Here is a 95,256-nt window from a genome sequence, read left to right on the forward strand (position 1 = left end):
CTACGCCTTCGACCTGCCGTGGTACCGCTTCCTGCTCGGCTTCGGGTTCGCCGCCGCGGTGATCTCCCTGGTCGCCGCCGCCCTGGTGCACTACCTGTACGGCGGGCTGCGGCTGACCAGCCCCGGCGCGCGCGCGACCGCCGCGGCCACCGGCCACCTCTCGGTGCTGCTCGGCATCTTCGTCGCGCTGAAGGCCGTCGCGTACTGGCTCGACCGGTACGGACTGGCGGTGAAGTCCAGTGACTTCAAGGCCACCGGCAACTGGACGGGCCTGAGGTACGTCGACGCCAACGCCTACCTCCCGGCGAAGACGATCCTGTTCTGCATCGCCGTCATCTGCGCCGTGCTGTTCTTCGCGACGCTGTGGCGCCGCACCTGGCAGCTGCCGGTGATCGGCTTCGGTCTGATGGTGCTCTCGGCGATCCTGATCGGCGGGCTCTACCCGGCGATCGTGCAGAAGTTCCAGGTCCAGCCGAACGAGCAGGCCAAGGAAGCGCCGTACATCGAGAAGAACATCGAGGCGACGCGCCAGGCGTACGACATCGACGGCGCCAAGGTCACCGACTACAAGGGCACGAACGAGGGCGGCGACAACGCCCAGCTGCGCAAGGACGCCGACACGGCGGCCAGCTACCGCCTCCTCGACCCCAACGTCGTCTCGCCCACCTTCCGCCAGCTCCAGCAGGAGCGGAAGTACTACCAGTTCCCGCAGACCCTCGACGTGGACCGGTACAACGGCCAGGACACCGTCATCGGCCTGCGCGAGCTGGACCTCAAGGGCATCCCGAAGCGCAACTGGATCAACGACCACTTCACCTACACCCACGGTTACGGTGTGGTCGCGGCCAAGGGCACCTCGGTCAACGCCAGCAACGAGGGCGGCCCGGACTTCACCGAGTCCGGTCTGCCGTCCGCGGGCAACCTCGGCAAGTACGAGCAGCGGATCTACTACGGCGAGAAGACCGAGCAGTACTCGATCGTCGGCGGTCCGCAGCAGGAGCTCGACTACGAGAAGAACGGCGAGCCCACCAAGAACACCAGCTACAAGGGCGACAGCGGAGTCAATCTGTCCAACCCGCTGAACCGGGCGGCGTACGCCGTCTCCTTCAGCGAGCCGCAGATCCTGTACTCCGGCGCCATCGGCGAGGGCTCGCGGATCCTCTACAACCGCACGCCCAAGCAGCGCGTCGAGGCGGTCGCCCCCTGGCTGACCATCGACGGCGACGCCTACCCGGCGATCATCGGTGACCGCATCCAGTGGATCGTCGACGCCTACACCACGACCAACGGCTACCCGTACGCGTCGCGCACGACGCTCGGGGACACCACGACGGACTCGCTGACCAACAACCAGCGCGCCGTGGTCGCCCAGCAGAACCAGGTCAACTACATCCGCAACTCGGTCAAGGCCACCGTCGACGCGTACGACGGCTCGGTCAAGCTGTACGAGTGGGACGAGAAGGACCCGGTCCTCAAGACCTGGAAGAACGCGTTCCCGGACACGGTCAAGGCCAAGAGCGAGATCCCGTCCCAGCTGATGGCGCACCTGCGCTACCCGCAGGACATGTTCAAGGTCCAGCGCGAGCTGCTGACCCGCTACCACGTCCAGGACCCCGCCACCTTCTACGCGGGCTCCGACGCCTGGCAGGTCCCGGAGGACCCGACGACCGACGCCAAGAAGGCCGTCCCGCCGTACTACCTGAGCCTGAAGATGCCCGGGGACACGGCGCAGAAGTTCTCCCTGACCACGACCTTCACCCCCAACGGACGCCCCAACCTCGGGGGGTTCATGGCGGTCGACGCCGATGCCGCGAGCAAGGGCTACGGCACGATAAGGCTGCTGAGGGTGACAGGGGACGTACTGGGGCCGCAGCAGGTGCAGAACCGGCTGAGCACCAACCCCGACGTGACGGAGTTCGTCCGCAACACCAAGGGCGCCAACTCGGACATCGAGTACGGCAACCTGCTGACGATCCCGCTCAACGACGGGTTCCTGTACGTCGAGCCGGTGTACGCCCAGGGCAACAACGCCCAGTACCCGCTGCTGAAGAAGGTCGCCGTGTCGTACGGCAAGGAGACCGTCTTCAAGAACTCCCTGGCGGAGGCGCTCAACGCCGTCTTCGGGGACAAGGGTGCGGAGACGCCGCCACCGGACAAGGGCGATCCCGCCAAGCCGCCGGCCACCGGCTCCGCGGCGCTCCAGAAGGCCATCGCGGACGCCCAGGCGGCGTACGACGAGGGCGAGAAGGCGCTCGCGAAGCAGGACTGGGCGGCCTACGGCAAGGCCCAGGAGAAGCTGCAGAAGGCACTGCAGGACGCGGCGGACGCCCAGAAGGCCCCGCCGGCCAAGCAGGACCCGAAGGCTCCGGCGGACCCGAAGGACCCCGCGAAGAGCGAGTAGCAGCAGGTCGGAGCGGTAGTGCGAAAAGGCTCCACCCCGCGTCGTGGTACGGTTGCACAACAACGACGCGGGGTGGAGCAGCTCGGTAGCTCGCTGGGCTCATAACCCAGAGGTCGCAGGTTCAAATCCTGTCCCCGCTACTGAAGACGAGGGCCCGGATCCATTGAGGATCCGGGCCCTCGTCGTATGTCCGGGCACCGAATGTGTTTGACTTGTCGCCCTGTGGGCATGTCGACAAAACGCTGAAGTGACCTCAATGGCTGCGGTATACCAGGTGTACCGGGGTTGCGGGTGGTGCGACGATGAAAACTATGGGGGACAGGGCAACTCTGTTGGAGACAGGGCAGGTTGAGACAGGAGACGTCGAAGCGGTCCGGGCAGAACTGAGGCGGGCCGACGACGGTACCGACTCCGCCACGGCGGAGGACGAGGCACGCCACCGGCACGCCGCCGAAGAGGGCGACGCCGAGTCCATGAGCGTCCTGGGCTCCCTGCTGCTGCGCCGCGGCGACCTCGACGGCGCCGAACCCTTCCTCCGTGCCGCCACCGCCGAGGGCGACCGGGCCGCCGCCAACAACCTCGGGGTCCTGCTGCACCAGCGCGGGTACGCGGAGGAGGCCGCCGGATGGTGGCGCGTCGCCGCCGTCGCCGGGTCCGCGGCCGCCGCCCACGCGCTGGGCCGCCACTACCGCGAGCGCGGCGACGAGCCCGCCGCCGAGTACTGGCTGCGCCAGTCCGCCGAGCACGGCCACGCCCTGGGCGCGTACGCCCTCGCCGACCTCCTCGAACACCGGGGCGACGTCGGCGCCGAGCGCTGGCTGCGCGGCGCCGCCGAACAGGGCCACCGCGAGGCCGCGTACCGCCTCGCCAGGCTCCTGGACCGCCGGGCCGGCACCCCCACCGGCGGCGGGGCCGCCGCCGACGTGGCCAGCCGCCGGGGCATCACCTGGGACACCGACCCCCGCATGCTGCGCCCCGCCTCCGTCGCCACCGGCGAGAAGCCGCCGGAGCTGGAGGCCGAGCAGTGGTACCGGCAGGCCGCCGCCCGTGGCCACCGCAGGGCCGCCCTGCACCTCGGCGTGATCCTGGAGGCGCGCGGCGAGCTCAAGGAGGCCGGCCGCTGGTACCTGACCTCCGCCAAGGACGGCGAACCGCGCGCGGCCTGCGCGCTCGGCTTCCTGCTGCGCGACGCCGGCGACGAGGAGAGCGCCGCCGTGTGGTGGCTGCGCGCCGCCCAGGAGGGCGACGGTAACGCCGCCAACGCGCTCGGCGCCCAGCACGCGGCGCGCGGCGAGCAGCAGACCGCCGAGCGCTGGTACCGGGCCGCGCTGGACGCCGGTGACATCAACGGGGCGTACAACCTCGGGCTGCTCTGCGCCGCCCAGGGCCGTACCGCCCAGGCCGAACAGTGGTACCGCAGGGCCGCGTACGCCGGACACCGGGAGGCCGCCAACGCGCTGGCCATCCTGCTGCTCCAGGGCGGCGACGCGTCCGGCGCCGAGCCGTGGTTCTCCAAGGCGGCCGAGGCGGGCAGCGTGGACGCGGCCTTCAACCTCGGCATCCTCCACGCGGGCCGGGGCGACGAGCAGGGCGCGCTGGAGTGGTACGAGCGGGCAGCCGCCGCCGGGCACACCGAAGCGGCCCTCCAGGTCGGCATCGCGCTGCTGCGCGACGGCGACGAGGGCGACGCCGAGGCCCATCTGCGGCGGGCCGCTGGCGGGGGCAGCGCCGAGGGCGCCTTCCGCCTCGGCATGCTGCTCGACTCGCGGCAGCCGCCGCCCGGACCGCCCGTACTCGGGGAGCCGGTCGACGAGAAGTCCGAGTGCGAGGAGTGGTACGAGCGGGCCGCCGAGCAGGGGCACCGCCGGGCCCAGGTCCGGGTCGGCATGCTGGCCGCCGGACGGGGCGACACGGCGGGCGCCGCGCGCTGGTACCGCGAGGCCGCCGAGGCGGGCAGTCTGGGCGGGGCCTTCAACCTGGGGCTGCTGCTGGCGCGCGAGGGCCGCGAGCCCGAGGCGCAGCTGTGGTGGACCCGGGCGGCGCACGCCGGGCACGGCCGGGCCGCGCTGCGGCTGGCGCTGCTCGCGGCGCGGCGCGGCGAGCTCGGCGAGGGCGAGCGGTGGTGCGGGCGCGCCGTGGAGCTGGGACCGGCCGAGGTGGCGGAGCGGGCGGCCAGGCTGCGGGACGCGCTGCGGCAGGAGCTGACGGCCTAGCGGGGCGGGTGGCCCAAGCGATTTGCGCTGGTCGGGGGTGGCGCGTAGGCTTGGGTCTACCGACGCGGGGTGGAGCAGCTCGGTAGCTCGCTGGGCTCATAACCCAGAGGTCGCAGGTTCAAATCCTGTCCCCGCTACTGAAGAAGTAGCAGTAGGCCTGAGGCCCGGAACTCGAAAGAGTTCCGGGCCTCAGGTTTTTTCGCGTACTCGCACATAAGGGAGTAAGCCACGGCCGGGCAGCGGGGCCGCCCGGCCGGTGGTGGTGCTACGCGCAGTTGGGGCAGATTCCCCGGTACGTGACCTCGACGTCGGAGATGGTGAAGCCGAAGCGCTCCGTGTCCGGGAGGTCGCTCAGCGGGTTGCCGGCCGGGTGCACGTCACGGATGGCGCCGCAGCGGGCGCACACCAGGTGCTGGTGCGGGCGGTGCGCGTTCGGGTCGTAGCGCTTGGCGCGGCGGTCGGTCGAGACCTCGATGACCTCGCCGAGGGTGACCATCTCGCCGAGCGTGTTGTACACCGTGGCGCGCGAGATCTCCGGGAGCCGGTCGACGGCACGCGCGTGCACCTCGTCGGCGGTCAGGTGCATGTGGTCCCCGTCGAGCACCTCGGCCACGACACGGCGTTGTGCGGTCATGCGCCAGCCGCGTCCGCGCAGTCGTTCCAGTAGGTCGCTCATGTCTTCCAGCCTAACAGGGGAGGGACCTTAGTCCCGAACGGATGTGAAGTTGGATGCTCGCTTGACTTAGACAATGTCCATTGTAGGATCGGTAACAGCGATAAGCCAAGGGACAGGACAGTCCAGCCATGACGCAGGAGGCGCACGTGACGTCGCAGGGACCGCTCACCACCGAGGCCGGCGCACCGGTCGCCGACAACCAGAACAGCGAGACGGCGGGCATCGGCGGGCCGGTTCTCGTCCAGGACCAGGCGCTCCTCGAAAAGCTCGCGCACTTCAACCGCGAGCGCATCCCGGAGCGCGTCGTGCACGCACGCGGCGCCGGTGCGTACGGCACCTTCACGCTGACCCGCGACGTCTCGCAGTGGACGCGCGCCAAGTTCCTCTCCGAGGTCGGCAAGCAGACCGAGACCTTCCTGCGCTTCTCGACCGTCGCCGGCAACCTGGGCTCCGCCGACGCCGTCCGTGACCCGCGCGGCTTCGCGCTGAAGTTCTACACGGAGGAGGGGAACTACGACCTCGTCGGCAACAACACCCCCGTGTTCTTCATCAAGGACGCCATCAAGTTCCCGGACTTCATCCACACGCAGAAGCGCGACCCCTACACGGGCTCGCAGGAAGCCGACAACGTGTGGGACTTCTGGGGCCTGAGCCCCGAGTCCACCCACCAGGTGACCTGGCTCTTCGGCGACCGCGGCATCCCGGCGACGCTGCGCCACATGAACGGCTACGGCTCGCACACGTACCAGTGGAACAACGAGGCCGGCGAGGTCTTCTGGGTCAAGTACCACTTCAAGACCGACCAGGGCATCAAGAACCTCACCACCGAAGAGGCCAACCAGCTCTCCGGCATGGACCCCGACAGCCACCAGCGCGACCTGCGCGAGGCCATCGAGCGCGGCGAGTTCCCGTCCTGGACGGTGCAGGTGCAGATCATGCCCGCGGCCGACGCGGCGACGTACCGCTTCAACCCGTTCGACCTCACCAAGGTGTGGCCGCACGAGGACTACCCGCCGATCGAGATCGGCAAGCTGGAGCTCAACCGCAACCCGCAGAACATCTTCGCCGAGGTCGAGCAGTCGATCTTCAGCCCCGCGCACTTCGTGCCGGGCATCGGCCCGTCCCCGGACAAGATGCTCCAGGGCCGTCTCTTCGCGTACGGCGACGCCCACCGCTACCGCGTCGGCATCAACGCCGACCACCTGCCGGTGAACCGCCCGCACGCCACCGAGGCGCGCACCAACTCCCGTGACGGTTACCTGTACGACGGCCGCCACAACGGCGCCAAGAACTACGAGCCGAACAGCTTCGGCGGTCCCTTCCAGACGGACAGGCCGCTGTGGCAGCCGACCGAGGTGAGTGGCGCGACGGGCAACCACGTGGCGCCGAGCCACGCCGAGGACGACGACTTCGTCCAGGCGGGCAACCTCTACCGCCTGATGTCCGAGGACGAGAAGGGCCGCCTGATCGACAACCTGGCCGGCTTCATCTCGGGCGTCTCGCGCGACGACATCGCCGAGCGCGCCGTGAACAACTTCCGCCAGGCGGACGGCGACTTCGGCAAGCGCCTCGACGCCGCGGTCCAGGCCCTGCGCGCCAAGTAGCAGGCGGCAGGAGAAGCACGTACGTCGGCCGGTGGGCCGGGTTCCCTCGCGGGGCCCGGCCCACCGGCCTTTTCGTACGGTGACGAGCGTGCGGGGTGCCGGTCAGCCCGCCATGCGTGCCGGGTGGCGGTGGCTCGGGGCCCAGCACCTGATGATGTCGCGGACCGAGACGACGCCGATCGCCTCGCCCTGTTCGTCGAGCACGATCAGATGGCGGAAGCCGCCGTGCGACATGGCGTCGGCGGCGTCCTCCAGTGTCCAGGCGGGGGAGGCGAAGACGACGTCGGTGGTGGTGTGGGCGCCCGCGGTCTCCAGGTCGGGGTCCTGGCCCGCGCCGAGTGAGACGAGCAGATCGCGTTCGGTCAGGATGCCGAGTCCGCTGGTGTCGGTGTCGAGGACGATGGCTGCCCCGACATGACGGGCGGACATCAGCCGGGCGGCCTGGCGGAGGGTGTGGGCGGGGCCGATGGTGAGGACCATCGTGCTCATGGCATCGCGTACGAGCATGGACTTGAGCCACCTCCAGGGTGTGAACTGCGCAGTCCCGGGCGGGGGTTCCGTACGGGAAACGATTCACAAGTTCACAAGTGGGTGAACTTTTAGAGTGGCAGGCCGGCGAGAGGTCAACAAGGGGGAGGCAGAGGCAAGTTGAGGGGCGCGCAAAAGGACGGAACACGCCCCTCAAGAAGCTCAGTAGCGCTGGTTGAGGTAGCCGAGCAGCTCGTTGTGGAGCAGGCCGTTGGAGGCCGCCGCGTTGCCGCCGTCGACCCCGGGGACGCCGTCCAGGCTGGTGAAACTGCCGCCGGCCTCCTCGACGATGATCGCGTTGGCCGCCATGTCCCAGAGGGACAGCTCGGGCTCCGCGCAGATGTCCACCGAGCCCTCCGCGACCATCATGTACGGCCAGAAATCGCCGTAGCCACGGGTCCGCCAGCAGGCCCGCGTCAGGTCCAGGAACCCGTCGAGACGGCCCTGCTCCTCCCAGCCGGACAGCGAGGAGTAGGCGAAGGACGAGTCGGCGATCTTCGGGACCTCGGAGACGTGGATGCGGCTCGCGGAGGTCAGGCTGCGGCCGGTGAACGCGCCCGCGCCCTTCGCGGCCCACCAGCGGCGGCCCAGGGCGGGGGCCGAGACCACGCCGACGACCGGACGGTAGCCGCCCTCGCCCGCCTCCATGAGGGAGATCAGCGTGGCCCAGACCGGGACGCCGCGCACGTAGTTCTTCGTACCGTCGATGGGGTCGACCACCCAGCGGCGCGGGCCCGTGCCCTCCAGGCCGTACTCCTCGCCGAGGATCGCGTCGCGCGGGCGGGCGCGCTTGAGCTGGCCGCGGATCAGCTCCTCGGCGGCCTTGTCGGCCTCGGTCACCGGGGTCATGTCCGGCTTCGTCTCGACCTTGAGGTCCAGGGCCTTGAACCGCTCCATGGTCTGGGCGTCGGCGCCGTCGGCGAGGACGTGGGCGAGGCGCAGGTCATCGTGATAGTCGGGCATGGGCGCAACAGTATCGAGCGTGATCGGGCGGCGGCCATACGGGACCGGGCGGCGGCGGCCGGACGGCGCGGTCGGCACCCTTGACAGTGAGTGACGGGACGTCAACGCTGACAGGCGGGAGGTGCCGCCATGCCCACTGCCCGGGAAGCCCTGCTGGACGCCGCCTACACGGCGCTCGCGGTGCGGGCGTGGTCCGCGGTGCGGATGGTCGACGTGGCGGCCGCCGCCGGAGTGTCCCGGCAGACCCTCTACAACGAGTTCGGCAGCAAGGACGGTCTTGCGCGGGCGCTGGTGCGGCGGGAGGCGGACGGTTTCTTCGCGGGCGTCGACCGGGTGCTCGCGGAACGGACCGGGGCGGAAACGGACCGGCTGGTGGGGGTCGCCGAGTGGATCGTACGGGCGGCCAGGGCCAATCCACTGGTACGGGCGCTGCTGACCGGCTGCTGGCCGGACCGGCTGCCCTCCGGGCGGGCCGCGCGGGGCACTTCGGCGCCGGGGGCCGGGACGGCCCAGCGGCGGGCCGACCGGGGGGTGCCCGGGGCGGGGGACGTGGTGGGGCAGGTGCGGGAGCGCGTGGAGGCGGCGATCGAGGGGGACTGGCCGGTCGAGGTGGTGGTGCGGGTGGCCGTGTCGTGGGTGGTGGCGGCGGGCCGGGAGGGCAGCGCGGGGGAGTTCCTGCGGGGGGTGCTCGGGGGGAAGGCGGGGGTCTAGGCGACGGCTTGGGCGGGGCAGGCGGAACTCTGGGAGGGGAGCCCGGACGGTCAGGGCGCTTCTAGTGTGAGGAGCCCGAGAGCTGGAGGCCGATTACGCCGATGATCACCAGCGAGATCGAGACCAGCTTCAGGGTGGAGACCACGTCGTCCAGGAAGATCATTCCGTAGATGGCGGTGCCCGCCGCGCCGATCCCCGTCCAGACCGCGTACGCGGGACCCACGTCCAGCTTCTTCAGCGACAGGGTCAGCAGGCCGAAACTGCCCAGGGCGAAGGCGGCGAAGGCGATCGTCGGCCAGAGTCTGGTGAAGCCGTGGGAGAGCTTGAGGCAGACGGCGAAGCCGGTTTCCAGGATCCCCGCCACCACCACTAGCAGCCACGCCATTGAATGCCTCCCGGGTCAGCCCGCATCGGTGACTGCTTCGTCTCGCTGGTGTGAGTATGCCTTTACCAAGGAGACGCCGGAGCAAACGCGTTCGGTTCAGTCGCCCTCGCGTCGTTCTCGGGTGGCGAGCAGCCGGCGCAACGAGTACAGCCGGGCCGGGTCCGCGTGCCCGTCCGCGACCCACTTGTCGAGGGCGCACTCCGGCGCGTTCTCGTCGTGCGTACAGCCGCGCGGGCATTCCTCCGTACCCGGTTCCAGGTCGGGGAAGGCCTGGATGACACGCGAGGGGTCCACGTGGTGCAGGCCGAAGGACCGTACGCCCGGGGTGTCGATCACCCAGCCGGACTCGCCCGCCAGGGGGAGCGCGAGGGCGGAGGTGGTGGTGTGCCTGCCGCGCCCGGTGACCGCGTTGACGTGGCCCGTCGTACGCCGCTGCTCCTCGGGGACGAGGGTGTTGACCAGGGTGGTCTTGCCGACGCCGGAGTGGCCGACGAAGGCGGTGATCTTGCCGTCGAGGTGCTCGCGGACGACCTCGCCCGCCAACCCGTTCTCCAGCTCCTCGCGGCTGGTGACGATGTACGGCACGCCCAGCGGGACGTACATCTCCAGCAGTTCGTCGGCGGGGGCCAGGTCGGACTTGGTGAGGACCAGCAGCGGTGTCAGACCCCCGTCGTACGCTGCGACGAGACAGCGGTCGATCATCCGGGGGCGCGGCTCCGGATCGGCGAGCGCGGTCACGATGGCGAGCTGGTCGGCGTTGGCGACGACGACCCGCTCGAAGGGGTCGTCGTCGTCGGCGGTGCGCCGCAGCACCGAGGCGCGCGGCTCGATGCGGACGATGCGGGCGAGGGTGTCCTTGGCGCCCGACAGATCTCCGACGATCATCACCTTGTCGCCCACGACCGCGGCCTTGCGGCCCAGTTCGCGGGCCTTCATCGCGACGACGTGCCGGTCCTCGACGAGGCAGGTCAGCCGCCCCCGGTCCACGGTGAGGACCATGCCCTCCTGGGCGTCCTCGTGCTTGGGGCGGATGTGGGTGCGGGGGCGGTTGCCCTTGCGGTTGGGACGGACGCGGATGTCGTCCTCGTCGGGGTTCTTTCCGTAGCGGCGCATCGTCGGCTCGCCCGGCTCGTCAGTTGCCCGCGAGCATGTCGGACCACATCCGGGGGAAGTCCGGCAGTGTCTTGGCCGTCGTCCCCACGTTCTCGATCTGTACGCCGTCGACGGCCAGGCCGATGATCGATCCCGCGGTCGCCATGCGGTGGTCGTCGTACGTGTGGAAGGTGCCGCCGTGCAGCGGGCGCGGGCGGATGTGCAGCCCGTCGGCGGTCTCGGTGACGTCGCCGCCGAGCCCGTTGATCTCCTTGGTGAGCGCGGCCAGCCGGTCCGTCTCGTGCAGCCGCAGGTGGGCGACGCCGCGCAGGGTGGACGGGGAGTCGGCCAGGGCGGCGACGGCGGCGATGCCCGGGGTCAGCTCGCCGACCTCGCTCAGGTCCCAGTCGATGCCGTGGACCGTGCCCGTACCGGTGAAGGTCAGACCGCGCTCGGTCAGCTCGCAGGAGCCGCCCATCGCGGTGAAGATCTCGCGGAGCGCGTCACCGGGCTGGGTGGTGTGCTCGGGCCAGTCGGGGATGGTGACCCGGCCGCCGGTGATCAGGGCGGCGGCCAGGAACGGCTGCGCGTTGGAGAGGTCCGGCTCGACGGTGAGGTCGCGGCCGAGGAGGGCGCCGGGGGTGACCCGCCAGACGTTCGGCTCGCCCCCGGACTCGGGGGTGTCGACCTGGGCGCCGATGCTGCGCAGCATGTCGACGGTCATCCGGATGTGGGGCATGGAGGGGAGCGTGGGACCCGTGTGACGTACTTCCACGCCCTGGTTGAAGCGCGGGGCGGACAGCAGCAGCGCGCTCACGAACTGCGACGAGGACGACGCGTCGATCTCGACCCGGCCGCCGGTCAGGGCGCCGCCGCCGAAGACGGTCAGGGGCAGCGCGCCCCGGTTGTCGTCGTCGATACGGGCACCGAGGTTGCGCAGCGCCGTGATGACGGCGCCGAGCGGGCGCTCGTAGGAACGCGGGTCGCCGTCGAAGCGGATCGGGCCGTCGGCGAGGGCGGCGACGGGGGGCAGGAAGCGCATGACCGTACCGGCGTTGCCGACGTCGACCGTGGCCGGGCCCTGGAGTCCGGAGGGGATGATGCGCCAGGCCTCGCCGGTGCCGTCCGGGCCCACGCCCTCCTCGATGCCGACGCCCATCGCGCGCAGCGCCTGGACCATCAGCAGGGAGTCGCGCGAGCGCAGCGGGCGGCGCAGCCAGCCAGGCTCGGCGGCCAGTGCGGCGAGCACGAGCGCACGGTTGGTGACCGACTTCGAGCCGGGCACGGTGACCGTCGCGTCGACGGCCCCGGTCGCGTGAGGGGCGGGCCAGAGGGCAGGGTGCACGGCGCTTTCGGTCATGACCCTCACTTTAATGGCTCTTCAGGGGGCCGGATCTTGATCGAATGTGGCGGGTCCCGTCAGAGGCCCAGCAGCCAGCGGCCGCCGCCGAGCAGTGCGCACAGCGAGACGACGTGGAACATCAGCAGCCACATCAGCGGCGGTACGTGCGTGAGGCGTGCCAGCTGGTCCGCGTCGGAGTCCGGGGCGCCGCCGTGCCGCCGCTTCGACTGGAGCTCGAAGGCCGGGCGCACCCCGCCGAGCAGCAGGAACCAGACGACCGTGTACGCGAAGGCGGCCTGGACGTCGGGGCTCGTCAGCCAGGACACCAGGACGAACGCGGCGCCCGTGAGGAGCACGGTCAGCACTCCGTACGCATTGCGGATCATCACCAGCATCGCGAGCAGCAGGGCCGTGGCCAGCCACAGGAACAGCGTGATGTGGTCCGCCGCCAGCAGCCACGCACCGCCGAGCCCGAGCAGCGGCGGGGCCGTGTAACCGGCGGCGGCGGTGAGGATCATGCCGATGCCGGTGGGCTTGCCCCGGCTGACGGTGAGGCCGCTGGTGTCGGAGTGCAGCCTGATGCCGGTGAGGGTGCGGCCGGTGAGCAGCGCGATCAGACCGTGGCCGCCCTCGTGGGCGATGGTGATCGCGTTGCGGGACAGCCGCCAGACCGGGTGCGGCACGACGACGAGGAGCGCGAGCGCGGCGGTCGCGTACAGCAGCCAGGTCTCGGGGTCGGGCTGGGTGCCGGTGAGACGGTCCCAGAGCGAGCCGATGTCGGAGGCGCCGGTGTTGAGGGTGTCCATTTTGCGGGCGGCTCCTTGAAGGCTCTACGGGCGTGGCAGTGTGACAAGTATGTGTGGACGGTTTGCGGTGAGCCGGGGGGCCGAAGACCTCGCCGGGCTCTTCGAGGTGGAGAAGTGGGATCCGGCGGAGACCTTCGTGCCGGACTGGAACGTGGCACCGACGAAATCCGTGCCGGTGATTCTGGAGCGTCCTGTGAAGGACGCAGAAGACCCGCGTCCGGTTCGTCAGCTGCGGATGCTGAGGTGGGGGCTGGTCCCGTCGTGGGCGAAGTCACCCGAGGGCGCGGCGCGGATGATCAACGCGCGGGCCGAGACGGTGCACGAGAAGCCGTCGTTCCGGCGGGCGTTCGCGACGCGGCGGTGCATCGTGCCCGCGGACGGCTATTACGAGTGGGTGACGGGGGCCGAGGAGCGGGGCCTGGAGGTCGAGGGCAAGAAGAAGCGCCCCCGCAAGCAGCCGTACTTCGTCACGCCCGCGGGGGGCGAGGTGATGGCCATGGCCGGGATCTACGAGTTCTGGCGGGACCGGACCCTGCCGGACGAGCACGAGCTGGCGTGGTGGGTGACGTGCTCGGTCATCACGACGGAGGCGGAGACGACACCGCTGGCCGGGGGACCGGCGGGGGAGGGCGGGCCTTCCTCGCTCGCGGAGATCCACCCCCGGATGCCGCTGCTGCTGACGCCGGACAGGTGGGCGGCCTGGCTGGACCCCTCGGTCACGGACGTGGAGGAGGCACGGGGGCTGCTGGTGCCGCCGGGGGCGGGGCTGGTGCGGGCGTATCCGGTGGGGACGGCGGTCAGCAATGTCCGGAACAACGGGCCGGAGCTGGTGGGGGAGTTGGAGGGGCCGGAGGTCGGGACGTTGTTCTGAGGGGTGGGGGGTGTTTCAGCTGTGCTGGATTGCGGCTGGCGCCGCGTGGCGCTGGCTGGTGGGGCGGTGTCGCGCCTGCGGCGGGCGATGCCCCAACCCCGCCCCTTCACCTAAACCGCTCCGCGGGGCCAGGGGTGCGGATGTGCGGGTGGGGGTGGGTTGCTCGCGCAGTTCCCCGCGCCCCCAGGTACTCGTGCCCAGCGCCGCACAGTTTCCGGCGCGCGTTGACTACGAGTACTTCAGGGGCGCGGGGAACTGCGCGGCCAGCCAAGAACCCACCCGCACTTTGACCACCGGCCGTGGCCGGGCCCGCCACCTGCCCACCCACCCACTCGCTCGTACGGGAACGGCCCCGCGCAGCGGGCTCCCGTGTCGGTGGGGCGGCAGGATGGGCGTATGACGCGAGTGGTGAGTGTGGAGACCGGCAGCGGGGTCGCCCGGGTGCATTGGTACGAGGCCGCTGACCCGTGGGGCGTGCTCGCCCTTGGGCACGGGGCCGGGGGCGGCGTCGACGCCCGGGATCTGCAGGCGCTGGCCGCGGGGCTGAGCGCCGACGGCGTTCGCGTCGCACTGGTGGAGCAGCCCTGGCGAGTGGCTGGGAAGAAGGTGGCGTCGGCGCCCAAGACCCTGGACGTGGGGTGGCGGGGCGTGTGGCCTGAGCTTGCCGGGAGCGGGCTGCCCGTCGTCGCCGGCGGACGCAGCGCCGGCGCCCGCGTGGCCTGCCGTACCGCGAAAGAGCTCGGCGCCGTCGGCGTACTCGCACTGAGTTTTCCGCTGCACCCGCCGGGGAAGCCCGAGAAGTCACGGATTGACGAGCTGAGCGGGGCGGGCGTGCCCACCCTCGTCGTACAAGGGGGGAACGATCCCTTCGGGCGGCCCGCCGAGTTCCTCGCCGACGGGGGCTTCCAGCTGGTGGTAGTGCCGCACGGGGATCACGGGTTCGCGGTCCCCAAGCGGGCGGAGATCGGCCAGGACGAAGCCCTTGAGGTGATCGTGGCGGGAGCGCGGCAGTGGCTTTCCGTACTGCGGCGGGAATGTTGAGCGGTGGATCCCTGTTGTCGCTTGCGTCCGACGTAGAAACGAGAGGGAGTTCGCCGCATGGGTTCCACCATCTGCCCGCGCCGCCCGCAGGCCCCTGACCTGGAGTGGACGGTGCTTTCCGCGGCGAAGACCGTGCCCGCTCAGGCAGCGGGGAAGCAGGGTGGTCGTCTATCCTCCGAGTCGAGCGGGTCCGCATTCGGGCTCGCCACGGCGCTGAAGGAGGTGGGTCCGGTCACTGGGACCGACGCAGGGACCGAAGCCGGCCACGCGGAGGAGACCACCGCCGAGCGCAACGCGCGCTTCGAGCGGGACGCGCTGGGCTTCCTCGACCAGATGTACTCCGCCGCGCTGCGCATGACGCGCAACCCGGCGGACGCGGAGGACCTGGTTCAGGAGACGTACGCGAAGGCGTACGGGTCCTTCCACCAGTTCCGCGAGGGGACCAATCTCAAGGCCTGGCTCTACCGGATTCTCACCAACACGTTCATCAACTCCTACCGGAAGAAGCAGCGCGAACCGCTGCGCAGCGCTTCCGAGGAGATCGAGGACTGGCAGCTCGCCCGTGCCGAGTCGCACATGTCGACCGGTCTGCGCTCCGCCGAGTCGCAGGCGCTCGACCACCTGCCCGACTCGGACGTGAAGTCGGCGCTGCAGGCCATTCCGGAGGAGTTCCGGATCGCCGTGTATCTCGCCGATGTCGAGGGGTTTGCCTACAAGGAAATCGCGGACATCATGGGGACACCTATCGGGACGGTCATGTCCCGGCTGCACCGTGGACGCCGTCAGCTGCGCGGCATGCTGGAGGACTACGCCCGCGAGCGCGGTCTGGTGCCGGCCGGTGCCGGAGCAGCGTCCGGGGAGTCGAACGACGCGAAAGGCTCGGGCTCATGAGCTGCGGAGATCCGCACGAGACGGACTGCTCTGAGGTGCTCGACCATCTCTACGAGTTCCTCGACAAAGAGATGCCGGACGGCGAGTGCACCAAGTTCGAGGAGCACTTCGAGGAGTGCTCGCCGTGCCTGGAGAAGTACGGCCTGGAGCAGGCCGTGAAGAAGCTCGTCAAGCGGTGCTGCGGCTCCGACGACGTACCGGTCGACCTGCGGTCGAAGGTGCTCGGGCGGATCGACCTGATAAGGGCCGGGCAGGTCGTGCCGGACCAGGACGGGAGCGCGCCGGACCTGCTCGCGCCGCCCGTCCCCTCGTCGCCGGGCGAAGTGGCTTCGGCCGCCGTGAACGAGCAGGCGAAGAAGTAGCAGTGAGCTGTACGTAGTACTTGGGCCGTTGGTTCCCCGGGTGGTGTCACTCGATGGGGGGAACCAACGGCCTTTGCGCGTACCCGGGCCCTCAAATCGCTAGCGTGGCGCACGATTTGGCGACGGTGCCGCCCATGTGCGGACCCGAAGGGTTGCGGGGGAACGGGTGCGAGCGTTACCGGCGGCAGCGCGGGCCTGCGTCCTGAGCGCCGTACTCGTCGCGGGGCTCGGCATCCTGTCCGGTCTCGACCGCACCCCCTGGGACGCGGTCGCCCTGCTCGCCGCCCTCTACGCCGCCTGCGAGCTGCTGCCCCGCTGCCGGCTGCTGCGGATCACCGTGCCCGTGGGGACCGGGGCCTTCTTCCCCGTGCCGCTCGCCGCCGTCTTCCTGCTGCCGCCCTCCGCCGCCGCCCTCGTCGCCGTACCCGGGGCCCTGCTCGGCCGCGTGACGCGCACCCCCGCCGGCGCCCGGCGCGTGTGGCGGGCCGCCGAGCTCGCCCTCGCCGTATGGGCCGGGGCGTGGCTGTGGGGGGTGCTGGGCGGGCCCGGTGAGGCGGGCGGGGTGCCCGGGTTCCCGTACGCGCTGCTGCCCGCCGGGGCCGCGATGGCGGGCTTCTGCGCCGTACTCACGCTGCTCGACGGCGGGATCCTGGTCGCGGCCGAACGGATCCCCGTGCGTACCGCCTGGCGGGGGCTCTTCGTACGGTCGCTGGCGCCGCACTGTGTGCACGGGCTGGCCGGGCTGATGATGGCCGTGCTCTGGCGCAGCCCCTACGGACCGCCCGCCGCCCTCCTCGTACTGCTGCCCATGTACCTGTCGTGCTGGGTCTTCGCCCAGTACCAGCGTGAGCACGACGCCCACCAGACGACCATCAGGGCACTGGTGCACGCCGTCGACCTCAAGGACCGCTACACCCGCGGCCACAGCGAACGGGTCGGGCGGGCCTCCGCCATGATGGCCGCCGAGCTCGGCATGGACGAGCAGCGGCGGGAAGTGCTCCGGTTCGCCGGGATCCTGCACGACGTCGGGAAGCTCGGCGTGCCGACGCGGCTGCTGCGCAAGGACGGGCCGCTGACCCCGGAGGAGCGCAGAGTCATCGAACTCCATCCCGAGTACGGGCACGAGATGGTGCGCGGCATCGGCTTCCTGGGGGAGGCGCGGGCGGCGATCCTGCACCACCACGAACGCATGGACGGCAGCGGCTACCCGTACGGGCTGGCCGGAGAGCGGATTCCGGAGTACGCGCGAGTGGTGGCGGTGGCGGACGCCTTCGACGCGATGACCTCGACCAGGTCGTACCGGCGGGCGCGGCCGGTGGAGGCGGCGGTCACCGAGCTGGAGCGGTGTGCGGGAACGCAGTTCGACCCTCGGATGGTGGCGGCACTGGTGGCGGCGCTGGGGCGGGAGGGGTGGAATTCGGCCGTTACGGCGGATGAGGAGGGGGTGGTGACGGAGGTCTCGGAGACCTCCGAGGCGGGGGTCTCCGAGACCTCCGGGACTGGGGCCTCCGAGAGCGCGGCTTCCCCCGCCGCCTCCGAGGCGGCTTCGCTCGGGCGGCAGCGCCGGCCGGGAAGCGGGTGGGGGCGTTGCCCCGGGCTCCTCCCCGACCCGCCGGACACCGCATCCGCCGACGCCGTCCGTGGCGCCGAGGCCGTCCGTGGCGGCGAAGCCAAGCGCAGGGACGGTTGAGGCGCGTGCTGGTGGTGGGGCGTGGGGTGGTCGGCGTGCTCGTGGTCGTCGCCGTCGTGGCAACCCTGTGGGACGGGGTCGACCAGCCCGGCATCGCGACGGCCTTCGGGGTGCTCATCTGGGTCGGAGAGGTCGCGCACCGCGGCGGGGAGCCCGCGCCCCTCGGCACCGCCGGGGCGCTCGCCTACGCCCTCCTCGGCCACTGCGGCGGCGGTCCCACCACCCACGGCGTCCTCCAGGTGGTGGCCGTCACCGCGCTCGCGCTGGCCGCCGGGGCCGTGCCCCGGTGGGTGCGCGGGCCCACCGACTGGGGGGCGACGGCGGACCGGATGGCCCGCCAGCTGCTCACCGTCGGGTTCGCCGCCCTGTGCTTCCAGCCCCTCTACAACTCCGGAGCCGTCGGCGAGCACCTCGGGCAGGGGCCGGGCTTCGCCCTGCTCCTGGTGGTGCTCCTGGTGCTCACCGGGCTGTGCGACGCCGTGCTCGGCGCCACCGTCGTACGGGCGCGGACCGGGCACCCGTACGGCCCGCTGCTCCGCGACGAGGTGCGGGCGCTGCGCGGGATCGGGGCGGCGGTCTGCGCCAGCTCGGTGGTGATGGCGCTGGCCGTGGGAGTGGTGGGGCTGTGGGCACTGGCGGTGTTCTGTGTGCCGCTGCTGCTCACCCAGCTGTCGTTCCGGCGGTACGCGGAGGTACGGGACACCTACCGGCAGACCATCGCCTCGCTCGCCAGGGCCACCGAGATCGCGGGCTGCACCCGCCCCGGCCACGCCCGCCGGGTGGCCGTGCTCGCCGAGGCCGTCGGCCGGGAACTCGGGCTCTCCGGCAAGGAGTTGACGCTCCTGGAATACGCCGCACTGATGCACGACATCGGGCAGCTCTCGCTCGTCGACCCCGTTCCGGCCGGGGCCACCGCCTCGCTCCCCGCCTCCGACCAGCGGCGCATCGCCCTGCTCGGCGGGGCAGTCGTACGGCAGACCGGGGTGCCGGAGGCGGTCGCCGACGTGGTGGAGCGGCAGGCCGATCCGTACCGTGAGCAGCCGCTCACCGCCCGCATTGTCCGCACCGTCAACGCGTACGTCGACCTGTCGGGGGAATGCGGGGGTGGGGCGGCCGGCCCCCTGAGCGCGCTGGAGCGGCTGCGCTCGGGCACCGGGCACGACTACCAGAGCGAGGTCGTGGAATCACTGGCCCGCGTCCTTCGACGGGGGCGCCTCGCGGGCGGAGTCGCCCTGCCCCCACCTGGGTAACCAGTGGGTAATGAGCGGGCCTCCAGCCGGGCATGGTTGGATGCGAAGAGAGCCCCTGACAGCCACGGCAGCCAAGCGGCACAGCCAAGAGCAGGGCAGGGGAAGTGAGCCAACCGGCAGGCGGGAATCGTGAGGATCTTCGGGAAGGTACGGCATCGGCCCTCCGCCTCGTGGCGGCAGGCCACCGACCGCGCGTTCACGCTGATCGGCGACGGTCGGTACGAGGACGCGGGAGCGCTGCTGACGCGTGCGGCGGATCTCGAACCCTGGCTCTCGGAGTCCTGGTTCAATCTGGCGCTGCTGCACAAATTCCGGCACGACTGGGACCAGGCGCGGGCCGCGGGGCTGCGCGCCGTCGCGCTGCTCGACCGCGAGACCGGCGCCCCCGACTGGTGGAACGTCGGGATCGCCGCCACCGCACTCCAGGACTGGCCGCTCGCGCGCCGGGCCTGGCAGGCGTACGGGCTGAAGGTGCCCGGCGCCCCCACGGAGAGCGGCGAGCCGGTCGGCATGGAGCTCGGGAGCGCGGCCGTACGGCTGTCGCCCGAGGGTGAGGCCGAGGTGGTGTGGGGCCGCAGGCTGGACCCCGCGCGCATCGAGGTGCTGTCGATCCCGCTGCCGTCCTCGGGGCGGCGCTGGGGCGAGGTCGTCCTGCACGACGGCGTGCCGCACGGGGAGCGGGTGACGGCCGCAGGGCCCTCCTTCCCCGTCTTCGACGAGATCGAGCTGTGGGCCCCGTCGCCGGTGCCGACGTGGGTGGTCCTCCTTGAGGCGGCCACCGAGGCCGACCGGGACGCCCTGGAGCGACTCGCGGCCGACGCCGGTTTCGCCGCCGAGGACTGGTCGTCCTCGGTACGGCTGCTGTGCCGGACCTGCTCGGAGTCCCGGATGCCCTCCGACGAGGGCGACGGCGAGCAGCACCTGGACCCGCACGACCACAGCGAGCCCGGACACCCGGGACCGCTGGGTCACCGTACGAACGGAGACCTGTGGGTGCCCGAGCGCGAGTGCGGCCTCGCCGCACCCCCCGGACTGGTGCGCGGCCTGCTCGACGGCTGGGTCGCGGACAGCCCGGACAGCCGCGAGTGGCGGGATCTCGAAGAGGTCTGCTGAGGTCTGCGCGTACGCTGTACGGGCATCGATTCGGGTGTTTCGGGTTTTGAGGAAGGCGTACGGCGGACATGGCGCAGCAGCAGCAGGTCGACGAGCAGGTCAGCACGGAGTTCGTGGTCGATACCGAGGACTGCGAGGCGCGTGAGCTGGCGTACCGCGAGCGCGGCACCGCCCGTCCCATCACGGTCGTCGGCAACCCGGTGCTGCACCGCGAGTGCAAGGACGTCACCGAGTTCGACGACAAGCTCGCCGCGCTGATCGACGACATGTTCGCCAGCCAGAAGGCCGCCGAGGGCGTCGGCCTGGCCGCCAACCAGATCGGCGTCGACCTCAAGGTCTTCGTCTACGACTGCCCCGACGACGACGGTGTCCGCCACACCGGCCTGGTCGTCAACCCGGTCCTCGACGAGCTGCCCGCCGACCGCCGCGTGCTGGACGACTCCAACGAGGGCTGCCTCTCCGTCCCCACCGCGTACGCCGAGCTGGCCCGCCCCGACTACGCCGTGGTCCGCGGCCAGGACGCCGAGGGCAACCCGATCGCCGTCGAGGGCACCGGCTACTTCGCCCGCTGCCTCCAGCACGAGACGGACCACCTCTACGGCCGCCTCTACATCGACCGGCTCTCCAAGCGCGAGCGCAAGGAAGCCCTCAAGCAGATGGCGGAGGGCACGGCCCGCTACGAGACCGTGCCCAACGCGTAGCTCCCGCCCGTGGGTTCACCCGGTGCCCGGCCGCTCGACGAGAGCGGCCGGGCACCGGTTGTTCAGCCCGCGTCCGGCCGGGGCCGCAGACCGAGCAGGACCTCCTGGACGAGGTCGGCGCTGCTCCGTACCGCGTCGTCGCCGAAGCCCAGGAAGTGCCGGTAGTGGATCGGCGCGTAGAAGAGGTCGACCATCAGCTCGGTGGGCAGGTCGGAGCGGAGCTGCCCGGCGGCGACGGCTGACTCCAGCCGGACCAGGCACTCCGCGATGCTGGGCTCCAGGACCGTTTCGCGGAACGCCTTCATCAGGGCGGGATCGCTCTGGGCCTCGCCCAGCACGCCCCGGAAGGCCTCGCTGATCCCCCCGGTGACCAGCTGGTGTGTCACCGCGGTGATCTGGGCCGTGAGGTCGGCGGCGATGTCGCCGGTGTCGGGGAAGGCGAAGCGGTCGCCCAGCTCCTCGTTCATCGCCTCCAGCACCACCGCGCCCTTGGAGCGCCACCAGCGGTAGATCGTGGGCTTGCCCACCCCGGCCTGGGCGGCGATCGCCTCGATGGTCACCTTCGCGAAGCCCTTGCGGCTCACCAGGTCGAAGGCCGCGTCGAGAATCGCTCGGCGGGCGCGTTCGCTGCGCCGTTCGCTGTTCGGGTCGGGGGTCATGTCGACATCCTATGCACTCGCGTGACGTTACGTTTCGTTTTGACAAGAGCCCGGGATGGCCCTAGCTTCCATGACGTTACGGAACGTTCCGTAACGCAGCAATGCCAGTGTCTCAGTGGCGAGATCGAGGGGTGGGAGAGGTATGTCCAGCATCGAGAAGGTCGCGACCGTTCCGGACTGGTACGCGCCGTACCGGATATCGCAGGCGGTACGGGCCGGGGGCTTCGCCCACGTATCGGGCCAGGCCGGATTCGAGGAGGACGGGAAGACCGTCGAGGGCGGGTTCCTGGAGCAGGGCCGGCAGGCGTTCAGGAACGTCGGGCGGGTACTGGAGGCGGCCGGACTGGGCTTCCCGGACGTGGTCAAGGTCGGGATCTTCGTACGCGACATGGCGGCGAACCTGCCGGACGTGATCACGCTGCGCGGCGAGTTCCTGGCCGAGCCGTACCCGGCGGACACCCTGATCGAGGTCGTCTCGCTGGCGCAGCCGGACTGGCAGATCGAGGTCGAGGTCACCGCGCTGGACCGGAGCGCCGCATGAGCGCCGGGGCCGTGACGGGGATGCGGGAGTTGCTGGAGCCGTACCGGGCGGGGCGGCTGGCGCTGGCGAACCGGCTGGCGATGGCCCCCATGACGCGCGGGCGCGCCGATGACGCGACGGGGGTGCCGGGACCGTACGCGGCGACGTACTACCGGCAGCGCGCCGGGGCCGGGCTGCTGATCACCGAGGGCGTGTACGTCAACGCGCTCGCCAAGGGCGGTCCCGGCATCCCGGGCCTGGTGACCGACGCGCAGGTGCGCGGCTGGCGCGAGGTGACGGACGCGGTGCACGCCGAGGGCGGGACGATCTTCGCCCAGCTGTGGCACGTGGGCCGGATGACCCATCCGGTGACGCTGCCGGACGGTGCGCCGCCGGTGGCCCCGTCGGCCGTCGCCATCGAGGGGGCGAAGATCTTCACCCGGGACGGGCTGCTCGACCACGTCACGCCGCGCGAACTGACGGCCGGTGAAATCGCCGACACCGTACGGGACTTCGCGTCCGCCGCGCGGCGCGCGATCGAGGCGGGCTTCGACGGCGTGGAGGTCCACGGCGCCAACGGCTACCTGATCCAGCAGTTCATCGCCGACAACACCAACCAACGCACCGACGAGTACGGCGGCTCGGTCGCAGGCCGGCTGCGGTTCGCCATGGAGGTGGTCGAGGCGGTGGTCGCCGAGGTCGGCGCGGACCGGGTGGGCCTGCGGATCTCGCCGGACAACGCCGAGAACCAGCTCGCCGAGGCCGACGCGCGCGGCACGTACCGGACGCTGGTCGACGCGCTGGAGCCGCTGGGCCTGGCCTATCTGCACGTACTGGAGAACGGGGCGTACGACGCCATCGCCGACCTGCGGACACGCTGGTCGGGGACGCTCGTCGCCAATACGAACGGCCCCGCGCCGAGCAGCCCCGCCGCAGGGGCGCGGCGGTTGCGGGACGGGCACGCGGACGTGATCGCCCTAGGCCGCCTGTTCATGACGAACCCGGACCTGCCCGCCCGCCTGGCCGACGGCACCCCGCTCGCCGGGCCGCCGACGGAGAACGTGTACGGGGGCGGCGCGGAGGGCTACGTCGACTACCCGGCGGCGACGACGTCGACAGCGGCGGCGGACCGGGCTCCGGCGGCGGACCGGGCTCCGGCCGTGGCATAGGGACCCGCTCAGGCCGCCCGGGCCGGGCCCCGGAAGGTGCGGCGGTACGCGTGCGGTGTGGTGCCCAGGGTGCGCAGGAAGTGGTGGCGCAGCCCCGCCGCCGTACCGAAGCCGGAGCGGCCCGCGACCGTGTCGATCGTCTCGTCCGTCGCCTCCAGCAACCGCTGTGCCAGCAGCACGCGTTGGCGCAGCACCCAGCGGTACGGGGTGGTCCCCGTCTCCTGCTGGAAGCGGCGGGCGAAGGTGCGCGGCGACATATGGGCGCGCGCCGCCAACTCCTCGACCGTCAGCTCCAGTTCGAGGTTCCGCTCCATCCAGACCAGCACCTCGCCGACGGTGTCGCAGCGGGTGCGCGTGAGCGGCCGCTCGATGTACTGGGCCTGACCGCCGTCCCGGTGCGGCGGCACCACCATGCGGCGGGCGATGGTGTTGGCCACCTCCGGCCCGTTCTCCTGCCGTACGAGGTGCAGGCAGGCGTCGATGCCGGCGGCGGTGCCCGCCGAGGTGATGACCGGGCCCTCGTCGACGTACAGCACATCGGGCTCCAGGCGCGCCTTGGGGTAACGCCGTGCGAGTTCGTCCACGTGCCGCCAGTGCGTGGTGCAGCGCCGCCCGTCGAGCAGCCCGGCCGCGCCCAGCACGAAGGCGCCGGAGCAGACGCTCAGCACCCGCGCACCCCGGTCGACGGCGCGGCGCAGGGCCTCCAGCAGCGATTCCGGGTAGGCGCGGAACTCGCAGTGCTGGTCGGCGGGTATCCCGATCAGGTCGGCCTCTTCGAGCCGGTCGAGCCCGTACGGAACATTGATCGAGAACGCCCCCGACCGGGCGGGCAGCTCACCGCTCTGCACCGCACACACCGCGAAGTCGTAGACGGGCAGCCCCTGTTCACTGCGGTCGATCCCGAACACCTCGCACAGCACGCCCAGTTCGAAGGGATTCACCCCGTCGACCAGCGCCACGGCAACGTTTCTCAGCATGCCGACAGTGTGGCAGTAATTCGATGTGTCATGACAGTCCTGCCACTCACCAATTCAGCCGCACTGAACGACAGTTGAGCCATGGACACATTCCTGAACTACCTCGTCGTTCTCGCCCTTTTCGCCCTTCTGGCACTTCCCTCACTCATCGGACAGGCGGCCGAGCGCCGGATCGACCGCCAGCTGCGCCGCGCCGAGCGCCCCCAGCCCGCCGCCTCGCGGGCCCTCGCGCCCCACTACGAGCTCACCAGCTAGTCCGGTCGGCTGGTCACCACCCGGAAATGGGTGGTCAGCCGATGCGCGTCATCCAGTACGTGAAAGGCCAGGCCGGGCGGCTGCTCCCGGTCCGCGGCCCCCTCGCCCTCCCAGGGCAACCGCAACGTCCAGGTCACCGCAGGACCCACCACCAGAGGCCGCCCGGCGAACGCCGAGGCGGCCGCGGTGTGTGCGTGCCCGGTCAGCACGGCGACGACCTGCGGCCGTGCGGCGAGCAACTCACCCAGCCACTTGGGCTGTTGGAGCTGGTACTTGTCCGGCAGCGGATGGTGCAGGGCGACCGGCGGCTGATGGAACGCGAGCAGTGCCGGCGTCCCGTCGTCCAGGGCGTCGAGCGTGCCGGTGATCCAGCCCCGCGTCTCCTCGTCCAGGTGTCCCTCGTCGCGCCCCGGAATCGTGGAGTCGATCATCAGGATCGCGACGCCGTTGACGTGGTGCACCCGGTTGACCGGCCCGTCACCGCCCGGCTCGCCCAGCAGGGCCTTGCGGTAGGCGGAACGCACGTCGTGGTTTCCGGGGCAGGGCAGCACCGGGAACGGCGCCGCCAGCAGCCGCGCCGCCTCCTCGTACTCGCTCTCCGTGCCGTTGTCGGCGATGTCCCCGGTGACCAGCAGGGCATCGACGGGGCGGGGCAGCTCCCGCAGATACCTCATGACGCGGTCCGCGCGCTCGGTGGCGCGGGCGGTGCCGTCCAGGTGCAGATCGCTGATCTGGGCAAGCAGAAGCACGGGTCCCCCGGGAATCTCTAACGGTAAATGGATCAGAAACCGTTAGGAAGGTAAGGTGCCGCCCGTGGAGAACGCAAGAGGGGGCTGCGCGCCCCGCACCGCGCTGGAGCTGGTGAGCACCGTCCGGCACGACGGACACGGCGGAGTCGCCGACGACCTGGCGACCCCCGAAGGCCTGTCCGCCTGGCTGGCAGGCGCACCCGTCACCGCCCCCCTGCACGCGGAAGTCCTCCAACTCCGCCGCGCGGTCCGCGCGTTGTTCGCCCACGCGGTACACCCCGCCCCGCCGAGCCCACTCGACGCCCACCGCCTGATGCCCTTCCCCGAAGCCCTGGCCCACCTCAACGCGTGCGCGGCCCGCGAGCCCGTACACGTACGCCTGGAATGGGAGCCGGACACGGAACCGCACACGGAGCTCCGCTCGGAATCGGACGCCCTCGTACCCCAACTCGCCCGAGCCGCAGTCGAGTTCCTCTCCGGCCCCGAACGTGAACTGCTCCGCGCCTGCACCGCCCCGCGCTGCGTGCGCTATTACGTCAAAGGGCACGGTCGCCAGGAGTACTGCAAACCCTCCTGCGGCAACCGTGCCCGCGCCGCCCGGCACTACCGGCGGCAGAAAGACGCGATCTAGAACGATCCGGAAGACGACCTAGAAGTCGTCGTCGAAGCCGACGGTGCCCTCCACAGCGACCTGGTACGCCGACGGGCGGCGCTCGAAGAAGTTGGTCAGTTCCTGGACGCCCTGGAGCTCCATGAAGGAGAAGGGGTTGGCGGAACCGTAGATCTTCGGGAAGCCGAGGCGCTCCAGGCGCTGGTCGGCGACGCACTCCAGGTACTCGCGCATGGACTCGGTGTTCATGCCCGGCAGGCCCTCGCCGCACAGGTCGCGGCCGAACTGGAGCTCCGCCTCCACGGCTTCCTTCAGCATGTCGGTGACCTGCTGCTGGAGCGCGTCGTCGAAGAGCTCGGGCTCCTCCTTGCGGACGGTGTCCACGACCTCGAACGCGAAGTTCATGTGCATGGTTTCGTCCCGGAAAACCCAGTTCGTCCCCGTCGCCAGCCCATGCAGCAGACCCCGCGAGCGGAACCAGTACACGTACGCGAAGGCGCCGTAGAAGAACAGGCCCTCGATGCAGGCCGCGAAGCAGATCAGGTTGAGCAGGAAGCGGCGGCGGTCGGCCTTGGTCTCCAGGCGGTCGATCTTCTCGACCGAGTCCATCCACTTGAAGCAGAACTGCGCCTTCTCGCGGATGGAGGGGATCTCCTCGACCGCGTCGAAGGCCGCCGCGCGGTCGTCCGGGTCGGGGAGGTAGGTGTCCAGGAGGGTCAGATAGAACTGGACGTGGACGGCTTCCTCGAAGAGCTGGCGCGAGAGGTAGAGGCGCGCTTCGGGGGAGTTGATGTGCTTGTAGAGGGTCAGGACGAGGTTGTTGGAGACGATCGAGTCGCCGGTCGCGAAGAACGCGACGAGGCGGCCGATCATGTGCTGCTCGCCCGGGGTGAGCTTCGCCAGGTCGGCGACGTCCGAGTGGAGGTCGACCTCCTCGACGGTCCAGGTGTTCTTGATCGCGTCCCGGTAGCGCTCGTAGAAGTCCGGGTAGCGCATGGGGCGGAGAGTCAGCTCGAAGCCGGGGTCGAGCAGGTTCTTCTCGGTGGAAGTGGACATTACTGGCAGGCCTCGCAGGACTCGGGGTTTTCCAGGGAGCAGGCGAGCGCTTCGGCGTCGGTCGCCTGCTGTACGGGGATGGGGGCGGCGGCAGCGGTCTGCGAGCCGGCCGCGCGGGCGATCCGGGTGGCCGGGCGCGAGCGCAGGTAGTACGTCGTCTTCAGGCCCTTCTTCCAGGCGTACGCGTACATCGAGCTGAGCTTGCCGATGGTGGGCGTTTCCAGGAAGAGGTTCAGGGACTGGGACTGGTCGAGGTACGGGGTGCGGGCGGCGGCCATGTCGATCAGGCCGCGCTGCGGGATCTCCCAGGCGGTGCGGTAGAGGTCGCGGACCTCGGTGGGGATCCAGTTGAAGCCCTGGACGGAGCCGGAGGCCTCGCGCAGTGCCTCGCGGGTCTGGGCGTCCCAGACGCCGAGCGCCTTCAGGTCGTTGACCAGGTAGGAGTTGACCTGGAGGAACTCGCCGGAGAGGGTCTCGCGCTTGAAGAGGTTGGAGACCTGCGGCTCGATGCACTCGTACACGCCTGCGATGGAGGCGATGGTGGCGGTCGGGGCGATCGCGAGGAGGAGGGAGTTGCGCATGCCGGTCCTGGCGATGCGGGCGCGCAGGGCTTCCCAGCGCTCCGGCCAGGTGGCCTGGACGCCGTAGTGGTCGGGGTGCAGTACGCCCCGGGCGGTGCGGGTCTTCTCCCAGGCGGGGAGCGGGCCCGAGCGCTCGGCGAGGTCGCAGGACGCCTCGTACGCGGCGAGCATGATGCGTTCGGCGATACGGGTGGAGAGGGCCGCGGCCTCGGCGGAGTCGAAGGGCAGCTTCAGCTGAAAGAAGACGTCCTGGAGGCCCATGGCACCCAGGCCCACCGGGCGCCACTTGGAGTTGGAGTTCCCGGCCTGCTCGGTCGGGTAGAAGTTGATGTCGACGACCCGGTCGAGGAAGGTGACGGCCGTGCGGACGGTCTCGTCCAGGCGGTCCCAGTCGATGTCGCGGGCCGCGGTGTCGACGAAGGCGCCCAGGTTGACCGAGCCGAGGTTGCAGACGGCCGTCTCGCCGTCGTTGGTGACCTCAAGGATCTCGGTGCAGAGGTTGGAGGAGTGGACCGTGTGGCCCGGCTCCGCCGTCTGGTTGGCGGTGCGGTTGGAGGCGTCCTTGAAGGTCATCCAGCCGTTGCCGGTCTGCGCGAGGGTGCGCATCATGCGGCCGTACAGCTCACGGGCCGGCATGGACTTCTTGGCCAGGCCCGCGGCTTCGGCCTTGCGGTAGGCGGCGTCGAAGTCGTCGCCCCACAGGTCGACGAGCTCGGGGACGTCGGCGGGGGAGAAGAGCGACCACTGGCCGTCCTGGTCCACGCGGCGCATGAACTCGTCCGGGATCCAGTGGGCGAGGTTCAGGTTGTGGGTGCGGCGGGCGTCCTCGCCGGTGTTGTCGCGGAGCTCCAGGAACTCCTCGATGTCCGCGTGCCAGGTCTCCAGGTAGACGGCTGCCGCACCCTTGCGGCGACCGCCCTGGTTGACGGCCGCGACGGAGGCGTCGAGCGTCTTCAGGAACGGCACGATGCCGTTGGAGTGGCCGTTGGTGCCGCGGATCAGGGAGCCGCGGGCGCGGATGCGCGAGTACGAGAGACCGATGCCGCCCGCGTGCTTGGAGAGGCGCGCGACCTGGTGGTAGCGGTCGTAGATCGAGTCCAGCTCGTCCATCGGGGAGTCGAGGAGGTAGCAGGACGACATCTGGGGGTGGCGGGTGCCGGAGTTGAAGAGAGTGGGGGAGGAGGGGAGGTAGTCCAGACGGCTCATCAGCCGGTAGAGCGAGGCGACCTCGGCGAGAGCCCGCTCGCTGTCGTCCTCGGCGAGGCCGGAGGCCACCCGCAGCATGAAGTGCTGCGGGGTCTCGATGACCTGGCGGGTGAGGGGGTGCCGGAGCAGGTAGCGGCTGTAGACCGTGCGCAGGCCGAAGTACTCGAAGCGGTCGTCGCCGTCGAGGTCGACCAGCTCGTCGAGGGCCGCCGCGTGCTTCGCGACGAAGTCGGCCGTACGGTCCGCGATGAGCCCTTCGCGGTGGCCGACGGCGACGGACTCGGAGAAGCAGCCGACGCCCTGGGTGGCTGCTTCGTCCCGGATCGTACGGGCGAGGAGGCGGGCGGCGAGGCGGGAGTACGCCGGGTCCTCGGAGATGAGTCCGGCGGCGGACTCGGTGGCGAGCTCGCGGAGTTCGGCGGCGTCCGAGCGTGCGTTGCGCCCGCGCAGGGCGGCGGCGGCGACCCGGCCGGGGTCGGTGTCGGTGAGGTCGGCGGTGAGGTCGGTCAGGGTGCGCAGGAGGGCGGTGCCGGGGGCGTCCTGCTGGTCCTGGCCGAGGTGCTGACTCTGCTCGGCGGTGGCCGGGTCGACTGGCGCGATGGTCACGTGGGGGCTCTCCCTCGCTCGGCGCCGCGCCTGCGGGGGAAGAGGGCGCACGGGCGCACGGGACCCCGGAAAGGGGCACGCGTCACCTGGCGTCCACTGGCCCTACCGCGAGGCCCGGACGTATCGGTGTCCGGATCGGTCGAGCCGGACTCGCTGTCGGCAGGTCCTCGGACTTTGACGGTGCGCAAAAGCGCACATGACACACCGTTGCGGGACAGTTCCGGATTCGCACCGGATTCCCCTGCGACGACAGCGAGACGAGCATACATGTGGGGGGTGCGTCGTGGTGCACCCACCACATCTTGTGTCGCGTGCGGTGGCGGTGAAGGGGCGGAAGCGGGCTAGAGCCCCTTCACGTACGTCAAAAGCCCCAGTCCGGGCACCGGTTCCCAGTCCCTTTCGGGTGTCCGTACGAAGCCGAGCCGCTCATAGATCCGGTGTGCGCCGCGCATCGTCGGCTGGGTCGACATCACCAGCCGTACGACCCCCTCCTCGGCCCGTGCGCGGGCGATGCAGGCCCGTACGAGGCTCTCGCCCGCCCCGCGGCCGCGGCCCGCGTGGGCGACCGCCAGCATGCGGAACTCGGCCTCGCCGGGGGAGGCGATGTCCTGGAGGGGGCTGCCCTGGGGTGCGTAGGTGACGGTGCCGATGAGGGTCCCCTCGGAGTCGACGGCCACGAGCAGTTCCGCCTGCTCGGCCCGGGAGGCGGCGTCGCGCAGCGTGTCGAGGTACGGGTCCCGGGTGCCCCCGGAGAGGAGGCCGTCGTCGAGGTAGGCGCGGGCGGTGATGTCGCCCACTTCGGTGTGTTCGGCGGGGTCGGCGGGCCGGATGTGAATGTCCATGCCGGTGAGTGTGCAACGCGAAGGCCCGGTGTCCCACTCCGTTTTCGCGGAGCGGAACACCGGGCCTTCACCCTTGCGGGAGGTGCCTCGGCGAGGTGCCTCGGCGGCAGGGCCTCAGCAGCAGCGGAAGCCCTCCCTGGGGTCGCCCTCGCGGGCGTCCATGCGCTTGCGTTCGAAGGCGCGGCGGGTCAGTACCCGGGCGTGCGGATCGTGCGCTCTGGCGTGTGCGACATACCGGTCGTACGCGGCTTCGCCGGTCACCTCGCGCACGTACCAGCGCAGTCGGCCCAGCCCGTGGCGCACCGCTGCCACGGTCCGGCCGGTGGCGGTCATGCCTTCTTCTCCCCGCCCTCGCGCGGCCTGCCCTCCGGGCCGATGCCGGCCGCGACCAGCTCCGCCTTCTCCTCCTTGGTGGCGATGAGCGAGGCGGGGGCGACGATCTTCGACTCGACGTAGGGGGTTTCGCTGAGCGTGACGCCCGCCGGGTTGCGGATCGCCTTCAGGCAGGCGCGGCAGGCCTCGAAGAGGACCACGACGATCAGCACGGCGAAGAGGATCGAAAGGATGCCGTCCACCGTGGAGTTGGTGACGATGGTCTCCATCTGGTCGCGGTTCTTGGCGAGTCCGACCTTGTCGAGTCCCTTGTCGAGGGCGGTCTGGTAGACGTCGCGCTGGGCGAAGAAGCCCACCTTCGGATCGGCGGAGAAGATCTTCTGCCAGCTCGCGGTGAGCGTGACCGCGACGTCCCAGAGCAGCGGAACGGCCGTCACCCAGGCGTACTTGAGCCGCCCGGACTTGATGAGGAGCGTGGTGCAGACGGCGAGCGCGACGGCGGCCAGGAGCTGGTTGGCGATTCCGAACAGCGGGAAGAGCTGGTTGATGCCGCCGAGCGGGTCGTGCACGCCGACCCACAGGAAGTACCCCCAGGCGACGACGACGATCGCGCTGGCGATCCAGACGCCGGGCTTCCAGCTTACGTTCTTGAACGGCTTGTAGACGTTGCCCAGCATGTCCTGGAGCATGAACCGGCCGACCCGGGTGCCCGCGTCGAGCGTCGTCAGGATGAACAGCGCCTCGAACATGATGGCGAAGTGGTACCAGAAGGCCTTCATCGCGGCGCCGCCGAAGGCCGCCGAGAAGATCTCGGAGAGGCCGAGCGCGAAGGTGGGCGCACCACCCGTGCGGTGCAGCAGGCTGGCCTCCTCGACGTCCTTGGCGGCCTGTGCGAGGTCGGCCGGGGAGATGGTGAAGCCTAGGTTGCCGACCGCCGTGGACGCCGCTTGCACGGTGTCACCGACCACGCCCGCGGGCGAGTTGATCGCGAAGTAGAGGCCGGGTTCGATGATGCAGGCGGCGATCAGTGCCATGACCGCGACGAACGACTCGACCAGCATGGAGCCGTAGCCGATCGTCCGGATCTGGGTCTCCTTCTGGATCATCTTCGGGGTGGTGCCCGAGGAGATCAGGGAGTGGAAGCCGGAGAGCGCGCCGCACGCGATGGTGATGAACACGAAGGGGAAGAGCGAGCCCGCGAAGACCGGCCCGGTCCCGCTCGTGGCGAACTTGGTGAGGCCGTCCATCTTGAGCGTCGGCAGCGCGATCAGCACGCCGATCGCGAGCAGGCCGATCGTGCCGATCTTCATGAAGGTGGACAGGTAGTCGCGCGGCGCCAGCAGCAGCCACACCGGCAGGACGGAGGCCAGGAACCCGTAGATCACCATCCAGATGACCAGGGTGCCCGGCTCCAGCGTGAACGTCTCGGCCCACGAGGACTCGGCCACCCAGCCGCCCGCGACGATCGCGAGCAGCAGCAGCGCGACACCGATCAGCGACACCTCGGTGACCCGGCCGGGCCGCAGGTTGCGCAGGTAGACGCCCATGAACAGGGCGATCGGGATGGTCATGCCGATGGAGAAGACGCCCCAGGGGGACTCGGCGAGCGCGTTCACGATGATCAGGGCGAGCACCGCGAGCAGGATGATCATGATGGCGAAGACGGCGATCAGAGCCGCGGCGCCGCCGACGGGGCCGATCTCGTCCCGGGCGATCTGGCCGAGCGAACGGCCGTTGCGCCGGGTGGAGAAGAACAGCGTGACCATGTCCTGCACGGCGCCCGCGAAGATCACGCCCGCCACGATCCAGATCGTGCCCGGCAGATAACCCATCTGCGCCGCCAGCACGGGGCCGACCAGCGGGCCGGCGCCCGCGATGGCCGCGAAGTGGTGGCCGAAGAGCACGCGGCGGTCGGTGGGGTGGAAGTCCACGCCGTCGTCGTTCAGTTCGGCCGGGGTGGCCCGGGTCTTGTCGACCTTCAGGACCCGGTTCGCGATGAACTTCGAGTAGAAGCGGTACGCGATGGCGTACGAGCCGAGGGCCGCGGCCAGCATCCAGGCCGCGGAGACGTCCTCGCCGCGCGAGAGGGCGAGCACCGCCCAGCCGGCCGCGCCGACGAGCGCCACCAGGCTCCAGACGGCCACGGACTTGGGGGACAGCTTGCGGGCGGGGCCGGGGGGAGCCCCGGTGGCCCCGGTCTCGACTGTCGGTCTCGGCTCTGCCATGGCGATCCGTCCCCTCACGCGATCTTTACGGTCGTAACGTGCGCGAAATCTAGGGGCTGCGACCGCGCTGCGGAACCCCCTGTCCGTATATCGGTACGGAAAAGGAGCGACCACCGCAGGTCAGGGGCGTACCGGAGTCAACTGACCGGAGCCTCTCAGCTGTTCGTCCCTGGTGGCTAGTCGTTCGGGCGCTGGAGCCTCGCCACGAACTTGTAGCGGTCGCCGCGGTAGACCGAGCGCACCCATTCCACCGGCTCGCCGCCCCTGTCGAGGGAGTGCCGCGAGAGCATCAGCATCGGCAGCCCGACGTCGGTGCCCAGCAGGCCCGCCTCGCGCGGGGTCGCGAGGGAGGTCTCGATGGTCTCCTCGGCCTCGGAGAGGTGTACGTCGTAGACCTCGGCGAGGGCGGTGTACAGCGAGGTGTACTTCACCAGCGAACGGCGCAGCGCGGGGAATCGCTTGGCGGACAGGTGGGTCGTCTCGATCGCCATCGGCTCGCCGCTGGCCAGCCGCAGCCGCTCGATGCGCAGGACGCGGCCGCCGGCGGTGATGTCGAGCAGTCCGGCGAGGGTGTCGTCGGCGGTCACGTACCCGATGTCCAGGAGCTGTGAGGTGGGTTCGAGGCCCTGGGCCCTCATGTCCTCGGTGTACGAGGTGAGTTGGAGCGACTGCGAGACCTTCGGCTTGGCGACGAAGGTGCCCTTGCCCTGGATGCGCTCCAGCCGGCCCTCGACGACCAGCTCCTGGAGGGCCTGGCGGACAGTGGTGCGGGAGGTGTCGAACTCGGCCGCCAGGGTGCGCTCCGGGGGCACCGGGGTGCCGGGCGGGAGCGTCTCGGTCATGTCGAGCAAGTGCCGCTTGAGCCGGTAGTACTTGGGCACGCGGGCGGTGCGGGTGGGGGCTCCGGTGGCGGGAGCGGGCTCGCTGTCGGCGGGCGGGGCGGGCGGGGCGGGCGGGGCGGCCGGGGCCGTCGCTGTCGCCGCTGTCGCTGACGTGAGCGAAGCGGCCGAAGTGGCCGCGCTGCTCCGCGTGTCGCCGGTGATCCCCGTGGCGCCCGTGCGCCCGCTGGTGCCTGTGCGCCCGGTGGTGCCCGTGCCGTCCTCCATGGTTCCCGTGCCTTCCGTGCTTCCCCCGTCGGTGGGCATGGTGGTCCGCCTTCCCGGTTCCTGCGCTGATGCCGTCACCGGCTCCTCCGTCTGTCGCGGCTCAGACCGACCGGGCACATGGGGGTGCCCGTCGGTCTTCCATGGATGGTGGCACGGTCCGCCGCGCGGGGCTTCGGCTCCGCGTGATTCCTTCTTATACACCGCGTCGCCCGGGAACGCGGTGGCCGCAGGGGCCCTTGAGGACTCCCGTACGAACCCAGGTGTCGGTCCGATAACGGACGCATCGCGGCGTCTTACTCACCCTTGACACCCCAAAAGGTCTAGGCCAAGCTCCGGGTACTGGTCTAAACCATTAAAGACCAGGTCCCAGTCCCACAGGCCGTACTTCGTGCGTTGTCCTCGCGGTGGGCAGGGGGTTTCAGGCATCCCTGAGCAGGAGAGTGGCGTAATGAAGCGCAAGCTCATCGCGGCGATTGGCGTCGCCGGCATGTTGGTCAGCGTCGCGGCGTGTGGCGGGTCGGACAGCAAGGACGACGGCAAGAAGGCCGGTGCCGACGGCTTCAAGGGGGAGACCCTGACGGTCTGGGCCATGGACGGCTCGACCCCGCCCGGCTGGACCAAGGACCTCACCGCCGAGTTCGAGAAGAAGACCGGCGCCAAGCTGAAGTTCGAGGTGCAGAAGTGGGAGGGCATCCAGCAGAAGCTGACGACCGCCCTCTCCGAGGAGAACCCTCCCGACGTCTTCGAGATCGGCAACACGCAGACCGCCGCGTACGCCAAGACCGGCGGCCTCGCCGACCTGGGCGACCTCAAGAAGGAGGTCGGCGCCGACTGGGCCGAGAACTTCAACAAGGCCGCGGTCGTCGACGGCAAGCAGTACGCCGCCCCGTGGTGGTTCGCCAACCGCGTCGTGGTCTACAACAAGGCCGTCTTCAAGGAGGCCGGTGTCACCGAGGTCCCCAAGACCCGTGACGACTTCTTCAAGGCGCTCGACAAGATCAAGGCCAAGGGCAAGGCCGAGCCCATCTACCTGCCCGGCCAGAACTGGTACTTCTTCGACGGCCTCACCATCGGCAAGGGTGCTGAGCTGATCAAGAAGGACGGCGACAAGTGGGTCTCCAACCTCGCCGACCCGAAGATCGCCGAGGCCGCCGAGCTCTACAAGAAGTACCAGTCCTACTCCAAGGCCCCCAAGGACAAGGACGAGGCGACCCCGCAGCAGGCCGACGTCTTCGCCAAGGGCAAGACCGGCGTCATGATCGCCATGGGCTGGGAGGCCGCCACGGCCATCAAGGCCAACCCGGCCATCGAGAAGGAGATCGGCTACTTCACCATCCCGGGTGAGACGGCCGACAAGCCCGAGGGCGTCTTCCTCGGCGGCTCCAACTTCGCCGTTGCCGAGGGCAGCAAGAAGCAGGCGCTCGCCAAGGAGTTCCTGAAGATCGCGCTCTCCGACAAGTTCGAGGGCGCGCTCGCCAAGGAGTCCGGCGTCATCCCGAACAAGGAGTCGCTCAACTCCAACCTGGTCGGCAACCCGGTCGCCGAGGCCGCCGCACCGTCCGCCAAGTTCGGTGGCACCACGCCGCTGATCCCGGAGTGGGCCGCGGTGGAGAACAACCCGAACCCGATCAAGACCTACCTGACGGCGGTCCTGAACGGCAAGACCCCGGCGGACGCCGCCAAGCAGGTCGAGGCCGAGCTCAACAAGCGCCTCGCGCAGAAGCAGTAGTCCCCTCCTGCCGGGTCCCGGCCCCAGCACGAACAGGGGGCCGGGACCCGGCAGTCAGCTGTGCTGCCCGCGTGGCAGGGCTGTGTCCCGCAGTGCCTAGGAAGAGATGGCGAGCATGACCGTGCAGACCGAACGGCCGCCCTCCGGTCCGACGGAGATCCTGAAGGGGGCCGGCGCAGCACCGGCCGAGCCGGGGAAGCGGCGCAGAGACCGCTCCTTGACTCCCTATCTGCTGCTGTTGCCCCCGGTGGCCGCCGTACTGGTCTTCCTGGGCTGGCCGTTGGTCAAGAACGTCCTCATCTCGTTCCAGAACCTCAACATGAGGCAGCTGATCCAGCACCTCACCGAGTGGAACGGCGTTGACAACTACGGTGAGGTCCTCAGCAGCGAGGACTTCTGGAACGTCACCGGGCGCTCGATCGCCTTCACGGCCGCCAACGTCGTACTGATCATGGTGATCGGCACCCTGGTGGGCCTGCTGCTGGTACGTCTCGGCAAGCGCATGCGCGTCTTCCTGATGATCGGCCTGGTGCTCGCCTGGGCGATGCCCGTCGTCGCCGCGACCACGGTCTACCAGTGGCTGTTCGCCCAGCGCTTCGGTGTCGTCAACTGGGTGCTGGACGCCATCGGCTTCCACTCGATGGCCGAGTACAACTGGACCGGCAGCCAGCTCTCCACCTTCTTCGTGATCATGGTCCTGATCGTCTGGCAGTCGATCCCCTTCGTGGCGCTCAACCTCTACGCCGCGAGCACGACCATTCCCAAGGAGCTGTACGAGGCCGCCTCGCTGGACGGCGCCGGCCCCTGGAAGAGCTTCACCCAGGTCACCATGCCGTTCCTGAAGCCCTTCCTCTTCGCCACGACGTTCCTGGAGATCATCTGGGTCTTCAAGGCCTTCGTGCAGGTCTACGCGATCAACGCGGGCGGTCCCGACCGGCTCACCGAGATCCTGCCCGTCTACGCCTACATCGAAGGCATGGGCAACCAGCACTTCGGCATGGGGTCGGCGATCTCCGTCCTGACCATCCTGATCCTGCTGCTGCTCACCGCGTACTACCTGCGGATCGTTCTCAAGCAAGAGGAGGACGAGCGATGAAGCGCTCTCCGCTCGGCCGCATCTGGCCCAACGCGACGGCCGTCCTGCTCGTCATCGGCCTCGTCTTCCCGGTCTACTGGATGTTCGCGACGGCGTTCAAGAAGACGCCGGACATCGTCTCCGACACCCCCGTCTGGTTCCCGACGGACATCACCTTCGAGCACTTCAAGACCGCGATCGACGCCGAGAACTTCGGCACCATGGTGCGCAACTCGCTCACCGTCACGATCCTCGCGGTCGTCTTCTCCCTGATCCTCGCCCTGGCCGGCTCCTTCGCCCTGGCCCGGATGCGGTTCAAGGGGCGGCGCGGCTTCATCATCGGCTTCATGGTGGCGCAGATGGCGCCCTGGGAAGTCATGGTCATCGCGATCTACTTCATCGTGCGCGACGCCGACATGCTCAACAGCCTGATCCCGCTGACCGCCTTCTACATGGTCATGGTGCTGCCCTTCACCCTCCTGACGCTGCGCGGCTTCGTCGCCGCCGTGCCCAAGGAGCTGGAGGAATCCGCGATGGTCGACGGGTGCACCCGCCGCCAGGCCTTCGTCAAGGTGATCCTGCCGCTGCTGGCCCCCGGTCTGATGTCGACCTCGCTGTTCGGGTTCATCACCGCGTGGAACGAAGTCCCCATGGTGCTGGTCCTGAACAAGCAGGCCGAGTTCCAGACCCTGCCGCTGTGGCTGACCCAGTTCCAGACCCAGTTCGGCGACGACTGGGGTGCGACGATGGCGGCCTCGTCGCTCTTCGCCATCCCGATCCTGATCCTCTTCGTCTTCCTCCAGCGCAAGGCGGTCAGTGGTCTGACCGACGGCGCGGTGAAGGGATAACGCTGCCATGACGACCCTCGTAAGCGGCTCCACGGACACCCTCACCCGGGACGCCCTCGCCGTTCTCCAGCCCGGTTTCACCGGCACCACCGCCCCCGACTGGCTGCTGCGCAGCGTCGGCGAAGGACTCTCGTCCGTCGGCCTGTTCGGCCGTAACATCGCCTCCCCGGAGCAGCTCGCGGCCCTCACCGCCCAACTGCGCGCCGAGCGGGACGACGTCCTGGTCGCCATCGACGAGGAGGGCGGCGACGTCACCCGCCTCGAAGTCCGCGGCGGCTCCTCCTTCCCCGGCAACCTCGCCCTCGGCGCGGTCGACGACACCGCGCTCACCCGCGACGTGGCCCGCGAGCTCGGCCGCCGGCTCGCCGAGTGCGGCGTCAACCTCAACTGGGCGCCGTCCGCGGACGTCAACTCCGACCCGGGCAACCCGGTCATCGGCGTACGGTCCTTCGGCGCCGACCCGCTCCTGGTGGCCCGGCACACCGCCGCGTACGTCGAGGGCCTCCAGTCCGCCGGCGTGGCCGCCTGCACCAAGCACTTCCCGGGCCACGGCGACACCAATGTCGACTCGCACCACGACATGCCCCGCATCAATGTGGGCCTGGACACACTGCACGCCCGTGAACTGGTGCCTTTCCGGGCAGCGATCGCCGCGGGTTCCAAATCGGTCATGAGTGCGCATATTCTTCTCCCTGCGCTCGACCCCACCCGTCCCGCGACTCTCAGCCCGCAGATCCTCACCGGTCTGCTGCGTGAGGAGCTGGGCTACCAGGGGCTGATCATCACGGACGGCATGGAGATGCGCGCCATCTCCGCGACGTACGGAATCGAGCGCGGCTCCGTCCTGGCGATCGCCGCGGGCGCCGACGCGATCTGCGTGGGCGGCGGCCTCGCCGACGAGGAGACCGTCCTGCGACTGCGCGACGCGCTGGTCGCGGCGGTCCGCTCCGGCGAACTGCCGCAGGAGCGGCTGGCCGACGCGGCGGCCCGGGTTCGCGCCCTGGCCACGTGGACGCAGACGGCCCGGACTTCGGGGCCGGGCGCGGAAGTGCAGGAGGGGACCGCGCCCGGCAACGAGACCGTCAGGGCCCGTGACCGCGAGGTGGGCCTGACCGCCGCCCGCCGTGCCGTCCGCACCACCCGCGCCCCGGGCGCCACCCCCGTCACCTCGGCCCCGTACGTCGCGGCGCTCACCCCGGTCGCGAACATCGCGGTCGGCGACGAGACCCCGTGGGGCGTGGCCGCCGAGCTGGCCAGGCTGCTGCCCGGCACCGAGACCGGCACCTTCGACGCCTCCACGGGCTCCGCCGAGGCCGTCCTGGCCGCCGCCGGGGAGCGCCGCGTGGTGGCCGTCGTACGCGACGAGCACCGGCACCCGTGGATGGCCGCCGCGCTCGACGCGCTGCTCGCCGCCCGCCCGGACACCGTCGTGGTCGAGATGGGCGTGCCCCAGTCGGCCCCGCGCGGCGCGCTGCACATCGCCACGCACGGTGCGGCCCGGGTCTGCGGCACGGCCGCCGCGGAGGCGATCACCGGCCGCTGAGCGGCCGCCGGGGGGTCACGCACACACACGAGAAGGCCGGGCATCCACGGGGGGATGCCCGGCCTTCTTCCGTGCGCCGGGGGCTACGGGTGGGGATTGCCGATGGGGCTTACCGGTGGGGCTTACAGGCCCTGCCACACCGGCTTGTTCACGTACGTGTGGCGGAAGTAGTCCGCCAGCTTCAGCTTGGACGCCGCCGCCTCGTCCACGACGACCGTCGCGTGCGGGTGCAGCTGGAGCGCGGAGGCCGGTACGAGGGCGGAGAGCGGGCCCTCGACGGTCTGCGCGACCGCCTCGGCCTTGCCCTCGCCGGTGGCCAGCAGCACCAGGTGGCGGGCGTCCAGGATGGTGCCGATGCCCTGGGTGATGACGTGGCGCGGGACCTGCGAGGTGTCGCCCTCGAAGAAGCGCGCGTTGTCGTCGATGGTCTGCTGGGTCAGCGTCTTGATGCGGGTGCGCGAGGCCAGCGAGGAGCACGGCTCGTTGAAGCCGATGTGCCCGTCGGTGCCGATGCCCAGCAGCTGGAGGTCCACGCCACCGGCCTCGCCGAGCGCCTTGTCGTACGCCTCGCAGGCCGCCTGGACGTCCTCGGCGGACCCGTCGGGCCCGAAGAACGACGCCTCGGTCAGCCCGAGCGGCTCCACGACCTCGCGCAGCACGGTCGCCCGGTAGGACTCCGGGTGCCCGGCGGGCAGCCCCACGTACTCGTCCAGCTGGCAGATGCGGGCGCGGGAGGCGTCCACGTCGCCGGCCTTCACCTTGGCGGTCAGCGCCTGGTAGATGGGCAGCGGGGACGACCCTGTGGCCACACCGAGCAGGGCGTCGGGCTTGCGGCCCAGCAGGTCCACGATGCTCTGCGCGATGAGCTCGCCGCCTGCCTTGGCGTCCGGAACGATGACAACTTCCACGCTGATGCCTGCCTATCTGGAGGTGGAGGTGGGGGCGTAATGCGAAGGGCCAAGAATGATCTGTGGTATAGACCAATCTAGCAGAGGAGGCCCGCTCTCACCTGCCCTTCGGGCGTCCGGTGAACAACGGTCCGCCGAACTCTCCCGCCCCTCCATCGTCGACCGCGAACTCCCCTCCGGCACCTCGGCCGCCGGGACGTCCGCACGACCGCCCGTCCGCCCGACTCAGGTCAGCGAGCCGCCCGTCGCGTCGAGCCAGTGGCCGGTCACCCAGCGGGCCTCGTCGGAGGCCAGGAAGGCGACCACGTCCGCGATGTCGGCGGGCTCACCGACCCGGCCCAGCGCCGAGTGCGCCGCCGCCCCCGCCCACGCCTCGTCGCTCGCGCGCAGCCAGGGGGCGTTCACGTCCGTGTCGACGATGCCCGGGGCCACCGAGTTGACGGTGATGCCGCGCGGGCCGAGCGTCTTGGACAGGTCGCGGGTGAAGACCTCCAGGGCGCCCTTGGTCATGGCGTACGCGATCAGCTCCGGCATCACGGCGGCGTGCGCCAGACCGGTGGAGATGTTGATGACGCGGCCGCCGTCGCGGAGCCGTTCGGCGCCCTGCTGGGCGAGGAAGAACGGCGCCTTGGTGTTGACCGCGAAGAGGCGGTCGAAGTCGCTCTCGCTGATGGAGGCGAAGGAATCCGAGGTGCCGATGCCGGCGTTGTTGACCAGGATGTCCAGCCCGTCCGCGTGCCGGTCGAACTCGGCCCACAGCGCCGCCGCGTCCCCCGGCACCCCCAGCTCCTGGCCGATCGCGAAGGCCGAGCCGCCGGCCGCCTCGATCACCCCGACGACCTCCTTGGCCGCCGTCTCGTTCGTGCCGTAGTGCACGGCGACCCGCGCGCCGTCCCGGCCCAGCCGCTCGGCGATGCCGCGCCCGATGCCCCGGCTGCCGCCCGTGACCAGTGCCGTCCTGCCCTCAAGCCGCTTGAGCGTGCTCATGGCGACGCCCCCCTCTTTCTCTAGTGGTCGCTACAGAAAGAACCGTAGCAGATAATCTAACGACCGCTATAGAATTGGGGCATGACCACGAAGCAGCGCGGCCGCCCCCGGAACTTCGACCGTCAACAGGCCCTGGAAAAGGCCACGTTGACGTTCTGGGAGCACGGCTACGAGCCGACCTCGGTGGCCCGGCTCACCCAGGCGATGGGGATCGGGGCGCCCAGCCTGTACGCCGCCTTCGGCGACAAGGAGGCCCTCTTCGCGGAGGTGGTGAGCGCCTACGCGGAGACCTATGGCGCCTTCTCGGCCCGCGCCCTGGCGGAGGAGCCCACCGCCCGCGCCGCCGTCGGCCGGCTGCTGCACGAGGCCGCCACCGAGTACACGGACCCGGCCCACCCGCGCGGCTGCATGATCATCACCGCTGCCACCAACTGCGGGACGAGCGAGGTGGAGGAGGCCCTGCGCGCGCGCCGCAACAGCAACCTCGCCCTCTTCGAGTCCCGCATCCGCGCGGACGTCGCCGCCGGCGCACTGCCCGCCGGTACGGACGCCGGGGCGCTGGCCCGCTTCTCCGGGGCGGTGCTCCAGGGCATGTCCCAGCAGGCCCGCGACGGCGCGGGCCGGGAGGAGCTGGAGGCGGTGGCGGCACTGGCGATGGCGGCGTGGCCGGACGCGGGACCCGCGTAGGGGCCCGCTGTGCGGGAGCCGCGAGAGTCGCGTGCGAAAAGGCCCCTGGAACACCCGCGGGCCACGGCGCCCGGCGGGACCCTCAGCCCACCCGGCACCGCAGCCCGGAGTTTCATCGGCCGACGGTGTGCGGTGCCTTCGGCCGTGCGGAGGGGCGGACGCAGTCAGGGCAGAGAGCGCCACGTCCCTCGGTTTCACCCTCCTGTGCGGGGAGGATGAAGTTCTTTTGCCCGGCCATTGTGGACTAGACCACTAACCCCTGTCTATGGGCTGTGCACCGCCGGTTGTCAAAGAGGTTACGGGTATGTTCGTGACCGTGCCCTCCATGAACGATCTCGTACGCCAGCACACCGCCCTGAGTGAGTCCGACCTTGAGTGGCTCCACCTGCTGGTCTCGGAGTGGCAACTGCTCTCCGACCTGTCCTTCGCCGACCTCGTGCTGTGGGTCCCCACCCTCGACGGCACCCGCTACGTGTCGGTCGCACAGATGCGGCCGAACACCGGACCGACCTCGTACCACGACGACATGGTCGGCCATCTGGTCCCGCGCGGCCGGCGCCCGCTGCTCGACGCCGCCCTGGACGAGGGCCGCATCGTGCGCGAGGGCGACCCGGAGTGGCGGGAGGAGGTGCCGGTACGGGTCGAGTCGATTCCGGTACGCCGGGAGGGCCGCGTGCTCGGCGTCATCGGCCGCAACACCAACCTGCTCACCGTCCGCACGCCAAGCCGCCTGGAACTGACGTACCTCCAGAGCGCCTCCGACCTCGCCCAGATGATCGCCGCCGGGTCCTTCCCGTTCCCCGGCCAGCAGGTCGACATGGACGCCTCCCCGCGCGTCGGCGACGGGCTCATCCGGCTCGACGCCGAGGGGATCGTCCAGTACGCGAGCCCCAACGCCCTCTCCGCGTACCACCGTCTCGGCCTCGCCTCCGACCTGGTCGGCCACCACCTCGGCCAGGCCACCGCCGAACTCGCCCCGTCGCGCGGCCCGGTGGACGAGGCCCTGGTCAAGCTGGCCAGCGGCTACGCGCCCCGGGAGACCGAGGTGGAGGGCAGCGGGGGAGTGATCCAGCTCCGCGCCATCCCGCTCAAGCCCAAGGGGACCCGGATCGGCTCGCTGGTGCTGTGCCGGGACGTGACGGAACTCCGCCGCCGGGAACGGGAGTTGATCACCAAGGACGCCACCATCCGGGAGATCCACCACCGGGTGAAGAACAACCTCCAGACGGTGGCCGCCCTGTTGAGACTCCAGTCCCGCAGGATGGACTCCGAGCAGGGCCGCGAGGCCCTCAACGAGGCGGTACGGCGCGTCGGTTCGATCGCCATCGTCCACGAGACGCTGTCCCAGAACCTGGACGAGCGCGTGGAGTTCGACGAGATCGCGGACCGGGTGCTCGCGATGGTGGCGGAGATCTCACCGGGCAAGGTCGTCTGCCGGCGCACCGGACGCTTCGGCATCCTCGACGCGGAGGTCGCCACCCCGCTCTCCATGGTGCTCACCGAGATCCTGCAGAACGCCCTGGAGCACGGCTTCGCCCAGGGCGAGCAGGGCACCGTCGAGGTCTCCGCCCTGCGCGGCGGCACCTCGGCCGAGGCGCGGCTGCTGATCACGGTGCTCGACGACGGGCGCGGGCTGCCCGAGGGCTTCGACCCGCAGCGCGCCGGGAACCTCGGACTCCAGATCGTCAGGACCCTGGTGGAGGGCGAACTGGGCGGCACCTTCGACATGCTCCCCGGCCCGGAGCGCGGCACCCGGGTGGTGCTGGACATACCGGTACGGCCGCAGAAGTAGCCGCACCACGCCACACGAACAGCCGCACCGCCGTCGCCGAAGACAGCGAAGAGCCCCGGACCGAGGTGACGGTCCGGGGCTCAACTGCTCACGCTTTACTGCGCATTGGGGGGTACTGCGCGCTGCGATTCGGGGGCGGTGACTGCATACGCGCTGTATGCGCCGCCGAGCAAAGGCTCGAAGCAGGGGTGGGTCAGGCGGTCGCGTTGCGCGCCCGGTTGCGAGCGGCGCGGCGCTTCATCGCACGGCGCTCGTCCTCGCTGAGGCCACCCCAGACACCCGAGTCCTGGCCGGACTCGAGGGCCCACTGCAGGCACTGCTCCATGACGGGGCAGCGGCGGCAGACGGCCTTGGCTTCCTCGATCTGCAGCAGCGCAGGACCGGTGTTGCCGATGGGGAAGAACAGCTCCGGGTCTTCCTCACGACAAACGGCGTTGTGACGCCAGTCCATGGCTGCTACCTCTCCTTGTGTCAAACACGTTGCTTGTGAATGTGAACGCTTTCACGAATCCCCTCACGAGGGAAGGCCCGACTTCCAGCGAACATACGAACACTGGTTGTGGTCCTGAGTGTGAGGAGGGATTCTGGTTCTCAGGGAGGCCGGTGTTGCGGGCCGTCCCGATCGCCATGAAGAGACTCGCAAACCTCGACGGCGGATACAACCCCTTCCGAGAAGTTTTTTTTGATTCCTCGGTGTCGGCTAGGTCACAGCCGTACTTCTATGGGGTGGATGGCAGTCCGTACGTTCGAGATAAAGGACTTTAGGCCCTTCCACTCACACAATCACACGCAGTGCACGGCGAACGCCTGTGAACGCGACGCTCGTACGCAGTCCGAGGTGGTCGCCGTCCATTTGAAGGGGCAGCGGAACCTTCGAATGCAAGGTGAAGTCCGTGAGGTCGTGGAGTGTTACTGCGTGCTTGCCGTGAGGGCCGCGTTCGGGCGTCGAAGTGAGCAGCTGGGTGGCGTACCGGGTGACCGCCGGAGTGGAGAGCCGGCTCAGTCCGAGCACGTCCAGCGCGGTTTCGAAGGACGCCTCGGGGGAGGCGTACAGCGGACGATTGCCCAGGTAGGTCCAGGGGGAGGTGTTGCAGACTATCGACAGGACCAGGTCGGTCACCGGGTCGTGGCCGGGGCGCTCCAGGGAGATCACCCCGTGCCTGCGGTGCGGCTCGTCGAGGAACTGCCGTACCACCTGGCGGAGATAAAGGGCGTGGGTCGAGCGTTTTCCGCGTTCGCGCTGCTGCTCCACCCGGCCGATGACTCCGGCGTCGAATCCGAGTCCGGCGCAGAAAGTGAACCAGCGTTCCGGAACGGCTTCGTCGTCCGTTCCCGGTACGCCCTTCGTGAGGCCGAGGCTCACTGTGCGTTCGCTTCCGGTACGCAATGCGTCGAGAAGTGCGCCCGTCGCTTCCACGGCGTCATTGGGGAGACCCAGTGCGCGGGCGAACACATTTGTGGAGCCGCCGGGTACGACGGCGAATCCGGGGAGCCGGTCGAGATCCGGCCCGTGGTGCAGGAGGCCGTTGACGACCTCGTTGACCGTGCCGTCGCCGCCGAGGGCGACGACCAGCTCGATGTCCTTGCTGTCCGCGGCTCTGCGGCCCAGATCGCGGGCGTGGCCCCGGTACTCGGTGGTGACCGTCTCCAGCTTCATCTCGCTGGCCAGGGCGTGGATCAGCACGTCCCGGGTGCGGGCACTGGTGGAGGTGGCTGCTGGATTTACCACGAGAAGTGCGCGCATGCGCAGCAGATTACCGGCCGCCAGTGCGTGGGTCGTCCTCCGGTACGACCGGCCGGGGTCCGCCGGCGGGTGGCCGCTACCCTGCAAGGGTGAGTAAAAAGCCCGCCAAGAAGCCCGCCAAGAGGCCTGCCGAGAGGCCCACCGACAGGCCCGCCAAGGGGGCCGGGCCGCAGGCCGGTCAGCAGGACGGGCCGCTGCCCGAATCGCCGGTCGTGCCGCATCCGGCCGTGCCCCGTCCCGCCCGCCTCGGCGCCGCCGCCGTGCTCGTCGCGGTCGAGGGACTGGCGCTCGTCGCGGTCGGCCTCTCCATGCTCGTACTGGGCCTGCTGGGCAGCCCCGACCGGCCGGAGCAGGCCGAGATGGGCGGGCTCACCCTGATCGCCCTGGCGGCCCTTCCGCTGCTCGCCGCGAACGGCCTGCGACTGCGCCGCAGCTGGTCCCGCGGCCCCGCGGTGATCACGCAGCTGATGGCGCTGCCCGTCGCGTACACCCTGATGACGACGAACGCCCCCTGGGCGATCCCGGCCGGCATCGCGCTCGGGGTGATCGCGGTCGTCTCGCTGGTACTGGTGCTCAACCCGGCCGTGGTCGACGCGCTGGGCATCAAGCGGGGCCCGCGCGGCGCCTGACCGGCGCGGCCCGAGCCCCGTACGGGAAAAGAGCTTCCCTACTCCTCGACCAGCAGCTTCTCGCGGAGCTGGGCCAGGGTGCGGGCCAGCAGCCGGGAGACGTGCATCTGGGAGATGCCGACCTCCTGGGCGATCTGCGACTGGGTCATGTTCCCGAAGAAGCGGAGGAGGAGAATTCGCTTCTCGCGCGGCGGCAGGTCCTCCAGCAGCGGCTTGAGCGACTCGCGGTACTCGACGCCCTCCAGCGCCACGTCCTCGGCGCCCAGGGTGTCCGCGACCGCCGGGGACTCGTCGTCCGTGTCGGGGACGTCCAGGGACAGCGTGGAGTACGCGTTGGCGGACTCCAGCCCCTCCAGGACCTCCTCCTCGGAGATCGCCAGGCGCTCCGCCAGCTCGTGCACGGTGGGGGACCTGCCGTGCTGCTGGGAGAGCTCCGCGGTCGCCGACGTCAGCGAGAGCCGCAGCTCCTGGAGCCGGCGCGGCACCCGCACCGCCCAGCCCTTGTCGCGGAAGTGCCGCTTGATCTCGCCGACGACCGTCGGGGTCGCGTACGTCGAGAACTCGACGCCGCGCTCCGGGTCGAACCGGTCCACCGACTTGATGAGCCCGATCGTGGCGACCTGGGTCAGGTCGTCCAGCGGCTCACCGCGGTTGCGGAAGCGCCGCGCCAGGTGCTCCACCAGCGGGAGGTGCATCCGCACCAGCCGGTTGCGCAGCTCCGCCTTCTCCGGGGAGCCGTCCGGCAGCTCGCGCAGCTCGATGAACAGGGCCCGCGCCCCGCTGCGGTCCCTCGGGTTGTGCGGGAGCTCCTTGTCGTCGCGCTCCGTGTGCACGTTGCTGTGCTCGTCGCTCATCTGGTTCGCCGCCCGCTCCGCTGCCTGCCGCTGAGCCCCTGCCGCCGGATCGGCGTCGCCCGCCTTGTCGGCGGGGGCCCCTCCGGCCTTCTCCGCAGCCTCGTACGCCGCGCCGCCGCCGTCCACCGGGTGCGGGCGGGCCTGCTGCTCAGGAATCCCGTCCAGCGCCCGCTCACTGCGCTCGTCGTCCCGCACCGGCCCGTTCCCGTTCACGCCGGACCGGGTCCCGCGCCGCGCTGTTTGTACAGGCTGATGCTGACCGTACGGTCGTCGGCGACGGTCGCGTCGACCTTGCCGGCGAGTGCGGAGAGCACCGTCCACGCGAAGGTGTCGCGCTCGGGGGCGCGGCCGTCGGTGGTGGGGGCGGTGACGGTCACTTCCAGTGAGTCGTCCACCAGCCGGAACACACAGCTGAGGACGGAGCCCGGCACGGCCTGCTGGAGCAGGATCGCGCAGGCCTCGTCGACCGCGATGCGCAAGTCCTCGATCTCGTCGAGGGTGAAGTCCAAACGCGCTGCGAGTCCGGCCGTGGCCGTACGCAGCACCGACAGGTAGGCACCCGCAGCGGGCAGCCGGACCTCCACGAAGTCCTGGTTCCCGGGCTCGCCTGCGATAGGGGACACCCTCACCTCCAAGGTGGCACAAGCGGTACGTCTGATACGTCTATCGCCGGTGACGCTACCGTGATCCGCCGTCCCGTGTCGCCAGGCCCCCTGCCCGACGAACCATCACTCATGGTAAGCACATGGGCACGGACAGTGGCTAGGGCCGTGCGGACCCCAATTGGGCGGCGCCGGTGAGGGGTTGACGTACCCAGGGGTCCCGGTTCCGAACCCTCGGAGATCGCCGCCCTCAGACGATCGCGCCGTCCTCGAAGCACCAGCGCCAGCTCTCGCCCGGCTCGAAGCTCCGCATCACCGGATGGCCGGTGTCCGTGAAGTGCCCAGTGGCGTGCCTGCCCGCCGAGGAGTCGCAGCAGCCGACGTGGCCGCACTCCAGACAGATCCGCAGCTGGACCGGATGCAGTCCGGCTGCCAGGCATTCGAGGCAGGTGTCGCTCAGCGGGGCCGGCTGTGGGTGCGGCAGCTTCTCGATGTGCGGGCATGCGCTCATGCTGTCCATTGTTCCCCCGTTCCCCCACGACGACGACCAGGGACTATCGATGGATGCAACTCCGCTGCTGGCCCTGATCGCGGGCAGCGCCGCCGTCGCCGGATTCGCCAGGCGGACCCCGGTGCCCGCACCGCTGCTGCTGGTCGCGGTCGGGATCGCCGCCTCCTTCGTGCCCGGGATGCCGGACTTCACGCTCGACCCGCACATCGTGCTGCCGCTGCTGCTGCCGCCCCTGCTGCACACGGCCGCGCTGGAGAGCTCGTACCTCGATCTGCGGGCCAATCTGCGGCCCGTCGCCCTGCTGTCGGTGGGGTACGTGCTGTTCGCGACGGTGGTGGTCGGCGTGCTGGTGAGCGTGCTGGTGCCGGGGCTGCCGCTGGCCTCCGCGCTGGTGCTCGGTGCGGTGATCGCACCGCCGGACGCGGTGGCGGCGACCGCGATCGCCCGGCGGCTGGGGCTGCCGCCGAGGATCACCGCGATCCTCCAGGGCGAGTCCCTGGTCAACGACGCCACCGCCATCACCGCGTACAAGGTGGCCCTGGCGGTGGCGCTCGGGGCCGGGGCGAGCTGGGGCGAGGGGGTGCGGGAGTTCCTGGTCGCGTCGGTCGGCGGGGTGGCCGTCGGGCTGCTGCTGATCCTGCCGATCCACTGGCTGCGGACCCGGCTGAAGGAGCCGATGCTGCAGAACACCCTGTCGCTGCTGATTCCCTTTGTTGCGTATGCGACGGCCGAGTACGTGGGTGCGTCCGGGGTGCTCGCGGTCGTGGTGGTCGCGCTGCGGCTCGGTCACCGGGCCTGGACGCTGGACTTCGCGACCCGGCTCCAGGAGGAAGCCGTCTGGAAGATGGTGTCCTTCATCCTCGAATCGACGGTGTTCGCGCTGATCGGGCTCCAGCTTCCGGTGGTGCTTGCCGGGCTCGGGGAGTACGGCGGATGGCAGGTCGTCCGGTACGCGGTACTGGTGTTCGTGCTGGTGGTGGCGGTGCGGTTCGTGTGGGTGTTCCCGGCGACGTATCTGCCGAGACGGCTGTCGGAGCGGGTGCGGACCCGGGAGCCGGACACCAACTGGAAGTCGCCGCTGGTCGTCGGGTGGGCGGGGATGCGCGGGGTGGTGTCGCTGGCCATCGCGTTCTCGATCCCGCTGACCGCGCAGGGGGAGCCGTTCCCCGGGCGGGACCTGATCCTGTTCCTGACGTTCACGACCGTGATCGGCACGCTGGGTGTGCAGGGGATGACCCTGGCGCCGCTGATCCGGGCGCTGAAGCTGCCGGGGCGCAATGCGTACCAGACCACGCTCGTCGAGGCACAGGCGCAGAGCGAGGCCTCGACGGCGGCCGAGGCGCGGCTGGAGGAACTCCTCGCGGACGAGCACAACGCGCTGCCCGGCCCGCTGGCCGACCGGCTGCGGACGGTCCTGGAACGGCGGCGCAACGCGGTCTGGGAACGGCTCGGCCAGGTCAACGAGGTGACCGGCGAATCGGCGGACGCCACCTACCGGCGGCTGTCGCGGGAGCTGATCGACGCGGAGCGGGCGGTGTTCGTGGAGCTCCGGGACACCCGCCGGATCGACGACGAGATGATGCGCGTCCTGCTGCGGCGGCTGGACCTGGAGGAGGCGGCGGGCTGGCGGGAGGCGGATGTGGACATGGACTGAGATGGGGGCATGCACCGAGGAGTACGGCGGCTACGGGCGGCCCGTGATCACCGCCGCCAGGCGGGTGCCGTGGGGGAACGTTCCCTCTGCGGTCAGTGCCGTCAGGGCGTACAGCAGCTTCGCCACATAGAGGCGCTCGACCGGCAGTCCGTGCCGGGCGGTGAAGTCGGCGGCGAAGTCGACGAGCTCGGCCGGGGTGCGTGCGTAGCCGCCGAAGTGGAATCCGTCCGCGAGGGACCACGAGCCGGCCGGGCCGTCGAACGCCGCGAGCTGGAGCGCCCGTACCTCCGCCTCCAGAAAGCCGCCCTTGAGAACCGGAACGCCGATCGCGCGCTGCTCCGGGCCGAGTCCGGCCGCCAGTCCGGCGAGCGTGCCGCCGGTCCCGCAGGCCACGCCGACCACGTCCACCGCCCCGCGCAGCTCCTCGCCGAGCGCCGCGCAGCCCCGGGCGGCGGCCGCGTTGCTGCCGCCCTCGGGGACGACGTACGCCTCGGGGAACGGGGTGGTGGGCAGCAGGTCGGCGAGGAAGCCGGGGTCCGCGCGGCGGCGGTAGTCCGTACGGGACAGGAAGCGCAGCCGCATGCCGTCGGCCGCGCACCGCGCGAGGGAGTCGTTGAGCGGGCGGCCGGCCAGTTCGTCGCCGCGGACCATGCCGACGGTGGGAAAGCCGAGCAGGCGGCCCGCGGCGGCGGTGGCGCGCAGGTGGTTGGAGTAGGCGCCGCCGAAGGTGAGCAGGGGGCGGCCCCCGGCGGCGCGGATGTTGGGGACCAGCTTGCGGTACTTGTTGCCGGGCAGGTCCGGGTGGATCAGGTCGTCGCGCTTGAGGAACAGCCGCACCCCGTGCCGGGCGAAGCGCTCGTCGGCCACCTCGGTGAGGGGGCTGGGCAGCAGCGGGCGCAAGGGGCGGATCTCGTCGGACGGCACCCGCCCATTGTGCCGGTGACCTGCTGCTTCGGGCGGTCCCTTCCCTCAGGCGGGCTCTTGCTTCAGGCGGGCTCTTACTTCAGGCGGTCCCTGACCCGGTCGCGCAGCCAGTCCATGGTGAAGCCGCGCGGGTCGACCTTGCCGGGCTGCCACTCGCGGTGACCGATCACGGAGCGTTCGCTCCAGGAGTGCGAGCGGCAGATGGCGGCCGAGACGCGTTCGATCGCCTTGAGCTGGGCGGCGGGCCAGGGGTCCGCGCCGTCGCCGAGGTTCTCGCACTCGAAGCCGTAGAAGTGCCGGTTGCCGTCCGTGTTGGCCTCGTTGTCCGGCGGCAGCCGCTTCTCGGCGATGACCGCGCGCAGTACGTCGTCGTCGCCGAGTCCGGCGTGGTTGGCCCGCCCGTACCCGACCAGGTGGACCCGGCCGTCCTTGGCGATCACGCCGTGGCAGAGCGGGCCCGGCAGGTCGGCGTGGCCGTCGCGGCAGATCCGGACGGTGGCTTCGGTGCCTCTGGTGACGGTGTGGTGGATCATCACGCCGTGCACCGGCCCCCAGGGGCCGTGGCCCTCGCGGTTGTGGTTGCGCCAGTCGCCGACCTCGACGACGGTCACCCCCTCGGTGCGCAGACTGGTCAGGAAGGCGTTGGCGGAGAGCGGGTTGGCCATGCTGGCTCCTCGTCCGGACGGGCCACCGCGGGATCCGGTGACTCTGTGTATCGCTTGTACCGGAGAGTCCGGTTCCGGTACACCTCTCTCGCACACTGTGCGAGCCGATCCGGACAGCGGGGGAGGGCGGGGCTGAGCGGGGCCGGGCGGGGGTCCGGCGGCGTCAGCTCGCGAGCCAGAGGTCCGGGCCGAACACCTCGTAGTGGATGTCCGACGCCGGTACGCCCTTGGCGAGCAGCTGCTCCCGTACCGCCCGCATGAAGGGCAGCGGTCCGCACAGGTACGCGCGCGTGCCCGCCGGGACGGCGACGCCGGTGAGGTCCACCAGGCCGGTGAGCCCCGCCGGGTGGCCCGCCTCCGGCTCCTCGTAGAAGAAGTGCGCCGAGCCGTCGGCCAGCTTCTCGGTCAGCAGCGCGTGGTCGTGGCGCATCGCGTGCGCGGCGGGGGAGCGGTCCCCGTGCACCACCGTCACGGGGGCGGTGTGCCCGGTGTCGGCGAGGTGCGTGAGCATCGACAGCATCGGGGTGCAGCCGATGCCCGCCGAGGCGAGCAGGACGGGTGCGTCGCCGTCGTGCAGGACCAGATCGCCGTACGGTGCCGAGACTCGCAGCCGGTCGCCCGCGTGCACGCGCGCGTGCAGGTGCTGCGAGACCTCGCCGTCGCCGATCCGCTTCACCCCGATGGTGCGGAGGGCGGAGCCGGGAGCGCTGCTCAGGCTGTACTGCCTGATCTGCCGTGCGCCGTCCGGGAGTTCGACCTGTACGGAGACGTACTGGCCGGGCTTGTGCCGCGGGGCGGGGCGGCCGTCGGCGGGGCGCAGCTGGAAGGTGGCGACGTCGGCGGTCTCCTCGATCCGGCCGGCCACCTCCCAGTCGCGCCAGGTGTCGCCCAGCAGGACGCCCTGCTCGGCGTAGAGGCGGCTCTCGATGGCGACCAGGGCGCCCGCCATCAGCCAGTAGACCTCGTCCCAGGCGGCGGCGACCTCGGGGGTCACGGCTTCGCCGAGGACCTCGGCGATCGCCTCGAAGAGGTACGTGTGGACGACCTTGTACTGCGGCTCGGTAATGCCGAGCGAGGCGTGCTTGTGGGCGATCCGCGCGAGCATCGCGTCGGGGCGGGTGTCCGGGTTCGCGACCAGGTGGGTCGCGAAGGCGGCGATGGAGCCCGCGAGGGCCTGGCGCTGGGTGCCGGCCGCCTGGTTGCCCCGGTTGAACAGGTCGCGCAGCAGCTCGGGATGGGCGGCGAAGAGCTTCTCGTAGAAGAGTCCGGTGATGTCCTCGACGGCCGCGCCGACGGCGGGGAGGGTGGCGCGGACGGTTGCGGCGGAGGTCTCGGAAAGCATCGGTGGCTCCTTGGCCGGATCTGGTCGTGAGCCGCCGGTGGGCCGCTCGCGGGTGAATTGGAATCTGAGATGCATATTTAAGGGTGTGCGTGGTGCGGGTGGGGGAGGAGGGGCGCGGGTGTTCCGCCGGCCTGACGGACTGACGGACCGGCGGACCGGCGGGCCGGCGGACTGTCCGGATCGCCTACGGGGACAGTTCGGTCGGCGACAGGGTCAGCAGGACCGGTCCGGTCGGGGACTCGACCAGATCGCCCACGGTCAGCGACCTGAGCGAGTCGAAGAACGCCTCCTGGGCCTGTCGCAGCGCCCCGCGCAGTACGCATGCCGACCGCAGCGGGCAGGGCGTCTCGCCCTCGCACTCCACCACGTCGCCCGGCCCTTCGAGCGTGCGGATCAGCCCGCCGACCGAGGCGGCCCGGCCTGCCCCGGTGAGCGCGAGCCCGCCGCCGCGTCCCCGGCGGGCCTCGACCATGCCGAGGTGCTGGAGCCTGGCGACCACCTTGGCGGTGTGCGTATACGGGATCGCCATGGCTGTCGCCACCTCGCGGGTGGTGGGTGTCTCGCCCTCGGCGACGGCCAGGCGCATCAGGACGCGCAGTGCCAGATCGGTGAACCTCGTCAGCCGCATGGCCTCACGCTAAGTAACTTGCATCTCAAATGCAACTTAAGGCGGGTCAACCCCGTCGCGCGCTCTTCCCCCTTCTCTGGTGATCTAGTCACACTCTTTTGTGTAATGGCGCACCAACTCCCCGTGCTGAAAGGCTACTTGCGCAGGTCAGCACATGATCGAGAGCAGAATCGAAAGGGAGACAGATGTCGGTCGAGGCAGGTTCCGAAGTCCGCGAACAGCAGGCGCCGCAGCAGAGTCTCGGTACGGCCGCCGCGCGGAACTTGGCGACCACCACCAAGTCCGCCCCGCAGATGCAGGAGATCAGCTCCCGCTGGCTGCTGCGGATGCTGCCCTGGGTGCAGGTCCAGGGCGGTGCCTACCGGGTCAACCGCAGGCTCAGCTTCTCGGTCGGGGACGGCCGCGTCACCTTCGTACAGACCGGCAGCCAGGTGTCGGTCATCCCCGCCGAGCTGGGCGAACTGCCCGCACTGCGGACGTACGGCGACACCGAGGTGCTCCGGGAGCTGGCGCAGCGCTGCGAGCAGCGGGAGTTCGCCGCCGGTGACGTGATCGCCGAGCAGGGGGCGGGCGCCGACACGGTCTACCTGCTGGCGCACGGCCGCGTCGAGAAGATCGGCTCGGGGCCCTACGGGGAGGAGCAGGTGCTCGGCGTCCTCGCTGACGGCGAGTACTTCGGCGACCAGGCGCTCGTCATGGACGGCGCCCACTGGGGGTACACCGCCAAGGCCGCCACCGCGTGCACCGTACTCGCCCTGACCAGGGACGACGTGCTCACCCTCGCCGACCGGGCGCACTCGCTGCGCGACCATCTCGCCCAGGTCCGCACCCTGCCGCGCCAGCGCACCAACGAGTTCGGCGAGGCACCCATCGACCTGTCCGCCGGCCATGTCGGCGAAGCCCTCGTACCGCACACGTTCGTGGACTACGACGCGGCGCCGCGCGAGTACGAACTGTCCGTCGCGCAGACCGTGCTGAAGGTCCACACCCGCGTCGCGGACCTCTACAACACCCCGATGAACCAGACCGAGCAGCAGCTCAGGCTCACCGTCGAGGCGCTCCGCGAGCGCCAGGAGGACGAGCTGGTCAACAACAAGGAGTTCGGCCTCCTCGCCAACTGCGACTACGGCCAGCGCCTTCAGCCCCACGACGGCGTGCCCAGCCCCGACGACCTCGACGAACTGCTGTCGCGGCGGCGCGGCAACAAGTTCTTCCTGGCGCACCCGAAGGCGATCTCCGCGATCGGCCGCGAGTTCAACAAGCGGGGCCTCAACCCGGACACCGTCGACGTCTCGGGCAACCGCATCCCGTCCTGGCGCGGGGTGCCGATCTTCCCGTGCAACAAGCTCCCGATCAGCGACGCGGGCACGACGTCGATCATCTGCATGCGTACGGGACTGGAGGAGCAGGGCGTCATCGGGCTCCAGCAGTCCGGCATCCCGGACGAGATCGAGCCGAGCCTCTCGGTGCGGTTCATGGGCATCGACGAGCAGGCCCTCATCTCGTACCTGGTGACGGCCTACTACTCGGCGGCCGTCCTGGTCCCGGACGCGCTCGGAGTGCTGGAGAACGTCGAGATCGGACGGTGGAGGTAGGCGGCGGGGCAACTGCCGCGCATCAGGACGGGTCCGGGGTTCGGGGACGGGCGAGCAGGAGGGGACGGCCCGAGGGGGTAAGGGGAGTACGGGGGTGCGGGGAGAAGCACGACACCCCCCGGTTCGGAGGGAGTTGGCATTGACCATGACCACGACCCATGCGACGGGCGGCCCGGGGGGTGGCACCGAGGGGGCGGCCGGACTCCTCGCCCGCACCAGGACGGCCGTCGACCCCCGACTGAGGGCAGCGGTCGAGTCGTTGCCCGGACAGGTCCGCCGGATCGCCCGCTACCACTTCGGCTGGGAGCTGGCGGACGGCACCCCGACCGAGGGGTCGGCGGCGGGCAAGGCGATCAGGCCCGCCCTCGTCCTGGCCGCCGCCCACGCTCTCGGCGGCGACCCGCAGCAAGCCGTACGGCCCGCCGCAGCAGTGGAGTTGGCGCACAACTTCACGCTGATGCACGACGACGTGATCGACGAGGACCCGACCCGCAGGAACCGGCCCACGGTCTGGACCGTCTTCGGCATACCGGACGCGATCATCACGGGTGACGCCCTGTGCGCCCTGGCCCTGCAACTGCTCGCCGAGGACCTGCACCCGGCCTCCGCCAAGGCCTCCGCCCGGCTCGCCGCCTGCGTCATCGAACTGTGCGCGGGCCAGCAGTCGGACTGCGCGTTCGAGCAGCGGGCCCCGCAGGACGTCACCATCGACGAGTGCCTGACCATGGCCGAGGCCAAGACCGGCGCCCTGCTGGGCTGCGCGTGCGCCCTCGGCGGGCTGTACGCGGGGGCCGGGGAGGAGGAGGTCGAGGCGCTGGACGCGTTCGGCCGGGAGGCGGGCCTCGCCTTCCAGCTGATCGACGACCTGATCGGCATCTGGGGCGACCCGGCGCACACCGGCAAACCGGCCGGGGCCGATCTGGCCGCCCACAAGAAGTCGCTGCCCGTGGTGGCGGCGATGGCCTCGGGCTCGCCCGCCGCCGAGGAACTGGCGGAGCTCTACCGGGGCCCCGCCATGGACGCCGCCGCGGTACGGCGGGCCGCCGACGCCGTGGAGCGGGCCGGAGGGCGGGACTGGGCGCAGAGCCAGGCCGCCGACCGGATGGCCAGGGCCGTGCAGCACCTCTCGCGGGCGGTGCCGGACCTGGCGGCGGCGGACGAACTGCTGGCGCTCGCGGAGTTCGTGACACGCCGCACGCGCTGAAGCCGGCGCACGTGCTCTGCGTGCGCCGAAGCCGCCGCATGTGCCGAGGGCCCGCCGGGACACCCCCGTCGGGCCCTTCCGCGTACCGTCGCAGCAGTCCTCCGTACCGCCGCAGCGGTCTTCCGGGGTGTCAACTCTAAGATCGACTTAGACAGTTGTGGGTTACGGAGACGGAGACGGCGATGGGTGTACAGATACGGCGGGCGGTCGCGGCCGACCGGGGCCTGGTGCAGAACCTGCTGCACCGGGCGTTCCACGACGACCCGGTGAGCTCCTGGGTCTTCCCGGGGCTGGACCACCGAGCCCGGGCGCACCCCCTGCTGATGGGGTCCTTCGTCGACGTGGTGCTCGCGGGCGGCCGGGTGGACCTCGCGGACGACGGGGCCGCCGCCGCCCTCTGGCTGGACACCCCGGCGGGCAGGCCGGAGCCGGACGACGGGGCCGCGCAGCTGCGCGCCGCCATCGACCCGTACAACGACCGCATCGAACTGATCAGCAACCTCACCGCGGGCATCCACCCGCACCACGAGGCACACACCTACCTCTGGATGATCGGCGTGGACCCGGACCGGCAGGGCGAGGGCTACGGCTCGGCGCTGATGGAACCGGAGCTGGATCGCTGCGACCGCAAGGGCCGGGCCGCGTACCTGGAGGCGAGCAGCGCGCGCAGCCGCGAGCTGTACCGGCGCCTGGGCTTCGACGACCACGGCACCCCGCTGCGGCTGCCGCACGGCGGCCCGCTGATGTACCCGATGTGGCGCGCCCCGCAGGGCTGAGCGGCACTGACCGCCGCTGCGCTCACCCGGCGGTCACTTCGCCGGAATGGTGCGCTCCACCACCTGCTCCACCAGCGCGTCCAGCGCCTCGGGGGTCGCGGTCATGATGTCGGGCAGCGTGAAGAGTTCGAGCAGCAGGCCGGTCATGGCCAGGAAGAGCACCTGCACGTCCCGGGCGTCGCCCGGCAGGCCCGCCTCCCGGTGGAAGTCCAGGTTCGCCCGGAAGTCGTCGCCCAGCGTCCGGCTCAGCGCCTCGCGCAGAGCCGGACTTCTGGTCGCCTCCAGGCGCAGTTCCAGCAGTGCGAGGTAGCCCGAGCGCTCCGCGCTGACCCGGCCCACGAGCTCGCGCATGAAGTCCTTGACCAGTTCCCGGGACGGCTCCCGGGTCAGCAGATCGCCGAACGCCGCCGAGTCGGGCGTCATCCGCTCGTGGACGCGCCCCGCGATCTGCCCGAAGAGGGTGTCCCGGTCGGCGAAGTAGTTGGACGCGGTGCCGGTCGGCACGCCCGCGCGGGCGTCCACGGTGCGGAAGGTCAGCCCGCGCGCACCCTCGGCGGCGAGCGTCTCGATGGCGGCGTCCAGCAGGGCGGTACGGCGTTCCGGGTTTCTGGCCATGGCGCGCTCTTCTCCTTCTCCGGGGATCTTTAAGTTCTTCCACTTAAGGTCTTGCCTAACCACTACACCTGAAGCACTATAGCTGTCGTGGTTCTGGCGGCCGCCCGGTCGCCGCACCCCACCACACGACCCCGAACAAAAGGAACGCGCTTGCGCAAGCTCACGTACTACGTCGGAATGTCCATCGACGGCTTCATCGCCGCCCCGGACCACGCCATCGACGCCTACCCGGTCAGCGAGGAGTTTCTGAAGGACTTCCTGGTCGGCGCCTATCCGGAGTGCCTGCCCACCCACGTCCGGCAGGCACTGGGTGCCGACGAACTGCCCAACAGGCACTTCGACACGATGCTCCAGGGCCGCACCACCTACCAGGCCGCCCTCGACATCGACATCACCAGCCCGTACGCGCACCTGCGCCAGTACGTCGTCTCCGAGAGCCTCGCCGCGAGCGGCTCGCCGTCCCCGGACGTGGAGATCGTCTCCGGCGACGTGGCCGCGAAGGTACGGGAGCTGAAGGCGGAGGACGGTGAACTCGGCATCTACCTCGCCGGTGGCGGCCGGCTCGCCGGTCAGTTGCTCGACGAGATCGACGAAATCGTCCTGAAGCTCTACCCGGTCGTGCTCGGCGACGGGATCCGGCTCTTCACCGCCGGGTTCGACGTGCACTCCTTCGCACTCGACTCCACCCGCACGTTCGCCAACGGCACCCTCGTACTCACCTACTCCCGGCTGAAGGGCTGACCATTTTGCGCACTCTCACCTACTACATCGCCGCCTCCATCGACGGCTTCATCGGCCACCCGGACACCGGCGACGGCGCCTTCTTCGCGGAGGAGTTCCTCAGCGGGGACTTCCCCGCCTTCATGTTCGGCGAGTACGGCGACACCATCCCCACCGCGTTCCGCAAGATGGCCGGTATCGAGGACTCCGCCCCGCTGACCCGCTTCGACACCATCATCCAGGGCCGCAAGAGTTACCAGGTGGCCCTGGACGAGGGCGTCACCAGCCCGTACGCCCATCTGCGGCAGTACGTCGCCTCGCGCACCCTGGCCCCGTCGCCCGACCCCGACGTCGAGATCATCTCGGACGGACTGGTCGAGAAGGTACGGGAGTTGAAGGCCGAGGACGGTGAGCTCGGCATCTACCTCTGCGGCGGCGGCGCCCTCGCGGGGCAGCTCATCGACGAGATCGACGAGCTGGTCATCAAGACCTACCCGGTTCTGCTCGGCTCCGGTGTCCCGATGGCGAGCGCCGGATTCTCCCTGAGGTTCTTCGAGTTGACCTCGTGCCGCACCTTCGACAACGGCGCCGTCGTCACCACCTACCGCACCCGCGCCCGGTGACCCCGGGCACGGACGGCCGCCGCTCGCAGCCCACGGCGGCCGTCCTTGATCGGCACCCCTCGCCGACCCACTAAAGTCCCGCCCATGACAGGAGAGTCATGGGTCGGCTGGTACCGCGATCGTGCCGGTACGCAAGCCCTCGCCATCAGCACCGACGGGCAGCGCCTGCACGCCCGCATCAGGGACGTCGAGTTCACCGGCGCGAGCTTCGACGCGCTGCTGCCGTCCGAGGAACCACCCCCGGACGACCACCACTTCACCCTCTCCGCACAGGGCGCGCTGTGCGGCTGCGTCCTGGAGTGGGACATACCGATGCCGGTGTACGACGACGGAACGGTGCACCGGGCCGCCCTGCGCTGCCTGCTCACCCTCGGCCGCCCCGACCCGGCCGGCGGACCGGGCCCGGAGCGCCTGCACCTCGGACTCGCCCTGCACTTCGACGGCGCCCTGTACGAGTCGGGCCGCGCGGAACGCGACTTCGCGGGCGCACTCGCCGAGATCCAGCGCGCACTGCCCGAGGGCGCCTACCTCAAGTCCTGCCTCTCGTGCGCCTTCTCCGACTACTTCCCGGCCGCCGGGGCCCCGCTCTTCGGCGGGCTCGGCTGCTTCCGGGACGCCAAGGACACCTACCGCGCCGCTGACGGCAGGGACGGCGTCCTCGCACTGTGGGACCACAGCTCGGGCACCGTGCAGGAGACCCATCGCTGCCCGGACTTCGAGCGCCGCGCCGACGGACCGCGGGGCACCGGACACCGGGGCCCGTTCCCGCCGCCGCGCGCCGAACTCATCCACGTACAGGGCGACTTCAAGCCACCGCAGTCGGCTTCGGCCTCGGCGGGCTGACGGCATGCGCGAGGGCACCCCTCCGCCGCTTCGGCCGGCGGCGGAGGGGTGCCCGTGTTCCGCTGTGCGTGGGGGGTGGCGCGGGGGGAATCAGCGTGCGGTGTTCACCGCGCCGGTCAGTCCGTTGGCCCACAGCTGGTTGACGCGGGCGCGCTCCTGCGCGTTCGGGGTGGCGTTCTGGCAGGAGGTGCCGGGGCCGCCGCCGGACATCAGCTCGCTGCACGGGCCCGAGTAGTGGTCGGGGAGACCGAGGACGTGACCGGTCTCGTGGGCGGTGACGCGGGTGGAGTTGTACTGCTGGTTCTGCCGGTAGTCCAGGAAGATGTAGCCCCGGCCGTGCCCGTCGGTGCTGGCGTACGAACCGCGCGAGTCATTGCCCTCGCGGTAGGAGAAGCTGGCGCCGCTGGTGCTCTCCTGGAGCTTCACGTTGGTCACCGAGCTGTTCCAGATCTGGGTGGAACGGGCTATCTGGGTACGGAAGGTCGGCGCGCTGGAGGCGTTGTAGCGCACGGTGACGACCTGGATGCCCGGGTTGGCGGCGCGCTGCTTGGCCACCTCCTTCCAGACGGCCTGCTGGAACGCCTTGGTCGCGGCGGCGTTCTCCTTCGACTGCTCGTAGGAGACGTACGAACTCACCGGCGCCGGAGCGGAGTTGACGGGGGCGGCGTTCGCGACGGGTGCGGCGCCGACGGCGGCGAGGCCGAGGCCGATCGCGGTGGCGAGAAGAGCGCGGGGGTGTCTCATGTGGGGGTCTCCCTGCTGGTCCGTTGCCCGGTGGGTCCGGGTGGGGATGGGACGTGCGAGTGGGACAGGGGAGAGTGTGGTGGAGGAGCGGGCGGCTGCGGATGATGCCAACCGGTGATAGCGCGGCAGTATCACCCCGGTGAAGCTCTCCCGGCGGCCCCGCGAACGGCCGGGGAACTCCCGTATGAATTCGGCCACTTGACCGCCCGTACGGCAGGCGTCATCTGGTGCCCCCGGAGGGCCGGCTCTACCCTCTGCCCCATGGAGCTCGAAGTGAGACACCTTCGTGCACTGTGCGCGATCGCCGACGCGGGCAGCCTGCACAAGGCAGCGCGCGTGCTCGGCATGAGTCAGCCCTCCCTGACCACCCAACTCCGCCGCATCGAGAACTCCCTCGGCGCCGAACTCTTCTCCCGCCGCCGCACCGGCTGCCGCCCCACCCCCCTCGGCCAGTCCCTCCTCAGCAGGGCCCGCCCCCTGGTGGACGGCATGAGCGCACTCATCGCGGAAACCCGCGCCGAAGCGGCCCTCAGCACGCCCAACGGGCAGACCCTGCGCATCGGTTCCACGGCGAGCCGGGTCGTCGCGGGCTGGCTGCGACGGCTCAGGCTGCGCCTCCCCGACACCGACACCACCCTCCACGTCGACGTCTCCGCCAACGCCCTGCTGCGGATGGTGGCCGCCGGATCGCTGGACGTGGCCTTCGTGCACGAGGTCGAGGGGTGCCCGCTGCGGCTGCCGCCCGGCCTGGAGATCCGCGTACTCCTGGACAGGGAGCCCCAGTTCATCTCCCTCGCCGTCGACCACCCGGCCGCCGCCGCCCCCGTCGTCGACCTGGCGGACCTGGCCGCCGACCGCTGGATGGTCGACCCCAGCGTCGACGGCGAACGCGACGGCCTGCGCCGCGTCCTGGCGGCAGCGGGTCTCAACCCGCCTCTCCTGCACGGCGATTACCTCACCGCGTCCTCGCTCATCGTCATCGGCGAAGCGGTCGCCCCCTGCCAGCCCACCTCCGGCCCCCGCGACGACATGGCCATCCGGCCGCTGCGCGACGACCCGCTGGGAGTACGGCTGCTGCTGGCGGCCCGCCCCGGACTGAGCGAATTTCCGTACCTGTACCAGGACTTGGAGACGGCGTACCGCGAGGCGGCGCTGCGGGCGGCGGGGTACCGGGAGTGGCTGCGGCGGAAGGGCAGCCCGCTGCTGGCGGCGTAGGCGGGGCCGGAACGCGAAGGGGCCGGAACGCGAAGGGCCGGAACGCGAAGGGGCCCCGCCACGACGGGGGAACGTGGCGGGGCCCTCATACACTCGCGTGCCCAGGGGGGCGGCGGGTCATGCACGAAGCGGTGGAACTTCTTCCGGAAGGGGTGGGAGGGGCAGAGGGAGGCAGGGGCCCGGCAGGCTACTGCCCTTCGCCCGATCCGCCCGAGCCACCTGCTCCGGAGCCCTTGGTGCCCTCAAGGATGTCGTTGACGGTGTGGGAGGCGCGTACCGCGTCCGCGTATTCCTGGCCGTACTCGTCCTTCGACAGCCCGTCGCAGGCCGCCGGCTTGACGATGTCCTTCTTCGGGTCGAGCCGGTCGCCGAGCTGCTCGCGCAGCGCCGCGGCGCACGCCTGGGCGGCGGGACTCTTCTCCTTGACGGAGGGGGTGGGAGAGGGGGTGTAGGTGGAAGCGGAGGTGGGGCGTGCGGGGGACGGGCCGTCGGACGGCTCCTGCGAGCAGGCGGTGCTGAGGGCCGCCAGTGCGGCGAGGAGCAGAGCGGCCGGGACGGCGGTACGTGTGGTGCGCATGGTGGAAGGATCTCCCCGGGGGCGGGCGGCTGCATACCTCGGTCGACCGGCCATGACGAGGCTGTGGCCGTGCTGTGACCGAGGGGCGGCGGACAGTGGGTGTTCTCGGGTCACGGCCTGCGGAGCAGGGTGATGCCGTCCTGCTCCGTCACCTCGACGTAGCCGTGCTCGCGGTAGAGGCGCAGCATCTGTTCGGTGCGGGCGGTCGGGCAGGGCACCTTCACCGTCGGGTCGGTGCGGTCCGCGACCACCCACCGGGGCGGGTCCGCCGGGAGCCCCGTCGGGTTCGCCGGGTCGGGGCCGGTCCCGTAACAGACCAGGCTGACGGTCGTACGCGAAGTGAGCATCGGAGCCAGGCGGTTGGAGGACGCCACGGTGTCCCCGTCCGGGATCCGGTCCAGGACCTGGCGGGCGACGGCGACGTGCGGCGGGGTCTGCCAGGCGGACGGGAGCACCAGGTCGTGCAGCGGGTAGACGGCCGCGGTGACGGCGGTGAACGCCGCCGAGAAGGTGAGCGCGCGACGGCGGCGGCGCCCGTGCAGGAGGTCCTTGCGCCGGGACAGTACGTCCACGAAGCCCGCGAAGAGGACCGGCATCAGAATGGCGCTGTAGTGGAAGCCGGGCTGCCAGTAGTGCTCGTTGCCCGCCACGAACCGCCAGCCCAGCGTGGGCACGCAGAGCAGCAGCAGCGGCGACCGCAGGCCGAAGAACGCGACCGGCGCCGCGAGCATGAGCAGCAGCAGCCATTTCATCGGCGGCCAGAAAACCCCCAGGGCGAGCTGGAGGACGTTTCCGGAGGGCGAGGCCCCGTCTCCCGGTATCTGATTCCAATAGGCGAACGCGCCACTGGGATTCATCGCGGGAAGCAGTACGAGCATTTCGACCGCGGTGCCCGCGATGCCCAGGACGGCCACGCCCGTTCCCAGCAGGAGACGGGAATTACTGTCCTGCGCGGAACGCCGTTCCCGTATCGCCTGCCAGGCGATGTACGCGCCCACGGCGGCGAGCGTCAGCCCGAGGTCCTCCTTGACGAGGAGCAGCGGGGCGGCCCAGAGCGCGCCCGCCCACCAGCGCCGCTGTGCCAGCGCGGTCGCGCTGAACGCCAGCAGCGGCACGGCGAACGCGATCTCGTGGAAGTCCTTGGCCGCCGCCGAGACGATCCCCCACGAGGCCCCGACCCCGCACCCCACCACCAGCGCGGCAACGGGCCCGGCCGCCCGGTGCGCCCACCTGGTCAGCGGCAGGCAGGCCAGCGCGAGCAGCGCCGACTGCACGATCAGGAGGGTGACACCGCTCGGGAACAGCCGGTAGACGGGGGCGACGAGCACCAGGATCGGATGGAAGTGATCGCCGAGGAGGTTGAACCCCGGCCCCTTCAACTCGACGATCGGCGCCTCGCCGCGCGCATAGGCGGCGATGGCCTGCTCGAATATCCCGAGGTCGAATCCGGCATTGAGCATACGGCCGTTGCGGAGAACGGCGACCGTGGAATAGAGGACGAAGAATAGGGCGGTCAGCGACCAGGCGAGGGTGCGGGGCCCGGGAATTCGCTTGCGCAGTACCGAAATCCGGTCGGGCGACATTCGGCCGGCCGCCGCCCACGAGGGTATTCGCGCGGCCTGTGAACCGCTTTCCCGTACCCCTGCTGCCACCGTCTCGTCTCCCTCTGCTTTTCACCGCGCCGTCGCCGGACGTCCTGGCCGTCCCCGGTCGTCCTGGCCGTCAACGTACGGGGCGGGTCAGAAGGTTTCCAAGCGGGGGTGCGGGGCCCGCCTCACCCCTTCGGGGCGTCGAGGAGCAGGCGGGCCCAGACGGTCTTGCCGATCGGATGGCGCCGGTGGTGGCCGGTCTCCTCGGCGAGGGCGGCGACGAGGAGGAGCCCGCGCCCGTCCTCGTCGTCCTCGTCGGTCTGCACGGGGCGGGGCGGCGTGTCGTTGGCGTCGGAGACCTCGATGAGGCAGTGCGGGCCGTCAGTGGTCAGCCTGACCTCGAAGAGGTGGCCGCGCCTGCCGCCGTGTTCGACGGCGTTGGTGGACAGCTCCCCGCAGACGAGGGTCACCCGGTCGATGTCGTTCTGCCCGTACCCCCAGCTCAGGAGCGTCTTGGTGACGAGACCCCGGACGAGGGGGATGCATTTGCGGACGGAACGGAACTGCATCCTCCACTCCTGAACGGTGATCTGTCGGTCATCTGCGGCCATCGCGGGCATTGCGTTCCCTCGTCGCGAGCGGGATGTCACCTTCCCGGCCATGAAGGGACCGGGCTTGTGGGCGCGGTTCCTGCAAGCCGGGTCGCGCTCCCGACTGCCCCCGACGATGGGGCGGTCACGGGTCGCATCTCCCAGTACGGGTAGCTAGGCCGTGTCTGGGACGGGTGCGGTGACGAGCACCCACGCCAGGCGTGCACGGTTGCGCACGTTGACCCCGGCGACGTGGTCGGCGGGCCCAGCGAGGCCGCACCGACGACAGGAGAAGTGGTCCCGGTCGGGCCGGTTGGCCCGCTCGGTGTGTCCGCAGCGCGGGCAGCGCTGCGAGGTGTAGGCCGCATCCACCGCGAGGAACGGCACCCCGGCCCGGCGGGCCTTGTACTCAAGGTGCTGCCCGAGCTGGTGGAACGGCCAGGAGGAGAGGGCGTCCCGCTGGCTGCGACGAAGCCGTACCCGGGATGGGGTCTCCCCTGCTCGAACGAAGTTGAGAGCTTGGGGAAGGATCCCGTCGAGTTCCTCGACGGCGATGCCCCGACCGGTGCGTTGCGCAGCGGACACGATCTCCTTGGCGATCTTGTGGTTCACGTGGGTGGCATGACGGTGCTCCTTCTTCGTGCGGCGGGCGGCCCGGCGCCGGGCCGAGCGGGTGCTCTTCTTCTGGAGTTCGGCCCGTTTACGGGCATGCCAACGCCGGTAGCGGGACAGTCGGCGGCCCTGGTAGTTGGTGCCGTCGGAGGTGGTGGCCAGATTGACGATGCCCCGGTCCACGCCGAGAAAGTCCACCGGCTGGTACACCTCGGGGTCGGGCACTTCGCAGGTGGCCAGCAGGTACCACTTGCCGTGGATGCGGATGAGGTCGGACTCACCGCGCCGGTTTTCGGCGAGCATTCTGAGCTGGTCGGCTTGGCCGGCGTAGCGCAGCCCCTTGAGGCGTCCGTCCACCGTCCAGATCGACACGGTGCGGGCGTCGTACTGCCAGGACAGGCACCGGTCGTCGAACGGCTGGGCGGCGTCCGGACGGAACACCACCGGCGAGCCGGTGGCCCGCGCCCACCGTTTCGAGCCCACCTTGCCGAGGTTCCCGGCCTTCAGGCTTGCGCGCAGGGTGGTGTACGCGTCAACGGTCTTCTTGATGACTCGTACGGCGGGCTGCGCGGACAGCCCGAACGTGGCCTTCACCTCGGTATAGACGAGTTTTTGCAGGTCGTTGCGGGAGAACACCCGCTGCTCGAACGCCACCTGCGCCGCATACGTGGCGGACCGGTTGCAGGCATGCAGCGTCGCCCCAAGCGCCAACGCCTGTGCGGGCGTTGGCAGCAGCTTCACCCGCACGACCAGCTTCACGCCATCGACCGTACGGTCGTAATCTACACACCCGTACCAATTTCCCACCCACTCTCTCGCACCAGCGACCACGGGAACACATGTTCGCTCGCCTCGCCTCCGGCAGGATGACCTTCGCGGGCGCCCCGCCCTCTGCTCTCAGGTCGCAGGGGTTACCTAACGTGGCTAATCTGTCGGCCGGTTGGTCTCATCGGGATGTCCGTACGGGCGAGTGAGGGGCACGAGTGTCGCGTCCACAGCCTCACCTGGCTCTGCTGTCGGAGCTGTTGGCCAGTGCGGAGTGGCAGGAGGCACGCCGGCTCAGCGATTTCACCTGGGTGTTCCGGCTGGTGAAGGCCAAGGACGGGATCTGCTCCTCGCGGATCGCCGCCCTGTGCGGTATGACACCCAGCGGGGTCGGCGAGATCGGGGATCCCGGCCACGGGCTGCTGGACGTCCACGAGCCACAGGTTGACCCACGGGTTGCTGTAGATCTGCCGCTCGCCATGGACGGTCCACTGCATGAGCCCAACTCCCTTGTACCGGTGAGGACTCCAGCATGTCACTGTGACGAGAATTAGTGGAGGAGAGCCCTGCCCGGCGGCCCGGACCGGTGTCCGGAACGCGACGAGGCCCGGCGAGGGGTGCTCGCCGGGCCTCGTCGTGGCCTCTGACCGACGCGCCTGGTGGGGCGCCGACCGGAGGGGGAGGGGGAAGGTCAGGCCTTCTTCGTCTCCCAGAAGATGCGGTCGATCTCGGCGATCAGCTCAAGGGCCTTCTCGCCGGTCTTCGGGTCCGTCGATCCCTTGGCGGCCGAGAGGGCCTTGAGGGTGTCGTTGACCAGCTGGTGCAGCTGGGGGTACTTCTCGAAGTGCGGGGGCTTGAAGTAGTCGCTCCAGAGCACCGAGACGTGGTGCTTGGCGAGCTCCGCGCGCTGCTCCTTGATGACGACGGCGCGCGCCTGGAAGTGCGCGTCGTCGTTGGCGGCCATCTTCTCCTGGACGGCCTTGACCGACTCGGCCTCGATGCGGGCCTGGGCCGGGTCGTACACGCCGCAGGGGAGGTCGCAGTGGGCGCTGACCTTGACCTTGGGGGCGAACAGGCGGGAGAGCATAAGTCGCATTCCTTCCTCGTGATCGTCTTCTCAAGGGGGAGATTACTCCGTGAGGGAGGTGTTTTCGCGAGTGCCCCCATGGGCTTACGTCAAAAGTCCGGGGCCACTATGGGACCGGGGGCCGGTGAGGAACGGAAGCTGGAGGTGCCGCAGATGACGGAGAGCGGGCGCGCCCGGGACGGGCGGGACGGGATCGAGGAGGGAAGGGAGCCGCCGGGGCAGGAGACCGGGGCGCCGTTCGGGATCGCCGAGGTGATGGGCCATTCGATGGTGCCCACGCTGCTGCACCGGGACCGGGCGCTGGTGCACTACGGCGCGGAGGTCCGGCCGGGTGACGTGGTCGTCATGCGGCATCCGTTGCAGCAGGACCTGCTGGTCGTGAAGCGGGTGCTGGAGAAGCGGGAAGGCGGCTGGTGGGTGCTCGGGGACAACCCGGACGCCGAGGTGGTGGATTCGCGGGCCTTCGGGGCCGTGCCGCCCTCGTTGGTGCTGGGGCGGGTGCGGGGACGGTACCGGCCCTTGCAGGCCGGGCGTCAGTGGTCGGTGGGGACGGCGCTCTCCTGGCTGGCCTCGGCGGTGCGGCCGGTGCTGGCGGACCGTTCCGTCTCCAGGCGCTTGCGGGCCCGGTAGGCGGCGACGTTGGCGCGGGTGGCGCAGCGGTCGGAGCAGTAGCGGCGCGACCGGTTGGTGGAGGTGTCCAGGTACGCGTTGCGGCACGGGGGTGCCTGGCACAGGCCGAGCCGGTCGGCGCCGTGCTCGGTGAGGTGGAATGCCAGGCCCATGGAGGCGATGGCGGCGTACCCCGCGGTCGCGTTCGACGGGTGGTCCGCGAGGTGCATGTGCCAGTCGGGGAGCCCGTCCTCCTTACGGGTCTCGTGGCCGGAGATCTGCGGGCTCACCGGGAATTCGAGGAGGAGGGAGTTGAGCAGGTCGACGGCGAGGGTGTCGTCACCGGCGTCACCCGCCTCGAAGATCGCGCGCAGCCGGCCCCGTACGGAACGGAACCGGGTCACGTCCGCGTCCGTCGCGCGCCGGGCCGCCTGCTTGTTGGTGCCGAACAGGTCGCGGACCGCTTCCACCGTGGTGAGCACGTCCTTGTTGCGGGCCGGCTCCTCGCTGTTCACCAGGCGTACGGCATAGTCCGCGTAATAGGCCAGTTCCACTTGTAGTCCTTACTGGTGCGGTCTAGTCTCGGCGGGGCGTCTGAGTAATGGGCGTTTCTCGTTCGAGAGTATTACGGGAGTGGGCGGTTTCCATGACGGGTGCGGCGGACACGGCGAATACGGCGGGCTGGAATTCCTGGCAGGAGAGCTGGGACCGGCAGCAGGAGTGGTACATGCCCGACCGCGAGGAGCGGCTTCGGGTCATGCTCGACATGGTGGAGGCGTTCGTCGGGGCCGAGCCTCGGGTGCTCGACCTGGCGTGCGGTACGGGAAGTATCACGGGCAGGCTGCTCCGGCGGTTCCCGGGGGCCACGAGTACCGGCGTCGATCTCGACCCGGCGCTGCTCACCATCGCGCGCGGCACCTTCGAGGGGGACGGCCGGGCCGAGTTCGTGACGGCCGACCTGATGGATCCGCAGTGGCGCTCCAAGCTGCCGTACGAGACGTACGACGCGGTGCTGACCGCCACCGCACTGCACTGGCTGAAACTGGGGCCGCTCGGGACGCTGTACTCGCAGCTCGGCGAACTGGTGCGGGACGGCGGGGTGTTCATGAACGCGGACCGGATGAAGGACACCTCCACGCCCCGGATCAACGCCGCCGAGCGGGCACTTCGGCACGCCGGGATGCAGCGGGCGAAGGCCGAGGGCGTGCTCGACTGGGGGCAGTGGTGGGAACTGGCCGCCGCCGACCCGCAGTTGGCCGCTCCGACCGCCGAGCGGTTCGCGATCTTCGGGGAGCACGCGGACGGCGAGACCCCGTCCCTCGAATGGCACGCCTCGACCCTGCGTGCGGCCGGATTCGCGGAGGCGCGGGCCGTGTGGGCGTCGCCGTCGGATTCTATGGTCCTTGCGGTCAAGTAGTGGAAGTGGTGCATGAAGCGGCTGCTGGGAAAGGGCTGGGAAACGGTGCCGTAGGGATTGTGTGACGCCTGCGATCTTGCCTTGGATTTCGGCGAGAGTGTTTTCTCCATGCTCTTTCGGGAGCTCTTCGGGGAAAGGCACGACTGCGATGAAAATGACGGCATTGAGGCGTCGGATGGTGCAGGCGGGTGCGGTGCTGACCGCCGCGGCATCCGTGACGCTGTTCACCGGTTCGTCCGCGAGCGCCGGCGGCACGAAGACCTGCAACGCCGACCAGATGTACATGTACAACATCTGTTTCGACGGGGCCGACGACAGCTTCACGGTCAACGACCTGGTCGCGGACGGCGAGCGGGCCGTCGTGGTCTGGGCCGCCAGGGACGGTTCCGGCAAGAAGGGCCAGTGCGCCGATGACAACGGCGCGCTGAACAGCCCCAAGAAGTGCGACTACGACTTCAAGGAGGGCCCGCAGATGGCGGTGCTCTTCCACGGCATCACGCAGAACGGCCCCCGGGGCAAGGCGCACAACATCTCCTGGCAGTACACCGGGTACACCACCCCCAGGTAGCGGGCGCCGCGCGCGTACGCCGGAGGCGGCAGAGGATGCACCACCATCCTCTGCCGCCTCCGGCCCGTTCGGTGACCCAGGACCTCAGTCCAGGTAGGTCGTCCAGCCCTGGCCCGGCACGTTCACCTGGTGACCGCGCTTCTCGATCTTGTCCTTCGAGTTGCAGGTCGCCCTGCTCTTCGAGCCGGTGCTCTTCACCGCGGTGCCCACCTTGGTCGTGCGGTAGGCGGTCTCGGGGTAGATGCAGCGGACGTAGGCGCGCACCTGACGGCCGCAGGGATTCGAGGTGACCTTGGTCGTGTACGACTTGCCGCTCGTCGATCCCGATGTGTTGACCGAACAGCTGGGGTCCGCCTGCGCGGTCGCCGTGAATACGGGCAGGCTGCCGAGGGCCAGTACCGAAATGACACCGGCAATTACGCTTCGCCTGATCCTCAAGGAATTCCCCCAATTTCGTGGACTTGCGAGAGCGCGGCGAGCCTAAGCCGCGCTCTCGCGGACGATCAAGGGCAATTCCGTGCCACGGGCGTACGGATACCGTGAAACCGGTGGAGATTGCGAACCGGGTTCACAGCACCGTCGGATCACAGCACTTTCGGGATCACAGCACCTTCGAAAGGAACGACTTCGTACGGTCGTGCTGCGGATTGGTCAGTACGTCGCGCGGGTGGCCCGCCTCGACGACGACGCCCTCGTCCATGAAGACCAGCGAGTCGCCGACCTCCCTCGCGAAGCCCATCTCGTGCGTCACGACGATCATCGTCATGCCGTCCTCGGCCAGCGAGCGCATCACGTCCAGCACGTCGCCCACCAGCTCGGGGTCGAGCGCCGAGGTCGGCTCGTCGAAGAGCATCAGCTTCGGCTCCATCGCCAACGCCCGTGCGATGGCGACGCGTTGCTGCTGGCCGCCGGAGAGCTGCGAGGGGTAGTTGCCCGCCTTGTCGGCCAGGCCGACCCGGTCCAGGAGCTGCCCGGCGCGGGCCCGTGCGGTCGCCTTGGACTCGCCCTTGACCTGGACGGGCGCCTCCATGACGTTCTCCAGCGCCGTCATGTGCGGGAAGAGGTTGAAGCGCTGGAAGACCATGCCGATGTCCCGGCGCTGGCGGGCGACCTCGCTGTCCTTGAGCTCGTACAGCTTGTTGCCCTGCTGCCGGTAGCCGACCAGCTGGCCGTCGACCGTGAGCCGGCCCGCGTTGACCTTCTCCAGGTGGTTGATGCACCGCAGGAAGGTGGACTTCCCGGAGCCGGAGGGGCCGACGAGGCAGAACACCTCGCCCGTGGCGACCTCCAGGTCGATGCCCTTGAGGACTTCCACGTGGCCGAACGACTTGTGGACGTTCTCGGCCTTCACCATGACGCTCATCGGGTGCCCCTCTCACTGCCCAGGCCGAACAGATTGGCCTTGATCTTCTGCCAGGGGGTGGCGGGCAGCGAGCGCAGCGAACCCCGGGCGAAACGCCGCTCCAGGTAGAACTGGAAGACGGTGAACACGCTGGTCATGACCAGGTACCAGATGGCGGCGACGAAGAACATCTCCATCACGGCGTACGAGGTCGAACCGATCGAGGACGTCGAGCGCAGCAGTTCGTTGTACGTCACCGCGTACACCAGCGCCGACGTCTTGAGCATGTTGATGAACTCGTTGCCGGTCGGCGGCACGATCACCCGCATCGCCTGCGGGATCACGATCCGGCGCAGCGTCTTGGCCTGGCTCATGCCCAGCGCCTGCGAGGCCTCGGTCTGGCCCTCGTCTACGGCCAGCAGACCGGCCCGGCAGATCTCCGCCATGTACGCCGCCTCGTTGAGCCCGAGGCCGAGCAGCGCGCACAGGAACGGGGTCATCACGTCGGTCATCTCGTCCTTGTAGAACGGACCGAGATTGAGGACCGGGAAGATCAGCGCCAGGTTGAACCACAGCAGCAGCTGGAGGTAGACCGGCGTACCGCGGAAGAACCAGATGTAGAGCCAGGCGACACCGCTGGTCACCGGGTTCTTGGAGAGCCGCATCACGGCCAGCACGATGCCGAGCACCACGCCCATCACCATGGCGAGCACGCTGATCAGCAGGGTGCGGCCGGCGCCCGCGACGACGTCGGAGTTGAAGAGCGTGTCGGGGATCGCCCCCCACTGGATGTCGCCCTGCGAGAACGAGTACCCGAGCAGGAGCAGTACCGCGACGACGATCACGCCGCTGACCCAGCGCCCGTAGTGCCGGACGGGGATGGCCTTGATGACCTCGGCGGGACCGGACGGCCCCGCGGGACCTGCCTGACCGGCCGGAGCGGACTTCCCGGAGCTGCCGGACGACGGGGTGACCGTCGGGTCGGCCGGTTCCGGGGCCGTGGAGCCGCCGGGGATTTTGTCGGCCGGCTCCTTGCTGAACTTCTCAGTCATGACGACTGCCCTTCAGTGATGCACAGAGGAACGACACGGCCGGCGCACGCACGCGCGAGAGCGCGGTGCGCCGGCACGGGGGAGTACCGGTCACTTGCCGCCGTTGATGGCCGCGGCGTCGATCGCGCCGGTCTGGGCGCCCCACTTCTCCAGCACCTTCTTGTACGAGCCGTCCTTCATGATCGCCTCAAGGGCCTCCTTGACGACGTCGCGCAGCTGGGTGTTCTTCTTGTCGACGGCGATGCCGAACGGGCCCGCCTCGAACTGCTCGCCGACGACCTCGAAGGTGTTGCCGCCGCCCGCCTTGCGGGCCAGGTCGGCCGCCACCGGGTAGTCGTTGACACCGGCGACCACACCACCGGCCCGCACGCGGGTCTGCGCCTCGGTGTCGTTCTCGAAGGACTTGATGTCGACGGCCTTCTTGCCGGCGTCGGTGCACTTCTTGGACTGCGTCTTCAGGGCCGTCTCGTACGTGGTGCCCATCTGCACGCCGACCGGCTTGCCGCACAGGTCGTCGAAGGACTTGATGCCCGCCGCGTTGCCCTTCTTGACGTACACGGCGGTGCCGGCCACGAAGTAGTCGACGAAGTCGACGCCCGTGCCGAGCTTCTTGCCCTTGTCGTCCAGACCCTCCTGGCGGGCCTTGGTGTCCGTGATGGAGGACATCGCCAGGTCGTAACGCCCCGTGTTCACACCGGTGATCAGGGTGTCGAACTTCGCGTCGGTGAACTTCACCTTGACGCCCAGCTTCTTGGCCAGCTCGGCGGCGATGTCCGGGTCCACGCCGATGATGTCGCTGCCCTGCTTGGACTCCATCGGGGCGTACTCGGCGTTGGTGCCGATCTCCAGCGTGCCCTTCTTCTGGATCTTCTCGGGGAGCTTGGCGAAGAGCGCGTTGCCGCCGGTCTTGGCCTTGCCGCCGCCGTCACTGCCGCTGTCGCCGGCGCCGGTCTGGTCACCGCAGCCGGTGAGCACCAGGGCTCCGGCGACCGCGAGCGCGCCGACCGCGGCTATCCGGGAACGAGCGGCCGTGCGGCGGGGGGTGCGTGCGGTCATGGGGGTCCTCCGGCAGATGAGGGTGGGACGTACGGGGTGCCCGGGGCACTGTTTCCGAGCGTTTGGCCCGGTTGTTCCGGGTCTGGCGCGGTGGTCGAGCACGCGGCTCTGGGTGGCACGACCGGGGCGCGACCAGGTGTGATGACGGCATCTTGCCATTCGGACCCGTTCAATTAGGGCGCCACTCATGTCAAAATCAGATAACGGGTGATCCCCGTACCCCCAACGGGCCGGTACATCAAGGCCGGACCTTCTACGGGGAGTTCGGTTCCGCGCCGGAGAATCTGCGGTCCGTCTCGCGATGCGGATACAACTCAAGCCGCGTAATGGGACAAGTCCAGGACCTGTGGTGAACTTGTCCGACATTGCGCCATGAGTCATCCCACAACGCACCGCCGGTCTGCCCGCATTCGGTCACGGCACCGATACGGACTCGTCGTCGATGTGCTCGGTCCGGTAAGAAGGACCCTTACACCCCTCATCCGGGGCCCAGGGCGCGTGTGCGGCGCGCCCGCGCGTTCGCACCTCCCCCTGTCAGGGCGGGCCAACCGTCCACGACCGGGCGCGAACGCGGACCCGCCCACCCCTCCTCAACCAGGAGTGGCCACCCTCAACTGATGAAGACTTAAGGGGTCTGAAGACAATGGCAGCGGAGATCGTCAATCCCGAGACCGGCACGAGCGCAGGGCTGGATGAGCCCTTCGACCCGGCCTTCGCGCTCCACCGGGGCGGAAAGATGGCCATCCAGGCCACCGTTCCCGTGCGCGACAAGGACGACCTGTCCCTCGCTTACACACCCGGTGTCGCCAAAGTGTGCACCGCCATCGCCGAGCAGCCGGACCTGGTCAACGACTACACCTGGAAGTCGAACGTCGTCGCCGTCGTGACCGACGGCACCGCGGTCCTCGGTCTCGGTGACATCGGCCCGGAGGCATCGCTTCCGGTCATGGAGGGGAAGGCCATCCTCTTCAAGCAGTTCGGCGGCGTGGACGCCGTCCCGATCGCCCTCGCGACGACGAACACCGACGAGATCGTCGAGACCGTGGTGCGCCTCGCCCCCTCCTTCGGCGGGGTCAACCTGGAGGACATCTCGGCGCCGCGCTGCTTCGAGATCGAGCGCCGGCTCCAGGAAGCCCTGGACATCCCGGTCTTCCACGACGACCAGCACGGCACCGCCGTGGTCACCCTGGCCGCCCTGCGCAACGCCGCCCGCCTGACGAACCGCGGGCTCGGCGAGCTGCGCGCGGTCATCTCCGGCGCCGGTGCGGCGGGCGTCGCCATCGCCAAGTTCCTGCTGGAGGCCGGTCTCGGTGACGTCGCCGTCGCCGACCGCAAGGGCATCGTGAGCAGCGACCGCGACGACCTCACCCCGGTCAAGCGCGAGCTGGCCGAGCTGACGAACAAGGCGGGCCTGTCCGGCTCCCTGGAGTCGGCCCTCGCGGGCGCCGACGTCTTCATCGGCGTCTCCGGCGGTACGGTCCCGGAGGCCGCGGTCGCCTCGATGGCCCCGAACGCGTTCGTGTTCGCCATGGCCAACCCGAACCCCGAGGTCCACCCGGACGTCGCCCACAAGTACGCGGCGGTCGTCGCCACGGGCCGCTCGGACTACCCGAACCAGATCAACAACGTCCTCGCCTTCCCCGGCATCTTCGCGGGCGCCCTCCAGGTGCGCGCCCACACGATCACCGAGGGCATGAAGATCGCCGCCGCGAACGCGCTGGCCGACGTCGTGGGCGACAAGCTGGCCGCCGACTACGTCATCCCCTCCCCGTTCGACGAGCGGGTCGCCCCCGCCGTCACCGCCGCGGTCGCCGCCGCCGCGCGCGCGGAGGGTGTGGCGCGCCGCTAGTCGCCGCTGCCGCTGTTCCACGAGTACGGGCCGGGGGGGGGGGGGGGGGAGGGGGGGGGGGGGGGGGGGGGGGAGGGGGGGGGGGGGGGGGGGGGGGGGGGGGGGGGGGGGGGGGGGGGGAGGGGGGGAGGGTTGTCTCACCCTATCTTTCTCTTTTTCTTTCCTGGAACCACACCCCTCTCCCTCCTCCTTTGGGGGTGGGGCCCCCCCCCCCCGGCCCGTATCCGCTTGTGGGGTGCGGCACTTGGCCCCGTCGGCCGGTGATCGCGCGCCTATACTCCGTGTCTGCGCCGGGCGGCCGGGGCGTACGGCGGATGCGGGGGAAGCATGTCGGTGGACTGGTCGGGAATGTCGTCGGCGATAGGGCTCGCCGGCGTGGCAGTGCCCGCCCTGGCGGTACGGCTGGCCTCGTTCCCGGTGCTTGTCCGGGCCCAACGTGCCCTGCGCGAGCGGGAGTCGGCGGTGCGTGAGGGAGGCGCCTCGCCCTGGAAGCTGTCCCGGCCCGGAGCCGGGGAGCTGGCGCTGGCGGCCGTCGGCGGGGCCGCCATGTTCGGGTGGATCGCGACGGAATCGGTTCCGGGGTTCGAAACACTGGCCGGAACGATGCTCGACCTCCTCTTCGGCCGGGACCGCGCTGTCGGATTCCTGGCGATGCAGTTCCACCTGACGATGTCGGGCGCGACGAACATCTTCTTCGGCCTCGCGCTGGCGGTGCTGGTGCTCTGGCTGCTGCTGTGGTTCCTGACGCAGCGCAACCTGCGGCTCGCGGGGATGCCCGCCGCGCGGGGGCGGGCGGCGGGGGCGCAGTCGGTGGGGCTGCGGCTCGCCCTGCTGGGCGGGGTGCGGCTGGCGCTCGGGATCGTGCTGCCGTTCGGCCTGGTCGTGGCGGCACTGGTGTGCCAGATCGTGGCCGCGCTGGCCAGTAGGCGGGTGCTGCCCGCCGGGGTTCCCGCAGCCGGAGCGTTCGGCCCCGCTCAGGCATTCGCGCCGGGCGCGCCGTCGCCGTACGCGCGGACCGCGGAAGCCGGGCAGGCACCGCGGTACGCCCAGGTGCCGCCTGCCCCCGCGTTCGCGCCGGGCCGGCCCTCCCCGTACGTACCGTCGCAGCCGCAGGGTGCCGCCTCCCCGGTCGCGTACCAGGAACTCCACCCCAACGAGCCCCGCACCATCGCCGGTTACCACCTCATCGGCCGGATCGGTTCCGGCGGCATGGGGACGGTCTACCTGGCCCGGCGCGAGGGGTCCGCCACCCAGGTCGCGCTGAAGACGATCCACCCCGAACTCCTCGACCACGCCGAGCTGTTGAAGCGCTTCGAGCGGGAGTCCGAGGTGCTCGCGATGGTGCCGGGGGCGTACACCGCGCGGGTGCTGGACGCCGGGGTCGACGCCGGACGGCCGTACCTGGCGATGGAACTGCTGGACGGCCGCCCCCTCGACGCCCATCTCCGCGACCAGGGCCCGATCCGCGGCCCGCAGGCCCTGCGCGCGCTCGCCCTCGCGCTGGCGACCGCGCTGTCCGGGGTGCACCGGCTGGGCCTCGTCCACCGGGACCTCAAGCCCGCCAACATCATGTTGACCACGGCGGGCCCCAGGCTGCTGGACTTCGGGATCGCGGCCCTGGTGGACGGCACCCGGCTCACCCGCACCGGCGGCGGCCCGGGAACGCTGACGTACATGGCCCCCGAGCAGTTCGGCGACGAGCCGGTCGGCACGGCGGCCGACGTATGGGCGTGGGCCTGCTGCGTGGTGTGTGCCGCGCACGGGGCCAGCCCCTTCCAGGCGACCAGCACCGGTGCGGTGATCCGGCGGATCGTGGACACCGGGCCCGAGGCGGGCGCGCTGGCGGCGGTCGACGCACTGGACCCGGCGCTGGGAGCCGTCGTACGCCGGGCACTGACCGCCGACCCGGCGGCCCGCCCCGCCGACGGGACCGCGCTGGCGGAGCTGCTGACGGCGGACCGGTCGGCCTCGGACGTACGGGCGGAGATCACGCGGGGCTGGCAGACGATGGTGGTCTAGGCCGAGCGCCACGGGGCGGGTCAGGGCGCGACGCGGCGCGGGTCACACCCGTCAGTGGTTCCGTCGTGGGGGTGGACCGGCCTAAGGTCGGGCCATGTTCGCCGCCTACGCAGCCCGTATCGACCGTGACCAGCCGCTCAACGGACTTGAGTTGGGGGAGCGCCCGGAGCCGGAGGCCCGGCCCGGGTGGACCACCGTGACCGTGCGGGCCGCGAGCCTCAACCACCACGACCTGTGGTCGCTGCGCGGGGTGGGCATCGCCGAGGAGACCCTGCCGATGATCCTCGGCTGCGACGCGGCCGGCGTCGACGAGGACGGCAACGAGGTCGTCCTGCACTCCGTCATCGGGGACACCGGCCACGGCGTCGGCCCGTACGAGAAGCGCTCGATCCTCACCGAGAAGTACCAGGGCACCTTCGCCGAGCGCGTCACCGTGCCCACCTGGAACGTGCTCCGCAAGCCCGAGGAGCTCAGCTTCGAGGAGGCGGCCTGCCTGCCCACCGCGTGGCTGACCGCGTACCGGATGCTCTTCACCAACGCGGGCGTACGGCCCGGCGACGCGGTCCTCGTGCAGGGCGCGGGCGGCGGGGTGGCGACCGCCGCGATCGTGCTCGGCAAGGCCGCCGGGCTGCGGGTGTACGCGACCAGCCGCGACGAGGCCAAGCGCAAGCGGGCCGTCGAACTGGGCGCGCTGGACGCCTTCGAGCCGGGGGCGCGGCTGCCGCAGCGCGTCGACGCCGTGATCGAGACCGTCGGCGCCGCCACCTGGTCGCACTCGGTGAAGTCGCTGCGCCCCGGCGGGACCCTGGTGATCTCCGGTGCGACCAGCGGACAGAACCCCTCCGCCGTCGAACTCAACCGGATCTTCTTCCTGGAGCTCAAGGTCGTCGGCTCGACCATGGGGTCCAAGGACGAGCTGGAGGACCTGCTCTCCTTCTGCGCCGCCACCGGCGTCCGCCCGGTGATCGACCAGGTGCTGCCGCTGGACCGGGCCCGCGAGGGCTTCGAGCGGATGGCGGGCGGCGACCTCTTCGGAAAGATTGTGCTCACCGGGTCTTGAGAGTCGCGCGGGGCGCTGTTTGGATCACCGGCACCTGACTGAACTGGTGCTGTTGTCCGAGGAGTTGCCCCATGCGGCCCATGCGTACGACGTTGTCCAGAACCGCCTTTGTCGCTGTCGGTGCCGGTGCGGTGCTGCTGGCCGGGGGAGGGGTCGCTCCGGCGGCCCCCGCGCCCGCGCCCGCCCCCGCACCCCGGGCCGCCGCGCCCGCTCCGACGACGTACGACGGAATCCCCCGGCTGACCGACGAACGGGGCCGGGTCCTGACCCTGCGCGGCTGGAACGTCGAGGACAAGGCCAACCGGGGCGAAGCGGCCCTCTCCCTCATCACCGAGAAGCACTTCCGCGACATGGCGGCCAAGGGCTTCAACTTCGCCCGCCTGCTGGTCTTCTGGGACGACATCGAGCCCCGGAAGGGCCACTACGACCAGCGCTACCTGCGCAAGGTCGAGCGCATCCTGGACTGGGCGCACAAGTACGGCGTACGGGTCCTGCTCGACGGCCACCAGGACGTCTTCGGCCCTGCCTTCAACCACCGGGGCATCCCCGAGTGGGCGACCCGCACCGACGGGCTGCCCTTCACACCCAACCCCGACGACTGGTTCTCCGAGTACTTCCAGCCCGCCGTGCAGCGCGCCTTCACCCACCTCTACGAGGACGAGGACCTCCAGCGCGCCCAGGCCGCGCTGTGGCGGATGCTCGCCGACCGCTTCGAGGACCACCCCGCCGTCCTCGGGTACGACTTCATCAACGAGCCGATGGGCGAGCTGAAGGAGGGCGAGGACCTGGCGACCGCCGCCCGCCGGATCGAGCGCGACCAGATCACCGCGATGCACAACCGCCTCGCGGCGGCGGTGCGTTCGGTGGACCGCGACACCTGGCTGTTCGTCGAACCGACCCCGATCGTCGGCGAGGGCGTACCGACCGGACTCGGAAAGATCAAGGACCGCAAGGTCGTCTACGCCCCGCACTTCTACAACGCGGGGATGGAGGCGGGCACGGACTACGACCCCTCCGCCCGGTGGATCGAGTCGTACGAGGCGGCCGTCACGCAGTACCCGAAGCGGTACGGCGTCCCGGTCGTGGTCGGCGAGTGGGGCCCGCTCAACACCGGTCTGCCGAACATGGGCCGCTTCTACCGCGAGGCCCTCGCCTCGATGGCCCGCTACAGCTCCGGCTGGGCGGGCTATGTGTGGTGTTACGGCGGCGGCTACTGCGCGGTGGACGCCAACGGGGACTTCCGTACGAACAAGGAGCAGACGGCGTCCCCGTACGCCTCCGCCGTCGCGGGCCGGGTGCGGACGGACGCGTACGACCCGTCGAAGGGCACCTACCGGCTCGGCTACGACGCCGGACGGCGCTCCACCGTCACCGAGGTCTCCCTGCCGCCGCACCCGCGCGGCTGGCGGGTCGAGGTCGGCGGGCTCGCGTGGAGCGACACGCGGACGGTGGGCAAGGGGCGGGCGAAATCCGTGCGGGTGCACGCGGTGCCCGGTGCGAGGGTCACGGTGAACGTGTCGCCGAGGTAGCGGCGGGTGGGCTGCCCCGACCGGTGAGGTGGCGGCGGGTGACGGGCCCGGATTTTGTCAACGAAGGTTGACAGGGGCGGGCTTGTCAACGTAAGTTGACACCATGACCGAAGCAACGGACCTCGCCGAACGGGCGGGAGATCGGGATCCGCGGGTCGGACTGCGTGCGGTGGCCGCTCTGCGGCGGCTGCTGGAGCAGCTCGAAGCCGTACAGGTCAGGGGAGCCCGCAACCAGGGCTGGTCCTGGCAGGAGATCGCCGACGTACTGGGTGTCAGCAAGCAGGCCGTCCACAAGAAGCACGGGAGGTAGCGCCATGTTCGAGCGGTTCACGGCGGATGCGCGACGGATGGTCGTCGAGTCGCAGGGGCACGCGGCCCGGCTGAACTCCGACGAGGTGACGGAGGAGCACCTGCTGATCGCGCTGCTGGCGATGGCGGAGGACGGTGGCGTCGGGAGCTCCGTGGGTTCCGGCACCGGTGCGGGCCGTGGCGGTGCCGTGCTCGCCACCCTCGGCCTGGCCGGCCGCCGGTCCGAGATCGAGGAGTCCCTCGCACGGATGCGCAGGCGCGGCGGCCTCTCCCACGCGGACGCGGGCGCGCTCGCCGACCTCGGCATCGACATCGACCAGGTGGTCGCCAGGATCGAGGAGACCCACGGGACGGGCGCACTGGCGGGTGCCGGTCGGCCGAAACGGCGCTGGCTCGGCGAGCACCGCAAGTTTGCGGACGGCGCCAAGAAGACCCTGGAGCGGTCGCTGCGCGTGGCGCTCGGCCGCAACGACAAGACCATCGGCACGGAACACCTGCTGCTGGCGATGGCAGCCCGGCCGGGTGTGGTCGCGGACGTACTGACCGAGTACGGGGCGTCGCACGGGGAGCTGGAGCGGCTGCTCTAGGGCAGTGAGGGCGCGGCCCCGCCGGGGCCGCGCCCTCACATGGCGTCGTGTTACGCCTTCGGGCCGTTCAGCAGGCGGTCGATGTGTGCCGCCGTGGCCGCCAACCGGGCGCGCGCGTCCGCCAGTTGGGCGGACGTGACCCCGTGGTCGCGGGCCGCGTCGCGTACGCCGTCGCGGAAGCGGTCGAGCAGGCGGTCCAGTTCGCGGGCCGGGTCGGTGCCGGGCTTGGTGTCCTCGTAGGCCCACTCCGGAAGCGACTGGTCGGGTACGGAGTCCTCGGTGGCGGAAGGGGCGGCGTCCCTCGGCTGCCCACAGCCGTCCTTGGTCCACCTGTCCGTGCGTTCCACCGTGATGTCCGGTGTCTCGGACGGGGCCTCGTGCGGGCGGCCGAAGCCGAAGTCCTTGCCCCAGCTGCGGCTGAACTCGCGCTCGATCTCGGCCAGTCCCTCCCGTACCGCCGAGGGCCAGTCGCCGCGCGCCACATGCTCGCGCACCTGCTCCTCGACCCGGCGCGCCGCCTGCTGCATGTGCTGGCGGGCCCGTTCGGAGGTCTCCTTGGCCTGGCGGCGGGCCTCCTGGGCGTCCTGGCGGGCCCGGCGGCTCTCGTCCTTCGCGCGGCGGGCCTGCTCCTTCCACTCCTGGCGGGCCTTGCGCATCTCCTCCTTGGCCAGGCGCCAGGCCTCCTTGTCGCCCCAGGCGCCGCCCCAGTCGCCGGAGCCGGGGGAAGTGCCGGACTCCTTGGCGTCGGCGCCCGCCGATGCCGCCTGCGCGCGCATCTCCCGGCGGAGGTCGCCCGCGGCGCCCCGTACGTCGTCACGGATCTCGGCGGCCAGCTCGGACACCGACTCGCGGATCTCCAGCTCCAGGTCGGCCAGCTCGCCGCCCCGGTCGGCCAGTTCCTGGCGGCCCGCGTCGGTGATCGAGTAGACCTTGCGGCCGCCCTCGGTGGCGTGCGTGACCAGGCCCTCGGCCTCCAGCTTGGCGAGGCGCGGGTAGACGGTGCCGGCGGACGGGGCGTACAGGCCCTGGAAGCGCTCCTCCAGGAGGCGGATCACTTCGTAGCCGTGCCGGGGCGCCTCGTCCAGCAGCTTGAGGAGATAGAGGCGGAGCCGGCCGTGGGCGAAGACGGGAGCCATGTCAGAGGACCTTTCCGGTGGAGCCGGTCGAGCCGGTGGAAGGAGAGTCGGGCGAATCGGGCGTTCCGGGAGCGTCGGCGGGGGCGTCCCCGGAGGCGTCCGGGCGCGCGTCGGCGGGAGTGTCACCCGCGGCGGCGGCCGTCGGGGACGCGTCCTGGGGAGCCGAGCTGTGACCCCCAGGACCCGCGTCCCCGGGCGCGTCCCCCGCACCCTCCGCGTCCCCCGTGTCTCCCGCCCCCGCGGGCCGCCGCAGCAGCGCGATGGAACCCGAGACGGTCGTGGCGCGCAGCTTCCCGGTGCCCGCGCCCAGCGTGCCGGTGATCTTCTTCGCGCCCCACATGCCCGAGACCCGGAGGTCCTCGAAGGCGTTGGAGACGCTCCCGGAGGCGGTGTTCGCCTCGACCTTGGCGTCCGCCGGGTGGGGCAGCCGGATCGCGATCTCGCCGGAGACCGTGGTCAGGCCGAGATCGGTGGCGCGGCCCTGCTGCGGGCCGACGTCGATGGCGAGGTCGCCGTTGACCGACTCCGCCCGGACGGCCGAGCCGGAGGCCGCCATGACGGTGAGGTCGCCGGTGACCGACTTGAAGTGGAGGTCGCCGGTCACGGACTGCGCCTCGGTGGTGCCCGAGACGGTGTCGACCTGCACCGGGCCCGCGAGGGCGACCAGCGTGGTGTCACCGGTGACGCCGCGCACATCGGTGCGCGCCGCGATGCCGGAGACGACCGCGGGGGCGCCGACCGTACGGACCTCGACCCGCGCACCGGTGGGTACCGCGAGCGAGACGACGGCGGTGCGCTGCCACTCGGTGCGGTCGAGCCACTTGGCGGTGAAGCCCTTCCAGCTCAGGTCCTCGTAGCCGACGGTCAGCCGTCCGTCGTCGAGGGAGACCGTCAGCGGCGGCCCGTCGAGCTCGCTCACTTCGAGCCGCGCGCCGGGCTCGTCGGTGCCGACGACGTTCACCGCACCGTTGATGATGCGTACGGCGAGTGTGGTCACCGGCTCGTCGAAGGTGAGTTTCTGCGGTTCGGTGACGGACCACTCGGTCATGGTGATTCCTTCCCCAGTCGTACTGCCCGGACGGACCGCCCGGTCGGACTTCCCCTTGACGACGCAACTTGAATACGCAACATATCGCGTCCTCTGCTAAACACGATATATCGCGGATGGGTGAAGTCAACATAAGTGCCGCCCGGCGCCGCACTCCGTCCCCCGCTCCGCGAGAGGTGTGAGCGAGGCATTTGACCTAGCGTGGGCACTATGTCGCACCCTGTTTCGCCGCCCGCGCACACCACCGGAGCCACCGGAGCCCTGCTTCTGTGCCGCGCCCCGGTCGATGACGTACGCCCCGCGGCCCATCTGCTGCGCGAGCGGATGCTGCTCGCACCGGCGGGCGAGGGCTGGAGCGTGCTGGTCCCGGAGGGCAAGCCGTGGCTGGCGCAGGGGAGTGCGTACGAACCGGTGGACCGCGTCCTGGCAGGCTGGGCCACCGCCCTCGCGGTCAGCACCAGCTGGCCGGTGCTGGCCCTGTGGTGGGACCCGGACCGGGCGGGCTACTCGCTGGCCGCCGGATTCCGCCGCGGCGTCGGGTACGAGTGGCTGGCCGACGGCACGCCGCTCGGCGAGGACGAGGCGATGCGCACCTTCGCGGTGCGCCTGGGCCTCGACCCGGTGCACGACATGGAGTACCTGGAGGCACTGGCACGCCAGGACGCCGATGCCGACGCCCGCGCCCGGCTGCTCGGCCTGATCGCCGTACTGCACCGCACGGGCCTCACCCTGCCCCCGGGCCTGTCCCCCGGCGAGAGCGCCGACCGCCTGCGCGAGGCGGCCAGGGTGGGCGCGGGCGTGGAGACGGTGGAATGGGCGGGCTGGCGCGACGCCCTGCGCGTGGAACTGGACCGCGTCGACCACGGCCCCCTGGGCGACTGGGTCCGCGGCCCCCGAGCCCGCCTCCTCGGCGCCGCCCAACTCACCTGCGGCCTACCGCTGCTGGCCTGGGGCCTGCGCAGGGGCGGCGCGGGCTGGGCAGTAGCGGGCGGCCTGCTCCTGGCCCACGGCGCGGCGGGCCTGACGTACGACAGGATCAGGGCGCGGGGCTGAGGGGCACCTCGCCGGGCTGAGAGGTACCTCGCCGGGCTGAGAGGTGCGTCGCCGGTCACCCCCTCCGGCTCCGCCCTACTCCTCGTCCTCGTCCTCGTCGTCCAGCCGGGCCAGCCACGTCGCCAGGCGTTCCACCGGGACCTCGAAGTCGGGGTTCAGGTCCACGAACGTGCGCAGCTGCTCGGCGAGCCACTCGAAGGTGACTTCCTCCTCGCCGCGTCTTTTCTCCAGCTCTTCGATGCCACGGTCAGTGAAGTACATGGGGAAAGGATAAAGCGGACGCGAAGGTCCCGGCCCGTGGGAGGTCTTCCGGTTGGCGGGGCTGCGCTGCAACCGGACCGGCCGGTAATCTCGTGGAAGCTCAAAAGCGGTACGGGGCAGGGAAGTTGGGGCGCTACGGGGGCGGGGGGTCGTCATGGGCGAGGGTGTCCGCGATGGCTGAGGTCAGTCAGTGGCTGAAGGAGCTCGCCTCGGCGGCGACGGTGTACTTCACCGAGGATGCCGGGGGTGCCGAGGGTGCCGGGGGTGGTGCGGGGGGCGGCGACGGTGTGCACGGGGTTCCCCGGATGTGGGGCAGTGGGTTCTTCGTGGCGCCCGGGATCATCGTGACCTGCGCGCACGTGCTGCGGGTGCCGTTGCGGGACAAGCGGGACGCGCCGTTCCTGGTGCACGGGTACGGGTTCCGGGGCGGGCGGCCCGCGCGGGCCCGGCTGGTGGCCTCGCTGTGGGACCTGGGGGACGACGGCGACATTCCGGTCGAGCTCGACCTGGCCGTCGTACGGCTGGACGATCCGGCGCCGGAGCACGAGTGCGTCTGGCTGGCCGACTGGGCCGAGGAGCCCGCCGGGACCTCACGGCTGGTGCTGGGGTACGTACCGGAGGACCAGAAGAGCGGGGAGGGGAAAGGCGTCGCCTGGTCCGCCGCCACCCGGGTCGCGGTGCACGAGGGGCCCTACGGGCGGCGCTTCGACGAGGGGGAGGTGCGGGTGCGTCCCGGGCTGTCCGGCGGGCCCGTGCTGGACCCGCTGGCCGGGGCCGTGGTCGGGGTGACCAAGTCCCGGCGGCCCGGCGACCTCTCCGGCGGACTGTCCATCGCGACCTCCGCGCTCCGGCAGTTCGCGAGCTGCGACGGGCTGTACCAGGAGATCGTCCGCGAGCACGACAAGTGGCACGAACAGCGCTGGTCGGGAGCGGCCGACGACTGGATCGCGGAGCAGTCCAAGCTGGCGGGCACCGGCGCCGGCGGCGCGTACGACCGGGGCATCTGGACCCCGGAGGACCGGCGCACCGCGCTCGGACTGCTGGCCGGGCTGCCCGACCCCCTGAACGGATACGCCGTGACCGTACTCGTCCGGGCCTCCTTCTCGCGGCGGCGGATCGTGGACCCCCCTGCGGACCCGGTCACCTGGCGGGACGGACACGGGGAGCTGTACGACGGGTCCACCCCGCGCCGGTCCGGGTGCTTCCTGGACTACCTCGACCTCGTGCAGCGGTTCGCCGCCTCCGAGGGCCAGGGCAGCAGACAGCTGGCCGAGTGGATCGAGGAGCGGCGCGGCGGGGCGGTCAGGGAGGAGCCGCCCGAGCCCAAGCCGCTGCCCCGCGTACTGGTGGAACGGGCGGACGACGACGGGCCGCGCTGCCACCCGGACCCCGACAGCGACCGGCCGGTGATCATCCTGGAACTGCTGCGGCTGGAGGGCGAGCGGCACAGCTACGACTGGACGATCAGGGTCGACGGCGCCAACGGCCGCTCGGTGGCCGAAGGGCGCAACGTCCCCAAGGGCGAACTCTTCGACCGCGTGCGCCCCCTGCTCGACAAGTTCTTCAAGAAGATGGACGTCGACGACTGGCCCGTGCCCCTCGAAATCGCCGTGGACCTGGCGGAGTTCGACTGGCCCGTGCACCGCTGGCAGGTCCATCAACAAGCCAATCTCTACGCGCGCGAGCTGAAGGCCCTCCTCGGCGTACGCCGCCCCGTCGTCGTACGTCAGCTGGAGCGGCTCGGCACCGTCGACGACGCCTGGTCCGCCCGCTGGGCCGACACCCAGGCCGCCCCCCGGCTCACGGCCCGCCGCACCCCGCCCCGGGGCGGCATCCTCACCGAGGGACAGCTCGCCCGGTTCGCCGCCGGGGAGATCCCGGTGCTCTGCCGGAAGGCCGGCGAGGACGACTCCGAGGTCCTGCGGGACGCACTCGCCGCAGGCCACGGCATCGCGCTCTGGCACATCGACGGCCACCCGGACACCCCCTGCCGGGAGTCCTGCGACGCACTGCACGAATTCACCGGGAAGGAACTCGCCCGCGCGGGCAGGGCCAGCGAGCTTCCCGACCGGCTGCGCAGGATCAGGGAAGAGATCAGCAACACCGACCGGGAACACCCGGCCGAGGGCCTCGCCCTGCTGTACGACGACCCCAGGCGGCCGCCCCCGGTCGACCAGGGGGTGCTGGACTCGCCGTGACGAACACCCCGGCGCACCCCGCCGCGCCCGCCGCGTCCCGGGTCGCACGCCGCGCCACGAGCGCTCTCCCGGCCTTCCGCACCACTCCCGTTTCCCGGCCCCGATGGCCGGAACAGGCCTGCCCGCACAGGGGGGTTGGGTACATTCTCAGGGGCCCGTTGCGGGCACCGACTGCCCCCGTCGGTCAGGCCTCGGCACGCCACGACCGACCGACGACGAGGAGCACGCCATGAGTACGCACGAGTGGCTGATCTACCAGGGCAAGGGTGAGCCCGCGCCCGCCCGCATCGACGGGCTCCCCAAACCGCCGCGCTGGCGCAGCTTCAACGGCAAGGCGCTCACCGGCGAAGCCGGCGAAGCACCCCCGCTCGACGCCGCCTCCTCCCGCAGGCTCGGCGACCGCAGGTCCCTGTCCGCCCAGGAACCCCAGTCGCTCCAGCTCATCAACGCCGCCCTCTTCCTGCGCCGCCCGCTCCTCGTCACCGGCGACCCCGGCACCGGCAAGTCCACCCTCGCCCACGAGCTCGCGTACGAACTCGGACTCGGCCGGGTCCTCCAGTGGCCCGTCGTCAGCCGTACGGAGCTGAAGGACGGGCTCTACACCTACGACGCCATCGGCCGCCTCCAGGACGCCCAGCTCAAGGGCGCCGACGCGGCACAGACCCAGGACATCGGCCGCTACATCCGCCTCGGACCGCTCGGCACCGCACTGCTGCCGACCAAGCGCCCGCGCGTCCTGCTCATCGACGAACTCGACAAGAGCGACATCGACCTCCCCAACGACCTGCTCAACGTGGTCGAGGAGGGCGAGTTCGGCATCCCCGAACTGGAGCGGATCGCCGACCGGCCGGGCCAGGACGTCGTCGAAGTGCTCAGCGACGACGGGCGGCGGGTGCCGGTCACCGGCGGCAAGGTCCGGTGCCACGCCTTCCCGGTGATCGTGATGACCAGCAACGGCGAACGCGAGTTCCCCGCCCCGCTGATGCGCCGCTGCATCCACCTGCGCCTCCAGCCCGCCCGGGGCTCACAGCTCGCCGCCATGGTCCAGGCCCACTTCGGCGAGCGGGCCGACGAGGCCCACCAGGACCTCGTACGCCTCTTCACCGAGGGCGGGGACGGCGAACTGCGCCCCACCGACCAGCTGTTGAACGCCATCTACCTCACCCGCAACGCCCAGCAGGAAAGCCTCGGCAAACTCCTGCTGCGTCCCGCCGAGCAAGGTCAGCGGCCGTAGCCATGGCAGGCCGACGGCACGGGATCACGGCGGGCGACAGCATCAACTCCGGTGCCACTAACGAGCAGTTGACGTCCCTCATCGCCGGTCTGCACAAGCTGGGCATCGACCCGCACCCCGACGAACTCGCCGACGCCCTGTGGCTGGCCCGCTGGGCGCCCGCCGTGCACCCCGGGCGCGCCCCCGGCCCGGACACCGGCGAGCCCGACGGCCGGGGCGACCGCGAGGGGCGGACCGGCCAGCCGCCACCGCTGCCGGGCACCACCCCGCCGCACGGCACCCGGCTGCCGGGCCCGGCCACCGCCGAACTGGCCGTACCGGGGCCGGGCGCCGGAGCGGGCACGGACGGGGGCGGCGCCGAAGCCACGGACGGAACCGACGGTACGGGCGGGAAGGGCGGCCCGGACGGCAGGGGAGGCCCGGACGGCAGGAGCGGCAAGGGCGGCCAGGTCCGCGTGCCCACCGCCGCCTCCCTCCCCGAACCACTCGCCCTGCAAAGGGCGTTGCGCCCACTGCGCGGCTACCGCGCCCCCACCCGCAGCACCACCTTCGAAGGGCTCGACGAGGACGCCACCGCCGACCGGGCCGCCGACTCCGGCGTCATCGTCCCCGTACTGCGCGGCAGCCGGCGGCGGGCCGCCCGCGTGCAGTTCGTGATGGACCTCTCCTCGTCGATGGTGGTCTGGGAGGAGACCCTCCAGGAGCTGCGGCAGATCTGCGAACGCTCCGGCGCCTTCCGCGAGGTGCGCGTCCACTACGTGCGCGAGAACGCCAAGGGCGAAGCCGCCTTCGCCCTGTCCGCCGACCCCGACGCCCCCCTGCACAGCGCCAGGGAACTCCGCGACCCCACCGGGCGCCGCCTCACCTTCGTCCTCTCCGACTGCGCCGGACCCCTGTGGCGGGCGGGCAAGATGCAGCAGCTGCTGCACGGCTGGGCCGCCACCGCCCCCGTCGCCGTCGTCCAGCCACTGCCGCAGCGAATGTGGCGCAGGACCCATCTGCCCGCCCTGCACGGCGAGTTGGTACGGGAAGAAGGTCCCGCAGGACGCCTGGAGTTCCGCCCCGCCGGGAGTGAGAAGCCCTGCCCCGGCGCGCTGCCGGTACCCGTCCTGGCACCCCGCCCGGGGCCGCTGCGGGCCTGGGTACGGCTGGTCTCCGGGGCGAAGGGGCAGAGCCTGCGCACCGTCGCGGGCTGGGTGCGCGCCGAGCACCCCGCCTCCGGGGCGCCCCGCCGCACCGACCGCGAGGTCACCCCCGCCGACCGGGTGGGCGCCTTCCGCAGGACCGCGTCCCCGGATGCGGGCCGCCTCGCCGTCTACCTCTCCGCCGCCCCCCTCGTGCTGCCCGTCATGCAGCTCGTCCAGCGCGCGATGCTCCCCGACAGCGGCCCCGAGGTGCTCGCCGAGGTGATGCTCGGCGGGCTGCTGCGGCGCGGCACCGACGTCGACAGGATGATCGGTTACGAGTTCATCGACGGCGTGCGGCGCGAACTCCTGGAACAGATCGCCGTCAGCGACGCCCACCTCGTCCTCAAGCACTGCTCCGGCTACCTTGAGTCCCGCTACGGCCACACCGTCCGCAACTTCCCCGCCCTGGCCGCCGCCTGCCTGGCCGGTGAGGCGCACCGGGCGCCGTCCGGCCGCCCCGGCGTCATCGAGGAGGACGGGCTGCGCGCCTTCGCCCGGGTGTCGGCGGACGTACTGCGCCGCTTCGGACAGACGGTGCCGATGGTGACCGCCGCCGACGCGACCGCGGTGGGCGAAGGATCCGAAGAACTCGCCAGGAGAGCACGGGAGCTGGTCGCCCAGTACACCGCCGGGCACGCCGCCCGCGACCTCGACGAGGCGGCCGCACTGCTGCGCGCCGCCGTCCTCGCCTCCCGGGACCCGGGCCCGCTGCACGCGGAACTGGGGGCGCTGCTGTACCTGCGCTGGGAGGTGCGCCAGACCACGGAGGACCTGCGCGGCGCGCTGGAGTCGTTCGCACGCACCGAGCCGGCAACGCTGAGCTCCGCACTGCTGCGGGCGTGGCACGCCACCCTGGTGGCCGTCGCGGCCGAGGTGGAGGTGGCGGGCGCGGAATCGGCCGCGCTCCCCGACTTCGTACGCGAGCAGGAGGGCGAACCGTACCGGGCGCAGCGGCTCCAGATGCGGCTGTGGGGGCAGGCGCTGGCCCGCCTCCAGGAGGCCAGGCCCAAGCGCGATCCGGCCTCGCGCGACGACGACACCGTCTACCCGAACGCGCTCCTCACCCTGCGGGTGATGGCCGGGTGGGGCTCGGCCCCCGACTTCAGGGAGCTGCTCAGGAGCGAGTACGGCGGCGAGGGCGAGTGGACCGCGCGGATGCTGGGCGAGGCCGTGGACACCGCGCGGTCGTGGTGCTCGGCGGACGGGATCGGCAAGCTGGAGTACTGCGCCGACCTCAGCCTCGACCTGGCCAGGCATCTGCTGGGACAGGGCGAGGTGCGCTGGGAGCCGGAGGCGGCGCGGCGGACCGAGGGGCGGCAGTACGCGGGCGAGGCGGTCGCCACGTACCGGGAACTGCTGGCCGAGCTGGAGTGGGGGAGGGGCGGCGCGGGGTCGGCCCTGCGGGGGGTGGAGGGGCCGGGGGAGCCGGCGGCGGAAGGGTCGGGGGAGGCGGCGGCGGATGAGCTGGTGGGCCCCGGCGACGACGGCAATCCGTACGTGGACGAGTACTCGGACCTGTACCCCGGTCCCGAGGGCGGCGCACCGGGCCTGAGCCGCCACCCGGGCTCTCCCCGGGCCTCGGAACCGGACCAGGACTTCGGGCCGGACCAGGACTTCGGGCCGGACCAGGACTTCGGGCCGGACCAGGAATTCGCGGCGGATCAGGGCTTCGGACCCGGCCAGGGCCGGGGCGTGGACCGCGACGAGGGCTTTGGCCAGGACCTCCGCCCGGTCGGCCGCCCCCGCCACACCTCCGGGAGCGCCGCCGACCCCGCCCCGGCCGTCCGCGAGGCCCACGAAGCGCGCGTCGCCCTGGAGCGGCGGCTGGCGTCCGCCTACCTCGGGCTCGCCGCCGCCCTCCAGCTGGCCGGGGACGGCGCCACCGGACCCGAGGACGAGCGCCTCCAGGTGCTGCGGCTCGCCCTCGAACTCAGCGGGGACGACCGCGAGTTGCGCACCCTCACCCTCCAGCACCTCGCCTGGGCACTCGCCGACGCCTACGCCCGCACCGGCGACCGGGAACTCCTCCACGAGCAGATCGACGCCTGGTGGGCGTCGCTCGCCGGGCTGGAGCCGGACAGCGAGTTCTACCCGTACGCCCTCAAGTCGCTGGGCGACGCCCTCATCCGCGCCGAGGAGTGGGACGACGCGGTACGGATGATGCGCGAGGCCGTCGACAGCACCGCCGACGGCGACCCCGAGCTGCCGGGCCGCCGGATGGCCCTCGGACACGCCCTGCTCAGCCGGTACGTCGCCAAGGGCGGCCAGTCCGACCTGCACGAGGCGGACTGGATGCTGGGCGCCGCGGCCCGCAGCAGCGAGGGCACCGAAATAGCGGCCGCCAGCTGGCAGTTGAGGGCCCAGGTCGCCGAGGAGCAGGCCCAGCGCGGCAGGTCCACCGCCCGCTGGAACGACGCCGCCGACTACTACCGGCGGGCCGCCGAGACCGCCGAGGAGGCGGGCCGCCCCGAGATCAGGGCCGGTTCACGCCTCTACCGGGCCAAGGTCCTCGAACGCACCGCCGGCCCGGCCCGCGCCCTCACCGACTACCGGGAGGCGCTGCGCCTGTACGGGGAACTGGGCATGCGGGACACCCCCGAGGCGGCCGACGCACTGGCATCCGTACGCCGGCTGACGGGCGGCCGGGCGTGACGGGGCACTCCGAGGTGCCCCCGATATCGGCCGGTAGCCCCGTACGGGCGGAGGCGGTACCGCTGCCGGTCCTCGTACGCCCTGCTCCAGGCGTACGCGTCGGACATCCGGCGCTCGCCGCCGTGCTCGACGAGGTACGGGCACGGGAGGCGCGCGGCGGGCGGGTCGTCGCGTTCTACGAGGACGCCCCGTACTACGAGGACGCCCCGTACCACGAGGACGCGGTGTGCGGCGAGGACGTGGCCCATGGCTGAGAAGGTGTATGCCGACGGCCAACTCATTCACCAAACAGGCCCCCTCGTCCCCTTCCGTCAGTTCGTCCTCAAGGTGCACGGCCGCTGCAACCTCGCCTGCACCTACTGCTACATCTACGAGAGCCCCGACCGAAGCTGGCGCGACCGCCCCGCCACCGTCCCGCCCGCCGTCGTCCGCGCCACCGCGCACCGCATCGCCGAGCACGCCGCCGCCCACCGCCTGACCCGGGTCCGTATCGAACTCCACGGCGGGGAGCCCCTGTTGAAGGGCGCGGCCCCCGTCATCGAGGTGGCCGACACGGTACGGGCCGCCGTCGGCCGGGCCACCGCCGAAGCCACGGCGACGGCCGTCACCGCCACCGTCCAGACCAACGGCACCCTGCTCACCCCGGCCGTACTCGACGCGCTCGCCGCCGCCCGCATCCGCGTCGGCCTCAGCCTCGACGGCGGCACGGCCCGGCTCAACGCCCGCCGCCCCGACCGGGCCGGGCGCCCGTCCTGGCCCGCCGCCGTCCGGGCCGCCCGGCTGCTCGCGGAGCGCCACCCGCACTCGTACGCAGGACTGCTCTGCACCATCGACGTCACCCAGGACCCGGCCGAGGTGTACGAGACGCTGTGCGCGCTGCGCCCGCCCGCGCTCGACTTCCTGCTCCCGCACCGCAACTGGGGCGACGCCCGCCCCGGCAGGCACCGCCCCGCGCCCACCCCGTACGGCGACTGGCTGGCCCGCGCCTTCGACCTGTGGTGGGCGGCCCCGGACGGGGTGCGGCCCCGGGTGCGGCTCTTCACCGAGGTGGTGGCGCTGCTGCTCGGCGGGCAGAGCGCGGCGGAGTCCGTCGGGCTCTCCCCGCTCGCGGCCGTCGTCGTCGACACCGACGGCGGGATCGAACAGGTCGACTCGCTGAAGTCGGCGTACGCGGGGGCCCCGGAGACCGGGCTCGACGTCGTACGGCACAGCTTCGACGAGGCGCTGCGCCACCCCGGGGTGGCCGCCCGGCACCTCGGCGCAGCCGCTCTGGCAGACACCTGCCTGACCTGCCCGGTGGTCCGGGTGTGCGGCGGCGGCAACTACGCCCACCGGTACGCGCACGGTGCCGGATTCCGGCACCCGAGCGTGTACTGCGCGGACCTGGAGCGCTTCGTACGGCATGCGGCCGGGCGGGTGGCGGAGCAGTTGCCCGGTTGTACCGTTCCACCAACGGGTGTGTGCCACAGTTGAGTTGACGGACGAGGAGAGCCGCCCCATGTCCAGCGCGCCGCAGCAGAACCCGCCCCCGCAGGCTTCGTCCCCGCAGGCTTCGTCCCCGCAGGCTTCCTCCCTGAAGGGCCCGCCGCCGCAGTACGTCGCCGTCGTCTACGCGGGGCAGTCCCAGTCCTGGGCCGACTGGATGAAGTACCAGCTGAGCCGCGCCGACGTCCGCCCCAAACTGGTCCGCTGGGACCCCCTGCACCGCGCCCCCGACGCGCACGCCCTCACCGAACTCCTCGACGCACCCACCCGGGGCCGGGTCCTGGTCGTCGTCGACGACTGGTTCCAGCGGCTCCCGCAGGAGCGGCAGGACGGCTGGGGAGAGGTGCTGCGCGAGGTCGTCCCCCGGTACGGGGAGCGGATCAGCGCCGTCACCGTCACCGCCGCCTCCCTGCCCGCCGCCGCCAACCCGCTCTCGCCGACCCGGCTGCGCGGGCTGGGCCCCGCCGAGGCGCGGCGCAGGCTGCTCGCCACCGCCGGGGTCCGCCCCGGTCCCGGCCCCGGCGTCCCGGTCGACCTCGGACGCGGCCCGCGCTTCCCCGACGACGTCCGCGAGATCGACAACGCGCCCCGCCACAACCACCGCTTCACCGGCCGCGAGAACCTCCTCGCCCGGCTCCACGACACCTTCGCCGAGATCGGCGAGGGCGCCAGGGTCGCGCTGCACGGCCCGCCCGGCGTCGGCAAGACCCAGGTCGCCACCGAGTACGTGCACCGGCACGCGGGCGAGTACGACATCGTCTGGTGGGTCGGCGCCTCCGTACGGATGCGCGCCCGCACCGAATTCGCCGCACTGGCGGAGGAGTTGGGCGTCGCCCCCGTCCAGCGCGACCAGCTCAGCGACCACATCACCGCCGCCTGCGAGGAACTCGGCAGACGAGCCCGCTGGCTGGTCGTCCTCGACGGCGCTGAGGACCCGGAACCTCTCGAAGGGATCCTTCCCACCGGGCCCGGCCACCTCCTGATCACCACCCCGCGCACCGACTGGGCGGCGTACGGCGCCGAACTCATCGAGCTGCCGCCCTTCGACCGCGAGGAGTCCGTCGCCTTCGCCCGCCTCCGCACCCGCCGCCTCACCTTCCGCCAGGCCAACGAACTCGCCTGCGCGGTTCAGGACCTGCCCCTCCTGATCGCCCAGACCGCCGCCTGGCTGGACACCCACCCGACCGCACCCGTCGACGACTACGTACGCGAGATCCAGCACGGCGACCCGCACGAGGCGGAGGTCGAGCGGGCCCACAACTACCCTGCCGGATTCAAGGCCGCCTGGGGCCGCACCGTCAACGGCCTCCTCGAACAGCACCCGCAGGTCTACGAACTCCTCGTCCTGCTCGCCTTCTTCTCCCCGGACGTCGTCCCCGCGCGCCTGCTCCGCACCGCCCGCTCCGGCGACCTCCCCGAGCACCTGGCCGCCCTGGTCGCCGAACCGAGCACCTGGAACTCCGCACTGCGCACCCTCTCGGAAGCCACCTCGATGCGCGTCGAGTACGAGCCGGGCCCCCGCCTGGACATCGTCACCGTCGGCACCCTGCGCATGCACCGCCTCTTCCACCGCTTCGTCCGGGGCCACCTCTCCCCGGAGGACTTCCGCCGGGCCGCCGCCATCGCCTGCCGGGTCCTGGTCGCGGGCGACCCCCGCGACCCCGGCAACGGCACCAACTGGCAGCGCTACGCCGAACTCGTCCCGCACCTGGAACTCGCGGGCGCCCTCGCCTCCACCGACCGTGACGTCCGCGCCGTCGTCCTCAACTGCATCGAGTACCTGCGGGTGCGCGGCGAGTACGTGGAGGGCCGCCGGCTGAGCGCGGCGGCGGCCGACTCCTGGACCAAACTCTCCGGCCCCACCGACCCCCACGTCCTGGTCGCCCGCCACCAACAGGCCAACATGGAACGCCGGTTGGGCCACTACCACGAGGCCGAGCGCATCGGCCGCGCCACCCTCGACCTGGTCTCATCGGGCGCCGAGGTGCGCCCCATCGAACTCGTCCGCGCCAAGAACGGCCTGGGCGGCACCCTGATGGCCCTGGGCTCCTACGAGGAGGCCCGCACCCTCTTCGACGAGGCCGCCACCGACGCCACCGACCTCCTCGGCGAGTACCAGATCCCCCGCATCCTCTCCATCCGCTCCAACCTCGCCATCGCGGTGGGCCTTCTCGGCCGCTACCAGGAGGCCTACGACCGGCACAGCGAGATCCTGGAGGAGTCCATCCGCCTCTTCGGCGGCAAGGCCCGCCTCACCCTCCACGCGGGCCTGCACACCGCCTGGACGCTCCGCCTCCTGGGCCGCTACCGCGAGGCCCTCGACATCCAGGAACAGAACTGCCGCCTGCACGCCCAGGTACTCGACAAGAAGCACGGCGAAACCCTGATCGCCGAACACAACCTCGCCCTGTGCATGCGCCGCGACGGCAACCTCAACTACGCCTCCGCACTCATGCGCAAGATCCGCGACAGCATCATCCACCGCCGCGGCGAAGGCCACCCCGAAGCCCTCCTGGTCAGCTCCGACTACGCGATGCTGCTGCGCGACACCGGCGACCTGGACGGCGCCCGCGAAATCGCCGAGGACGTCGCCCGCCGCTACGCCCACCAGCTCGGCCCCGCGCACCCCTACACGGCGGGGGTGGAGGACAACTGCGCGCTCATCCAGGGCGACCAGGGCGAACACGAGGACGCCCTGACCCGCTCCGAACACGCCCGCACGGTGATGGAAACGGCCCTCGGCCCCTCCCACGTATGGACGGTGGGCATCACCATGAACACCGCGTCGGCCCGCGCGGCGGTACAGGACCGGGAAGGCGCCCTGTCCCTGGGCCGCGAGGGCCTGACCCGCGCCCGCGCAGCGGTCGGCGACAACCACGTCCTCACCCTCAACATGGCGGCGGGCCTGGCCCAGGACCTACGCGCCCTGGGCCGGACCCCGGAGGCGGAAGCCATCCAGCACGACGCCCTGGCCCGCCTCACCGCCAACTTCTTCGAGGAACACCAACAGGTCCAGCACATGCTCGAAGGCCGCCGCCCCTACTGGGACTTCGAGCCCCAGGTCATCTGACCACTCGGTCATTGGCCGACCGGTGCTCGGGTGCGGGTCTGGGCTGGGGGATGGTGATGCCCATGGTGGGCGAGTCGGGCAGGGGAGCGACGGGCGCACCCGCCCGCCGACGACCACCCCGGCGGGCAGGGGTGTTCTCCCGTACATCGGTGATGCCGCGTTTCAGCGTTTTGTTGAACCATTTCCCCAGCGGGCGTTCCACGGCGCGGTGCAGGATCCACGCGGCGACGAGCATCAGCACGATCACCCCGGCGACCAGGGGGAGGGCGGGGACCCGGTTGCGGAAGTGGTGGATGATCGTGATGCCGATGTTCATGTGGATCA

General features: G+C 71.1%; 89 protein-coding genes, 2 tRNA genes, 2 pseudogenes and 1 riboswitch (1 of these 94 cut by a window edge). Of the genes and pseudogenes, 49 read left to right on the forward strand and 44 right to left on the reverse strand.

Going from position 1 to position 95,256, the window contains the following annotated elements; all coding sequences use genetic code 11:
- The 4 genes from ACZ5PB_RS32110 to ACZ5PB_RS32125 form a co-directional block, all read left to right on the forward strand.
- Positions 1-2,401, forward strand: the 3' portion of a protein-coding gene (locus ACZ5PB_RS32110) for a UPF0182 family membrane protein (RefSeq protein ID WP_468696177.1). 497 nt of this gene lie to the left of the window's left edge; 2,401 of the gene's 2,898 nt are visible here — the last part of the coding sequence; its start codon lies beyond the left edge, outside the window; its stop codon occupies positions 2,399-2,401.
- A 66-nt stretch (positions 2,402-2,467) separates the two neighbouring features.
- Positions 2,468-2,541 (forward strand) — tRNA-Met (locus tag ACZ5PB_RS32115).
- 162 nt (positions 2,542-2,703) lie between these two features.
- Positions 2,704-4,614 carry a tetratricopeptide repeat protein gene (locus ACZ5PB_RS32120; protein ID WP_468696020.1) on the forward strand — a complete coding sequence of 637 codons (1,911 nt, stop codon included), beginning with the start codon at positions 2,704-2,706 and terminating at the stop codon, positions 4,612-4,614.
- Between the two features lie 63 nt (positions 4,615-4,677).
- Positions 4,678-4,751 (forward strand) — tRNA-Met (locus tag ACZ5PB_RS32125).
- A 128-nt stretch (positions 4,752-4,879) separates the two neighbouring features.
- Here ACZ5PB_RS32125 and ACZ5PB_RS32130 read toward each other — a convergent pair.
- Entirely contained in the window at positions 4,880-5,290 is a 411-nt protein-coding gene (locus ACZ5PB_RS32130; protein WP_468696021.1) for a Fur family transcriptional regulator, read from the reverse strand.
- Positions 5,291-5,418: 128 nt separating this feature from the next.
- On the opposite strand from ACZ5PB_RS32130, the gene ACZ5PB_RS32135 reads away from it, so the two are divergent.
- The gene (locus ACZ5PB_RS32135) at positions 5,419-6,894 is read left to right on the forward strand and encodes a catalase (protein WP_468696023.1); all 1,476 of its coding nucleotides are present in this window, start codon (positions 5,419-5,421) and stop codon (positions 6,892-6,894) included.
- Between the two features lie 102 nt (positions 6,895-6,996).
- On the opposite strand, the gene ACZ5PB_RS32140 is transcribed toward ACZ5PB_RS32135, so the two are convergent.
- Positions 6,997-7,401: a CBS domain-containing protein gene (locus ACZ5PB_RS32140; RefSeq protein ID WP_468696025.1), complete on the reverse strand. Its 405-nt coding sequence runs from the start codon at positions 7,399-7,401 to the stop codon at positions 6,997-6,999.
- A 183-nt stretch (positions 7,402-7,584) separates the two neighbouring features.
- The gene (hisN, locus tag ACZ5PB_RS32145) at positions 7,585-8,385 is read right to left on the reverse strand and encodes a histidinol-phosphatase (protein ID WP_468696027.1); all 801 of its coding nucleotides are present in this window, start codon (positions 8,383-8,385) and stop codon (positions 7,585-7,587) included.
- 129 nt (positions 8,386-8,514) lie between these two features.
- Between hisN and ACZ5PB_RS32150 the strand changes: the two genes are divergently transcribed.
- Positions 8,515-9,096 carry a TetR/AcrR family transcriptional regulator gene (locus ACZ5PB_RS32150; RefSeq protein ID WP_468696028.1) on the forward strand — a complete coding sequence of 194 codons (582 nt, stop codon included), beginning with the start codon at positions 8,515-8,517 and terminating at the stop codon, positions 9,094-9,096.
- 61 nt (positions 9,097-9,157) lie between these two features.
- On the opposite strand, the gene ACZ5PB_RS32155 is transcribed toward ACZ5PB_RS32150, so the two are convergent.
- The 4 genes from ACZ5PB_RS32155 to ACZ5PB_RS32170 form a co-directional block, all read right to left on the reverse strand.
- Positions 9,158-9,481, reverse strand: a complete 324-nt coding sequence (locus ACZ5PB_RS32155) for a DMT family transporter (RefSeq protein ID WP_389244129.1) — start codon at positions 9,479-9,481, stop codon at positions 9,158-9,160.
- Positions 9,482-9,577: 96 nt separating this feature from the next.
- Entirely contained in the window at positions 9,578-10,594 is a 1,017-nt protein-coding gene (gene rsgA, locus ACZ5PB_RS32160; protein ID WP_468696030.1) for a ribosome small subunit-dependent GTPase A, read from the reverse strand.
- Between the two features lie 19 nt (positions 10,595-10,613).
- Complete coding sequence (aroA, locus tag ACZ5PB_RS32165) at positions 10,614-11,933, reverse strand: 3-phosphoshikimate 1-carboxyvinyltransferase (protein WP_468696031.1); 1,320 nt, start codon at positions 11,931-11,933, stop codon at positions 10,614-10,616.
- 59 nt (positions 11,934-11,992) lie between these two features.
- Entirely contained in the window at positions 11,993-12,721 is a 729-nt protein-coding gene (locus ACZ5PB_RS32170; RefSeq protein ID WP_468696032.1) for a M50 family metallopeptidase, read from the reverse strand.
- Between the two features lie 49 nt (positions 12,722-12,770).
- Between ACZ5PB_RS32170 and ACZ5PB_RS32175 the strand changes: the two genes are divergently transcribed.
- From ACZ5PB_RS32175 to def, 8 genes are all read left to right on the forward strand, one after another.
- Positions 12,771-13,592 (forward strand): SOS response-associated peptidase, encoded by an 822-nt coding sequence (locus tag ACZ5PB_RS32175; protein WP_468696033.1) that lies wholly within the window; start codon positions 12,771-12,773, stop codon positions 13,590-13,592.
- A gap of 396 nt (positions 13,593-13,988) precedes the next feature.
- Positions 13,989-14,633: an alpha/beta hydrolase family protein gene (locus ACZ5PB_RS32180; RefSeq protein WP_468696035.1), complete on the forward strand. Its 645-nt coding sequence runs from the start codon at positions 13,989-13,991 to the stop codon at positions 14,631-14,633.
- 222 nt (positions 14,634-14,855) lie between these two features.
- Positions 14,856-15,524: a sigma-70 family RNA polymerase sigma factor gene (locus ACZ5PB_RS32185; protein ID WP_384358528.1), complete on the forward strand. Its 669-nt coding sequence runs from the start codon at positions 14,856-14,858 to the stop codon at positions 15,522-15,524.
- Positions 15,521-15,886 (forward strand): mycothiol system anti-sigma-R factor, encoded by a 366-nt coding sequence (gene rsrA / locus ACZ5PB_RS32190; protein ID WP_468696037.1) that lies wholly within the window; start codon positions 15,521-15,523, stop codon positions 15,884-15,886. The genes ACZ5PB_RS32185 and rsrA overlap by 4 nt, the downstream gene beginning before the upstream one ends.
- 166 nt (positions 15,887-16,052) lie before the next feature.
- Positions 16,053-17,576 carry an HD-GYP domain-containing protein gene (locus ACZ5PB_RS32195; protein ID WP_468696039.1) on the forward strand — a complete coding sequence of 508 codons (1,524 nt, stop codon included), beginning with the start codon at positions 16,053-16,055 and terminating at the stop codon, positions 17,574-17,576.
- 5 nt (positions 17,577-17,581) lie between these two features.
- A complete protein-coding gene (locus tag ACZ5PB_RS32200) occupies positions 17,582-18,826 on the forward strand; it encodes an HD-GYP domain-containing protein (protein WP_468696041.1) in 1,245 nt (414 codons plus the stop codon).
- 129 nt (positions 18,827-18,955) lie between these two features.
- Positions 18,956-19,939: a tetratricopeptide repeat protein gene (locus ACZ5PB_RS32205; RefSeq protein WP_468696044.1), complete on the forward strand. Its 984-nt coding sequence runs from the start codon at positions 18,956-18,958 to the stop codon at positions 19,937-19,939.
- A gap of 68 nt (positions 19,940-20,007) precedes the next feature.
- A complete protein-coding gene (gene def / locus ACZ5PB_RS32210; protein WP_468696046.1) occupies positions 20,008-20,640 on the forward strand; it encodes a peptide deformylase in 633 nt (210 codons plus the stop codon).
- Between the two features lie 62 nt (positions 20,641-20,702).
- On the opposite strand, the gene ACZ5PB_RS32215 is transcribed toward def, so the two are convergent.
- On the reverse strand, positions 20,703-21,299 hold the full coding sequence (locus ACZ5PB_RS32215; protein WP_468696048.1) for a TetR/AcrR family transcriptional regulator: 597 nt from the start codon (positions 21,297-21,299) through the stop codon (positions 20,703-20,705).
- Positions 21,300-21,441: 142 nt separating this feature from the next.
- Between ACZ5PB_RS32215 and ACZ5PB_RS32220 the strand changes: the two genes are divergently transcribed.
- Both ACZ5PB_RS32220 and ACZ5PB_RS32225 read left to right on the forward strand, forming a co-directional pair.
- Positions 21,442-21,840, forward strand: coding sequence for a RidA family protein (locus ACZ5PB_RS32220; protein WP_468696050.1), 399 nt, complete (start codon positions 21,442-21,444; stop codon positions 21,838-21,840).
- Positions 21,837-22,988, forward strand: coding sequence for an alkene reductase (locus ACZ5PB_RS32225; RefSeq protein WP_468696052.1), 1,152 nt, complete (start codon positions 21,837-21,839; stop codon positions 22,986-22,988). Before ACZ5PB_RS32220 ends, ACZ5PB_RS32225 begins: the two co-directional genes overlap by 4 nt.
- Before the next feature lie 8 nt (positions 22,989-22,996).
- Here the strand turns inward: ACZ5PB_RS32225 and ACZ5PB_RS32230 are convergent, their stop codons facing one another.
- On the reverse strand, positions 22,997-23,965 hold the full coding sequence (locus ACZ5PB_RS32230) for a helix-turn-helix domain-containing protein (RefSeq protein WP_468696053.1): 969 nt from the start codon (positions 23,963-23,965) through the stop codon (positions 22,997-22,999).
- A gap of 81 nt (positions 23,966-24,046) precedes the next feature.
- On the opposite strand from ACZ5PB_RS32230, the gene ACZ5PB_RS32235 reads away from it, so the two are divergent.
- Positions 24,047-24,220, forward strand: coding sequence for a hypothetical protein (locus ACZ5PB_RS32235; RefSeq protein ID WP_468696054.1), 174 nt, complete (start codon positions 24,047-24,049; stop codon positions 24,218-24,220).
- Here the strand turns inward: ACZ5PB_RS32235 and ACZ5PB_RS32240 are convergent.
- On the reverse strand, positions 24,217-24,969 hold the full coding sequence (locus ACZ5PB_RS32240) for a metallophosphoesterase (protein WP_468696056.1): 753 nt from the start codon (positions 24,967-24,969) through the stop codon (positions 24,217-24,219). The two genes, ACZ5PB_RS32235 and ACZ5PB_RS32240, sit on opposite strands and share 4 nt — an antisense overlap.
- 64 nt (positions 24,970-25,033) lie before the next feature.
- Between ACZ5PB_RS32240 and ACZ5PB_RS32245 the strand changes: the two genes are divergently transcribed.
- Positions 25,034-25,600, forward strand: coding sequence for a CGNR zinc finger domain-containing protein (locus tag ACZ5PB_RS32245; protein ID WP_468696057.1), 567 nt, complete (start codon positions 25,034-25,036; stop codon positions 25,598-25,600).
- 18 nt (positions 25,601-25,618) lie between these two features.
- Here ACZ5PB_RS32245 and ACZ5PB_RS32250 read toward each other — a convergent pair whose 3' ends face one another.
- The 6 genes from ACZ5PB_RS32250 to ACZ5PB_RS32275 form a co-directional block, all read right to left on the reverse strand.
- The gene (locus ACZ5PB_RS32250; RefSeq protein WP_468696059.1) at positions 25,619-26,635 is read right to left on the reverse strand and encodes a ribonucleotide-diphosphate reductase subunit beta; all 1,017 of its coding nucleotides are present in this window, start codon (positions 26,633-26,635) and stop codon (positions 25,619-25,621) included.
- Positions 26,635-29,028 carry a ribonucleoside-diphosphate reductase subunit alpha gene (locus tag ACZ5PB_RS32255; protein WP_468696061.1) on the reverse strand — a complete coding sequence of 798 codons (2,394 nt, stop codon included), beginning with the start codon at positions 29,026-29,028 and terminating at the stop codon, positions 26,635-26,637. The genes ACZ5PB_RS32250 and ACZ5PB_RS32255 overlap by 1 nt, the downstream gene beginning before the upstream one ends.
- 141 nt (positions 29,029-29,169) lie before the next feature.
- Positions 29,170-29,294: riboswitch (cobalamin riboswitch) on the reverse strand.
- Between the two features lie 75 nt (positions 29,295-29,369).
- Positions 29,370-29,870: a GNAT family N-acetyltransferase gene (locus ACZ5PB_RS32260; protein ID WP_468696064.1), complete on the reverse strand. Its 501-nt coding sequence runs from the start codon at positions 29,868-29,870 to the stop codon at positions 29,370-29,372.
- A 114-nt stretch (positions 29,871-29,984) separates the two neighbouring features.
- On the reverse strand, positions 29,985-30,203 hold the full coding sequence (locus tag ACZ5PB_RS32265; protein ID WP_468696066.1) for a YbdD/YjiX family protein: 219 nt from the start codon (positions 30,201-30,203) through the stop codon (positions 29,985-29,987).
- Positions 30,200-32,428, reverse strand: coding sequence for a carbon starvation CstA family protein (locus ACZ5PB_RS32270; protein WP_468696068.1), 2,229 nt, complete (start codon positions 32,426-32,428; stop codon positions 30,200-30,202). Before ACZ5PB_RS32270 ends, ACZ5PB_RS32265 begins: the two co-directional genes overlap by 4 nt.
- 176 nt (positions 32,429-32,604) lie before the next feature.
- Entirely contained in the window at positions 32,605-33,309 is a 705-nt protein-coding gene (locus ACZ5PB_RS32275) for a GntR family transcriptional regulator (RefSeq protein ID WP_468696179.1), read from the reverse strand.
- 673 nt (positions 33,310-33,982) lie between these two features.
- Here ACZ5PB_RS32275 and ACZ5PB_RS32280 point away from each other — a divergent pair.
- The 4 genes from ACZ5PB_RS32280 to ACZ5PB_RS32295 all read left to right on the forward strand — a co-directional run bounded on the left by ACZ5PB_RS32280 (position 33,983) and on the right by ACZ5PB_RS32295 (position 38,729).
- Complete coding sequence (locus ACZ5PB_RS32280) at positions 33,983-35,263, forward strand: extracellular solute-binding protein (protein ID WP_468696070.1); 1,281 nt, start codon at positions 33,983-33,985, stop codon at positions 35,261-35,263.
- Positions 35,264-35,378: 115 nt separating this feature from the next.
- On the forward strand, positions 35,379-36,359 hold the full coding sequence (locus ACZ5PB_RS32285; RefSeq protein ID WP_468696072.1) for a carbohydrate ABC transporter permease: 981 nt from the start codon (positions 35,379-35,381) through the stop codon (positions 36,357-36,359).
- Positions 36,356-37,186 (forward strand): carbohydrate ABC transporter permease, encoded by an 831-nt coding sequence (locus ACZ5PB_RS32290; RefSeq protein WP_468696073.1) that lies wholly within the window; start codon positions 36,356-36,358, stop codon positions 37,184-37,186. The genes ACZ5PB_RS32285 and ACZ5PB_RS32290 overlap by 4 nt, the downstream gene beginning before the upstream one ends.
- A gap of 7 nt (positions 37,187-37,193) precedes the next feature.
- Positions 37,194-38,729, forward strand: coding sequence for a glycoside hydrolase family 3 protein (locus ACZ5PB_RS32295; protein ID WP_468696075.1), 1,536 nt, complete (start codon positions 37,194-37,196; stop codon positions 38,727-38,729).
- A 122-nt stretch (positions 38,730-38,851) separates the two neighbouring features.
- Here the strand turns inward: ACZ5PB_RS32295 and nagB are convergent, their stop codons facing one another.
- Both nagB and ACZ5PB_RS32305 read right to left on the reverse strand, forming a co-directional pair.
- Entirely contained in the window at positions 38,852-39,637 is a 786-nt protein-coding gene (gene nagB, locus ACZ5PB_RS32300; protein ID WP_468696077.1) for a glucosamine-6-phosphate deaminase, read from the reverse strand.
- A 225-nt stretch (positions 39,638-39,862) separates the two neighbouring features.
- Complete coding sequence (locus ACZ5PB_RS32305) at positions 39,863-40,624, reverse strand: SDR family oxidoreductase (RefSeq protein ID WP_468696079.1); 762 nt, start codon at positions 40,622-40,624, stop codon at positions 39,863-39,865.
- 81 nt (positions 40,625-40,705) lie between these two features.
- Here ACZ5PB_RS32305 and ACZ5PB_RS32310 point away from each other — a divergent pair, with 81 nt between their 5' ends.
- Together ACZ5PB_RS32310 and ACZ5PB_RS32315 are read left to right on the forward strand one after the other, a co-directional pair.
- The gene (locus tag ACZ5PB_RS32310; protein ID WP_468696080.1) at positions 40,706-41,311 is read left to right on the forward strand and encodes a TetR/AcrR family transcriptional regulator; all 606 of its coding nucleotides are present in this window, start codon (positions 40,706-40,708) and stop codon (positions 41,309-41,311) included.
- 325 nt (positions 41,312-41,636) lie between these two features.
- A complete protein-coding gene (locus tag ACZ5PB_RS32315) occupies positions 41,637-43,103 on the forward strand; it encodes a sensor histidine kinase (protein ID WP_468696082.1) in 1,467 nt (488 codons plus the stop codon).
- 193 nt (positions 43,104-43,296) lie between these two features.
- On the opposite strand, the gene ACZ5PB_RS32320 is transcribed toward ACZ5PB_RS32315, so the two are convergent.
- Both ACZ5PB_RS32320 and ACZ5PB_RS32325 read right to left on the reverse strand, forming a co-directional pair.
- A complete protein-coding gene (locus ACZ5PB_RS32320; protein ID WP_004937597.1) occupies positions 43,297-43,554 on the reverse strand; it encodes a WhiB family transcriptional regulator in 258 nt (85 codons plus the stop codon).
- 324 nt (positions 43,555-43,878) lie between these two features.
- Complete coding sequence (locus ACZ5PB_RS32325) at positions 43,879-44,847, reverse strand: diacylglycerol/lipid kinase family protein (protein ID WP_468696084.1); 969 nt, start codon at positions 44,845-44,847, stop codon at positions 43,879-43,881.
- Positions 44,848-44,936: 89 nt separating this feature from the next.
- Here ACZ5PB_RS32325 and ACZ5PB_RS32330 point away from each other — a divergent pair, with 89 nt between their 5' ends.
- Positions 44,937-45,476 carry a hypothetical protein gene (locus tag ACZ5PB_RS32330; RefSeq protein WP_468696086.1) on the forward strand — a complete coding sequence of 180 codons (540 nt, stop codon included), beginning with the start codon at positions 44,937-44,939 and terminating at the stop codon, positions 45,474-45,476.
- Positions 45,477-45,514: 38 nt separating this feature from the next.
- On the opposite strand, the gene ACZ5PB_RS32335 is transcribed toward ACZ5PB_RS32330, so the two are convergent.
- From ACZ5PB_RS32335 to ACZ5PB_RS32345, 3 genes are all read right to left on the reverse strand, one after another.
- A complete protein-coding gene (locus ACZ5PB_RS32335) occupies positions 45,515-46,543 on the reverse strand; it encodes an RNA polymerase sigma factor SigF (protein ID WP_468696089.1) in 1,029 nt (342 codons plus the stop codon).
- Positions 46,540-46,953 carry an ATP-binding protein gene (locus ACZ5PB_RS32340; protein ID WP_185032869.1) on the reverse strand — a complete coding sequence of 138 codons (414 nt, stop codon included), beginning with the start codon at positions 46,951-46,953 and terminating at the stop codon, positions 46,540-46,542. Before ACZ5PB_RS32340 ends, ACZ5PB_RS32335 begins: the two co-directional genes overlap by 4 nt.
- A 229-nt stretch (positions 46,954-47,182) precedes the next feature.
- Complete coding sequence (locus tag ACZ5PB_RS32345) at positions 47,183-47,443, reverse strand: UBP-type zinc finger domain-containing protein (RefSeq protein ID WP_468696091.1); 261 nt, start codon at positions 47,441-47,443, stop codon at positions 47,183-47,185.
- A 49-nt stretch (positions 47,444-47,492) separates the two neighbouring features.
- On the opposite strand from ACZ5PB_RS32345, the gene ACZ5PB_RS32350 reads away from it, so the two are divergent.
- Complete coding sequence (locus ACZ5PB_RS32350) at positions 47,493-49,097, forward strand: Na+/H+ antiporter (protein ID WP_468696093.1); 1,605 nt, start codon at positions 47,493-47,495, stop codon at positions 49,095-49,097.
- A 30-nt stretch (positions 49,098-49,127) separates the two neighbouring features.
- Here the strand turns inward: ACZ5PB_RS32350 and ACZ5PB_RS32355 are convergent, their stop codons facing one another.
- The 4 genes from ACZ5PB_RS32355 to ACZ5PB_RS32370 all read right to left on the reverse strand — a co-directional run bounded on the left by ACZ5PB_RS32355 (position 49,128) and on the right by ACZ5PB_RS32370 (position 52,656).
- On the reverse strand, positions 49,128-50,021 hold the full coding sequence (locus tag ACZ5PB_RS32355; RefSeq protein WP_468696095.1) for a 1-aminocyclopropane-1-carboxylate deaminase/D-cysteine desulfhydrase: 894 nt from the start codon (positions 50,019-50,021) through the stop codon (positions 49,128-49,130).
- A 74-nt stretch (positions 50,022-50,095) separates the two neighbouring features.
- Positions 50,096-50,686 (reverse strand): N-acetylmuramoyl-L-alanine amidase, encoded by a 591-nt coding sequence (locus ACZ5PB_RS32360; protein ID WP_468696096.1) that lies wholly within the window; start codon positions 50,684-50,686, stop codon positions 50,096-50,098.
- Between the two features lie 163 nt (positions 50,687-50,849).
- Positions 50,850-52,028: a globin domain-containing protein gene (locus ACZ5PB_RS32365; RefSeq protein ID WP_468696098.1), complete on the reverse strand. Its 1,179-nt coding sequence runs from the start codon at positions 52,026-52,028 to the stop codon at positions 50,850-50,852.
- A gap of 184 nt (positions 52,029-52,212) precedes the next feature.
- A complete protein-coding gene (locus tag ACZ5PB_RS32370; protein ID WP_468696100.1) occupies positions 52,213-52,656 on the reverse strand; it encodes an RrF2 family transcriptional regulator in 444 nt (147 codons plus the stop codon).
- A gap of 185 nt (positions 52,657-52,841) precedes the next feature.
- On the opposite strand from ACZ5PB_RS32370, the gene ACZ5PB_RS32375 reads away from it, so the two are divergent.
- The 3 genes from ACZ5PB_RS32375 to ACZ5PB_RS32385 all read left to right on the forward strand — a co-directional run bounded on the left by ACZ5PB_RS32375 (position 52,842) and on the right by ACZ5PB_RS32385 (position 56,231).
- Positions 52,842-54,251 (forward strand): family 2B encapsulin nanocompartment shell protein, encoded by a 1,410-nt coding sequence (locus tag ACZ5PB_RS32375; protein WP_468696102.1) that lies wholly within the window; start codon positions 52,842-52,844, stop codon positions 54,249-54,251.
- Between the two features lie 145 nt (positions 54,252-54,396).
- Entirely contained in the window at positions 54,397-55,455 is a 1,059-nt protein-coding gene (locus ACZ5PB_RS32380) for a family 2 encapsulin nanocompartment cargo protein polyprenyl transferase (RefSeq protein WP_468696103.1), read from the forward strand.
- A gap of 182 nt (positions 55,456-55,637) precedes the next feature.
- Positions 55,638-56,231 (forward strand): GNAT family N-acetyltransferase, encoded by a 594-nt coding sequence (locus ACZ5PB_RS32385; RefSeq protein WP_468696104.1) that lies wholly within the window; start codon positions 55,638-55,640, stop codon positions 56,229-56,231.
- A gap of 33 nt (positions 56,232-56,264) precedes the next feature.
- Here the strand turns inward: ACZ5PB_RS32385 and ACZ5PB_RS32390 are convergent, their stop codons facing one another.
- Positions 56,265-56,846 (reverse strand): TetR/AcrR family transcriptional regulator, encoded by a 582-nt coding sequence (locus ACZ5PB_RS32390; protein WP_468696107.1) that lies wholly within the window; start codon positions 56,844-56,846, stop codon positions 56,265-56,267.
- Between the two features lie 150 nt (positions 56,847-56,996).
- Between ACZ5PB_RS32390 and ACZ5PB_RS32395 the strand changes: the two genes are divergently transcribed.
- The 3 genes from ACZ5PB_RS32395 to ACZ5PB_RS32405 all read left to right on the forward strand — a co-directional run bounded on the left by ACZ5PB_RS32395 (position 56,997) and on the right by ACZ5PB_RS32405 (position 59,032).
- Complete coding sequence (locus ACZ5PB_RS32395; protein WP_468696109.1) at positions 56,997-57,587, forward strand: dihydrofolate reductase family protein; 591 nt, start codon at positions 56,997-56,999, stop codon at positions 57,585-57,587.
- A gap of 5 nt (positions 57,588-57,592) precedes the next feature.
- Positions 57,593-58,189 carry a dihydrofolate reductase family protein gene (locus ACZ5PB_RS32400; protein ID WP_468696111.1) on the forward strand — a complete coding sequence of 199 codons (597 nt, stop codon included), beginning with the start codon at positions 57,593-57,595 and terminating at the stop codon, positions 58,187-58,189.
- 84 nt (positions 58,190-58,273) lie between these two features.
- On the forward strand, positions 58,274-59,032 hold the full coding sequence (locus ACZ5PB_RS32405; protein WP_468696113.1) for a DUF6304 family protein: 759 nt from the start codon (positions 58,274-58,276) through the stop codon (positions 59,030-59,032).
- 90 nt (positions 59,033-59,122) lie between these two features.
- Here ACZ5PB_RS32405 and snpA read toward each other — a convergent pair whose 3' ends face one another.
- On the reverse strand, positions 59,123-59,776 hold the full coding sequence (snpA, locus tag ACZ5PB_RS32410; protein WP_468696115.1) for a snapalysin: 654 nt from the start codon (positions 59,774-59,776) through the stop codon (positions 59,123-59,125).
- Between the two features lie 261 nt (positions 59,777-60,037).
- On the opposite strand from snpA, the gene ACZ5PB_RS32415 reads away from it, so the two are divergent.
- Positions 60,038-60,991 carry a LysR family transcriptional regulator gene (locus tag ACZ5PB_RS32415; protein WP_468696116.1) on the forward strand — a complete coding sequence of 318 codons (954 nt, stop codon included), beginning with the start codon at positions 60,038-60,040 and terminating at the stop codon, positions 60,989-60,991.
- Positions 60,992-61,178: 187 nt separating this feature from the next.
- Here ACZ5PB_RS32415 and ACZ5PB_RS32420 read toward each other — a convergent pair whose 3' ends face one another.
- From ACZ5PB_RS32420 to sodN, 6 genes and pseudogenes are all read right to left on the reverse strand, one after another.
- On the reverse strand, positions 61,179-61,568 hold the full coding sequence (locus tag ACZ5PB_RS32420; protein ID WP_468696118.1) for a hypothetical protein: 390 nt from the start codon (positions 61,566-61,568) through the stop codon (positions 61,179-61,181).
- Between the two features lie 110 nt (positions 61,569-61,678).
- Positions 61,679-63,220, reverse strand: coding sequence for a DUF2079 domain-containing protein (locus ACZ5PB_RS32425; RefSeq protein ID WP_468696120.1), 1,542 nt, complete (start codon positions 63,218-63,220; stop codon positions 61,679-61,681).
- Positions 63,221-63,342: 122 nt separating this feature from the next.
- Entirely contained in the window at positions 63,343-63,726 is a 384-nt protein-coding gene (locus ACZ5PB_RS32430; protein WP_468696122.1) for an ATP-binding protein, read from the reverse strand.
- Between the two features lie 195 nt (positions 63,727-63,921).
- Positions 63,922-65,118 (reverse strand): RNA-guided endonuclease InsQ/TnpB family protein, encoded by a 1,197-nt coding sequence (locus ACZ5PB_RS32435; protein ID WP_468696124.1) that lies wholly within the window; start codon positions 65,116-65,118, stop codon positions 63,922-63,924.
- Positions 65,119-65,540: 422 nt separating this feature from the next.
- Positions 65,541-65,621: pseudogene (locus tag ACZ5PB_RS32440) on the reverse strand (NUDIX hydrolase); the annotation flags it as partial.
- A 194-nt stretch (positions 65,622-65,815) separates the two neighbouring features.
- The gene (sodN, locus tag ACZ5PB_RS32445) at positions 65,816-66,211 is read right to left on the reverse strand and encodes a superoxide dismutase, Ni (RefSeq protein WP_389249210.1); all 396 of its coding nucleotides are present in this window, start codon (positions 66,209-66,211) and stop codon (positions 65,816-65,818) included.
- Between the two features lie 153 nt (positions 66,212-66,364).
- Between sodN and sodX the strand changes: the two genes are divergently transcribed.
- A complete protein-coding gene (sodX, locus tag ACZ5PB_RS32450; protein ID WP_468696127.1) occupies positions 66,365-66,841 on the forward strand; it encodes a nickel-type superoxide dismutase maturation protease in 477 nt (158 codons plus the stop codon).
- On the opposite strand, the gene ACZ5PB_RS32455 is transcribed toward sodX, so the two are convergent.
- Positions 66,745-67,374, reverse strand: coding sequence for a CGNR zinc finger domain-containing protein (locus ACZ5PB_RS32455; protein ID WP_468696129.1), 630 nt, complete (start codon positions 67,372-67,374; stop codon positions 66,745-66,747). The two genes, sodX and ACZ5PB_RS32455, sit on opposite strands and share 97 nt — an antisense overlap.
- A 92-nt stretch (positions 67,375-67,466) precedes the next feature.
- Here ACZ5PB_RS32455 and ACZ5PB_RS32460 point away from each other — a divergent pair, with 92 nt between their 5' ends.
- Both ACZ5PB_RS32460 and ACZ5PB_RS32465 read left to right on the forward strand, forming a co-directional pair.
- Positions 67,467-68,237, forward strand: a complete 771-nt coding sequence (locus tag ACZ5PB_RS32460) for a class I SAM-dependent methyltransferase (RefSeq protein WP_468696131.1) — start codon at positions 67,467-67,469, stop codon at positions 68,235-68,237.
- 154 nt (positions 68,238-68,391) lie between these two features.
- Positions 68,392-68,805 (forward strand): hypothetical protein, encoded by a 414-nt coding sequence (locus tag ACZ5PB_RS32465; protein WP_468696133.1) that lies wholly within the window; start codon positions 68,392-68,394, stop codon positions 68,803-68,805.
- Between the two features lie 84 nt (positions 68,806-68,889).
- On the opposite strand, the gene ACZ5PB_RS32470 is transcribed toward ACZ5PB_RS32465, so the two are convergent.
- The 4 genes from ACZ5PB_RS32470 to ACZ5PB_RS32485 form a co-directional block, all read right to left on the reverse strand.
- Positions 68,890-69,243 (reverse strand): hypothetical protein, encoded by a 354-nt coding sequence (locus ACZ5PB_RS32470; RefSeq protein ID WP_468696135.1) that lies wholly within the window; start codon positions 69,241-69,243, stop codon positions 68,890-68,892.
- A gap of 163 nt (positions 69,244-69,406) precedes the next feature.
- The gene (locus tag ACZ5PB_RS32475) at positions 69,407-70,168 is read right to left on the reverse strand and encodes an amino acid ABC transporter ATP-binding protein (protein WP_468696136.1); all 762 of its coding nucleotides are present in this window, start codon (positions 70,166-70,168) and stop codon (positions 69,407-69,409) included.
- The gene (locus tag ACZ5PB_RS32480) at positions 70,165-71,199 is read right to left on the reverse strand and encodes an amino acid ABC transporter permease (protein ID WP_468696137.1); all 1,035 of its coding nucleotides are present in this window, start codon (positions 71,197-71,199) and stop codon (positions 70,165-70,167) included. The genes ACZ5PB_RS32475 and ACZ5PB_RS32480 overlap by 4 nt, the downstream gene beginning before the upstream one ends.
- 90 nt (positions 71,200-71,289) lie before the next feature.
- Positions 71,290-72,255 (reverse strand): ABC transporter substrate-binding protein, encoded by a 966-nt coding sequence (locus ACZ5PB_RS32485; RefSeq protein WP_468696139.1) that lies wholly within the window; start codon positions 72,253-72,255, stop codon positions 71,290-71,292.
- Between the two features lie 643 nt (positions 72,256-72,898).
- Between ACZ5PB_RS32485 and ACZ5PB_RS32490 the strand changes: the two genes are divergently transcribed.
- From ACZ5PB_RS32490 to ACZ5PB_RS32515, 6 genes are all read left to right on the forward strand, one after another.
- Positions 72,899-74,104, forward strand: a complete 1,206-nt coding sequence (locus tag ACZ5PB_RS32490; protein ID WP_468696140.1) for an NAD(P)-dependent malic enzyme — start codon at positions 72,899-72,901, stop codon at positions 74,102-74,104.
- 333 nt (positions 74,105-74,437) lie between these two features.
- The gene (locus tag ACZ5PB_RS32495; RefSeq protein ID WP_468696141.1) at positions 74,438-76,123 is read left to right on the forward strand and encodes a serine/threonine-protein kinase; all 1,686 of its coding nucleotides are present in this window, start codon (positions 74,438-74,440) and stop codon (positions 76,121-76,123) included.
- A 94-nt stretch (positions 76,124-76,217) separates the two neighbouring features.
- The gene (locus tag ACZ5PB_RS32500) at positions 76,218-77,183 is read left to right on the forward strand and encodes a zinc-binding dehydrogenase (RefSeq protein ID WP_468696143.1); all 966 of its coding nucleotides are present in this window, start codon (positions 76,218-76,220) and stop codon (positions 77,181-77,183) included.
- 80 nt (positions 77,184-77,263) lie between these two features.
- A complete protein-coding gene (locus ACZ5PB_RS32505; RefSeq protein WP_468696181.1) occupies positions 77,264-78,712 on the forward strand; it encodes a cellulase family glycosylhydrolase in 1,449 nt (482 codons plus the stop codon).
- Between the two features lie 103 nt (positions 78,713-78,815).
- Positions 78,816-79,022 carry a helix-turn-helix domain-containing protein gene (locus ACZ5PB_RS32510; protein WP_468696144.1) on the forward strand — a complete coding sequence of 69 codons (207 nt, stop codon included), beginning with the start codon at positions 78,816-78,818 and terminating at the stop codon, positions 79,020-79,022.
- A gap of 4 nt (positions 79,023-79,026) precedes the next feature.
- On the forward strand, positions 79,027-79,608 hold the full coding sequence (locus ACZ5PB_RS32515; RefSeq protein ID WP_468696147.1) for a Clp protease N-terminal domain-containing protein: 582 nt from the start codon (positions 79,027-79,029) through the stop codon (positions 79,606-79,608).
- Between the two features lie 50 nt (positions 79,609-79,658).
- Here the strand turns inward: ACZ5PB_RS32515 and ACZ5PB_RS32520 are convergent, their stop codons facing one another.
- Both ACZ5PB_RS32520 and ACZ5PB_RS32525 read right to left on the reverse strand, forming a co-directional pair.
- Complete coding sequence (locus ACZ5PB_RS32520; protein ID WP_468696148.1) at positions 79,659-80,744, reverse strand: PadR family transcriptional regulator; 1,086 nt, start codon at positions 80,742-80,744, stop codon at positions 79,659-79,661.
- Between the two features lies 1 nt (position 80,745).
- On the reverse strand, positions 80,746-81,792 hold the full coding sequence (locus tag ACZ5PB_RS32525; RefSeq protein WP_468696150.1) for a DUF4097 family beta strand repeat-containing protein: 1,047 nt from the start codon (positions 81,790-81,792) through the stop codon (positions 80,746-80,748).
- A gap of 210 nt (positions 81,793-82,002) precedes the next feature.
- Here ACZ5PB_RS32525 and ACZ5PB_RS32530 point away from each other — a divergent pair, with 210 nt between their 5' ends.
- Complete coding sequence (locus ACZ5PB_RS32530; RefSeq protein WP_468696151.1) at positions 82,003-82,845, forward strand: hypothetical protein; 843 nt, start codon at positions 82,003-82,005, stop codon at positions 82,843-82,845.
- 75 nt (positions 82,846-82,920) lie between these two features.
- On the opposite strand, the gene ACZ5PB_RS32535 is transcribed toward ACZ5PB_RS32530, so the two are convergent.
- On the reverse strand, positions 82,921-83,106 hold the full coding sequence (locus ACZ5PB_RS32535; protein ID WP_030190019.1) for a DUF6104 family protein: 186 nt from the start codon (positions 83,104-83,106) through the stop codon (positions 82,921-82,923).
- 173 nt (positions 83,107-83,279) lie between these two features.
- Here ACZ5PB_RS32535 and ACZ5PB_RS32540 point away from each other — a divergent pair, with 173 nt between their 5' ends.
- From ACZ5PB_RS32540 to fxsT, 6 genes are all read left to right on the forward strand, one after another.
- A complete protein-coding gene (locus ACZ5PB_RS32540; protein ID WP_468696154.1) occupies positions 83,280-85,304 on the forward strand; it encodes a VMAP-C domain-containing protein in 2,025 nt (674 codons plus the stop codon).
- Positions 85,305-85,533: 229 nt separating this feature from the next.
- Positions 85,534-86,538, forward strand: coding sequence for an AAA family ATPase (locus ACZ5PB_RS32545; protein WP_468696156.1), 1,005 nt, complete (start codon positions 85,534-85,536; stop codon positions 86,536-86,538).
- A gap of 2 nt (positions 86,539-86,540) precedes the next feature.
- Positions 86,541-90,377, forward strand: a complete 3,837-nt coding sequence (locus ACZ5PB_RS32550) for an SAV_2336 N-terminal domain-related protein (protein WP_468696157.1) — start codon at positions 86,541-86,543, stop codon at positions 90,375-90,377.
- A complete protein-coding gene (locus ACZ5PB_RS32555) occupies positions 90,374-90,631 on the forward strand; it encodes a hypothetical protein (protein ID WP_468696159.1) in 258 nt (85 codons plus the stop codon). The genes ACZ5PB_RS32550 and ACZ5PB_RS32555 overlap by 4 nt, the downstream gene beginning before the upstream one ends.
- Complete coding sequence (locus ACZ5PB_RS32560; protein ID WP_468696161.1) at positions 90,624-91,850, forward strand: FxsB family cyclophane-forming radical SAM/SPASM peptide maturase; 1,227 nt, start codon at positions 90,624-90,626, stop codon at positions 91,848-91,850. Before ACZ5PB_RS32555 ends, ACZ5PB_RS32560 begins: the two co-directional genes overlap by 8 nt.
- A gap of 25 nt (positions 91,851-91,875) precedes the next feature.
- Complete coding sequence (gene fxsT, locus ACZ5PB_RS32565; protein WP_468696162.1) at positions 91,876-94,932, forward strand: FxSxx-COOH system tetratricopeptide repeat protein; 3,057 nt, start codon at positions 91,876-91,878, stop codon at positions 94,930-94,932.
- Here fxsT and ACZ5PB_RS32570 read toward each other — a convergent pair.
- Positions 94,925-95,256, reverse strand: a pseudogene (locus ACZ5PB_RS32570) (hypothetical protein); the annotation flags it as partial. The gene fxsT and the pseudogene ACZ5PB_RS32570 sit on opposite strands and share 8 nt — an antisense overlap.

This window comes from Streptomyces sp. NPDC032721, assembly GCF_055579625.1.

Coding starts and splice junctions, on each gene's coding strand:
- ACZ5PB_RS32220 (WP_468696050.1), top strand. CDS start 21,442: ATGTCCAGCATCGAGAAGGTCGCGACCGTTCCGGACTGGTACGCGCCG.
- ACZ5PB_RS32465 (WP_468696133.1), top strand. CDS start 68,392: ATGACGGCATTGAGGCGTCGGATGGTGCAGGCGGGTGCGGTGCTGACC.
- ACZ5PB_RS32345 (WP_468696091.1), bottom strand. CDS start 47,443: ATGAGCGCATGCCCGCACATCGAGAAGCTGCCGCACCCACAGCCGGCC.
- ACZ5PB_RS32530 (WP_468696151.1), top strand. CDS start 82,003: ATGTCGCACCCTGTTTCGCCGCCCGCGCACACCACCGGAGCCACCGGA.
- ACZ5PB_RS32155 (WP_389244129.1), bottom strand. CDS start 9,481: ATGGCGTGGCTGCTAGTGGTGGTGGCGGGGATCCTGGAAACCGGCTTC.
- ACZ5PB_RS32140 (WP_468696025.1), bottom strand. CDS start 7,401: ATGCTCGTACGCGATGCCATGAGCACGATGGTCCTCACCATCGGCCCC.
- ACZ5PB_RS32295 (WP_468696075.1), top strand. CDS start 37,194: ATGACGACCCTCGTAAGCGGCTCCACGGACACCCTCACCCGGGACGCC.
- ACZ5PB_RS32260 (WP_468696064.1), bottom strand. CDS start 29,870: ATGGACATTCACATCCGGCCCGCCGACCCCGCCGAACACACCGAAGTG.
- ACZ5PB_RS32310 (WP_468696080.1), top strand. CDS start 40,706: ATGACCACGAAGCAGCGCGGCCGCCCCCGGAACTTCGACCGTCAACAG.
- ACZ5PB_RS32545 (WP_468696156.1), top strand. CDS start 85,534: ATGAGTACGCACGAGTGGCTGATCTACCAGGGCAAGGGTGAGCCCGCG.
- ACZ5PB_RS32315 (WP_468696082.1), top strand. CDS start 41,637: ATGAACGATCTCGTACGCCAGCACACCGCCCTGAGTGAGTCCGACCTT.
- ACZ5PB_RS32550 (WP_468696157.1), top strand. CDS start 86,541: ATGGCAGGCCGACGGCACGGGATCACGGCGGGCGACAGCATCAACTCC.
- ACZ5PB_RS32225 (WP_468696052.1), top strand. CDS start 21,837: ATGAGCGCCGGGGCCGTGACGGGGATGCGGGAGTTGCTGGAGCCGTAC.
- hisN (WP_468696027.1), bottom strand. CDS start 8,385: ATGCCCGACTATCACGATGACCTGCGCCTCGCCCACGTCCTCGCCGAC.
- ACZ5PB_RS32405 (WP_468696113.1), top strand. CDS start 58,274: ATGACAGGAGAGTCATGGGTCGGCTGGTACCGCGATCGTGCCGGTACG.
- ACZ5PB_RS32460 (WP_468696131.1), top strand. CDS start 67,467: ATGACGGGTGCGGCGGACACGGCGAATACGGCGGGCTGGAATTCCTGG.
- ACZ5PB_RS32120 (WP_468696020.1), top strand. CDS start 2,704: ATGAAAACTATGGGGGACAGGGCAACTCTGTTGGAGACAGGGCAGGTT.
- aroA (WP_468696031.1), bottom strand. CDS start 11,933: ATGACCGAAAGCGCCGTGCACCCTGCCCTCTGGCCCGCCCCTCACGCG.
- ACZ5PB_RS32560 (WP_468696161.1), top strand. CDS start 90,624: ATGGCTGAGAAGGTGTATGCCGACGGCCAACTCATTCACCAAACAGGC.
- ACZ5PB_RS32520 (WP_468696148.1), bottom strand. CDS start 80,744: ATGGCTCCCGTCTTCGCCCACGGCCGGCTCCGCCTCTATCTCCTCAAG.
- ACZ5PB_RS32365 (WP_468696098.1), bottom strand. CDS start 52,028: ATGCTTTCCGAGACCTCCGCCGCAACCGTCCGCGCCACCCTCCCCGCC.
- rsrA (WP_468696037.1), top strand. CDS start 15,521: ATGAGCTGCGGAGATCCGCACGAGACGGACTGCTCTGAGGTGCTCGAC.
- ACZ5PB_RS32290 (WP_468696073.1), top strand. CDS start 36,356: ATGAAGCGCTCTCCGCTCGGCCGCATCTGGCCCAACGCGACGGCCGTC.
- ACZ5PB_RS32485 (WP_468696139.1), bottom strand. CDS start 72,255: ATGACCGCACGCACCCCCCGCCGCACGGCCGCTCGTTCCCGGATAGCC.
- ACZ5PB_RS32285 (WP_468696072.1), top strand. CDS start 35,379: ATGACCGTGCAGACCGAACGGCCGCCCTCCGGTCCGACGGAGATCCTG.
- ACZ5PB_RS32505 (WP_468696181.1), top strand. CDS start 77,264: ATGCGTACGACGTTGTCCAGAACCGCCTTTGTCGCTGTCGGTGCCGGT.
- ACZ5PB_RS32390 (WP_468696107.1), bottom strand. CDS start 56,846: ATGGCCAGAAACCCGGAACGCCGTACCGCCCTGCTGGACGCCGCCATC.
- ACZ5PB_RS32230 (WP_468696053.1), bottom strand. CDS start 23,965: ATGCTGAGAAACGTTGCCGTGGCGCTGGTCGACGGGGTGAATCCCTTC.
- ACZ5PB_RS32180 (WP_468696035.1), top strand. CDS start 13,989: ATGACGCGAGTGGTGAGTGTGGAGACCGGCAGCGGGGTCGCCCGGGTG.
- ACZ5PB_RS32380 (WP_468696103.1), top strand. CDS start 54,397: ATGACCACGACCCATGCGACGGGCGGCCCGGGGGGTGGCACCGAGGGG.
- ACZ5PB_RS32175 (WP_468696033.1), top strand. CDS start 12,771: ATGTGTGGACGGTTTGCGGTGAGCCGGGGGGCCGAAGACCTCGCCGGG.
- ACZ5PB_RS32320 (WP_004937597.1), bottom strand. CDS start 43,554: ATGGACTGGCGTCACAACGCCGTTTGTCGTGAGGAAGACCCGGAGCTG.
- ACZ5PB_RS32235 (WP_468696054.1), top strand. CDS start 24,047: ATGGACACATTCCTGAACTACCTCGTCGTTCTCGCCCTTTTCGCCCTT.
- ACZ5PB_RS32475 (WP_468696136.1), bottom strand. CDS start 70,168: ATGAGCGTCATGGTGAAGGCCGAGAACGTCCACAAGTCGTTCGGCCAC.
- ACZ5PB_RS32370 (WP_468696100.1), bottom strand. CDS start 52,656: ATGCGGCTGACGAGGTTCACCGATCTGGCACTGCGCGTCCTGATGCGC.
- ACZ5PB_RS32360 (WP_468696096.1), bottom strand. CDS start 50,686: ATGGCCAACCCGCTCTCCGCCAACGCCTTCCTGACCAGTCTGCGCACC.
- sodX (WP_468696127.1), top strand. CDS start 66,365: ATGACGGAGAGCGGGCGCGCCCGGGACGGGCGGGACGGGATCGAGGAG.
- ACZ5PB_RS32135 (WP_468696023.1), top strand. CDS start 5,419: ATGACGCAGGAGGCGCACGTGACGTCGCAGGGACCGCTCACCACCGAG.
- ACZ5PB_RS32305 (WP_468696079.1), bottom strand. CDS start 40,624: ATGAGCACGCTCAAGCGGCTTGAGGGCAGGACGGCACTGGTCACGGGC.
- ACZ5PB_RS32375 (WP_468696102.1), top strand. CDS start 52,842: ATGTCGGTCGAGGCAGGTTCCGAAGTCCGCGAACAGCAGGCGCCGCAG.
- ACZ5PB_RS32500 (WP_468696143.1), top strand. CDS start 76,218: ATGTTCGCCGCCTACGCAGCCCGTATCGACCGTGACCAGCCGCTCAAC.
- ACZ5PB_RS32415 (WP_468696116.1), top strand. CDS start 60,038: ATGGAGCTCGAAGTGAGACACCTTCGTGCACTGTGCGCGATCGCCGAC.
- ACZ5PB_RS32150 (WP_468696028.1), top strand. CDS start 8,515: ATGCCCACTGCCCGGGAAGCCCTGCTGGACGCCGCCTACACGGCGCTC.
- ACZ5PB_RS32525 (WP_468696150.1), bottom strand. CDS start 81,792: ATGACCGAGTGGTCCGTCACCGAACCGCAGAAACTCACCTTCGACGAG.
- ACZ5PB_RS32420 (WP_468696118.1), bottom strand. CDS start 61,568: ATGCGCACCACACGTACCGCCGTCCCGGCCGCTCTGCTCCTCGCCGCA.
- def (WP_468696046.1), top strand. CDS start 20,008: ATGGCGCAGCAGCAGCAGGTCGACGAGCAGGTCAGCACGGAGTTCGTG.
- ACZ5PB_RS32280 (WP_468696070.1), top strand. CDS start 33,983: ATGAAGCGCAAGCTCATCGCGGCGATTGGCGTCGCCGGCATGTTGGTC.
- ACZ5PB_RS32270 (WP_468696068.1), bottom strand. CDS start 32,428: ATGGCAGAGCCGAGACCGACAGTCGAGACCGGGGCCACCGGGGCTCCC.
- ACZ5PB_RS32130 (WP_468696021.1), bottom strand. CDS start 5,290: ATGAGCGACCTACTGGAACGACTGCGCGGACGCGGCTGGCGCATGACC.
- ACZ5PB_RS32325 (WP_468696084.1), bottom strand. CDS start 44,847: ATGCGCGCACTTCTCGTGGTAAATCCAGCAGCCACCTCCACCAGTGCC.
- ACZ5PB_RS32215 (WP_468696048.1), bottom strand. CDS start 21,299: ATGACCCCCGACCCGAACAGCGAACGGCGCAGCGAACGCGCCCGCCGA.
- ACZ5PB_RS32250 (WP_468696059.1), bottom strand. CDS start 26,635: ATGTCCACTTCCACCGAGAAGAACCTGCTCGACCCCGGCTTCGAGCTG.
- ACZ5PB_RS32480 (WP_468696137.1), bottom strand. CDS start 71,199: ATGACTGAGAAGTTCAGCAAGGAGCCGGCCGACAAAATCCCCGGCGGC.
- ACZ5PB_RS32385 (WP_468696104.1), top strand. CDS start 55,638: ATGGGTGTACAGATACGGCGGGCGGTCGCGGCCGACCGGGGCCTGGTG.
- ACZ5PB_RS32430 (WP_468696122.1), bottom strand. CDS start 63,726: ATGCAGTTCCGTTCCGTCCGCAAATGCATCCCCCTCGTCCGGGGTCTC.
- ACZ5PB_RS32350 (WP_468696093.1), top strand. CDS start 47,493: ATGGATGCAACTCCGCTGCTGGCCCTGATCGCGGGCAGCGCCGCCGTC.
- rsgA (WP_468696030.1), bottom strand. CDS start 10,594: ATGCGCCGCTACGGAAAGAACCCCGACGAGGACGACATCCGCGTCCGT.
- ACZ5PB_RS32490 (WP_468696140.1), top strand. CDS start 72,899: ATGGCAGCGGAGATCGTCAATCCCGAGACCGGCACGAGCGCAGGGCTG.
- ACZ5PB_RS32535 (WP_030190019.1), bottom strand. CDS start 83,106: ATGTACTTCACTGACCGTGGCATCGAAGAGCTGGAGAAAAGACGCGGC.
- sodN (WP_389249210.1), bottom strand. CDS start 66,211: ATGCTCTCCCGCCTGTTCGCCCCCAAGGTCAAGGTCAGCGCCCACTGC.
- ACZ5PB_RS32515 (WP_468696147.1), top strand. CDS start 79,027: ATGTTCGAGCGGTTCACGGCGGATGCGCGACGGATGGTCGTCGAGTCG.
- ACZ5PB_RS32170 (WP_468696032.1), bottom strand. CDS start 12,721: ATGGACACCCTCAACACCGGCGCCTCCGACATCGGCTCGCTCTGGGAC.
- ACZ5PB_RS32540 (WP_468696154.1), top strand. CDS start 83,280: ATGGCTGAGGTCAGTCAGTGGCTGAAGGAGCTCGCCTCGGCGGCGACG.
- ACZ5PB_RS32265 (WP_468696066.1), bottom strand. CDS start 30,203: ATGACCGCCACCGGCCGGACCGTGGCAGCGGTGCGCCACGGGCTGGGC.
- fxsT (WP_468696162.1), top strand. CDS start 91,876: ATGTCCAGCGCGCCGCAGCAGAACCCGCCCCCGCAGGCTTCGTCCCCG.
- snpA (WP_468696115.1), bottom strand. CDS start 59,776: ATGAGACACCCCCGCGCTCTTCTCGCCACCGCGATCGGCCTCGGCCTC.
- ACZ5PB_RS32510 (WP_468696144.1), top strand. CDS start 78,816: ATGACCGAAGCAACGGACCTCGCCGAACGGGCGGGAGATCGGGATCCG.